We start from the raw sequence: 113,809 nt of genomic DNA, 5'->3' as shown, positions 1-113,809 counted from the left end.
GGATCGCGGCCGCCGCCGCGTCGGCATCCTTGGCGCCGTCGGCCAGCGCCTCGGTCGTGCTGTAGCGCTCGTCGACCTCGAACACCGGCAGGCCGAAGCGGCCATGCAACTGGCGGGCGAAGCGGCGCGCGCGGCGCGTATTGTCGTGCTCGGCGCCGTCGGGGTGGAACGGAACGCCGACCACCAGCGCGGCCGGCTGCCACTCGGCAATCAGCTTGGCGATCGGAGCGAAGCGGGCCTCGCCCTCGGCGGCCACGGTGGTCAGCGCTTGCGCGGCACGGGTGAGCGTGTTGCCCACGGCGACGCCGGTGCGCTTGAGGCCGTAATCGAAAGCTAGGAGGGTCTGCGGCGCAGAGGAAGCCAGGCCAAACGGCTCAGGCATGCCCGGCCTCGGAACTCAGCATGCCGCGGTCGATGCCGAGCAGCGAAAGCGCCTTGTCGTAGCGGCGCTCGGTCGGCGTGTCGAAGATCACCGAGGGCTCGGCGCTGACCGTGATCCAGCCGTTGCGGCCGATCTCGTCTTCGAGCTGGCCGGCGCTCCAGCCGCTGTAGCCGAGCGTGACGAACACGCGCTTGGGGCCGGCGCCATGGGCCATGGCCTCGAGCACGTCCTTGCTGGTCGTCATCTCGAGCGCGCCGCCGGCAATGCGCATCGAGGAGCTGTAGCTGCCGCCACCGGCGGAAGCCTTCTCGCCGTCGGCAGCCTCGCCCTCCACGCGCTCGTGCAGCACGAAGCCGCGCTCGGTTTGCACCGGGCCGCCGATGTAGACCGGCTGCGTGGCCAGGTCGTCGCGCTCGAGGCTGAGGTCGACTTTCTCGAACAGGTTCTTCAGCGTGATGTCGCTGGGCCGGTTGATCACCAGGCCGAGCGCGCCCTTGTCGGTGTGCTCGCACAGGTAGATCACCGCGCCGGCGAAGTTCTCGTCGTCCATGCCAGGCATGGCGATCAGGAACTGGTTGGTCAGGTCGATGGCACCGGCAGCAGGCATGCGCCGATTTTAGGGGCGCGGCACACTCCACGCCATGACCCAGGTTCCCGGGAAGCCACTCGATGCCGCACTCGTGTGGTGCCGCCGCGACCTGCGTGCCCATGACCACGCCGCGCTGTACCACGCGCTCAAGGCGGCACGGCGGGTGTTCGTGGCCTTCGTCTTCGACACCGAGATCCTGGACGCCCTGCTGCAACAGGGACAACGGGCCGACCGCCGCGTCGAGTTCATCCGCGACAGCCTGGTCGACCTCGACCGGCAGTTGCAGGCGCTGGCGCAGCGAGCGAGCACTCCGGGCGCCGGCCTGATCGTCCTTCACGGCCTGGCGCGTGACGAGATCCCACGCCTGGCGCGCGAACTGCACGTGCAGGCGGTCTATGCCAACCGCGACTACGAGCCGGCCGCGGTGGCACGCGATGCCAGGGTGCGCGGTGCGCTGGCCGACGCCGGCATCGGCTTCCACACCAGCAAGGACCAGGTGGTCTTCGAGACCGACGAGTTGCTGACCGCCACCGGTGGCCCCTACGGCGTCTTCACGCCCTACAGGAATGCCTGGCTCAAGAAGCTCGACGGCTTCTTCGTGCAGCCCTACCCGGTGGCGAAGTACGCCGACGCGCTGGCGCCGCTGCCGGCGGCGCTGGTCGCGCCATGGAACGGCGAGCGGGTGCCGACGCTCGCGGCGATCGGCTTCGAAGCCACCAACCTGGCGCAACTGAAGATCCTGCCCGGCACCGCCGGGGCGCGCGAACTGCTGCACGAGTTCGTCGCCGAGCGCATCGACCGCTACGAGGACACGCGCAACTTCCCCGCCGTCAAAGGCCCGAGCTACCTGAGCGCGCACCTGCGCTTCGGCACGCTGTCGATCCGCGAACTGGCCGGCATCGCCTGGGACCGCATGCGCGGCGGCTCGCGCGGCGCCGAGGTCTGGCTCTCCGAGCTGATCTGGCGCGACTTCTACCACCAGGTGCTGCACCACCACCCGCAGGTCGACGGCAAGAGCTTCAGGCCCGAGTACGACCGCATCAAGTGGGAGCACGGCAAGCACGCCGACGAACTCTTTGCCGCCTGGTGCCAGGGCCGCACCGGCTATCCGCTGGTCGACGCCGCGATGCAGCAGATCAACCAGACCGGCTACATGCACAACCGGCTGCGGATGGTGGTCGCGAGCTTCCTCGCCAAGGACCTGGGCCTCGACTGGCGCCGCGGCGAGTCCTACTTCGCGACCCACCTCAACGACTTCGATCTCGCCGCCAACAACGGCGGCTGGCAATGGGCCAGCAGCTCGGGCTGCGACGCGCAACCGTACTTCCGCATCTTCAACCCGGTCAGCCAGAGCCAGAAGTTCGATCCGCAGGGCAAGTTCATCCGGCGTTACCTGCCGCAACTCGCCGGGCTGTCCGACGCCGCGATCCACGCGCCCTGGCAGGCCAGCCCGGTCGAACTGGAGGCGGCCGGACTGGTGCTCGGCCGCGACTACCCCAAGCCGATCGTCGACCACGCGCTGGCGCGCGAGAAGACGCTGGAGCGCTATGCGGTGGTGAAGAGGGCGAGCTGAGTGACAGGCATCGCTCGGCTCAGTCAGCCACCGCCTGCATCTGATGCGTGATGTATGATGCACATTATGAACTGAAGCGGAGAGCCCCATGCGCACGACCCTGGCTATCGACGACGACGTGCTGGCTGCCGCCAAGCACCTGGCCGAACGCGAGTCCAGGACCGTTGGCGAGGTCATCTCCGCACTTGCCCGGCAGGGCCTGCATCGCGGATCGCGCACTGCTCCCGCGGTGCGCAACGGCGTGCCGCTCTTGCCGGCGCGCAAGGCAGCCAAGCCCGTAACGATGGAGATCGTGAACCAGCTGCGCGATGAGTTGCCGTGACGACCTTCCTGCTGGACGTCAACGTCCTCATTGCGCTGGCCGACCCGGCCCATGTGCAGCACGAGCAAGCGCATGAGTGGTTCGCTCGCGTCGGCAAGCGAGCCTTCGCCACTTGCCCGATCACCGAGAACGGCCTGCTGCGCATCGTCGGCCATCCGAAGTACCCCAATGCGCCAGGTTCCCCTGCGGCCGTAGCCTCGTTGCTCGCCGCTCTGCGCGCCCTGCCCGGGCACACGTTCTGGGCCGACAGCATCAGCATCGCCGACGACAAGTGCATCGATGCATCGCGCCTGTCCAGCCATACCCAGGTGACCGACAGCTATCTGCTGGCGCTCGCGCGGGCTCATGGCGGGCGCCTGGCCAGCATGGATCGCAGGTTGGTCGTCGGCGCCGTGGTGGGCGGCGCCGGTGCCTTGGAACTGATCTGAACGACGCTTGTGCGCGAGTCCCGAACCGCGCCCACCTCAGATCGCGATCCGCTCCCTGACACGATCCGCGTGCATGTCCGCCCCATGCCCGCGCTGCACGATCTCGCCGCGTTCCATGATCAGGTAGTGGTCGGCCAGTTCGGCGGCGAAGTCGACGTATTGCTCGACCAGCACGATCGCCATCGTGCGGCGCGCGGCGAGCTTGCGGATCACGCGGCCGATGTCCTTGATGACACTGGGCTGGATGCCCTCGGTCGGCTCGTCGAGCAGCAACAGCTTCGGGTTGGCCGCCAGCGCGCGGGCGATGGCCAGCTGCTGCTGCTGACCACCGGAGAGATCGCCGCCACGGCGGCCGAGCATTTGCTTCAGCACCGGGAACAGCTCGAACAGCTCGGCCGGGATCGGCGTGCCGGCCGGCTGGCTGGCCAGGCCCATGCGCAGGTTCTCTTCGACCGTCAGGCGGCCGAAGATCTCGCGCCCCTGAGGCACGTAGCCCACACCGCGACGCACCCGAACGTAGGGTGGCAGCGCCTCGATCGCGGCACCGTCGAGCGCGATGCTGCCGCCGCGCAACGGCACCAGCCCCATCAGGCATTTCAGCAGCGTGCTCTTGCCGACGCCGTTGCGGCCCAGCACGACCGTGACCTCGCCGACCCGCGCCTCGAAGGCCGGCCCGCGCAGGATGTGCGAGCCACCGTAGTACTGCTGCAGGTCCTTGACGCTCAGCATGGCGCCACCATGAGTGAGTCAGCGTCCAAGATAGACCTCGATCACCTTGTCGTTGGCCTGCACCGTGGCGAGCGAACCCTCGGCCAGCACGCTGCCCTCGTGCAGCACCGTGACCTTCTTGGCCGGGTTGTCGCGCGTCAGCGCGTTGATGAAACTCATGTCGTGCTCGACCACCACCAGCGTGTGCTCGCCTTCCAGCGAGAGAAACAGCTCGGCGGTGCGCTCGGTCTCCTCGTCGGTCATGCCGGCCACCGGCTCGTCGAGCAGCAGCAGCAACGGGTCCTGCATCAGCAGCATGCCGATCTCGAGCCATTGCTTCTGGCCGTGCGAGAGCGCGCCGGCCTGTCGATGCAACTGCTCGCGCAGGTGGATGCGCACCAGCACCGCGTCGATGCGCTCGCGCTGCGCCTCGCTCAGCGCATGGGTCAGCGCGGCGCGCGCGCGGCGGTCGCCGGCCAGCGCGAGCTCGAGGTTCTCGAACACCGTGAGTTGCTCGAAGACGCTGGGCTTCTGGAACTTGCGACCGATGCCGGCGCGCGCCACCGCGTTCTCGCGCAGGCGCAGCAAATCTATCGTCGAGCCGAAGAAGGCGCGGCCGGCGTCGGGCCGGGTCTTGCCGGTGATCACGTCCATCATCGTGGTCTTGCCGGCGCCGTTGGGGCCGATGATGCAGCGCAGCTCGCCGCGCTCGACGGTGAGGCTCAGTGCGTTGAGCGCCTTGAAGCCGTCGAAGCTGACCGTGATGTCGTCCAGGTAGAGGATCGGGCCGTGCGTGGTGTCGACCGTGCCCGGCTCGACCACCCGGCCCCAGGTCGCGGCGCGGCCACCGGCGGCCGAGACCGCCGGCCGCGCCAGCATCCGTTGCCGCGCCAGCGCGCCCTGCGCCATCAGTTCGGGGGTCATGGCTGGCTCGCCTTCTTGCCGCGAACGCGGGCGCGCAGCCGCGTCAGCAGGCCCATCAACCCATCGGGCAGGAACAGCGTGACGGCGATGAACATCCCGCCCAGCACGTAGAGCCAGAACTCGGGAAAGCTCATCGTCAGCCAGCTCTTGGCGCCGTTGACGACGAAGGCACCGAGGATCGGCCCGAGCAGCGTGCCGCGGCCGCCGACCGCGGCCCAGATCGCCATCTCGATCGAGGCCGCCGGCGACATCTCGCCCGGGTTGATGATGCCGACCTGCGGCACGTAGAGCGCGCCGGCCACGCCGCACATCACGGCCGACAGGGTCCAGATCGCGAGCTTGAAGGCGAGCGGGTCGTAGCCGAGGAACATCACGCGGTTCTCGGCATCGCGGATCGCCTGCAGCACGCGGCCGAAACGGCTGGCCACCAGCCAGCGCGCGAGCAGGTAGAAGCCGATCAGCGTGAGACCGGTGATGACGAACAGCACCATCCGCGTCGAGGGCTGCGCGAGCGGGATGCCGAGCAGGCGCTTGAAGTCGGTGAAGCCGTTGTTGCCGCCAAAGCCGGTCTCGTTGCGGAAGAACAGCAGCATCGCGGCGTAGCTCAGCGCCTGCGTGATGATCGAGAAGTAGACGCCCTTGATGCGCGAGCGGAACGCGAACCAGCCGAAGACGAAGGCGATCAGCCCAGGCACGGCGACCACCAGCACCAGCGTCCAGAAGAAGCTGCCGCTCAAAGCCCAGTGCCAGGGCAGTTGCTTCCAGTCGAGGAAGACCATGAAGTCGGGCAGCTCGGCGCCGTAGCTGCCGTCGCGGCCGATCTGGCGCATCAGGTACATGCCCATCGCATAGCCGCCGAGCGCGAAGAACAGGCCGTGGCCGAGCGAGAGGATGCCGGTGTAGCCCCAGATCAGGTCGATCGCCAGCGCGCAGATCGCGTAGCACATGAACTTGGCGATCAGCGAGATGGCGTAGGCGCTGAGGTGGAAGGCGCTGTTCTCTGGCACCACGAGGTTGAGCAGCGGCGCGAGCACGCAGACCGCGATCGTGGCGAGGATCACGCCGGACCAGGCGGAGCGCAGGCCACTACCTCTGGTCGGCAGAGGCGCGGGCGCTGCCGAGGCCTGGGCCATGGCGGCGCTCATTGGGATGCTCCGACTGAGGTGTGGTGACGCAGCGGTGTTGTCCTACTGCGTAAGGCTGCGCCGGGTCCCGGCCCGGCGGCCGGGTAACTTTCTTTGCGGGGCCAAAGAAAGTCACCAAAGAAAGGCCCTGAACACGATCCTGCTCGATCGCTGTGTGGGCCAGTCAAGCAACGCTTTACCGTACCTTCTCTGCCCAGCTCGCGAGAGCAGTCGTTCGCCTGTGAACACGCAGGTGCTCTTGTTCTCGGCACGGCCAGATCGTATTGAGGCCCTTTCTTTGGTTCCTTTCTTTGGGCCAGCAAAGAAAGGGACTCGCCCGCCGGGGCGAACTCCCGGCGCGTCCTCGCAGGGTCAGTCAGCGCAGCGGCCGGCAGGCACTCGCAAGAGAAGACCATCACGCCTCCGCGCTCCTGCCCTTCATCGCAAACAGCCCCTGCGGCCGCTTCTGGATGAACACGACGATGAACAGCAGCACCATGATCTTGGCCAGCACCGCGCCGGCCCAACCCTCGAGCAGCTTGTTGAGCACGCCCAGGCCGAGCGCGGCGTAGACGGTGCCGGCGAGCTGGCCGACGCCGCCAAGCACCACCACGAGGAACGAATCGACGATGTAGCTCTGGCCCAGGTCGGGACCGACGTTGCCGACCTGGCTCAGCGCGCAGCCGGCCAGGCCGGCGATGCCGGCGCCGAGCGAGAAGGCGAGCAGGTCGACGCGCCGGGTGTCGACGCCGGTGCAGGCCGCCATCGCGCGGTTCTGCGTCACGCCGCGCACGAACAGCCCGAGCCGGGTGCGCGCGATCACCAGCGCCACCGCGGCCAGCACCGCGAAGGCGAAGACGACGATCGCGATGCGGTTCCAGGGCAGCACCAGGTTGCCGGTGATCTGCCATCCACCCGAGAGCCAGCCGGGGTTCTCGACCTGCACGTTCTGCGCGCCGAACACGCTGCGCACCGCCTGCATCAGCACCAGGCTGATGCCCCAGGTGGCGAGCAGCGTCTCGAGCGGTCGGCCGTAGAGGTAGCGGATCACGCCGCGCTCGAGCACCGCGCCGACCGCCGCGGCGGCGAGGAAGGCAACCGGAATCGCGACCAGGATGTAGGCGTCGAAGGCGCCCGGCGCATAGGTGCGGAACAGGTTCTGCACCACGTAGGTGGCGTAGGCGCCGATCATCATCAGCTCGCCATGCGCCATGTTGATCACGCCCATCAGGCCGTAGCTGATGGCAAGTCCCAGCGCCGCGAGCAGCAGGATCGAACCCAGGCTGATGCCGCTGAACAGCACGCCGAGCCGCTCGCCCCATGCCAGCCGGCCGCTGATGGCCCGCTCCGACTGCGCCAGCGCCGCGCGCACCGCGGCGTCGGTCTCGCCGCCGGCGGCGGCCGGCTTGAGCCGCTCGAGCAGCAGGCTGCGCGTGACCGGCTGCGAACTCTCGCCGAGCGCGCGCGCGGCTTCCAGACGCTTGGCAACGTCGCCCGAGCTGACCAGCACGCCGGCACGCAGCGCGGCAAGCTCGCCCTTGAGCGTAGGGTCGGTCTCGCTGGCAAGCGCTCGCTCCACCAACGACAGCTTCGATTCGTCGACACCGTCGCGCAGCGCCAGCAGCGCGGCGCGACGCTCGGCGATCTCCGGCGAGCGCAGCTTCAGGGCCGCCAGCGCGAGCTGCAGTTCGCCGCGCATGCGGTTGTTGTTGCTGACATCCTCGACCGTCTCGGGCAGCGTGGCGGCCGCGCCGCTGGCGGCCTCGACCGCGCTGCCGTCGGGCGCCACGATGTAGGCGCGCTTGTCGTCGACCTGCACCGCGCCGTCGAGCAGCGCCTGCACCAGCGCCGGCAGCCGCGCGTCGCCGGCCTCGGCCGCGCGCTGCAGGGCGGCCAGCCGGCTCTCGCTGTCGCCGGCCGAGATCGCATGCGCCTCGTCGGTGGTGAGCGCGCGCGCCGGGGTGGCGACCAGCACCAGCAGCGCGGCGGCCAGCAGCGCCAGCACGCCGATCCACAGGGTGCGACGGGCCGCGCTGCGCGCCGCCAGCCGGTCACGCCGACGCCGCGCGCAGCGCGCCGCGTCGTGCGCGCTGGGGCTGAAGCCCTGCAGGGCCGAGTCCGCCGCGGCGCCGCCGGCCGTCGATCTCACCGCGGCTCGGGGCCGTCAGGCCGCTTGTCGTTGCCGGCGATGAACGGGCTCCAGGGCTGCGCGCGCACCGGGCCCGGAGTCTTCCAGACCACGTTGAACTGGCCGTCGGCCTTGATCTCGCCGATGAACACCGGCTTGTGCAGGTGGTGGTTGGTCTTGTCCATCGTGCTGGTGAAGCCGCCCGGCGCCGGGAAGGTCTGGCCCGACATCGCCGGGATCACCTTGTCGACCTCGACGCTCTTGGCCTTCTCGACCGCCTGCTTCCACATGTGGATGCCGATGTAGGTGGCCTCCATCGGGTCGTTGGTCAGCGGGCGCTCGGCATGGCCCGGGACCTTCTTGGCCTTGGCGTAGGCGCTCCACTTCTTGATGAACTCGGCGTTGGTCGGGTTCTTGATCGACATGAAGTAGTTCCATGCCGCCAGGTGGCCGACCAGCGGCTTGGTGTCGACGCCGCGCAGTTCCTCTTCGCCGACCGAGAAGGCCACCACCGGCACGTCGGTCGCCTTCAGTCCCTGGTTGCCGAGTTCCTTGTAGAACGGCACGTTGGAGTCGCCGTTGATGGTGCTGACCACCGCGGTCTTCTTGCCCTCGGCCGAGAACTTCTTGATCTTGGCGATGATGGTCTGGTAGTCGCTGTGGCCGAAGGGGGTGTACTCCTCCATGATGTCGGCGTCGGCCACACCCTTGCTCTTCAAGAAGGCGCGCAGGATCTTGTTGGTGGTGCGCGGGTAGACGTAGTCGGTGCCGAGCAGCACGAAGCGCTTGGCCGAGCCGCCGTCCTTGCTCATCAGGTACTCGACCGCGGGAATGGCCTGCTGGTTGGGCGCGGCGCCGGTGTAGAACACGTTGCGCTCGAGCTCCTCGCCCTCGTACTGCACCGGGTAGAACAGCAGGCCGTTGAGCTCCTTGACCACCGGCAGCACCGACTTGCGGCTGACCGAGGTCCAGCAACCGAAGATCACCGAGACCTTGTCCTGGCTGATGAGCTGGCGCGCCTTCTCGGCGAACAGCGGCCAGTTCGAGGCTGGGTCGACCACCACCGGCTCGAGCTTCTTGCCGAGCACGCCGCCCTTGGCGTTGATCTCGTCGATCGTCATCAGCACCGTGTGCATCAGCACCGACTCCGAGATCGCCATCGTGCCCGAGAGGCTGTGCAGAACGCCGACCTTGATGGTGTCGGCGGCGTACGCGGGCAGGCTGCTCATCAGGCCGGCCACGGAAAGCGCGGCGACCAGGCCGCGCAGCAGGAATCGTCTTTGCATGTTGAGGTCCTCCTGGTGGCCGCCGCCACGCACAACGCGTGAAGGCCAAGCTCCCGGAGAGGGTGGATCGCAAGCCGCGTGCCATGCGCGGGTGCTGCGATCACCGCACGCGCGCACCAAGCGGTGGCATCGCTCTTGCTCGCTGCCAGCGCAAGGCGCCGATAAGATCGGCCGCCCTCTCCCACACCTTCGTCACTGCCGAGCCATGGACCTGAGCCCGCGCGAGAAAGACAAGCTGCTGATCTTCACCGCCGCGCTGGTGGCCGAGCGGCGCCAGGCGCGCGGCTTGAAGCTCAACTACCCGGAGGCGGTGGCGCTGATCAGCGCCGCCATCATGGAGGGCGCGCGCGATGGCCGCACGGTGGCCGAGTTGATGAGCGCCGGCCAGAAGATCCTGTCGCGCGCCGACGTGATGGACGGCGTGGCCGAGATGATTCCGGACATCCAGGTCGAGGCCACCTTTCCCGATGGCACCAAGTTGGTGACCGTGCACCAACCCATTCAGTGAGGTACCCGCCATGATGAACAAGCTGATCAGCACCGCCCTGCTGTTGCCGGCCCTGGCGCTGGCGCACGAAGGCCACGGCCCCGAGGGCTCGCACTGGCACGCGACCGATGCCTGGGGCTTCGTCGTGCTCGGCGCCCTGCTCGCCGCGGCACTCTGGTTCGGCCGCCGCAAGTAGGGGGCGGCGTGGGCGACGCACGGCCGCTCCGAAGGCGCCCGCTCCCCCCCGGGGGGACGGCCTGCAAGGCCAAGGGGGCGCCATGACCCCCGGCGAACTGCTGGTCGACGACGGCCCCGACCACGTGCTGAATCCCGGCCGCGCCACGATCACGCTGGTCGTCGAGAACAGCGGCGACCGGCCGATCCAGGTCGGCTCGCACTACCACTTTGCCGAGACCAACCCGGCGCTGCGCTTCGACCGCACGGCCGCGCGCGGCATGCGACTCGCCATTGCCTCGGGCACCGCGGTGCGCTTCGAGCCCGGCCAGCAGCGCACCGTGACCCTGGTCGAGCTGGGCGGCCTGCGCGCGGTTTGGGGCTTTCGCGGCACGATCAACGGAGCGCTTTGATGGTCCAGCGCCGCGCCTACGCCGAGATGTTCGGCCCCACCGTCGGTGACCGTGTTCGCCTGGCCGACACCGAGCTGATCGTCGAGGTCGAGGCCGACTACACCTTGCGCGCCGGCGGCTACGGCGAGGAAGTCAAGTTCGGCGGCGGCAAGACGATCCGCGACGGCATGGGCCAATCGCAGGCGGTCAACGGGCCGGGCGCCATGGACGCGATGGACTGCGTGATCACCAACGCGCTGATCATCGATCACTGGGGCATCGTCAAGGCCGACGTGGGCCTGCGGGGCCAGCGCATCGCCGCGATCGGCAAGGCCGGCAACCCCGACGTGCAACCGGGTGTCGACATCGTGATCGGCCCCGGCACCGAGATCATTGCCGGCGAGGGCATGATCCTCACCGCGGGCGGCATCGACAGCCACATCCACTTCATCTGCCCGCAGCAGATCGAGGAGGCGCTGGCCTCGGGCATCACCACCATGCTCGGCGGCGGCACCGGCCCCGCGACCGGCACCTTTGCCACCACCTGCACGCCGGGACCCGAGAACATCGCGCGCATGCTGCAGGCGGCCGACGCCTTCCCGATGAACCTGGGCTTCCTCGGCAAGGGCAACGCGAGCCGGCCCGAGGCGCTGCGCCAGCAGATCGAGGCCGGCGCCATCGGCCTCAAGCTGCACGAGGACTGGGGCACCACGCCGGCGGCGATCGACCAGTGCCTGGCGGTGGCCGAGGAGACCGACACCCAGGTCTCGATCCACAGCGACACGCTCAACGAGAGCGGCTTCGTCGAGGACACGATGGCCGCCACCAAGGGCCGCACGCTGTGCGCCTTTCACACCGAGGGCGCCGGCGGCGGCCACGCGCCCGACATCCTGCGCGTGGTCGGCGAGGCGAACTTCCTGCCTTCGTCGACCAACCCGACGATGCCCTACACCGCCAACACGGTGGACGAGCACCTCGACATGCTGATGGTCTGCCACCACCTCGACGCCGGCATCGCCGAGGACCTGGCGTTTGCCGAGAGCCGCATCCGGCGCGAGACCATCGCCGCCGAGGACATCCTGCACGACCTCGGCGCGATCAGCATGATGAGCAGCGACAGCCAGGCGATGGGCCGGGTCGGCGAGGTGGTCCTGCGCACCTGGCAGACCGCGCACAAGATGAAGGTGCAGCGCGGCGCGCTGGCCGGGGACGGCGATCGCAACGACAACTTCCGCGTCAAGCGCTACATCGCCAAGTACACGATCAACCCGGCCATCGCCAACGGCATCGGCCACGAGGTCGGCAGCATCGAGGTTGGCAAGTGGGCCGACCTGGTGCTGTGGCGGCCGGCCTTCTTCGGCGTCAAGCCGAGCCTGATCCTCAAGGGTGGCTTCATCGCGCATGCGCTGATGGGCGACGCCAACGCCAGCATCCCGACGCCGCAGCCGGTGCATGCACGGCCGATGTTCGGCGCCTTTGGCGGCGCGCTCGCGAAGACCTCGCTGAGCTTCGTCAGCCAGGCCGCGCTGCACAGCGGCGAGGCTGCGCACCACGGGTTGCAGAAGCGGCTGGTCGCGGTCAAGAGTTGTCGCAGCGTGACGAAGACCGACATGGTCCACAACGCCTGGCTGCCGAAGATGGAGATCGACCCCCAGACCTACCAGGTGCGGGCCGACGGGCAACTGCTCACTTGCGAGCCGGCGCTGGTGCTGCCGCTGGCGCAGCGCTACTTCCTGTTCTGAGAGGCAAGGCGCAACGCAGGTGCCGCGCCGCACGCGTCAGGGCGCCAGGTCGAACACCAGGCTGAACATCAACCCGGCGGTCCCGAGGATCGCGACCTGGACCGAGGTGCGCGGCGTGAGCATGTAGCCCACGGTCGGCACGAAGCCGGGCGAGAAGCCGCGCACGTTGAATGGCACCTCGTCCCGGTAGTCGTCGACATAGCCGTAGAGGATGCCGGCGGTCCAGGTCCAGTAGACGCGCTCCCAGCCGAAGGGCTCCAGGTACTTGCGGCCGACGAAGGCATAGACCGTGGGTTGGCCGAAGGAGTTGCTGAAGTAGGCGCCACCCGCCATCCAGCCATCGGCGCGCACGGCGGCAGCGCCGAGCAGGTAGACATTCTGATGGTCGGGGCTGGGCGAGAAGTGCAGCGTGTAGGGGCTGATCTGCAGCATCGTCGCGCTGAGGTCGCGATCGTGTCGACCGTCCCAGCCCTTGAGGAAGTCGGGCTCGGCATGGGCCGGTGCGGCGAGCGCGAGGAGCGCCAGCAGGATGGCCATCAGCCAGCCGACGATGGAGCGCAACAGTCGGTCTTCAGGCATGCTCTTGCGAATGATCGGATCGATTCGTGTTGGAGATCGCTGTTGGCGGCGGATTCTCGCGGCATTCCTCGCGGCGACAACCCTTGTTCTTGTGCTAGACGGCTGCGCCTGGTTCGATGCCAAGCAGCGCAACCTGATCTATCGCCCGAGCCCCGGCACCGTGGCCGACTGGAAGCCGATCACCGCGCAGGACGAGGCCTTCTGGCTCGATCTGCCGCCGTCTGCCGCCGCCGTGCCGGGTACCGAGCCGCAGCGCCTGCGGGGGATCTGGGTGCCGCAGCCCGACCCCGACGCGCCGGCCGTGCTCTACCTGCACGGCACCTTCCGCAACGTGTTCCAGAACCAGCCCAAGATCAAGGCGATCTTTGATGCCGGCTTTTCCGTGCTGGCGATCGACTACCGCGGCTATGGCGACAGCAGCTTCCAGCTGCCTTCGGAGGCCAGCGTGCACGCCGACGCCGAACGGGCCTGGGCAGAGTTCCAGCGCCGCGTGCCCGACCCCGCGCGGCGCGTGATCTACGGCCACTCGATGGGCAGTGGCGCGGCCACCGCGCTGGCCTGGCGCCATCGCGAGGAGGGTGTCAAGCCGCCGCCCTACGGCGCGCTGGTGCTCGAGTCGGCCTTCACCTCGATGCCCGACATCGCGCGCGACCATGGCACCGTGGCCGGCTGGCTGGCGCCGCTGGCCACGCAGCACTTCGAGTCGCTCGAGAAGATCGGCGACATCCGCGCGCCCAAGTGGTTCATCGCCGGCAGCGCCGACGACACCGTGCCGGCGGTGCACAGCCAGCGCCTGTTCGATGCGGCACGCGATCCGCGCGCGCTGGTGCTGATCGACGGCGGCCGCCACAGCCGGCTCGACAAGGACGATCCGCAGCGCTACGCGCAGGCCTGGGCCGAGGTGGCGCGCACGGTCGGCGACAGCGAACGGCGCGCGACAAGGCCGCCCGCGCCGACGATCGAGCAGCGACGTTGAGGCGCTCAGCGACGCGCGCTGTGCTCGCGCAGCCACTGCGCGAAGGCCGGCTCGTCGAGCGAGCCCGCGGCGACGGCGAGCATGGTGAGCGTCGCTTCGGCCTGGCTGGCGACCAGGCGATGGCCGTTGATGGCGAGGAACAGACCGACTGCCAGAAAGGCCACTCGCTTGTTGCCGTCGACGAAGGCGTGATTCTTGGCAAGGCCCACGCCGTAAGCGGCCGCGAGTTCGGCAAGATCCGGGTCTCCGTAGGCCGCCAAGTTCAGCGGTCGCGCCAGCGCCGATTCGAACAGGCCCTCGTCGCGCACGCCGGCAGCACCGCCATGCTCTGCGATGCTCTCGTCGTGCAACAGCTCGAGCGCGCGCCGGTCAATCCAGCGCCAGGCGCCACTCATTTGGCAAGTTGGTGGAAGGTGTCGCGAAACTCGCGCATGAACTCGCGGCCGGCCTTGAGTTGCGCTTCGAGTTCCGGGTCATACGGCGTCAGCATCACGCCGTTGGCCGCATCGGTGACGAACACCGTGTCGCCCTTCTCCAGCTTCAGTCGCGCCAGCACTTCCTTCGGCAGGATCACACCGACCGAGTTGCCGATCTGGGTGAGCTTGAGTGCGGTCATGGAAACTCCTGCAACGTTATAACGTTCGTTATACTAAATCGCATCCGCACTGCCCGCAAGCCGCATCGCCATGATCACCGTCAACAAGCTCATCGCGCAGGGGCGCGGCCTCGCGCCGGTGCTGCTCAAGCGCGCCGCGACCATCGAGCTCGACTGGGACACGCGCCAGAAGAGCCGCTTCGAGGCCACCGATTCGCAAGGCCGCCGGCTCGGCATCTTCCTGCCGCGCGGCAGCGTGGTGCGCGGCGGCGACGTGCTGGTGGCCGAGGACGGCTCGCTGCTGCGCGTGATCGCGGCCCCGCAGAAGGTGCTGGTGGTGCGCGCCTGCGCCGAGCACGGCAGCCCCTTCGACCTGCTGCGCGCGGCCTACCACCTCGGCAACCGCCACGTGGCACTGGAACTGCAGCCCGAGCACCTGAAGCTCGAGCCCGACCATGTGCTGGCCGAGATGCTGCGCGCGATGCACCTGATCGTCGGCGAGGAAGCGAGTGCCTTCGAGCCCGAGGCCGGCGCCTACGCCGAGGGCGGGCATGGGCACGCACATGCAGCCGGGCATGCGCACGAGCACAGCCACGACCACGACGCGCACGCACCCGCGGCTCCTGCCCGCGGCAAGCCGATCGGCGTGGCGGTGAAGCCGGCGGACAAGCCGCATGTGCATGGCCCGGGCTGCAAGCACTAGCCTGCGCGTGCGATGTCGGCGCTGATCCCGCTGCTCTGGCTCGCCTCGCCGGTTCTGCCGGTAGGCGGCTTCAGCTATTCGGAAGGGCTGGAGGCCGCGGTCGAGCATGGCCTCGTCAGCGACGAGTCGCAGGCCCGCGACTGGCTCGTCGACCAGTTGCTGCTCGGCCTGGCCAGCAGCGAGCTGCCGCTGCTGGCGCAGGCCATCGACGCCTGGCGTGCCGAAGATGCGGCCGCGTTGCAGGCGCTCAACCGCTGGTGGCTCGCGACGCGCGAGAGCGCCGAACTGCGCCAGCAGACCGAGCAGATGGGCCGCTCGATGAGCGACTGGCTGCGCCAGCGCGAGACCCCCGCGTCGGCCCTGGCCACGCTGGCGACCCTGCAACCTCCCTGCTGGCCGATCGCCTGGGCGCTGGGTGCCGCATCGAGCCCGGCCACGACGCACGAGGCGCTGCAGGCCTTTGCCTTCGGCTGGGCCGAGAACGCGGTGCAGGCCGCGGTGCGCGCGGTGCCGCTCGGCCAGAGCGCCGGCCAGCGCATCCTGGCGGCACTCGCACAGGAGATCCCGGCCGCGGTCGAGCACGCGCTGGCCTTGCCGGCCACCGAGCGCCAGGCCTTCCTGCCCGGGCTCGCGCTGCTGAGCGCGCGCCATGAGCACCAGTACTCGCGACTGTTCCGCTCCTGAACAAGGCGAACGCAGACAGCGACGTGACAGCCGCGCGTCACACGAGCGCACAACCGAGCAACCTGCCCGCAACGTTCCTCGCCCAGACTGCGGCGCATGGACGAACACGGACTCCCCCACGATCTTCAGACCCTGGCGCGCCAGGCCGAGCGGCGTCGCGCGCTGCGCTGGATGGCCGGGCTCGGCGGACTCGGCGCCGTCGGCGTGCTGCCGCTGCTCGGCTGTGGCGGCGGTGACGACGAGGCCCTCGCGGCCACTTCGTCCAGCAGCAGCGGTAGCGGCTCCTCGTCGTCGGGCAGCAGCTCGGGCAGTTGCGCGCTGATCCCCGAGGAAACCGCCGGCCCCTACCCCGGCGACGGCTCCAACAGCACCAGCGCCGGCGTCGCCAACGCGCTGATGCTCTCGGGCATCGTGCGCAGCGACATCCGCTCGAGCATCGCCGGCACCAGCGGCACCGCGGGCGGCGTGCCGCTGACGCTGAAGCTGCAACTGGTCAACACCGCCGCCGGCTGCGCCTCGCTCGCCGGCTACGCGATCTACCTCTGGCATTGCGACCGCGAGGGCCGCTACTCGATGTACTCGAGCGGCGTCACCGACCAGAACTACCTGCGCGGCCTGCAGGCCACCGACAGCGACGGCATCGCCAGCTTCGGCAGCATCTTCCCCGGCTGCTACGACGGCCGCATGCCGCATGTGCACTTCGAGATCTACCGGAGTATCAACAGCGCCACCAGCTTCTCGAAGCGCCTGCGCACCTCGCAGCTGACCTTTCCGCTGGCGGCCTGCAACGAGGTCTACGCCACCAGCGGCTACGGCACGAGCGTCGCCAACCTGGCCCGCATCAGCTTTGCCAGCGACAACGTGTTCAGCGACGGCACCACGCTGCAGATGAGCAGCGTCAGCGGCAACGTGACCGATGGCTATGTCGCGACACTGATGGTGGGGCTGTCGGCCTGAGAGCAACCATGCCACTGCGCACGGTTGTTGCATCATCCGGCGCATGAGCCCACTGCACCACATCGCCGGACGAACCAAGAAGCTGCCGCCGCTGCGCGTGGGCGTCGGCGGGCCGGTCGGCTCGGGCAAGACGACGCTGGTCGAGATGCTCTGCAAGACCATGCGCGAGCGCTGGGACCTGGTGGTCGTCACCAACGACATCTACACCAAGGAAGACCAGCGCCTGCTCACCGTCTCCGGCGCGCTCGAGGCCGAACGCATCATGGGCGTCGAGACCGGCGGCTGTCCGCACACCGCGATCCGCGAGGACGCCTCGATCAACCTCGAGGCGGTCGATCGCATGCTCGAGAAATTTCCGCAGGCCGACATCGTCTTCATCGAAAGCGGCGGCGACAACCTCGCGGCCACCTTCAGCCCGGAGCTCAGCGACCTGACGATCTACGTGATCGACGTCGCCGCCGGCGAGAAGATCCCGCGCAAGGGCGGGCCCGGCATCACCAAGAGCGACCTGTTCGTCATCAACAAGACCGACCTCGCGCCCTACGTGGGTGCCGACCTGGCGGTGATGGAACTCGATACGCAGCGCATGCGCACCGGCGCCAAGGGCCTCAAGCCCTATGTGATGACCAACCTCAAAACCCGCGCCGGGCTGGCCGAGGTGGTGCGCTTCATCGAGACGAAGGGTCTGCTGGTGGCGGGCTGAGCGCCTCGCTGGCGCAGGCCTTGTCGTCGCCGCAGCCGCTGCAACCACCGCAGGCATCGCCTTCGGCCCGGGCCTTGCGCGGCCGCAGCTTGCGCCACGCGAGCACCGCACAGGCCGCGACGATCGCGTAGGCCACCAGATCGAGCATCAATTCGCTCATCGCTGCCCCCAAGCTTGCGGCTGCGCCGCTGCGCTGCCCCCCAAGGGGGCGGAGCATGGCTTGGGGCGGCCCGGCGCCATGCTCATCCCCACCCCGCCGCGACCGCGAGCCTGTAGGTGACGAAGCTCGCCAGGTAGGCCAGCGCGAACAGGTAGACCGTCATCACCATCACCCAGCGCCAGCCGCCGGTCTCGCGCTTGACGGTGGCCAGCGTCGCCAGGCATTGCGGCGCGAACACGAACCAGGCCAGCAGCGAGAACGCGGTCGCCATGCTCCAGCTCTGCGCAATCAGCGGGGTCAGCGCCTGCGCGGTGTCGTCGCCGGTGGCCGACAGTGCGTAGACGGTGCCGAGCGCGCTGACCGCCACCTCGCGCGCGGCCATGCCCGGCACCAGCGCGATGCTGATCTGCCAGTTGAAGCCGATCGGCTCGAAGATCAGCGCGAGCCAGCGGCCGAGCGTGCCGGCGATGCTGTACTCGATGGCCGGCCCGGTGGCGCCGGCCGGCGGGCCCGGGAACGTCGCCATGAACCACAGCAGCACGGTCAGCGCGAGGATGATGCCGCCGACCCGCTTGATGAAGATCATCGCCCGCTGCCACAGGCCGATCGCGACGTTGCGCAGCGTCGGCCAGTGGTAGTTGGGCAGTTCCATCATCAGCGACCGCACCTGCTGGCCGGCGGCGGTGAAGCGCTTGAGCAGCCAGGCCACCGCCAGCGCGCTGAGGATGCCGGCCGCGTACAGCGCGAACAGCACCAGGCCCTGCAGTTCGAGCCCGCCGGCCACCTCGCGGCGCGGAATGAAGGCGCCGATCAGCAGCGCGTAGACCGGCAGCCGCGCCGAGCAGGTCATCAGCGGCGCGATCATGATCGTCACCAGCCGGTCGCGCGCGTTGGGAATGGTGCGCGCGGCCATGATGCCGGGGATCGCGCAGGCAAAGCTCGACAGCAGCGGAATGAAGCTGCGGCCCGAGAGGCCGACGCCGCCCATCAGCCGGTCGAGCAGGAAGGCCGCGCGCGGCAGGTAGCCCGACTCCTCGAGCACGAGGATGAAGAAGAACAGGATCAGGATCTGCGGCAGGAAGACCAGCACGCCGCCGACGCCGGCGACGATGCCGTCGACCAGCAGGCTCCTCAGCATGCCCTCGGGCAGCAGCGCGCCAATCCACTCGCCGACCGCGGCGGTGGCGGCCTCGATTGCCTGCATCGGCAACTCGGCCCAGGCGAACACGGCCTGGAAGATCAGGAACAGCACCGTCAGCAGCAGCACCGGGCCGAGCACCGGGTGCAGCACCACGCGATCGACGCGCTCGCTCGGCGCGTGCGGCAGCAAGGTATCGATCTGCAGCCGCTGCAGGATCGCGCGCACGGTCTGGTGATCGTGGGCCGGGTCGGCGATGGCTTCGTCGCCGGTGTGCACCGCGGGCGGCCGGTGCCAGACCGCCGGATCGTCGAGCGCCGCGGCCAGCGCGGCGGCCCCCTGCCCGCGCACGGCCACCGTCGGCAACACCGGCACGCCGAGTTCCTGCGCCAGTGCGGCGGCGTCGATGTGCAGGCCGCGCTGCTCGGCGAGGTCGGTCATGTTCAGCGCCACCACCAGCGGCAGGCCGGTGCGCTTGACCGCCAGCACCAGGCGCAGGTTGCGCCGCAGGTTGGTGGCGTCGACCACGCAGACCACCAGGTCGGGCCGCGCCTCGCCATCGGCGCGGCCGGCCAGCACGTCGACCGTGACCTGCTCGTCAATGCTGCGCGGATGCAGGCTGTAGGCGCCCGGCAGGTCGAGCAGGCGCACCCGCTTGCCAGCGGGGGTGACGAACCGGCCTTCCTTGCGTTCGACGGTGACGCCGGCGTAGTTGGCGACCTTCTGCTGGCTGCCGGTGAGGCGGTTGAAGAGCGCGGTCTTGCCGCAGTTCGGGTTGCCGACCAGCGCCACCACCGGCGCACCGGCGGCCGCGTGAAAGCGCAGCGGCGCGACGCTTGCGGTGCTCATGCCCGGACGCTTTCCGCCGGCCCGACTTCGGCTGCGCTCACGTGCACGCACGCCGCCTCGGCGCGGCGCAGCGCAAAGCTCGACAGCCCGACCCGCACCACCAGCGGATCGCCGCCGAAGGCGCCGCGCGCCGTCACCGCGACGTTCTCGCCGGGCAGGAAGCCGATCTCGGCCAGTCGTTCGGCCCAGTCGGGGGCATGCGCGGGTGCGACGACGGCTGCGACCTGGTGCGGCACGTGCAGCGGCACGTCGTCGAGAGTGGATTCAGCCATTCCCCATTCTAGATGAGGATGCGAATCGTTTTTGTTCAGCATCGTGCGCCGGCGCCCCTGGCGCCTCAGTGCTTCCAGCGCGATGCGCCGGGGCCGGCCGCCATGCAGGCCGGCTCGGCGACCTCGCTGGCGATGCGCTGCCAGTGCGCTCGCAACTTGAGCACCGTCATGCCCAGCGCCTGCGAGGTCTGCGGGTGATGCGCCAGCGCCAGCAGGTTGGCCGCCGCCTTGCGCGCCATCATGCAGCGCATCGGCGAGGCCGGCGCGTGCTCGGCCACGCCGGTCATCAGCGCCAGGGTGCCGGCCACCAGGGCCTCGATGCCGACGTCCGCGTTTGCAACGTCAACCGACTCCTCCTCGGCCTCGCAGGGCATCCATCCACGGTACTCATTCATCGCGCACTCCCGGCTCAAAGACCCTCAAGACGGCACACGGCGCGCCCGGCCGGTGGCCGGGCAGTCGCTCAGTAACGGTAGGTCGCGGTCATCGTCACGCTGCGACGCGCACCCCACCAGCAGTCGCCGCGCGCGCCGCAGGAGGCGAGGTAGACCTTGTCGCCCAGGTTGGTGCCGTTGAGCGCCAGCCGCCAGTTCGTGCTGTCCCAGGCCAGCAGCGCGTCGACCAGCGTGTGCGCCGGCACCGTCGGCGTGGTGGCGGCGACGCCATCCTTGTAGGCATCGACCCAGCGCAGGCCCAGGCCGGCCGAGAAGCCCGAGGTCGAGCCGAGCGCGAAGCTGTACTTGGTCCAGAGCGAGGCCTGGTGCCGCGGCAGGCCCTCCAGCGCGACGTCGATGTTGGTGTAGGTGTAGTTGGCGATCAGGTCGAGCACGCTGGCGATCGTCGCCTTGGCGTCGAGTTCGACGCCGGTGGTCTTGGTCTCGCCGGTCTGGTTGGAGCAGTTCGGGTTGAGGTCGTCGGTCACCAGCCGGTTCTTCTCGCGCAGGTCGTAGACGGCGGCACCGAGCGCGACCGGCGCCTCGTCGGGCAGGTACTTCAGGCCGAGTTCCCACTGCTTGCCGCGCTGCGGATCGAAGCGCTCGCCCGCGCAGTTGACGCCGCCGACCGGCGTGAAGGACTCGCTGTAGCTCACGTACGGCGACCAGCCGGCCGCCTGGTAGAGCAGGCCCAGGCGCTTGGTGGTGGCGCTGCTCTTCTCGTCGGGTGTGCCTTCGAGCTTGTTGGTGACCCGGTCGTGGCGCAGCCCGGCCACGCCGATCCAGTTGCTCGCGAAGCGCAACTGGTCCTGCAGGTAGATGCCGGTCTGGTTCAGCGTCGTCTTGGGCATCTGCGCGAGTTCGGGCACCACGTAGCCGCTGTAGACCGGGTCGAAGACGTCGATGTTGGGGACTGTGCCGCCGTAGTACGGCGGGGAGTCGGAGGCACCGCGCGTGTCCTCGGTCGCCCGCGAGACATCCACGCCGAACAGCAGTTGATGCTGGATGCCGCCTGTCTGCAGCCTGGCCTCGACGTTCTGGTCGGCGGAGAGTTGCCTGACCTTGTTGTTCTGGAACCAGCCGAAGCGGCCGAGCACGCGCTGGTTGATCGGGTCGATCACGAACTGGCCCGGGTCGGTGAACGAGTCGCCATAGAAGCTGACGTAGTCGACCTCGTTCTGCGAGTAGCGCAGGTTCTGGCGCACGGTCCACTGCTCGTTGACGCGATGCTCGAACAGCCAGCCGAAGCTGCTGCGCTCGGAGTCGTAGTGGTCGACGCCCGGCTCGCCGATGAAGCGCTCGGTCGGGATGCGGCCGTTGGGGTTGGGCAGAACGGTGCCCGACCACGGGAAGAACTGCGAGGTCGAGCCTCTCTTGTCCTTCTGCCACAGCGCCTGCAGCGTCAGCGAGGTTGCCGCGCTCGGCTGCCAGGTCAGCGAGGGGGCGATCAGCGCGCGGTCGTCCTGCACGTAGTCGACCTGGGTATCGCTCTTGCGGCCGACGCCGACGATGCGATAGAGCCACTGGCCGTCGGCCGTCAGCGCGCCGGTGAAGTCGCCCTGCACCTGGCGCCGGTTGAAGCTGCCGAACTGCAGGCCGATCTCGCCCTGGCTCTCGGCCTGCGGCCGCTTGCTGACCATGTTGATCAGGCCACCGGTGCTGCCCTGGCCGAACAGCATGCCCGAGGGGCCGCGCAGCACCTCGATGCGCTCCAGCGTGTACGGGTCGGTGCGGGTGTTGCTGGTGTAGTAGCCGGAGATGTGCTTCTGCAGCCCGTCGAGGTACTCGCTCGGATCGGTGCCGCGGATCCTGGCCCAGTCGCCGCGCGAGTCCAGGCCGTAGGCGTCGGAGCGCACGCCGGCGGCGTAGTTGAGCGCGTCCTGCAGGCCGGTGGCGCCGGTGTCGGTGATCAGGTCGCGCGTGATGATCGTCACCGCCTGCGGCGTCTCGGACAGCGGCGTGTCGGTCTTGCTGGCGCTGGCGGCACGCTTGGGCGTGTAGCCCTTGACCGGACCGGTCGCGGTCTCGGCGCTGCCGGTCACGACGACCCGCTCCAAGGTGGTGGCGGGCGACACCTCGGGCGTCGTCGGCTCGACCGGCGCGGCGGTCTGCGCATGCAGCAGTGGCGCAGCCGCGCCGCAGGCCAGGCCAAGCAGCAGCACGCGCGCGGCGTGGGCGACCGGATGCCGGGTCGGCCGTGGGGAGTCGATGTGGTTCATGGATGCAGGACGGTTTGGAAGACAGGAACGGGCACCGTCGCCGGCGCCAGGACGGCGCGGCAGCGGCTTGATCAAGCTGTGGTTAGGTTTTCGATCGGCCAGCCTCGACGGGCACAGAGGGCGCCCCTGGGCGGGCGCGGGGTTCTGCGGGGCTGGCGGCCGCGCGGACGCGCGGGTGGCTGGCGGATCAAGCCGACGGCGCGCGCCGTCAGCGGACGTTGTCGGGGAACTTGATGCGGGAGTTCGTCACCGGGCCGGGATCGCGGCCCCGCGCACCGCGTCGCCAGAACACGGCGATCACGACCAGCGGCAACGCGAGCGCGAGCCAGGACAGCATGTTCAGCCAGCCGTCGCCGAGCAGCGCCGCGACCAGGCCGACGGCGGTGATCAGGCCAAGCGCGATCGGCACCGGCCAGACCTTCACGGGAGCGTCCCGCCTCGACTTGGCGCGCCTCATGCCGCGCCCTCCGCGGTGGCGGGCACCAGGCCCGCGCGCTGCTCCAGCGGCACCCGCCGGCGCACCCACCAGAGGTACAGCCCGCTGCCGAGCACGATGATCGTGACGATGTCGAACAGCGCCCACAGCACCTTCAGCGGCATGCCGCCGTAGTCGCCGAAGTGCAGCGGTTGCGAGACCAGCAGCGCCTTCAGGTACCAGGGCAGTTCGCGGCTGTCGGTGACCTTGGCGGTCTGCGCGTCGACCAGCACCGGCTTGAACAGCCGCGCCGTCAGCGGCGAGGTGCCGCGCATGAACACCGAGAAGTGGTGCGCGCTCGAGAAGAAGGTGCCGGGGAAGGCGACGAAGCCGAGCTTCATCTCCGGCTCCAGCGCGTCGGACGCGCTGACCGCCTGCTGGAGCGAACCCAGTTCGGTCGGCGGCGGCTTGCCGGCATAGGGCGCGATCATCTCGCTGACCTCGCTGAACTGCCAGAACTTGAACAGCGGCTCGCCGAGCGTGTTGATGACGCCGGTGAAGCCGACCACGAAGGCCCAGCACAGCGTGACGATGCCGAGCAGGTTGTGCAGGTCGAGCCAGCGCACACGGGTGCTGCGCTCATGCCGCACGGTGCCGAACTCGAGCTTTCGCATGAACGGTTCATAGAGCACGACGCCGGAGACGATCGCGACCACCAGCAGCAGGCCCATGAAGCCCAGGAACAGCGTGCCGGGCAGGCCGGCGAAGAGGTCGACGTGGAGCTTGAACATCCAGTACATGAAGCCCTCGTCGAACTTGGGCTCGGCCAGCACTGCGGCGGTGCGGGAGTCGACCACGACCGTCTTCTGGTTCTTGTCGTCGGTCGGCGAGTCGCCCAGGGTCACGAACAGGATGGCATCGTCGTCGGCATCGGCGACCACGAACTGCGGCAGCTTGGCGGGGTGGCGCTCGCGTGCCGCCTCGAGCACGCGATCGAGGTTGGCGCGCGGCGTGCCGACCGGCATCTCGGGCGCCTCGACCTCGGTGCCGAGCAGGTGCCCGATCTCATGGTGAAAGATCAGCGGCAGGCCGGTCAGGCACAGCAGCAGCATGAAGACGGTGCAGACCAGGCTGCTCCACTTGTGGACCCAGGCCCAGGCAAGGATTTGGCGTGAGGTCATGGTCTTGGTTCTCGGCCACTCGGACAGCAATTCGCCGGCCGCGACGCGAGGCGATGCGGGGCCGGTGCGGATTCAGGGGAGTGGCTGGCTCGAGTCACCGCCTGGGTGGCACGGGCTGGCTGGACCGACGCGTCTGGGCGTCAGCAGTTGGCTGGCATTCTAATGCGATCAATTCTCATTTTCATACACCCGACGCCAGGCCGCCAGCGTCGCCGGACCGAGCACGCCGCGCCAGGGCCGGCCGAGGGCGATGCCACCGGCCGCAGCGCCGTCCTCGCCCAGGTGGTCGATCACCGCGAGCGCACGCTCGTCGAACGGCGCGTCGGCCGCCAGCAGGCTCGGCGTGACGACGCAGGCCAGGCCCGCCGCCAGCGCCGAGGCCAGGCCGGGGCCGGAGTCCTCGAAGGCAATCGCCTCGTTGGCATCGATGCCCAGTCGCGCCAGCACATGGCGATAGATGTCGGGTGCCGGCTTCTTGGCAGCGACGGCGTCGCCGGCGCCGATCACCTCGAACCAGCCGGTCGCCTCTTCACCCAGCGTGTGGCGCAGCAGCGCCTCGACGTTGTCGAACGTGGTGGTGGTGGCGATCGCCAGCCGCAGTCCGGCCGCGCGCGCCTCGCCCAGCAGCCGTTCGACGCCGGGTCGCAACTGCATGCGGCCGGCCGCCACCAGCGCGGCGTAGCGGGCGGTCTTGTCGAAGTGCAGCTCGCGGATGCGCGCCGGCACGTCCCCGGCCTCGGCGCCGACCGGATCGAGCTCGCGCCACCAGGCCAGCATGCGCTCCTTGCCGCCGGTCACCGCCAGCAGGCGGCGGTAGGTCGGCAGGTCCCAGTGCCAGCCCAGCCGGGCGGCGGCGAAGGCCTCGTTGAAGGCAACGCGGTGGCCGTCGAACTCGGTCTCGGCAAGGGTGCCGTCGACGTCGAAGATCAGCGCCTTCAACGCCACGGACCGAACTCAGTAGGTGCTCACCCGCTCGCGCGGCGCGTCGAGCGCGGTCAGCTCGAACAGCGCGCCGAAGCTCTGGATCAGGCGGTCGGGCTGGGCCACCGCGACCGGACGGTCGTGGTTGTAGCCCCAGGACACCGCCCAGATCGGCACGCCGGCGGCGCGCGCGGTGGCGACGTCGATCTCCGAGTCGCCGACCAGCAGCGTGCTCTCGGCGTCGGCGCCGAACAGCCGCATGCAGTGGCGGATGCCGCCCGGATCGGGCTTCTTGGTCGGCAGCGTGTCGCCGCCGATGAGCAGCTCAAAGTAGTCGCGCAAGCCATGGCGCTCGATCACCGTGAAGGCGAAGCGCTCCTCCTTGTTGCTGAGCACGCACAGGCGCTTGCCGTGCTCGCGCAGCGCATCGAGCACCGCCTCGACCTGCGGATAGACGCGGCTGGCGCGCCCGCAATGCGCCATGTAGTGCATGCCGAAGGCCGGCATCAGCGCGTCGGCGGCGCCCGGCTCGCCGGCGTCGCGCACGCCGCGCAGCGCCAGGTGCTGCAGCGCGCGCACCAGCAGCTCGCGGGTGCCGTTGCCGATCCAGCTGCGCACCAGCGCCGGATCGATGGTCGGCAGGCCCTCGGCCGCGAGCAGCGCGTTGAGCGCGTCGGAGATCTCGGGCGCGGTGTCGACCAGCGTGCCGTCGAGGTCGAAGAGGATCAGGCTGGGGTTCATGTCGTTGCCGCTCGCTTCTTGAGGTCCATCAGGCGCAGGATCATCGGCGTGAAGATCAGCTGCATCGCCAGCCCCATCTTGCCCCCGGGCACGACGATGTTGTTGGGCCGGCTCATCCACGCGTTCTGCAGCATCGACAGCAGGTAGGGGAAGTCGATGCCCTTCGGGTTGGCGAAGCGGATCACGACCATGCTCTCGTCGGCGCTCGGGATGTCCTTGGCGATGAACGGATTGCTGGTGTCCACCGTCGGCACGCGCTGGAAGTTGACGTGGGTGCGGCTGAACTGCGGCACGATGATGTTCACGTAGTCGGGCATGCGGCGCAGGATGGTGTTGACCACGGCTTCCTGAGAATAGCCGCGCATGTTCTGGTCGCGATGCAGCTTCTGGATCCATTCGAGGTTGATGATCGGCACCACGCCGACCAGCAGGTCGACGTGGCGCGCGACGTTGGCATCCGGCCCCACGTAGCCGCCATGCAGGCCCTCGTAGAACAGCAGGTCGGTGCCCTGCTCCATCGCTTGCCAGTCGGTGAAGGTGCCGGGCTCGGCGCCATGCTCGGCACCTTCGGCGGCGTCGTGGATGTACTTGCGGACCTGGCCGTTGCCGCTTTCGCCGTAGCCCTGGAAGGTCTGCTCGAGCTCGGGCAGCAGGTTCGAGTCGGGCCCGAAGTGCGAGAGGTTGTGGTTGCCCTCGAGGTCGGCCACGCGCACCCGCTCGCGCATTTCCACCCGGTTGAAGCGATGGAATGAGTCGCCCTCGATGGCTTGGGCCTTGATCCTCTCGCGCCTGAAGATATGGGAAAAGCTCTTCATCACCGTGGTGGTGCCGGCGCCCGAGGAGCCGGTGACCGCGATGACGGGGTGGCGTTGCGACATGGGCTTCCTCCTGGCCTCTGGGCTGTTGTTCTATTTGCCGCTGCCGAGCGCCATCTCGGGCCGGTACAGCGAGCGCTCGTTGAACAGCGGCGAGACGAAGGGTTGGTCGTCGCCGCGGTCGTGCTCGGCGTGGTAGCGCTCGAGCCGCGCGACCTCGTTGCGCGAGCCCAGCATCACCGGCACCCGCTGGTGCAGCGCACCGGGCTCGAGTTCGAGGATGCGGCCGCGCCCGGTCGAGGCATAGCCGCCGGCCTGCTCGATCAGCAGCGCGACCGGATTGGCCTCGTAGAGCAGGCGCAGCCGGCCCGGCTTGCCCGGGTCCTTGGTGTCCTTCGGGTACAGGAAGACGCCGCCGCGCATCAGGATGCGATGCACCTCGGCCACCATCGACGCGATCCAGCGCATGTTGAAGTCGCGCCCGCGCTCGCCGCTGCGGCCGGCCTTGCATTCGCAGACATAGCGCTGCACCGGCGGCTCCCAGAAGCGCTCGTTGCTGGTGTTGATCGCGAACTCGCTGCTGTCCTCGGGGATCGCGAGTTGCGGGTGGGTCAGGATGAAGTTGCCGACCTCGCGATCGAGCGTGAAGCCATGGGTGCCGGCGCCCACCGTCAGCACCAGCATCGTCGCCGGCCCGTAGATCGCGTAGCCGGCCGCGACCTGGCGCGAGCCCGGCTGCAGGAAGTCGGCCTCCGCCGGCGCCGCCTCGGGCTCGTGGCGCAGCACCGAGAAGATGGTGCCGACCGAGACGTTGACGTCGGTGTTGCTGGAGCCGTCGAGCGGGTCGAACACGAGCAGGAACTTGCCGCGCTTGAACTCGGCCGGGATCGCGTACGGAGCCTCCAGTTCCTCCGAGGCCATGCCGGCCACCAGCCCGCCCCATTCACAGCCTTGGATGATCGCGTCGTTGGCCAGCACGTCGAGCTTCTTCTGCGTCTCGCCCTGCACGTTGCGCGCGTCGAGCGCGCCAAGGACGCCGCCGAGCGCGCCCTTGGCCGTCATCGCGGCGATCGCCTTGACCGCGGCGGCGACATCGACCAGCAGCGCGCCGAGATCGGCGCCATCGTCGCGCCCGCGCAGTTGCTCGATCAGGAACTTGGACAGCGTGGTACGGCCAGATTGCATGTTCATGCGCTTCTCCCTCAGCGATCGCTTGGTTCTATGTGGGTCTCGACCACCGGTCGCGGCTCGATCGCGACGCCGCCGCTGAACACGCGCGAGCCCCGCACGTCCTCGGCCGCGATGCGCGTGAGCGCGCGCGCGTCGATGCTGCCGCTGCCGGCCAGCGCCTCGCGGTAGATGCGGCTGGCCTGACGCAGGCGCATGCGGTCGAGCGCGTTGCGGATCGAGCGTGCGTTGGCGAAATGCGGCTGCTGCAGTCGGTGCGCGATGTACTCGCGCATCGCATCGAGCGCCGGCGCATCGAAGTCGTAGTTCATCTGCGCACTCATCGTCTGCGCGATCGCCAGCAACTCGGCCGGCGTGTAGTCCGGAAAGTCGATGTGGTGCGCAATGCGCGAACTCATGCCCGGGTTGGAGCGGAAGAAGGTCTGCATGCGGTCCTTGTAGCCGGCGAGGATGACCACCAAGTCGTCGCGGTGGTTCTCCATCACCTGCAGCAGGATCTCGATCGCCTCCTGGCCGTAGTCGCGCTCGTTCTCGGGCCGGTAGAGGTAGTAGGCCTCGTCGATGAACAGCACGCCGCCCATCGCCTTCTTCAGAACTTCCTTTGTCTTCGGCGCGGTGTGGCCGATGTACTGGCCGACCAGGTCATCGCGCGTGACGCTGACCACATGGCCCTTCCTCACGTAGCCGAGCCGATGCAGGATCTCGGCGATGCGCAGCGCCACCGTGGTCTTGCCGGTGCCGGGGTTGCCGGTGAAGCTCATGTGTAGGCTCGGCGGCGCGGCATCGAGATCGAGCTGCTTGCGCGCCCGCGTGACGGCGAGGAAGGCCGCGATCTCGCGCAGCCGTTGCTTCACAGGTGCCAGGCCGATCAGCTCGGCATCGAGCCGGTCGAGCACCTCGAGCACGCTCGCATCGCGAACGATGGCCTGCAGGTCGATGCTGGTGCCGGCGTCCATGCTGACTACTCGGTGCCGTAGCGTTCACCCTCGGGGCGATCGGTGGCGTAGGACGAGATGCGGTAGTGGACCTGCCGCCCCGGGCCCTCCTCACGCGCGAGGCCGAAGCCCGGCTCGCGTGCCGGCCGGTTGACCAGGTAGCTCATCGTCGGCGACTCGACGCCGCGCGTCGCGTCGAAGGCCGTGACGCGGATGTAGTGGTTGGGAAAGGTCTTCCGGCAGGCGTTGATCTCCATCAGGATGCCGGCCGGATCCCTGAGGTCGAACATCGGGTTGCCGAACATCTCCCAGTAGGTGTTGCGCGGGTGCGGGTCGTCGGTGTACTCGATGCCGATCGACCAACTCCGGCCGAGCGCGTACTCGAGCTGGCGGCCGATCTGTTCGTCCGTCAGGTCGGGCAGGAACGAGAACTGGCCCTGCGTCAGGCGGCGTCCGGTATTGGTCATCATGATGCTGCTCTCCTTCTGGCTGTGGCGCTCAGGCGGACACGGTGGCGGTTGCAACGAAATCGGCTGTGTCGGTCGACTCATAGTTGAACGAGATCTCGCCCCAGGTATCGATCGCCGCCTTCAGCGGGCCGCACCAGCGCGCCGCCTCCTGCAGGATCTGCGGGCCTTCGTTCCAGATGTCGCGGCCCTCGTTGCGGGCCAGCACCATGGCCTCGAGCGCGACGCGGTTGGCCGTGGCGCCGGCCTGGATGCCCTGCGGGTGGCCGATGGTGCCGCCGCCAAACTGCAGCACCACGTCGTCCCCCAGGTAGGTGAGCAGCTGGTGCATCTGGCCGGCGTGGATGCCGCCCGATGCCACCGGCATCACCTTGTTCAGCGAGGCCCAGTCCTGCTCGAAGAACAGGCCATGCTCCAGGCTCACCGGCGTGTGGGTCGACAGCAGCGTGTCGTAGAAGCCCTTGATCATCAGCGGGTCGCCTTCGAGCTTGCCGACCACGGTGCCGGCGTGGATGTGATCGACGCCCGCCATCCGCATCCACTTGCAGATCACGCGGAAGTTCATGCCGTGGTTCTTCTGACGCGAGTAGGTGCTGTTCCCGGCGCGATGCAGGTGCAGGATCATGTCGTTCTTGCGTGCCCACACAGCCATGCTCTGGATCGCGGTGTAGCCGATCACCAGGTCGATCATGATGATCACGCTGCCCAGGCTCTTGGCGAACTCGGCGCGGGCGTACATCTCCTCCATCGTGCCGGCGGTGACGTTGAGGTAATGGCCCTTGATCTCGCCGGTGGCGGCACTCGCCTTGTTGACCGCTTCCATGCAATAGAGAAAGCGGTCGCGCCAGTGCATGAAGGGCTGCGAGTTGATGTTCTCGTCGTCCTTCATGAAATCGAGGCCACCCTTCAAGCCCTCGTAGACCACGCGCCCGTAATTGCGGCCCGACAGGCCGAGCTTGGGCTTGGTGGTCGCGCCTAGCAGCGGGCGCCCGAACTTGTCGAGCCGCTCGCGCTCGACCACCACGCCGGTGGCCGGGCCTTGGAAGGTCTTGAGGTAGGCCACCGGAATCCGCATGTCCTCGAGCCGCAGCGCCTTGACCGCCTTGAAGCCGAACACGTTGCCGATGATCGACGCGGTGAGGTTGGCGATCGAGCCCGGCTCGAACAGGTCGAGGTCGTAGGCGATGTAGGCGAAGTACTGCTGCTCGGTCTTGGTGCCGGGACCGGTGTTGGGCACCGCGTCGACGCGGTAGGCCTTGGCGCGGTAGAGCTCGCAGGCGGTGAGGCGATCGGTCCAGACCACGGTCCAGGTCGCGGTGGAACTCTCGCCGGCCACCGCCGCCGCGCATTCCTCCGAATCCACGCCCTCCTGCGGCGTGATGCGGAACATCGCGATCAGGTCGGTGTCCTTGGGCACGTAGTCGGGCTGCCAGTAGCCCATCTGCTTGTACTTGAGCACGCCGGCCGAGTAGCGCTTCTTGGCGTCGGTGATGATCCCTTCTTCGACCGGCTTGTTCATCGCTCGTCTCCTGTTCGCGGTTGGCTTGTCTCAACGGTAGGAGCGCCGTCGGTTCAGGTAAAGTCAGATGAACTGCGGCTTTGCTTCAGGTTTTCTTAACCGAGGTCCCGATGCGCAACATCACGCTGCGCCAGTTGCGCTGCTTTGCCACCGCCGCGCGGACCGGCAGCTTTGCGCGCACCGCCGAGGAGCTGCATCTGTCTCCACCGGCGGTGTCGATGCAGATCAAGGAGCTCGAGCAGCAGGTCGGACTACCGCTGTTCGACCGCGGCGCGCGCAGCGTCTCGCTCACCGTGACCGGCGAGTACCTGCTGGTGCACGTCAAGAAGGTGCTGGCCACGCTGAAGGACGCCGAGGACACCGTGGCCCGCTTTCGCGGCCTCGATGCCGGGCGCCTCGCGGTCGGCATGGTCTCGACCGCCAAGTACTACCTGCCGCAGCTGCTGGCGCGTTTTCATGCCGAGCACCCGGGCGTGGAGATCAAGCTGCTGGTCGGCAACCGCGAGCAACTCGTGGCGTGGATGCACGACAACGAGTGCGACCTCGCCGTGATGGGCCGCCCGCCGCAGGAACTGGCGACGCGCGCCGAGCCCTTTGCGGCCCATCCGCATGGCGTGGTGGCCGCGCCCGGTCATCCGCTGATGCAGTCGCGCGGCCTGACGCCGCTGGCGCTGGCCAACTACCCCTTCATCGTGCGCGAGCCAGGCTCGGGCACGCGCGCGGCGATGGAACTGTTCTTCGCCGAACAGCGCATCGCGCCGAGCTACGTGATGGAGATGGCGAGCAACGAGACCATCAAGCAGGCGGTCATGGCCGGCATGGGCCTGAGCTTCCTGTCGCTGCACACCGTGGGCCTCGAACTCGCCACCGGCCGGCTGGCGACACCGGCCATCGAGGGCCTGCCGCTGGTGCGCCGCTGGTACGTGGTGCACAAGCTGGCCAAGACGCTGTCACCGATCGCCGAGGCGCTGCGCTACTTCATCCTCGAGCATGGCGAGGCGCACCTGGCGCGCGAGTTCGGGGCGCTGGTCGCGACCGAATCGCCGTCGCGCAAGGCGGGTCGGCCGCGCGTGGACAGCGGGCCGAGCGCCGACGAGCGAACAGCGCCCGAGCGCGCGCGCGCCACTCCGCCTGCCAAAGCAAAAGGGCGCCCCGGCGGGGCGCCCTTGTCGGCCGCGAAGCCGATGAAGACCAAGCCGATCGGCTCAGCGAATCGCCGGTAGCGAGCGCAGCGCCTGCACCGCGCCGGCGCCGATCGAGGCGCCAAAGCGCTTGGCCAGGCGCTCGGCCACGTTCTCGCGCGGGGTGTAGTCGATCACCTCCTCAGCCTTGATCACGTCGCGTGCCACCTGGTCGAGGTTGCCAAGGTGGTCGGCCAAGCCGAGCTTGATGGCCTCTTCGCCGGTCCAGAACAGGCCGGAGAAGGTCTCGGGCGTTTCCTTGAGCCGCGCGCCGCGGCCTTCCTTGACGACACCGATGAACTGGGCATGGATCTGGTCGAGCATCGACTGCGCCAGCGCGCGCTGCTTCTCGGAGACCGGCGAGAAGGCATCGAGCATCGCCTTGTTCTCGCCGGCGGTCAGTAGGCGGCGCTCGACGCCGAACTTCTCCATCGCGCCGGTGAAGCCGAAGCCGTCCATCAGCACGCCGATCGAGCCGACGATCGAGGCCTTGTCGACGAAGATGTCGTCGGCCGCGGCCGCCATGTAGTAGGCGCCGGAGGCACAGACCTCTTCGCAGATCGCGTAGATCTTCTTGTTGTGCTTGGCCTTGAGGCGCCGGATCTCGTCGAAGACCATGCCCGACTGCACCGGGCTGCCGCCGGGCGAGTTGATGCGCAGCACAACGGCTTGGGCGCCGCTGTCCTCGAAGGCGCTCTTGAGCGCGCTGTTGATGTTCTCGGCGCTGGCCTCGGCCTCGACCGCGATCTCGCCGCGCACCTCGACCAGCGCGGTGTGCGGGCCGTTGGGCGCGCTGGCTCGCTTCTGGTTGGCGAACAGCGCGTAGGCGATCACGGCAAACAGCAACAGCCAGGCCAGGCGCACGGCCACGCGCCAGCGGCGGTCGGCCCGGCGATCGGCCAGGTAGGCGCGCGCGAAGTCCTCGACCACGCCCTCGCTGACCGCGGCACCCGTGCGCACCGACGACAGCGCCGCCGTGGCGACGGGGGGTGCCGGGTCCATCACGGGCTCGGGGCGGGAAGGATCGTCGTTGAAGGTACTCATGGTGTCGCGCTCACTGCTCTTTCAACTGTTCAATCAAAGGCTTCGGCCACCGGCCGGACATCAGGGGAAGGATACCAACGGACCACGCCCTGCTCCTCTTGCAGGGACAGCGGCACCAGTCGTCCGCGGCCGCAGGGGCCAGCCACGCAGCGGCCGCTGGCCGGCTCGTAGGTGGCGCCATGCAGCGAACAGACGATGAAGCGGCGCTCGTGGTCGAGAAACTCGCCCGGCTGCCAGTCCATCTCGGCCTGCACGTGGACGCAGCGGTTGAGGTAGGCCACCGGCGCGCCGTCGATGCGCAGCGCAAAGGCGCGCTCGACCTGGCCCTCGACCAGCACGTCGAAGACGAAGGCACGGCCGCGCTCGGCCAGCGCGAGCGAGGGGCAGAGCTCGATGCCGGGCTCGGAGTCGTCGGCGTTCAAGCGTGCGTCCACAGCCAGTCGTGCAGTTCAGCCGTGCTGTGCAGCACCGCCAGCGGCGCATGCGGCTCGAAGGCCTCAGCCTCGTGGGCGCCGAAGCTCACCGCCAGCGAGGCCGCGCCGGCGTTGGCAGCGAGCTGCAGGTCGTGGGTGGTGTCGCCGATCATCAGCGTGCGTTCGGGCTCGGTGCCCAACTCGCGCATCAGCTCGTTGAGCATGCGCGGGTCGGGCTTGCCGGCGGTCTCGTCGGCGGTGCGGGTGGCATCGAAGAAGCGGCCGAGCGGACCGCCCTCGTCGGCGATCGCCAGCGCCGCGTCGAGCCCGCGGCGCGACTTGCCGGTCGCCACCGCCAGCCAGTGGTGGCGCGACCTGAGCGCGTCGAGCATGCGGCGCGTGCCGTCGAACAGCGTCAGCTCGTGTTGGCGCGCGAAGTAGTGATGGCGGTAGCGATCGGCGATCTCGGGCACGCGCGAACGCGGCAGCTCGGGCGCCGCATGGGCCAGCGCCTCCTCGAGGCCGAGGCCGATCACGTAGGAGGCCTCGAGATCGCTCGGCACCCGCACGCCGAGGTCGGCGCAGGCGGCCTGGATGCAGCGCACGATCAGCGCGGTGGAGTCGAACAGCGTGCCGTCCCAGTCGAAGACGATCAGGTCGAAGCGTTGCGGGCGTAGCAGTGAAGTCATGAAACTCTAGTGGGGTTCGCCGAGGCGACTCAGCAGCTTGGCACATTCGGCCGGCAGCGGCGCCTCCAGCACGATGCGCTCGCCGCTGGCCGGGTGATCGAAGGCCAGGCGCCGCGCATGCAGGAACATGCGGTCGAAACGCGCGCCGGCAAGACCCTCGCCGCGCGCGAGCTGCTTGTTGAGGTTGAAGTCGCCGTACTTGTCGTCACCGACGATCGGATGGCCGGCGCTCGCCAGGTGCACGCGGATCTGGTGCGTGCGCCCGGTCTTGATGGTCACGTCGAGCAGGGTGTAGCCCTCGAAGGAGCGCACGATGCGCACCTGCGAGATCGAACGCTTGGCCTCCTCGTGGTCGGCCGCCACCGCGCGCACACGGCGCTCGCCCTCGGCGTTGAGGTACTTGTGCAGCGCCTGGTCGATCAGCTTCAGGCTCGCCGGCCAGCTGCCCGTGACCAGCGCGGCGTAGGTCTTGCCGGTCTCGCGGGAGCGGAACTGCTCCTGCAGCGCGGTCAGCGCGCTGCGCTTCTTGGCGATCAGCAGCAGGCCGGAGGTCTCCTTGTCGAGCCGGTGCACCAGTTCCAGAAACTTTGCGGCCGGCCGCGCCCGGCGCAGCTGCTCGATGACGCCGAAGCTCACCCCGGAGCCGCCATGCACCGCCACGCCGGCCGGCTTGTCGATCGCGATCAGGTGCTCGTCCTCGAGCAGGACCGTGAACTCGCGCGCCGGCACCGCGGCCTGCTTTTGCACGTCGGGCTCGGCCAGGCGCAGCGGCGGCACGCGCACGTCGTCGCCGATCGCCAGCCGGGTGTCGGCCGCCGCGCGTGACTTGTTCACGCGCACCTCGCCGCTGCGGATGATCCGGTAGACCAGGGTCTTCGGCGCGCCCTTGAGAACCTTGACGAGGTAGTTGTCGAGGCGCTGACCCTCGCCGTCCTCGGCCACCCTCAGGTGCCGGACCTCGGCCGCGGCGGCCGGCTTGGGCGGGCTGGCACCGCCTGGCTCGGGTGGCGCGGGCCGACTGCCTTTGGCCGCTATAATGCGTTGCGCCACGAGTGCGTCGTAAGTGATTGATTTTTCAGAGTTTAGCTCTCACTTGCCACGCTGCCGTGGGCCTCGCTGCCTAGTTTGGGCAACGAGATTGAAATGGTGATGCAACGCGCGGTGCGCGTGTCAGGCCCGACTCCCAAGGTGAGCGGCGGACGCGGCGGCTGCGCGGCAGAACCGGCTCCGGACGAACCAAGACACAAGGTTTCCGGTGGCAGCCCGGCCTCTTTGCGCCGACGCTGCTGCCCGCGTGAGATGAGCTCCGCTCAACCCCATCGGCCTTCAGGCCGCCAGCCCTGGCACCCCGCGACACGATCGCGGCGTGGTGCGGAGCCGGCGTGCCCGGGCCTGCGCGGAAGCGAGTCCACCTCACGCACGTGCCAACGCTGCCAGCAAACCTGCCTTAGCGCCGCCTGAGGCGGCGTTGGGGCGCGCGAGCGCAGTCCAGGGCGATTCCTTCCGGTTCTACCCAAGCCTGTTCGTGCATCGACGGCTGCACCCGCCTTCCAGGGCGGGCGCGGCGTGATGGCGCGCGAGCGACGCAACATGTTGTCGCCGCGCGCAAACGAGGAGAGTGAACCGTGAAGCGCATGCTGATCAATGCCACCCAGGCTGAAGAACGCCGGCTGGCCATCGTCGAGGGCCAGAAGCTGCTCGACTTCGAAACCGAGATCGAGGGGCGCGAACAGCGCAAGGGCAACATCTACAAGGCCGTCGTCACCCGCGTCGAGCCTTCGCTGGAAGCCTGCTTCGTCGACTACGGCGAGGACCGCCACGGCTTCCTGCCGTTCAAGGAAATCGCCAAGCAGTACTTCAAGGAGGGCGTCGACGCTCGCAGCGCCAAGATCAACGAGGTCATCAAGGAAGGCCAGGAACTGCTGGTCCAGGTCGAGAAGGAAGAGCGCGGCAACAAGGGCGCTGCGCTGACCACCTTCGTCAGCCTCGCCGGCCGCTATCTGGTGCTGATGCCCAACAACCCGCGCGGCGGCGGCGTCAGCCGTCGCATCGAGGGCGAGGACCGCGAGGAGCTCAAGGAGAACCTCGACCAGCTCGAGTACCCCAAGGGCATGAGCCTGATCGCGCGCACCGCCGGCATCGGCCGCACCGCGCCCGAGCTGCAGTGGGACCTCAACTACATGCTCAAGCTCTGGACCGCCATCGACGGCGCGTCCAAGGCCGGCAAGGGCGCCTTCCTGATCTATCAGGAGTCGTCGCTGGTGATCCGCGCGATCCGCGACTACTTCACCGCCGAGATCGGCGAGATCCTGATCGACACCGACGACCTATACGAGCAGGCCAAGCAGTTCATGAACCACGTGATGCCGGAAACGGCCAATCGCGTGAAGCGCTACCGAGATGACGCGCCGCTGTTCAGCCGCTTCCAGATCGAGCACCAGATCGAGACCGCGTTCTCGCGCACCGTCAACCTGCCCTCGGGCGGCGCGATCGTGATCGACCACACCGAGGCGCTGGTCTCGGTCGACGTCAACTCGGCGCGCAGCACGCGCGGCACCGACATCGAGGAAACCGCGACCCGCACCAACCTGGAAGCCGCGGATGAAATCGCGCGCCAGATGCGGCTGCGCGACCTCGGCGGCCTGATCGTCGTCGACTTTATCGACATGGAGGAGAGCAAGAACCGGCGCGAGGTCGAACAGCGCCTGCGCGACGCGATGCGCTACGACCGCGCCCGCGTGCAGTTCAGCTCGATCTCCAAGTTCGGCCTGCTCGAGATGAGCCGCCAGCGCCTGCGCCCGGCACTCAGCGAAGGCAGCCACATCACCTGCCCGCGCTGCAACGGCACCGGCCACATCCGCGACACCGAATCTTCCGCGCTGCAGATCCTGCGCATCATCCAGGAAGAGTCGATGAAGGAAGGCACCGCCGCCGTGCACGTGCAGGTGCCGGTCGAGGTGACCAGCTTCCTGCTCAACGAGAAGCGCACCGAGATCACCAAGATCGAACTCAAGCAGCGCACCACCGTGCTGCTGGTGCCGAACAAGCACCTCGAGACGCCGAACTACAAGCTCGAGCGCCTGCGCCACGACGACCCGCGCCTGGAGAACCTGCAGGCCAGCTACACGATGATCGAGGAGCCGGACGACGAGGTCGGCATCACGCGTCGCGACAAGCTCGGCAAGGCCAAGCAGGAGCCGGTCATCAAGGGCGTGCTGCCCGACGAGCCGGCCCCCGCAGCGCCGGTGCGCGAAGCAGCACCGGCCGCGCGCGCACAGGCCACGCTGGCCGATGCCGCGCCGCCGATGCCGGTGGCCCGCACCTCGGTCGCCAGGCCGGTGGCCGTGGCGGCTGCCAGCGGCGGCTTCTTCGGCTGGCTCAAGCGCATCTTCGGTGGCGGCGAGGAAGTCGCGGCGCCGGTGACTGCTCCGGCACCGGCGGCGCCCGTGGCGCCGGCTGGCAAGGAAGGCGGCAAGCGCGACGGCGGCCGTGGTGAGCGTGGTGGCCGTGGTGGCGAACGCGGCCGCGGCGGCGAGCGTGGCGGCCGTGGCGAACGCAATGGCGAAGCGCGCGGCGAGCGTGGCGGCGAAGCCCGTGCCGAGCGCGGCGGTGAACGCGCCGAACGTGGCGAGCGCCGCGATGGCCGTCGTGGCGAAGGCCGTGGCGGACGCGGCGACAACCAGCAACAACAAGGCCAGCGCGGTGAAGCACGCGCCGAGGCGCTGCCGCTCGAGGCCGGCGAGGCCCAGGCACCGCAGCAGCGGCCACCGCGTGAACCGCGCGAGCCACGCGAACCGCGTGAAGGTCGGGAGAACCGCGAACCGCGCGAACAGCGCGAGCCGCGTGAGCCGAGGCCGCCGCGTGCCGAGCGTGCGCCGGTCGTGGCGACCGAGGGCGTTGCTGCCAGTGCCGATGCCGATCAGCTCGCGCTGAACGCGGCCGCGGTCGGCGCCGAAGGCCAGCCGGCCGAAGGCACGGAAGCTGGCGAGGGCGGTCGCCGTCGCCGCCGTCGCGGTGGTCGTGGCCGTGGCAGTGAACGTGGTGAAGACACGGGCAGCGCCGACGCGGCATTGGCCGAGTCCGCTGAAACGGACGACGGCGATCGCCTGCCGCGCGCCGCGGTCGGCGTCGCTGCTGCCGCTGCCGGCGTGGCCGCCGTCGCGATGAGCACGGACACCGAGGCCGCAGCACCGGTTGCCGAGCTCGCCGCACCGGTCGCACCCGCCGTGGTCGAGGTCGCCGAAGTCGTGATCGAGCCGGTGGCCGAGACGGCTCCGGCTCCCGCGCCGGCACCGGTGGCAGTCGTTGCTGCCGAGCCGGTACCGGTGGTTGTGGCCGAGGCCGCTGCAGCGGCGCCCGTCGCCGCGCCCTTCGTGCTCGCGACCGAGGCGCTGGGCCGCATCGCCCAGGGCGCCGGCCTCGAGTGGGTCGGTACCGACGCCGTCAAGGCGGCGGCGGTGCAGGCGGCGATCGCCGCCGAGCCGAAGCCGGTGCACGTGCCGCGCGAACCCAAGCCGGCGGTCGCGATCGACGAAGGTCCGCTGGTGCTGGTCGAGACGCGCAAGAACCTGGCGCAGATCAAGCTGCCGTTCGAAGCGCAGTAAGCGCAGAAGCCGCACGCCCTGGCGTGCGGCTCGACCAGCAACAAGGGGCGCCTCCGGCGCCCCTTCTTCATTGTGCAATCCCAAGGCCTCAAGGGCCACGCCTTGCGAGGCCGGCCTCGGCGACTAACATGGATGCGCGGGCGCCGCCAACGAGAACGGCGCCTCGCAGTTGTTGCCTCGTTGCCCTGGAGGATCGCCGATGAACCGCTCGAGCATGCGCACCCTGGTCCGGTGGCTGGCGCCGCTGCTGGCACTTGCGCTGCTAGCCGCTTGCGCGACGCCACCGCCGCCCGGCAGCAACGTCAGCGGCATGGGCGTGGTGCAGGCCATCTCCGAGACCCAGCAGGCCAGCGCCGGCGCCGGCATGGCGGGCGCCATCGGCGGCGCCGTGCTCGGCGGCCTGCTCGGCAGCACCATCGGTGGCGGCACCGGCCAGACCATCGCCACGGCCACCGGCAGCGTGGTCGGTTCGGCGGCCGGCGGCGCGGCCGCCGCCAACGCGGGAACCACCACTGTGTGGAACGTAACGATCCGCTTCGACGACGGCATCGACCGCCTGGTGACGGTGGCGCAGCCGCCCAACGTGCGACCCGGCGACCGGGTCTCGGTCAGCAACGGCGTGATCAGCCCGGCGCGCTGAGGCCGCGGGCGCTAAGGAATCGGTGGCGATGCCGCGCCGCGATCACCTCGGATCCGCCAACTCGCCGCGCAGCATTGACGACAGGCCCTCGAGCATCGTTGCTCGCCTGAACGTCGTGCGCAGCCTGAGTCGTCGCTCGAAGACGGCGTTGGAGAACTTCGACTCGCTCTGCCCGACCCGACACAGCCAGTAGACCTCGCGGCCTTCGGTCGAAAAGCTGTCGACCTCGGTGCGCAGGGCCAGCAGTTCGGCCAACTGCGATGCGTCCAGCGGCGCGTCGAGAAAGGCCACGTTGACCTCCTTCAACGACGGCACCTCGGACGCATGGCCGAGCGCACGCGCGGCGATCGCATCCACCTCGGCCCGAGAGCGCACGAAGGCCTCGGACCTGAAGCCAAGCAGCGGCTCCAGCCCCTGCGTCAGCGCGAGCGCCAGCGCATCGCTCTTGCGTGCGCGCGAGCTGAACACGACGTTGCCGCTGTTGATGTAGGTCCGCGCATCGGCATGGCCGAGGCTGCGGAAATGCTCCGCCAGCGCACTCATCTTCAGGAAGCGGCCGCCGACATTGATGGCGCGCAGGAAGGCGACGTAGGTGGGCATGGGATCTCCGGATGCTCGCGCCGCCCGAGGCGGTCGACCGCCTCTAGGGACGGACTTGTGCCAGTTGCCCGGCCGGCGCGCGCGGCTCGACACTCGCCGCGGGTTCCAGTCTGCCGCAGGCAGCGCCCGTCAGGAGCACACAGCATGGCCAGCCTGGTCGCCTTGTACAAGAAGCCCGCCGACGCCGCGGCCTTCGATGCCTACTACCACTCGACGCACATCCCGCTGGCCAAGACCGTGCCCGGCCTGCGCAGCTACACGATCAGCAAGGGCCCGATCGCCACACCCGCCGGCGAGGCGCCGCTGCACCTGGTGGCGATCCTCGAGTTCGACTCGATGGCCGCGATCCAAGCCGCGTTGACCTCGCCGCAGGGCGCCGCCACCGCGGCCGACCTCGGCAACTTCGCCCAGGCCGGCGTCGACCTGCTGATGTTCGACACCCAGCCGGCCTGACGACGGCGCGCGGGCGGCAGGCAGCGCGCCGCCCGCCTCGCGATTGTCGGCATCACGATAATGCGAGTCGTTTGCATTTAGAATCGCGATAGCCACTGCCTTCGCGCACAAGCCAAACGTCCCCGCCACCCGCCCCGGGTGGCCCGCATCCGGACCGCTTGTGCCGCATCGCTCGCTCCTCTCCTCTGCCACGCCCTGCCCCGCTCGCACCACGCGCGCCCTCGCGCCGTGGTCGCCCGGCCGGTGCGGCGTTGTTTCCGTCGACGGAGGCCGCGCATGAAGCGCCTCTGGTTCTGGCCGGCGCTGGTGGCCGTGGTCACGGCCGCGGGCCTGTTGGCCGGCCTCGTCTCCGATGGCCTCGGCGACCTCATCGCCTGGCTCTGCCTGGCCCTCCCGCTGGCACTGATTGCCTGGCACATCAGTCGCGGGCGGCCATCGACTTCGAACCGATCCTCCATTTCCCTGCAGCGAGAACTCCCATGAGACTCAACCAGCCACTGAAGCTGAGCCTGATCGCCCTCGCGGTGCAACTGAGCCTGGCCGCCGCGCCGGCCGTGGCACAGGTCGCGCCGATCCCCGACGCCACGCCGCGTGCCACCCCCGATGCCCCCACCGCAACGCTCGAGCCGGTGGTGATCGAGGCCAGCGCCGACGCCTCGGCCGCCGGCCTGACCAAGCCCTACGCCGGCGGCCAGGTGGCGCGCGGCGGCCGCGTCGGCCTGCTCGGCAACAAGGACTTCATGGAGACGCCGTTCGCCGGCACCGCCTACACCCAGGGCCTGATCCAGAACCAGCAGGCGCGCGGCGTCGGCGACGTGCTGGTCAACGACCCGGCGGTGCGCAACGCGCGCGGCTTCGGCAACTTCCAGGAGCTCTACGTCATCCGCGGCTTCCCGATCTACTCGGACGACATGAGCTACAACGGTCTCTACGGCCTGTTGCCGCGCCAGTACGTGGCGGCCGAACTGCTCGAGCGGGTCGAGGTGTTCCGCGGCCCGAGCGCCTTCCTCAACGGCGCCGCGCCGGGCGGCAGCGCCCTCGGCGGCTCGATCAACCTGCTGCCCAAGCGCGCACCCAACGCGGCGCTGAACGAGGTCACGCTCGGCATGCAGAGCGGCGGCCAGGGCTACGCCTCGGCCGACCTGGCGCGCCGCTTCGGCGAGGACAAGGCCACCGGCGTGCGCCTCAACCTCGCACGACGCGACGGCGAGACCGCGGTCGAGGGCGAGGAGCAGGAACTCAGCGTGGTCGGCCTCGGCCTCGACTGGCACGGCAGCAGCGTGCGGCTGTCGGCCGACATCGGCTACCAGGACCAGCAGCTCGACGCGCCGCGCCCGAGCGTGACGCCGATCGGCGGCATTCCGCAGGCGCCCGACGCCTCGAACAACTTCGCCCAGCCCTGGACCGAGTCGAACGAACGCCAGACCTTCGGCACGCTGCGCGCCGAGGTCGATCTCGGCGCCAGCAGCGTCGTCTGGGCCGCCGCCGGCGCGCGCCGCGGCGAGGAGCACAACGTGCTGAGCAATCCGGCGGCAATGCCCGACGGCAGCACCAGCGCCTATCGCTTCGACAACGCGCGCGAGGATCGCGTCGTGACCGGCGAACTCGGCATCCGCGGCAAGCTGAACACCGGCCAAGTGCGGCACGACCTGACGGCGGCGCTGTCGAGCTTCAGATTCGAGTCGCGCAACGCCTACGCCTTCTCCAACTTCGCCGGCTTTGCCGGCAGCCTCTACAACCCGGTCGCGGTGCCGGCCCCGCCGGCCGACTTCTTCGTCGGCGGCAATCTCGACGCGCCGCTGGTCACGCAGAAGACCGAGACCTCGAGCCTGGCGCTGGCCGACACGATGAACTTCATCGACGGCCGCCTGCAGCTCACGCTCGGCGCGCGCCGCCAGCGCATCGAGGACCGCAGCTTCGACTACAACAGCGGCGTCGAGAACGCCGGCTACTCGGCCAGCCGCACGACGCCGTCGGTCGCGCTGCTCTACAAGGCCACCTCGGCGCTGTCGGTCTACGGCAACTACATCGAGGGCCTGGTGCGCGGCGACGTGGCGCCGCAGGTCACACCGGGCGGCCTGCCGGTCACCAACGGCGGCCAGGTCTTCGCGCCCTACCAGACCGAGCAGGTCGAGGCCGGCGTCAAGTTCGACTTCGGCAAGCTGGGCGGCCACGCGGCGCTGTTCCAGATCAGCAAGCCGGTCGGCTCGCTCGAGCTCAACCCCGACGGAACGACGGCCAGCTTCGTCGTGGGTGACGACCAGCGCCATCGCGGCCTGGAACTGTCGATGTTCGGCGAGCCGCTGCCCGGCGTGCGCCTGCTCGGCGGCCTGAACCTGATCGACGCCAAGATGACCGACACCGGCAAGCACGCGATCGGCGTGCCCAAGACCCAGCTCAACCTCGGCGGCGAATGGGACCTGCCGGTGCTGCCTGGCCTGGCGCTGAACGCGCGCCTCACCTACAGCTCGAGCCAGTACGCCGACGCCGCCAACACGATGTCGCTGCCCTCGTGGACGCGCTTCGACATCGGCGCCCGCTACGGCTTGAGCATCGGCGAACAGGAGCTGACGCTGCGCGCGCGCATCGACAACCTCTTCGACCGCAACTACTGGGCCTCGGCCGGCGGCTATCCGGGCGCCAACTACCTGGTGCTGGCACAGCCGCGCACGCTGGTGGTGACGGCGTCGATGGACTTCTGAGCATGCGCACCGCGGCCCTGCGCCGCTGGTCCTGGGTCCACACCTGGTCCAGCCTCGTCTGCACGGCATTCATGCTGCTGCTGTGCCTGAGCGGGCTGCCGCTGATCTTCTACGAGGAGATAGCGCACGCCAGCGGCGCCGGCATCGAGACCCCGTCGCTGCCGGCGGCCACGCCGCGTGCCGGCGTCGACGCGGTCGTGCAGGCGGCGCAGGCCCATCACCCGGGCCTGGTGCCGCTGTACCTGTTCGCCGAGCCGGAGACGCCCGAGCAGTGGCTGGTCAAGCTCGACACCCGCGTCGACACCGACGAGCGCCTGGCGCGCTTTGCCGCGGTCGACGCGCGCACGGCGCAGGTGCTCGGCGAGCCGGTGTTCAACGAAGGCTTCATGCACGTGATCTACCGCCTGCACGTGGACCTGTTCGCCGGCCAGGCGGGCAAGCTCTTCCTCGGTGCGATGGGCCTGCTGCTGGTGATCGCGATCGTCTCCGGCGTGGTGCTCTACGCGCCGTTCATGCGCAAGCTCGAGTTCGGCACCGTGCGCCACGACCGCAGCACGCGCGTGCGCTGGCTCGACCTGCACAACCTGCTCGGCATCGTCACGCTCGTGTGGGCACTCGTGGTCGGCAGCACCGGCGTGATCAACACCTGGGCCGAGCTGATCCTCAAGGCCTGGCAGGCCGAGCAGGTGACGGCGCTGCGCACCGGCGGCGGCACCCCGGCCGCGATCGCGCCGCGCGCGCCGGCGTCGGGCGGCGTGGTGCAGAACGCGATGGAGCAGGCACTGGCGGCCGAGCCCGGCATGGTGGTCAGCATGATCGCCTTTCCCGGCACCCTGCTCGCCACGCCCGATCACTTTGCGGTGCTGCTGCGTGGCGACAGCGCGCTGACCGCGCGCCTGACGCAGACCGTGCTGGTCGAGCCGCAAGGCGGCCGCGTCATCGAGGCCGCGCCGCGGCCCTGGTACGCAACCCTGCTGCAACTCTCGCAGCCGCTGCACTTCGGCGACTACGGCGGGCTGCCGATGAAGGTGCTGTGGGCGCTGCTCGACCTGGTCACGATCGGCGTGCTGTGGAGCGGCCTGATGCTGTGGTGGCTGCGCACGCGCGCGGCGCGCGGCGCCCATGCGCAGCGCGCGCTGAGCGGCGCGTAGTTCGCTCAGCGCGGATCGTCGCCGCGCGCGCGTTCGAGCAGCAGGCTGCGGTCGCGCTCGTTCTGGGTCAGGCCGGCGGCACGCTCGAACTCGGCGCGCGCCTGCGCGTGGCGCCCAAGCTTGCCCAGCAGGTCACCGCGAACCGCCGGCAGCCAGGGGTAGTTCCGCAGCGCCGGGTCGGCGCCGAGCGCGTCGACCAGTTCGAGCGCCGCGGCAGGACCGAAGGCCATGCCGACCGCGACCGCGCGGTTGAGCGCAATCACCGGCGACGGCGCCAGCTGCGCCAGCGCGTCGTAGAGCGCGACGATCTGCGCCCAGTCGGTATCGGCAACGCTGCGCGCCCGCGCATGGCAGGCGGCGATCGCGGCCTGCAAGGCGTAGGGGCCGAGCGCGCTCGGTGCGCGCTCCTGCGAACCCTTGCCGGGTGCTTGCTGCCGCGCGCCCGGCATGGCGGCCAACGCCACCGCGCGCGCCAGCGCCGCCAGCCCGCGCTGGATCAGCAGCGCATCCCAGCGCGTGCGATCCTGGTCGGCCAGCAGCACCGGCCGGCCTTGCGCGTCGATGCGGGCATGCAGGCGCGAGGCCTGGATCTCGAGCAGCGCCTGCAGGCCCAGCACCTCGGGGTCCTGCGGCATCAGCCCGGCCAGCGTGCGCGCCAGGCGCAGCGCCTCGTCGCACAGCGCCGGACGCAGCCAGTGCTCGCCGGCGGTGGCGGCGTAGCCCTCGTTGAAGATCAGGTAGATCACCTCGAGCACCGAGCCGAGCCGCGCCAGCCGCTCGTCGCCGCGCGGCACCTCGAACGGCACCTTGGCCGCGCTCAACGTGCGCTTGGCGCGCACGATGCGCTGCGCGATCGTCGGCTCGGGCAGCAGGAAGGCGCGCGCGATCTCCTCGGTGGAGAGGCCACCGAGCAGGCGCAGCGTCAGCGCCGCGCGTGCCTCGGTCGAGAGCAGCGGATGGCAGGCGGTGAAGATCAGGCGCAGCAGGTCGTCGCCGATGTCGTCCTGGCGCGCGGCGTCGAGCGCGTCGCTGAAGTCGGGCACCACATGGGCCTGCTGCGCCTCCAGGTCGAGGCCGAGTTCCTCGTGCTTGCGTGCATGCAGCGCGTGCAGACGCAGGTGGTCGAGCGCGCGGCGCTTGGCGGTGGTCATCAGCCAGGCGCCCGGGTTGTCGGGGATGCCGTCGCGCGGCCAGTGTTCCAGCGCGGCGACCAGCGCGTCCTGCGCCAGTTCCTCGGCCAGGCCGACGTCGCGCACCAGTCGCGCGACGCCGGCGACGATCTTGCCGGCCTCGATGCGCCAGACCGCCTCGATGGCACCGTGGGTCGGCGAGGGCGTGCTGCTCACGCCGGTGGCACACCCAGCATGGCCATCGGTTCCCAGAGGTGGCCGTCGAGGTCCTCGAAGCTGTGGGTGTACATGAAGCCATGGTCCTGCGGCGCGCGTGGCGCGCGGCCACCGGCGGCCACGGCACCCGCGACCAGCGCATCGACCTCGGCCCGGCCGTCGCAACTGAAGCACAGCAGCACCTCGGTGCTCTGGTGCGCGTCGGCCACCGGCTTGTCGGTGAAGGTCTGCAGAAAGGGCACCGGCAGCAGCATCACGTAGATGTTCTCGCCGACGATCATGCAGGCGGCCTGCTCGTTGGTGAACTGTGGATCGAAGCCGAAGCCGAGCGCCTTGAAGAAGGCCATCGAGCGCGCGAGGTCCTTTACGGCCAAGTTGACGTAGATCTGCTTGTGCATGGGGTTTCCTTCGATTGTTCAGCCCTGCCCGGGCAGCATCTCGCGAAAGCGCTCGATCGACTCGCTGGGCGCGAAGTCCTCGAGCTCGAAGAGCTGGCGCAGTTCGATCTCCCCATCCTTGTGCCCGCCGGCCGGGTTGGGAAAGCGGCGCGCCCACTCCATGGCCTCCTCGCGCGAGCGCACCTGGATCAGCGTGTAGCCGGCGATCAATTCCTTGGTCTCGGTGAAGGGTCCGTCGATGAGCTCGCGTCGGCCGCCCGAGTAGTGGATGCGCCAGCCCTTGGCGGTGGGCTGCAGGCCGCTGCCATCGAGCAGCACGCCGGCCTTGGCCAGCTCAGCGTGATAGCTCGCCATCTCGGCGAGCAGCGCCTCTTCGGGCATCACGCCGGCTTCGCTGTCGGCACTGGCCTTGACGATGATCATGAATCGCATGGTGCGTCTCCTTGCTCTACTTGCCTTGATGAGCGCGCGCTAGCTCGGCGATGTCGAGCTTCGTCATCTGCATCATCGCCGCCATCGCGCGCTGCGCGCGCGCAGGCTCGGGGTCGTTCAGCAACTTCGGCAGCACGGTCGGGACGACCTGCCAGGACACGCCGTAGCGATCCTGCAGCCAGCCGCAGCGGTTGGGCACGCCGCCGGCGCAGAGCGCGTCCCAGTAGCGATCGACTTCGCGCTGGCTGTCGCAGTTGACGACGAATGAGATCGCCGGCGAGAACTGGAACATCGGCCCGCCGTTGAGGGCGACGAACTCCTGCCCGTCGAGCACGAAGCGCGCGGTCATCACGCTGCCGGCCGGCGCCGGCGCGCCCTCGCCGTAGCGCAGCACCTCGAGCACGCAGGCGTTGGCGAAGATCGAGACATAGAAGTCCATCGCCTCTTCGGCCTTGCCGTCGAACCAGAGGAAGGGGGTGATCTTCTGCATGCGGGTGCTCCTGGGCCGGGTTGAGCCGGCACGGGCCGGCACATGCACACGACGAACCAGGCCCGCACGGATCGACAATCTGCCCGCGCGCCTCGCGCAAACCCCTAGCTCACTCGTAGCAGGGCCCGACGGCGCGGATCTCGACCGTGCTCCACTGAGCCGCGGGGCATTCGGCGGCGATGGCGACCGCCTCCTCGCGCGTGGCGACATCGAGCAGGAAGAAGCCGCCGACCATCTCCTTGGTCTCGGCGAAGGGGCCGTCGACCAGCGTCGGGCGACCCTCGCGCACCTGCAGCCGGACGCTGTCGTGGGTCGAGGCCAGCGAGTTGCTCGCCAGCAGCACGCCACGCGCCTGCAGCCCGGCACCGAACTGCAGCATCTGCGCGTAGGCGTCGCGCCCGCCTTCCGGGCCGCGCTCGCGGCGCTGGCTGACCGGTTCGATGATCAGGAGCATGTAGGCCATGGCGCGCGATTGTGCTGCAGGCGCCGGGCCCGCGCACGCCGGCGCTTCAGGGTGTCGGCGGCGGGTCCAGGCGCAGCACCAGCACCTCCTCGTCATCGACGATCTCGCCGGTGCAGACGAAGCCCAGCGACTCGTAGAACGGGCGCGGCGACGCAGGCCCGGGCACGCAGGAGGTGGCGAAGGTGGCGAGCCCCGGATGGCGCCGCCGCACGTCGGCGATCACCAGCCGCAGCGCCGCGCGGCCATAACCCTTGCCCTTGTGCTTCGCGTCGATCATGAAGCGCCACAAGGACACCTCGGCCTGCGCCGGCGCGGGCCGCCGCTGGGAGCTGTCCTCGAGCATCACGAAGCCGATCGGCTCCTCGCCGGCATAGATCGCGCGAAACCAGGCCTCGGGATAGAAGTAGGCCTCGGCGATCGAGATCGCGTTGGGCGCCACGTAGCCGGCCGGCTCGGCAACCAGCTTGCAGACGGCACGTACCGTGTCGGCGGTGATTTCGCGCAGGCTGATGTTCATCCGTTCTCCTGACCCGGCTGTCGACCGTCTCGACAAGCTCGGTTGCCCAGACCAGGAACGGATGATCAGCCTATCGAGACGCCACGGCTAGAGCTGGACGCGGAAGCTGACGCTGCCGCTGGCCCCCGGCGCGAGCGCGCCGCCGAGCGTCCAGCGGATCGCGCCGGTGGCGCCTGCCGCCGGCTGCACGCTGGGCGTGCAACTCGTGAGGCTGGCCGGCAGCGGCGCGCCGCAGGCGGCCGAGACGAAGACCGTGAAGGCCGGTGTCGCATCGTTGATCTGGATCGAGGCGATCGCCTCGCTGCCGTTGTTGGCGAAGGCTATCGTGTATTCGATCAACTCGCCCGGCCGCGCGGCGTTGCTGGTCGCCGCGCCGCCGCCGGTGCTGATGTTGCGCACCGACTTGCTCAGCACGAGGCCGGCGCTGCCCGGGTTGCCGACGGTGGTCGTGTCGGTGCGCGACAGGCTCAGCGGCGGGCCGGAGCTCGGCGTGAAGTTCGCGGTCACGGTCGCGATGTGCTGCGCCCCCTGCGGCGCGGTCGCCGGCACCGCGACCTTGACGACGATGCAGACCGGCGTGCCGGCGCTCGCCGCGACCGAGGCGCCCAGCGGCGCGTCGCCCTCGGTGCCGTCGAGCACCGCGTTGCAGTTGAGGTCGCGATAGACCAGCGCCGACCAGCCGGCCAGCGTCGGCGCCGTGCTCTCGGCGACGCCGAACGACAGCGTCCCGCCCTGGGCTGGTGCGAAGCTGTGGCTGTAGAAGACCGTGCTGCCCGCCAGCGCGGTCTGGGCGCCATCGGGCTGGAACAGGTTCTGAATCGCGTCGACGACCAGGGTCGGATCGAAGGCCTGGTTGTTGCCGGCGCTGACGGCCGGCTCGCCGCCGCCCGCCACGCTGGCGGCGTTGGTCACGCTCGGTCGGGCGGTCGCCGCTACGCTGACGTTGATCGTCAGCGGGTTGGCGCTGGCGCCGGCGGCGATCGCGGCGCTGCTGGTGCAAGTCACGACCTGAGCCGCCGCCGAACAGCTCCAGCCGCTGCCGCCCGAGCCCGCGGCGACGAAGGACAGGCCGGTCGGCAGCGTGTCGGTCACGGTGATCGCGCCGCTGCTCGCGGCGGTGCCGAGCTGGTTGTCGACCAGCAGCGTGTAGCTGCCGGTCGTCCCGACGACGAAGCTGCCGCTGTGGCTCTTCGTGAGGCGCAGGTCGGGCGCGACGACCGCGAGCACCGCCGGCGTCGCCGGCGCGCCGGTGGCCGCCTCGTTGGCCGCAACGCCGGTGGTCGTGTTGCTGAAGCTGCCCGGGTTGGCGCTCGTCACCGCGACGCTGATCGTGCAGCTCGCGCCGGCGGCCAGGCCGCCGCCGGCCAGGCTGAGCGCGGTCGAGCCGGCGCCGGCGCCGCTGACCGTGCCGCCGCAGCCGTTGGCCAGGGCCGGCGTTGCCGCGACCTGCAGCCCGCCGGCCGGGAAGGTGTCGGTGAAGGCCAGGCCGCTGAGCGCGATCGGGTTCGGATTGCTGATCACGAGACTCAGCGTCGAACTCGCGCCGACCGCGACCGAGGCCGGCGTGAAGCTCTTGACGATCGTCGCCGCCGTCGTGACGGTCAGCGCCGCGCTGGTCGCGATGGCACTGGCGCCGGCGTTGCTGCTCGTCACGAGGCCGGCCGCAAGACTGTTGGTGTAGACGCCCACCGCCGCGGCCCGCACGTTGACGCTGACCGTGCAACTGCCGCCGGCCGGGATCGTGGCGCCGCTCAGCGCCAGGCTGGCGGCGCCGGCCGCCGCGGTGAACGTGCCGCCGCAGCTGTTGACCACGCCCGGCGTCGCGCTGTTGACGAGGCCGCCCGGGTAGGCGTCGCTGAGGGCCACGCCGCTGATCGCGGTCGAGGGGTTCGGGTTGCTCAGCGTGATGGCGAGCACCGAGTTCGCACCGACGCCGACCCGGGTCGGCGTGAAGCTCTTGGCCGGCACCGGGTTGGCCAGCACGACGACCGCGTCGGTCGCCGTGTTGTTGGTGTCGTTGCTCTCGCCACCACCGGCAACCGTGGCGCTGTTGCTCACGCCCGGTGCCGCGGCGGCGGCGACGCCGACGGTCAGCGTGATCGGGTTGGCGCTCGTCGCGCCGGCCGCGATCGCGCTGCTGCTGGTGCAAGTCACGATCTGGCCACTGGCACCGCAGCTCCAGCCAGTGCCGGTGGCCGAGACATAGCTGAGGCCGGTCGGCAGGGTGTCGGTGACGGTGATCGTGCCGCTGCTGGCGGCGCTGCCGAGCGTGTTGTTGACCCTCAGCGTGAAGACGCCGTTGACGCCGACCGCGAAGTTGCCTGCGTGGCTCTTGGCGAGTTGCAGATCGGGTGCGACCACGGCGGTCAGCGTCGCGCTGGTGGCGGCCGCGTTGGTGCCGCCGTTTGCGGTGTTGAGGCCACCGGCGGCGATGGTGTTGGTGTAGGTGCCGGCGGACGCGGCCGTCACCTGCACCGTGATCTGGCACGAGCCGTTGGCCGGGATCGTGCCGCCGCTCAGCGCCAGGCTGGTGCCACCGGCGGCCGCGGTGACCGTGCCGCCGCAACTGTTGGTGACCGCCGGCGCGGCGGCGTTGCGCACGCCGGTACCGGGCGTGGTCGGGTAGGTGTCGGTGAAGGCGGCGCCGGTGTAGGCGGTGGCGCTGCTGTTGCTCAACGTGATCGTCAGCGTCGACGGGCTGGTCGTGCTGATGATCGCCGGATTGAAGAACTTGGCGATGCCGGGCCGCGGCACCAGCAGCGTCGCCGTGGCCGGCGCGGTGCTCGAACCACGGTTGCTGGTCACGCCGCCGGCGGCGATGGTGTTGACGTAGCTGCCGGCGGTGGCGGCCGTCACCAGCACGGCGACCGTGCACGAGCCGCCGGCCGCGATCGAGCCGCCCACGAGCCGCACGCGGGTCGAGCCCACCTGCAGCGCGCCGGTGCCGTTGTTGCGGTACAGGTTGCCGCCGCAGGTGTTGCTGACGGTCAGCGGGGACGCCAGGGTCATCGCGCCCGGCGAGGTCGGGAAGACGTCATCGAACGCGACACTGCTCAGCGCGCTTGCCGAACTGTTGTTCAGCGTGATCGTCAGCGTCGAGGTGCCGCCGGGTGCGATGCTGGCCGGCGCGAAGCTCTTGACGGCGTCGATCGGCGGATCGACATCGAGCACCGCGGTGTTCGACACCGCGCCGGCGGCGCCGGTCTGCGTCGCCGACACGCCGTTGGCTGTGTTGGCATAGCTGCCGACGATCGCCGACTGGACCCGGACCGAGATCGTGCAGGAGGCATTGGCGCCCAGCGTGCCGCCGCTCAGCGACAGCGTCGCGCTGCCCGAGGTGGCGCCGCTGATCGTGCCGCCGCAGCCGTTGACCAGCGTCGGCGTCGGCGCGACCACCAGGCCGGACGGGAACGGGTCGCTGAAGGCCATGCCGGTGAGCGGCACCGCGGTGCTGTTGGTGATCACCAGGCTCAGCGTCGAGACCTCGCCGGTCGAGACCACCGCCGGCGCGAAGGACTTGGCGATCGACGGCGCGCCGACGCTGGTGGCGACGGTGCTGCTGTCGTTGGCGGCGTTGCTGTCGAAGCTCAGGCTGCGCACGCTGGCGGTGTTGGTCACCTGGTTCGCGGTCGATGCCGAGACCGCCACCGTCAGCACCAGGTTCGCGAGGTTGCTGCCCGCGGCCAGCGAGCTCGCCGCGTTGGTGCACGTGAGCACCTGGCCCGCGGCCGTGCAGGACCAGCCGCTGCCGCTGGCGCTCACGTAGCTCAGGCCGGTCGGCAGCGTGTCGCTGACGGTGAACGGCCCGGTGGCGGGATGCGGCCCGTTGTTGCGCACCGCCAGCGTGTAGCTGGCATTGCTGCCACGCGTGAAGATCAGGCTGCCGGCGGTCTTCGTGATCGCCACGTCGGCAAAGCGCGAGTAGGCACCGAGGTCGCTGAGGTCCTGGCCCGGCGTTCCGATCAGGGTCGAGGCCCCGCTCGACAGGTTGACCCGGTAGAGGCTGTCGCCGCAGGCCACGATCGGGCCGCCACCATCGACGAAGGCCAGGCCCGGGCAGCCATCGGAATTGCCGACGTTGGTAGCCACCGTGCTGGCCGCCAGGCCGCTGACGGCATAGAGCGCGCGCGTGGCGATCACGTAGAGCTGGCCCGAGGGCGAGAACGCGATGTCGCCGCCCAGGCCGTTGCCGATGCCGGAGACGGAGCCGACGAAGTTCGGCACGCCGGTGGTCTTGTCGAAGGTGAAGAGGTTGTTGTTGGCCGGGTCCATCAGCCACAGCACGCCGTTGCTGTCGACCGCGGCGCGGTTGGTGCGAAAGCCGACCCGGCCGGGCAGCAGCGTGTTGGTGCCGCTGGCCGGGTCGAAGTACGCGGCGCGGTAGGGCGCCGCGTCCTCGAGGTAGTAGACGCGGCCGGTCGCGTTGTCGCGGCCGATCGCCGAGGTCGCGAACAACAGGGTGCTGACGCTGGTGATCGCGCCGGTGGCCGGGTTCAGCGTGTAGAGCGCATCGTCGACGCTGGCAAAGATCGAGTTGTCGTCGGTGACCGCGGCGCGAGCCGGGCCGGCCAGCGCCAGCATCGCCAGCGCGAGCAACAGCAGGTGGCGCGCGATGGCACGCACCAGCGCGGCGGCGATCGCGCCGCCTCCAGCGGAGATGCGGTCCCTGAGCCTCATCGCTGCTCCTGCCGGACCGCGGCGCCTGCCTCGGCATTCGCGGCCGCCGAGACGATGAACTCGACGCGCCGATTGCTGGCGAAGGCCGCCTCGTCGTCGCCGTCGACCAGCGGCCTGGCCTTGCCCAGCGCACGCAGCACGAGACGCGACTCGCCGATGCCGGCGCCGATCAGGTAGTCGCGGACCGACTCGGCGCGCGCGCGCGACAGCCGGTCGTTGTACGTGTTGCTGCCGCGCCGGTCGGCATGGCCCTGCAGCTCGACGCGCAGCTCCGGATGCTCGCGCATCACGAAGGCGAGCTGCGCCAGCACCTGCGCCGCCGCGGCATCGAGCTGGGCGCGGTCGAAGGCGAAGTGAACCCGTTGCGCGAGCAGCTCCACCTGCTCGCGCGGACTCGGCTGCTGCACCACCTCGGGCGGCAGCTCGGCCACGCTCTGCACCGGCGGCGGACAGGCCTGCAGCCGCGCGTCGGCGTCCTTCGCCAGCCGCTCGACGACCTGCATGTACGGTCGCGCGTGGCGCCAGCCGAGCAGATCGTGCGCATGGCCGGCCTGGACCAGCTGCACCTCGAACTGGGCGATGCGGGCCGCCGCGCAACGCCGTCCGTCGTGGTGCTTCATGGCCTCGGCGCGCTCCCAGATGTCTTCGCGCAGCCGAGCGGCACCGACGATCAATGGCGTCTCCAGGCTGATGTCCGGCGCGCCGGCCTCGAGCTGCACTGCCAGCGCCCGGGCCTGCGCCAGCGCCGCCTCGACCGCGCCGCCGGCGTCGCGCTGGGCGCGGGCGTCGAAGGCGAAGTCGAGCCAGGCTCGTGCCTTGGCCAGGTGATAGGCATCCCACGGCCGATCCGAGGGTCCGCGCGCGCCTATCGCGTCGAGCCGCGCGTGCAGCGCGTCGAAGTCCGGCTGCAGCGCGACCGCCGGCTCGGCGACCTGCAAGGGCCGCGCGTCGCGCGCCGTCGCGAAGGCCGCCGGCAGCAGCGCGGCCAGCAGGACCAGGAGAAGCGTTGCGCGGCGCATCATGATCCGGTCGGCCGAAGCGAGTTGTTGATGCGGGAATCGCTGCCACCAAGCAGCGTCTCGTCGAACTTGAAGCGCAGCCGCAGGTACGCACCGCGCTCGGTGCGGTCGGCGCCGGCGAGATCGCGGTCGCTGAAGCCGAAGGCGTTGTAGCCGGCCGAGACCCAGAGATTGCTCGCCACCATGTAGCCGGCCTCGACGCCGAGCCCGCGCTGCAGCGCTCCGCCGCCGCGCAGCAGGTTGCCGACCACGCCGGCGTCCCAGCGTTCGCTGAACTCGTAGGTCAGGCGCGCACCGAGCAGTTGCGCGTTGCTGCGGCTGTCGAAGTCGTTGGAGCGATCCTCGACCCACTTGGCCGCGCTGCGGCCGCTCAGCACCAGCGGCTTGATCGGCTGCCAGTTCGCGTGCAAGGACACGATCTCGGTGCGGCGGTCGATGCTCTGCAGCGGCAGCGTGTCGTCGCGGTCGGTGCGGCTCTCGACCATCGCCAGGCCGTTCCAGACGTCGGTGCCGGTGTCGCGGTAGGCCACGCCGAGCTGCAGCCGATGCTGCAGGCGCTCGCCCTCGAGCGCGCCCTTGTTGCGCGTGATCGCCAGCGCGTCGCGGCCGAGCAGGCTCCAGTCGCGATCGAGCTTGACCGCGGCGCCGACGCTGCCGAACAGGCTCTCGCTGCTGGTGGCGTCGCGCAGCTCGAGCCGGGTCGAGCCCTTCCACAGCTTCGAGGCGGTGTACTCGAGGCCGAGCGCGAGCGCCGTCGCCTCGCCGGCGTCGGCACCATCGATCACGTGCACGCGCTCGAAACTGGTCGACAGCCGCAGGCCCGGCGTCACGGTCCACATGTTGCGCAGGCCGAGCGCGGCCTCGGTCTCGGCGCCGCTGAAGGCATCGCGCACGCGGTACTCGCTGAAGACGCGGCCGTCCTTCATGTAGTCGGCCTCGATGCCGAACAGCGTCGCGTTCTGCTTCTGGCTGGTGTTCAGCGCGTAGGGGCCGGAGAGACTGGAGATCAGCTCCTTGCGGAAGTAGACGCGGCCGCGGCCGGCGATCTGGTAGTCACCACCGATCGCGGCGACCTTGCGCTCGCTGTCCTCGATGTCCTGCTCGTACTCGGCGAACAGCCCGGCCTGCGGCAGCGCCGGCAGCTGGCCGCTGAGCTTGACCCGGGCGCTGGTGAATTCGTTCGGCACGGTGCCGACGCTGCTGGGCTGCGCCGGGACGCCCAGCTCGCGGCCGTGGCGCAGGCCGAGCTCGACCCGCAGCAGCTCGTTGATGCTGCGCTCGATGCTGGCGTAGGCACCGTCGCGCACGCCGCCGGTGCTCACGTCCTCGGTGCGCAGCGCCTCGGCGCGCACCAGCGTCGCGCCGTCGACGCGCCAGGCCAGCTTGGCGCCGGACTCGGCGCGGCCGCGATTGAGGTACGAGCCGGGATTGTCGAATCCGGCATCGGTGCGCGCGGTGTAGGCGCTGGCCTGCAGGTCCTTGTCCTCGTGGCGCAGCTCGACGCGAGATGCATCGCCGCTGCCGACCGAGGCCTTCTCGCTGTGCGCGAACTCGCCGACCAGCGTGGTGCGCTCGCCCAGCCGCAGGCTGGCGTTGGCGCCGCGCAGCGAGGCCGGATCGGCCGGGTTGCGGTCCTCGACCGCGATCGCGCCGACCTCCAGGTTGCGGTGCAGCTTGAGCTGGGCATCGACGCCGGCGACCCAGAACTTCTCGCCGCCCTGCTCCACCTCGTAGGTGACGCGGATCGATTGCGGATTGAAGGCCGGGTCCAGGCTCGGGATCGGCGACCTGAAGATCAGCTGGCCGGTGAGCGGCTCGACGTTGTAGTCGACGAAGCGGGTCTGGCGCGTGCTGCGCAGCACGATGCCGGGCTGGTTGCGGTCGCGCACCAGGATCTCGACCGTCTCGCTGTTCTCGAGGGCCCCCGCGGTGCCCAGCCGGTACGGGCCCGAGGTGCCGTTGGCCGGGATCTCGTCGATCACCTGGCGCGTGCTGTCGTAGCTGGCGAAGCTGTTGACCGCGACATGCTCGTTCTCGTAGTGCTGGCGCAGGCCGGTCAGCGAGCGGCTGTAGACCGCCAGCTTGCGGGCGTCGAGCGGGCTCTGCGTCGTGAAGTCGCCATACAGCAGCCAGGAGCGGCCCTGGTCGATGCGCACGTAGAGCTTGGAGGTCGACTGCGCGTCGAAGCCGCGCTCCGAGCTGTCGCCGTAGACAGGGTAGAACTGGTCGGGCTGGATGTCGCGGAACAGGCGCTCGCGGGTGTCCTTGTCCGAGTCGTAGGCCAGCGTCAGCAGGTACTCGCCCTTGACCTTGCCCTTCAGGAACAGCGCGGCCCGCGCAGCCGCGTCGGCCTTGCCGTCGGAAGAGCTGACCGAGAACTGGCGCAGCTCCTGCTCGAAGCCGTCGCGGCCGCGCGCCGGCACGATGCTCTGCGCATCGAGGCGCCTCAGGTTCAGCACACCCTCGACCACGCCGGCGGCAACCATCGGCCGCAGGTCCGGCAGGAAGTCGAGCGTGCCCTGGGCCTCGAGCCCGCTGCCGCTGACGCGCACCCGCGCCTGGCCCGGATCGGCCGGCGACTGCAGCATGAACTCGCCGCGGCCGCCCTCGACGAAGACCTGCACGCCGGGCTCCTTGGGGTCGAGGTCCTCGACCTGCCAGCGGCCGAGGCTGGATTCGAGCGTCAGCGCGCTGCGCGTCGTGACCGGCACGCCCTTTTCGTCGGCCAGGCGCACGATGACGCGCGCCGTATCCTGGCCGCCGGCGATCGCGCCGGCCGGCAGCGCCAGCGTGATCGCGCCGAGCCGGCCCGGTGCGATCACCTCGATCGCAACTTCGCCGCGCGGGTTGCCGAAGCCGTCGAACTGCTGCGCCAGCAGCTGGTTGCGACCGGGCCGCAGCGCCACACCGATGTATTCCCAAGCCTGCACCTGACGCTCGGCCAGCATGCTCTTGCGGCCGACCCGGTTGGCCGGCACCGGCTCGCCGTTGACCAGCAGGCGCAGCTCGCCACCGGCGACGCCACGCAGGCGCACCGCGGTCTGCGCCGTCGGCAGCGTGTCGCCATCCTTCAGGTCGACGAAGCCGAGCGCGGCGGGCAGCTCTGGCAGCAGTTCCTCGAGCGGCCGGCGCTCGACCGCCGCGACGGCCGTCGGCGTCGGCGGCAATTGCAGCGGCGCGGCGGCCGGCTGCGCCAGCGGCGTGAAGCCCGGCGCAACCACCGCGGCGACCTTGCCCGAAGCCGGCTGCGCGCGCACGTCGCCGATCGGACGGACCGTGGTGTCGGCCTCCATGCGCGCGCCGATCACGCGCTCGCCCTCGGCGGTCGGCGCGCTGGCCCGGCGGCGGCGCGCCTGCACCTCCTCGAGCACCTCGGGCTGGCACGAGCCCTCGGCGAAGTTGGCCTTGAACAGCTCGCCGTTCTTCAGGTCGACGAACATGCTGCCGGCATCGCCGGCGTTGCGGTTCGTGAGGTTGATCAGCTCGCTGCCGACCGGCATCGACGCCATGTCGAGCTTGAGCACATGGGTGCGCGGCGAGACGCCGTAGAAGCTGTACTTGCCCTCGCCGTCGGCGATCGCGCTGGTGCCGTCCTCGAGGAAGACGCGGGCGCCCGGGATGCCGAGCTCGCCCTCGTCCTGCACCCGGTTGCGGTTGCAGTCGAGGTAGACCCGGCCGACGATGAAGCCGCGCCGGTCGAACACGCCGCCCTGCACCAGCACTGTCGCGCTGGCCTGGTTGGACTGCAGGCCGCCGGCGCTGGCGCGCACGCGGTTGGTGCCGTCGCCCTCGAGCGCACCGGGGCCGACGCGGACCCGGTAGCGCAGCGTGGCCTCGGTGCCGGCGGCCAGCGTACCGATGTCGAAGACCAGCACCGGGCCGCGGCCGCCACCGGGCTCGGCCAGCGTCCGCGCGTCCAGGCGGGCCGTACCCGGCTCGTAGACGAAGCCGGCCGGCAGCGTGTCCTGCAACTGCACGCCGGTGGCCAGCGCGAGGCTTGCGTTGTTGCGCACCTTGACCGCGTAGTCGAGGAAGTCGCCGATCTCCACGCTGGCGCGGTTGGCGCTCTTCTGCACCGCCAGCACGCCGACCTGCGAGGCATCGAGCGGCACGTCCACCTGCACCGGGCCGGGCTGCGGGCCGTTCGTGAAGGCGCCGCCGTAGGAGCCGCCCGCGGTCGGTCCGCTGGCCACGATCAGGCGCCCGCCCGGGAGTTGCGTCACCGGCACCGCCGAAGGCGCCGCGTAGCCGCTCGGCGGCGTGACGCGCAGGCAGTAGCTGCCCGGCGCGACCACGTCGAACTGGTAGCGGCCATCGGTACCCGTCTGGACCTGGCTCGGCGCCGATTGCAGCGCGCCGCTGGCCGATTGCGCGCGGACCTCGGCGTCGCCGGTGCCGCACTGGCCGAGCGCGTCGGCCCGCACCAGATGCACCAGCGCACCGGCCAACGGCGCATTGCTGCGGCTGTCGAAGACGGTGGCGTAGCCCTGCTGCAGCGCGACCGTGCCGACGATCTCGCGGCCGCAGCCGAGCAGTTCCACGCGCACCGCCTCGCCGTGGGCCGCCTGCAGCGTGCCGTCGTTGACCGCCACCGCGGCACTTTCGGTGCGCAGCGCCGGCAGCGTGAAGACCCCGGTGTTGGGGCCGGTCTCGGTGGCGACCAGGTTCTCGCGGTCGCCGCCCGCGCTGCTGACCACCACCACGCGCGTGTCGATCGTCGCCGCACCGGCGTTGCAGGCCGCGGCATCGGCGCGCAGGAACAGCGTGCCGCCCAGGCGCGCATAGGGCGCCGGCACGCTGAAGTCGGGCCCGGTGTAGTTCAGCAGTTGCGAGGGCTGTGCCGGCAACGCCAGCCGCACCTCGTTGGAGGGCTGCACGATCGGCTGCGGATCGACGCCGATGCGGTACTGCACGAGGCCGGTGTTGGCGAGGCTGCCGCTGCCGGCCTGGGCGGCGTTGGCGTGGATCCGCACCGTGAACGCGAACGCGACGTCGACGCCCGGATCGATGCGGTCGACTGCGAGCGCGACGGCGTCGACCTGGCTCAGGTCGGCCGGTGGCGTGCTGCGCCAGCGCTGGGCGGCCTCGCCGACCAGGTGGTAGAGCGCGGTCCCGGCGGCCGGCGGCTCGATGCTCGCCAGGCTGGTGTTGGGCGGTAGCGCGTCGCGCAGCAGCACCGGCGCGGCCGCGCGGCCGTCGATCTCGATCGCCGGGCCGGCGACCGCCGCGCTCTGGCCGGCGTTGCTTGCGACGAGCCTGAAGCCGAGCAGTTCGCCGGGCTGGGCCACGGCGGCGGTGGCCGACTTGACCAGCCGCAGTTGTGCGCCGCTGGGCACGCTGACGATATCGATCGACGGCGCCACCGGCGGCGTCGCGCCGGCACTGCCGACGGCCGGATCGCGCTGGCTGGTGGCATCGACGCGGATGCTGGCGCTGGCCAGCGGCGCGGCGCCGGCCGGCAGAACCGCCTCGACGACCAGGCCGAAGGCGGCACCGGCGGCCAGGTCGCCGGTGTCGACCAGGGCAGCGTTGCTGTCCGGCCGGCCGTCGCCATCGGCATCGGGCAGCAGGCGCAGCGAGATGAAGCCGAAGCCGCCGGGCAACTCGGCCACCGCCAGCCGGAAGCGGTCGACGCCGTTGCCGGCGTTGCGCACCCGATGCGGCAGGTAGATCGTGCTGCCGGCCGGCGCGCTGCGCGTGCTGCCGGCATCAAGCACCAGGCCCGCGGCCTGGCTGACGCTGAGTGCCACCGCGTTCGAGCGCATCGCGCGCTCGATGCCGTCGCTGCCGACGAAGCGGCCGTCGGCCTGGTTGCTGATCGCGGTGCCGGCCAGCGGGCCGGCCAGCGCCGCAGCCTGCAACAGCACGCCGGCCGCGAGCGTCGCGACGGGTCGCAACCACGCCTGCCACGCGCGGCGGCGCGGCATCGATGGCTCAGGCGTGGTGGGCATGCGATCCATCGATCGGGCCGTCCTCAGGGCGCCGGGTAGCGCCTTGGACCGCTCCGGTCGCACGACGGGCCCCAGAGGGGCCCGCGTGACGGCCGGTCGGCCGTGGATGCCGGATCGCCGGGGCCGGCAGGATTGCGCCCGCCGGCCGCCGGATCGATCACGGATTGATCCGCACGCAGAAGGTGAACTGGAACGACGCGCCCGAGGCCAGGCTTGCCAGGCTCGCGGTCAGCGTGCCGGTCGCACCCTCGGTCAGCGTGCCGCCCAGCGTGGCGCCGCCGGTGGCGGTCGGCGCCGCGCAGCTGGTGGCCGCCAGCGTGGTGTTCGGCGGCACCGTGTCGCTCAGTGCCACCGCGGTGATCGTGCTGGCCGAGGTGTTGGTGGCGCTGATCTGGTAGGCCACGCAGCGGCCCGGCGCGGTGTTCGGGCCGGCCACGATGTCGGCCGTGCTGAACGGACCCGACGCGAGCGCTGCCGCGCAGGTGCCGGCCACCTGGGCCTTGCTGAGCAGCAGGCCGTTGCTCACCGAGGTGCGGTCGGTCACCGACACGCTGCCGAGGGTGTAGGTGGCAGTCAGCGTCGAGATGTTGTCGGCCGTCAGGCTGCCCGGGGCGAACACGCGCACGAAGATCTGGCGCGTCTGGCCGACCGGCAGCGTGTACGTGTAGCTGGTCGTGATCAGCGGGTCGGTGCCGATTTCGAGCACGCCGTTGTTGTTGGCGTCGAAGTAGGCGGTCGAGGTCCAGCCCGAGGCGGTCAGGCTGTCGCTCAGGAAGCCGCTGGCGAAGCTGATGCCCTCGCCGCTGTTGCCGAGGTTGGCCAGGTCGTGGGTGTAGGTCACCGAGCCGCCCAGCGCCGCCTGCTGCGCGCCGTTGGGCGTCAGCGAGATGTTGCGCACGGTGTTGACGATGACCGCATCGACGATGCTGTCGAAAACGCTCGCGCTCAGCGCCGAGGTGGCGCGGAACGTGAGGTTGCTGGTGCCCGGCGCGGCGTTGCCGGTGCTGATCGCCGGCACGGTGACGACCGCGCAGACCAGCTTGTTGGTGCCGCCGGCCAGCGCGCCGGTGTTACTGGTCGCGCTGCCCAGCGTCGAGCAGCTCGCGCCGCCGGCGTTGTAGAAGGCCGCGCTCCAGCCGGTCGGCAGGCCCGTGGCGCTCAGCGTGTACGAGTCCGAGGCAGTGGTCGTGTTGTTGACGACCAGGCTGAAGGTCGTCGTGACGGAGCTGCTCGGGTTCGGCGTGACCGTGTTGGTCGCGATAACGCTCGCGGTGCCGGGGCCGAAGCCGGTGGTCGCCGTGTTGCCCGCGGCGGCGGTGCCGGCCGGCGTGCTGTCGCTGCGCGCGGTGTTCTGCGTCAGGTCCATGGTGGCCGCGACGACCGCCGTCAGCGTGTCGTTGGCGGTGGCGGACTTGGTGCTGTCGGTGCGCGAGGTCGCGGTCTTGGTGACCGTGAACGGACCGCCGGTGGCACCGGCGGGCAGCGTCGCGCGCAGCACCACGGTGTAGCTCGCGCCAGCGGCCAGCGGGCCGGTGTCGGGCGTGCCGTTGCCGTTGGTGTCGAGCAGGGTCGTGACGCCGTCGGCCTGCAGCAGCGCGAAGCTGGTGCCGACCGGGAAGTTGTTGCCCGCCGAGCCAGCAGCCGGGTAGGTGATGTCGAAGCTGTCGCTGGCGTTACCGGTGTTGGTGATCACGTTCGAGAACGTCAACGTCCCACCCTGCGGCGCCGAAGGCACGGCGGCCGGGCCGGTCGCGGTGACCGAGGCGGTCGCCGCCACCACGTAGGTCGCGGGGTTGGTGTTCGCCGACGCCTGCGTCGTGGTGCTGAAGCTCGCGAGGTTCGTCAGCGTGGACGGCGCCAGGCCCGAGGCGATGTTGATGCGGAAGCTCACGGTGCCGGTCGACCCGGCCGGGACGCTGGTGATCACCGCCGCGATCGTGCCGCTCCCCGCCGCGGTGTAGCTGTAGGTGATGCCGGACGGATCGCCGCCGGTCGCGTCGGTCAGCGCGGTGCCGCTGCCGCTCCACAGGCCGCTGCCCGTGACGTAGTTCATGCCCGCGGGCAGCACGTCGGTCAGGGTCAGGTCGGCCGCGGCTGCGGTGCCCGAGTTGGTATAGGTCAGCGTCACGGTGATCGAGGCCGCGGACGGCGACGGGCCGCTGCCCACCGAGAGCGCCTTGGTGACGTTGACTGCCGAGTTGGCGACCGTGGTGGTGTCGGTGTTGGTCGCGGTATTGCTGCCGGTGTCGGCGACGTTGACCGTGACCGTGCCGGTCTGGCCGTTGGAGGCACCGGCCGGAATCACCGCGCCGACGACGAACCTGAATTGCGTGCCGGCGGCCAGCGGGCCGGAGCTCGTGATCGCGGTCAGGTTGTCGGGCACGCCGTCACCGTTGGCGTCCGCGTAATACGCCAGTCCGGTGTGGGTGAAGCCACCCGCCGCGGTCGGCGCGTTCAGCGCGTAGGTGTCGGCGCCGTTGCCGGTGTTGGTGATCGTGTGCGGGTAGTACACGGTCTGGCCCGCGGCGCCGGTGCGGGCGCCGTTGGCGGTGAGCGTGAAGCTCTTGACCTGCGAAACCGTGGTCTGGACCAGGTTCGACAGCGTGTTGCGCGAGGTGCCGCCGGCGTCGACGAAGGTCGCCGTCGCCTGGTTGCCGATCACGGTGCCGGCCGGAGGGGCCGCGAGCGCGTTCGGCATGAGCGCCGCCCACAGGAACAGGGCCGTCAACAGGCCCAGGGCCGCGGTCATCCAGCGCGGGGCGCCGGTGCTGCGGATTGCGGTGGTGCTCATGCTTGTTCTCCGTCCTTCGTACTGAAATCAAAAACTGCGCTGGCCGGTGGCACCGTTCTGTTCAGTGCCATGCCATGTCTGCGTTCTGGGTAGGCGGCTGTGGGCCGCCGGGCGATCACTTCTTCGGTGCCGATGCCGGCGCGCGGTCGTCGACCACGCGCACGCGGGCGACGAACTGCAGCGTCTGGTCGGGCGGCAGGTCGACCGGCGCCCAGCGCAGCGCGCGGTACTCGGCGATCGGCACGAGTTGCTCGACGACACGGCCATCGGCCTGCTTGATCGTTCGCTTCAGCGGCAGCGGCGCGAAGTTCATGCCGTCGGTGCTGGCCGTGGCGGCGACGGGCCGCGTCGAACCAGGCAGGAACTCGGTTCCGGCCGGGATCGGCAGCGTGGCCGTCAGACCGCGCGCGGGCGCCTTGCCCACGTTGTGATAGCTCGAGCGGTACTCGAGCACGTCACCCGGCTTGACGCTGGTGGCCGGACCCAAGGACTCGCGGCCATCGGCCTGAGCAGCCACCCGTTGCACCGACAACCGACTGTCGACTTCGGCGCTCTGCGCCCAGGCCGAAGCCAGACACAAAAGCGCTCCCGTGCCGGCCAAAATGGCCTTCACAAACTTGTTCAAGGCAACCCCAACGACTAATCTGCGGTGCCTGAAAACCGCGTCACCGCGGTCAGGCTGCTCGGCACCTTGCAGAAGAAGATTCAGCCTGATTCGATGTTACATATCGGTTGCAGGCTGAACGTTGTTTCTGGCTGTCGTTGCGCTTGCGTCTGCCTCGAAATCAGGCAGAAGCGACAGTTAGTTCACGCTCACGCCGCGCGAAGGCGGGGCGCGGCCTAGTGGTGAAGTGCCTCTAGGCTCACAAGCAGACTACAGCGAGCCCACCGCCAGCATGGGCTGTTCGAACCAGGCTCGACGTTCCAGAGGCATGTCACCTGCGGCCGGTGCGTCGAACTGCGCCATCGCATCGACCAGCAACGATGTACTTGCCGCGATGCCAGTGACGACGGACATCGGAGCCGCCCCCGCCCCGATGATGGTTCCGTCAGCCAGCTTGATCTCCTCGATCTTGTTGGCCGTGGCGGTGTACCAGTTGAGCACGGTCAACACGTCGGTCGCGCCAGTGATACCGACCTGCAGATTGTTGCCGCTGCGGGTCAGCGTGACCTGTGAGCTGACAGCGCCAGCAGCGATCTCGATCCGGTCGGCGCCGCCGGCATCGCTGATGCTGTCGTTGCCGGCGCCGATGCCCCAGCGGTAGACGTCGGCCGACGTGGTTGAACTGTCGGTCACGGTGTCGTTGCCAGCTGCGCCGATGTACGTGTCGTTGCCTTCGCCGCCGCTGAGCGTATTGGCGACTGAATTCCCAGTTAGCGTGTTGTTCAGCGTGTTGCCGGTTCCATTGACAAAGTTAGACCCGGTCAGCGTGAGATTCTCCAGATTGCTGCCGAGCGAGAGCGTTACTCCCGACATCACCGTGTCGGTGCCTGCGCCCGCGGCTTCAGTAATCACGTCGGTCGAGACGTCGACGTAGAAGGTGTCATTGCCGATCCCGCCGACCATCGTGTCGTTGCCCATCCCCCCATCGATCGTGTCATTGCCATCACCGCCGGTCAGCAAGTTGCTGCCGCTATTGCCGATCAAGACATTCGCCAGGGTGTTACCGGTGCCGTTGAGGGCGCTGGTCCCGGTCAAAGTCAGGTTCTCGACGTTGGCACTCAGGGTCAGCGTAGCGGAGGAGTTGACCGTGTCGATTCCTTCGTTGACCGCTTCCGTGACGACATCGGTCGCGACATTCGCAAAGTAGGTGTCATCACCGGTGCCACCGAGCATGGTGTCGTTGCCGGATCCCCCGTTGATCGTGTCGTTGCCGGCGCCTCCGGTGATCGAGTTGGCCCCGGTGTTGCCGCTCAGCAAGTTGTCGAGCGCATTGCCGGTGCCTTTCAGGGCAGACGACCCGGTCAGGGTCAGATTCTCGACGTCTGCTGCGAGCGTGTAGGTCGCACTGCTGCTGACCGAATCTGTTCCCTCGCCGGCCAGCTCACTGACCAGGTCCGCAGCGTTGTCGACCACGTAGCTGTCGTTTCCGAGACCGCCGTACATGGAGTCCGCACCCGTCCCGCCGCTGAGCGTGTCGTCACCTGCGTGTCCACGCAGCACGTTCGCTGCCGTATTGCCCGTGATCGCGTTGGCGGCCAGGTTGCCCTCTCCCGAGAGCGCGGAACCACCGGTCAATGTGAGGCGTTCGACCTCGTCAGGGAGCACGTAGCTCACACTGGCCTGTACGAGATCATTTCCCTCCAACTCGTACTCGTAGACGGCATCCTGCGCGGAATCGACAACGTACGTGTCGTCGCCCGGCCCGCCTTCCATGTCGTCGGCACCAGTCCCACCATTGAGCGAGTCGGCGCCGCCATCGTAGTCATAAAGCTCGTCGGCACCCGCGCCACCAGTGAGCGTGTTGTTGCCCGCGTTGCCCTCAATCGAGTTGTCGAGGCTGTTACCTGTACCGGAAATGTTGCCAATTCCGGTCAGCTCAAGTCCTTCTACGAAGCTCGGGAGGGTGTACGCGACCGACGCCTCGACCCAGTCGTAGTCACCTCCGCCGCTCACCTCGACGATGAGGTCTGCTGCGTTGTCGACCAAGTAGAAGTCGCTATCACCGCCACCAACCATCCGGTCGATTCCAGGACCTCCATCCAACGTGTCGTAGCCCGTACCGCCGGTGAGTGTGTCGTCACCGACCCCGCCGTCGAGCAAGTCATGACCGTCCCGGCCATCCAGCGTGTCGTTTCCGCCCCTGGCATAGAGGCGGTCCGAGCCGTTCGCGCCCGTAAGCACGTCGGCGGCTTCTGTCCCGTGAACCGTCGTGAGGACCTCCCAGATCTTGTAGGAGGTCCATGTTGTGCCATCGGCAAACCTCAACGAGACTTGGTTCCAGTAGTTGACGAACTGCTCGACTCTGAGCGAGTCGGCGGTTCCTGCAATCGTGATGAGCAGATCAGATCCGGAGTAACTGAGAAGCAGGTCTGTCGGTGCGACGCCTTCATCAAACAGGATCTCGTCGCCGCCTGCGTCGTAGCCGGTAACGCGGTCTGCACCGGACCCTCGGCCTAGACGAATCACGTCGAATCCAGAGCCAGGGTCGATGACGTCGCTGCCGTCGGCTCCGACAAGGGTGTCGAACCCGGCGCCGCCGCGCAGCGTATCGATGCCATCGCCGCCCGTCAGCAGGTCGTCGCCTTCACCACCGTCGAGCAGGTCCAGTCCCGCGTCGCCCTGAAGCGCGTCGCTCCCTGCGTCGCCCGACAAGCTATCGTCTCCGTCCCCACCGAAAAGCAGATCGATCCCGTCGCCTCCGTACAGAGAGTCGTTGCCGAGCGCGCCATCGAGAGAGTCGCTGCCATCTTCTCCCCGGACGTAGTCGTCCCCATCGTTGCCCTGCACAGCGTCAGCCCCGATTCCGCCCAGGATCGTGTCATCGCCGGTACCACCGGCAATGACGTCGTCACCGTCGCGGCCAAGGACCAGGTCCGCGTCTGCCAGAGCGGCGAGCGTGTCGCCCTCCGGGGTACCGATGAGGACATCCCGCTGATCGGTTCCGGGGCTGCCTATCCCATTGACGCAGAGCACTGCCAAGTTGTCGGCACTCAGCACCGTTCCGTCTGCGAAGGTGCATTCGCTGTAACCGCCGGCCTGCAGCGGCGAGGCGACACTCTGGTAGAAGTTTTCAAGGTTCAGGCTGTGGAGCCCTCCGGCAAAGCTCAAGCGCAGAGCTTCGCCTTCGCGCTGCACCTGCAGCGAATCTACGCTCAAAGCCCCGTTGATTCTGACGCTGATGCCGCTCGCGGACTGATAGTGCACGACGTCATGCCCGCTCCCGAACTCGACGGTCGAAGACGTGCTGTTCTTGATCGTGAGCACGTCATTGCCGATGCCACCGTCGAGCACATCAGTCCCAGACGTCGAGAGCAGTGAGTCGTTTCCGTCTCCGCCTTCGAGGCGATCCCAGTCGCCTGGACCATAGCTGAGGGTGCCAGCGGGCCAGACGGCATCTACCAGCGCATCGTCCCCAGCTCCGCCGACGATGATGTTCGAGTACGTGTTGCCGTACAACTGCTCGGCCGCGTCGGTGCCTTGAATATTGGAGTGGTTGACTGCCTGCCCCAGTTGAAGGGCCTCGACGTTGGTGTAGGTGGCAAGCGCGTAGGTCCCCACGGATCCAGCTGCGACGATGACCTTGTCGAATCCACCGTTGATCGCTTCGGTCACGGAATCGGAGGCGTCGATGAGGTAGATGTCATCTCCGGCCAGACCCGTGAGCTGGTTGACCGCCCAGGTCTGCGTCCCGGCAGCATTTGTATATGCCGACCCGTCCAACACGTTGGCGGCGCTCGTGCCGATGCCGCCGGTCGCCACCGTTCCTACGAGCGTCAGATTCTCGATCCCGGCGACCAGCGCCCAGTCAACGGAGCTCTCGATGGTGTCGACGCTGGTGTTCTGAGCAGCCTCGAATACGACGTCGCCTACGCTGTCAACGACGTAGGTGTCGTTGCCCGTTCCGCCGTGCATCGTGTCGTTGCCAGCGCCTCCGTCGATCCGCGTGGTCGAGAGGCGGATGGAAGCGTCAATGGCGTTGTCGCCAACGTTGCCATGAATCAGCGCGGCCAGGGGCTTGCCGCCTAAGTTCCATGAATCCACTGCGGTGGAAACCAGGTGCTCGACGTTGGTCTCCAGCGTGTAGTGATAGGCATCGGACAAGACCGTGTCCGTCCCGCCGCCTCCAAGCTCGACGACGACGTCCGCATTGGTCGTGGGACCGGCTGTCCAGGAGTAGAACTTCTGTAGGTCGTAAACATCGTCGCCATCACCGCCGGCGAGAGTGTCTGTGCCTGAGCCGGCTCCTGAAACCAACGTGTTGTTTCCGGCATTACCCGTCAGCTGATTGGCGAGCTGGTTTCCGACGCCGTGCGTGTTCAGAAGTCCCGTCAACGTCAAGTTCTCAACTTCGTTGGGCAAGGTGAAGTTCACACTGCTCATCACGAAATCGACACCCTGACCGGCAGATTCGACGATCACATCACTCGGATGATCGACGGCGTAGTTGTCGTTATCGGCCGTACCGGTCGTGCTGTTGGCAGTACCGGTCCCGCTTGCCAAAGACAACAGATCTGACTGCAACCAAACCGTCTGATCGGCGAACTCCACTCGCTCGACGCATGAGTTCCAATTGGGGCCAGCCTGTCCCATCAGCCAGAGCTGCGTCGCGCTACCGTTCACGGCCAACACCAGGTCGTCGCCATGACGCACCACACTGACATCGCTCGGCAAGACATCCGCAGCGAGAACGACCCTGTCCGCGCCGGACTGCTCGTAGAGCTTGTCGTCGCCACTGCCCGCGCCAAACAGGAAGGCATCGTCGCCTTCGCCACCGAACAAGACATCCGTGCCTGCTGCACCTTCGAGCGTGTCATGGCCCCCGGTACCGTACAGCGTGTCGTTGCCGTCACCGCCAGCGATCGAATCGTTGCCGTCGCCGGTGTCGGTCCACCAGTACGAGTCACCGTACAACTCGTCGTCACCGCTGTTCCCGGACACCGTGTCGTGGCCCTCACTGCCGTACAGCGTGTCCTGGCCGGCACCCCCAAGCAAGCTGTCGTCGCCGAGCATGCCGCTGATGAGGTCGTTGCCTCCTTTGCCATCAAGCAGGTCGCTCCAGCGGAAACCGAGCACCGCCTGGTCATCGGCGTCGCTGAGCCGGCCGGAGCGCAGGCGTGCCGACAGGTCCCAGCGCGTCCACACCGTGCCGTCGGCGAAACGAACCTCCTCAACCGAGTCGGCCGTCGCGCTTCCGTAGAAGCCCTCGACCTGGATCGCCGGGCACCAAGGCAGCGTGATTGACAGCGCATCGTAGGTTCGGCTCGAGTTGCTGTAGGCGAGGTCGATCTCGACCGTGGTCGGCGTTGCCTCCGCGGGCAGCACCAGCACGTCGAGCGCACCACTCGAATCGTGGACGGTCAGCGCCGCGTTCGGCCAAGCGGTGATGACGTAGGTGTCGTTGCCGGCAGCGCCCGTCATGTACTCGCCGCCGATCAATGTGTCGTTTCCGGAGTCGCCCTGCAGCGTGTCGACGCCGGCACCACCGTCGAGCAGGTCGTCGCCGGCATCGCCGTTGAGGAGATCGGCGCCTGCCCCACCCGAGATCGTGTCGTCCGCCGTTGTGCCCTTAATGGAGTCGGCAGCGGTGGTTCCCTGGAAGGCCCGGCTAAGGATGGCACGTGCGTCCCACACGGTCCCGTCGAGGAAGTGGAACCCTTGTACCGTGCTGGGCGTCGCCCCGGCGTCGGGTCCCTGGAAGAAGCCACCAACCGTGACTTGGTCAGTCGTGCCGGCGATGCGGACGACCAGGTCGCCCGCGAATCCGTACTGGACCAGTGTCAGATCGGCCGGCGTGATCTCGTCCTTGAACTCAAGCGTGTTCATCGCACCGGAAGAGTTGCTCATCCATGTGATCAGGTCCTGCCCATCGCCCCTGCCAAAGCGGTAGACGTTGTCTCCGGTTCCGCCGCTCAAGTTGTCATCGCCGGCGCCTCCATCCAAGACGTCGCTGCCTGCCGCGCCGGCCAGCATGTCGGTGCCCGCGCTGCCGAACAACGTGTCATCGCCATCACCGCCACTGAGGGAGTCGTGGCCATTGCCTCCATCAATGACATCCGAGCCTGCCAACCCGCTGATAGTGTCGTTCCCGTCCAGCCCGGAGATGACGTCTGCGCCGACGGTGCCGGTGAAGACGTCCGGCCCTTCCGACAGATCGTTGCTCAAGTTGGCATCGATATCGACGCGGGTCCACACCAAGCCGCCGCCGAAGCTGATCCCCTCGACACCAGTTCCGGCGTACTGGTCGATCACAGTGATCTGGTCGGTGGTTGTCCGGCTACGAACAATGAGGTCATTGCCACTGCGCTGGAGCACCAGGTCGCTCGGGGCCAAGGCACCGTCGATCTGCAACGTATCGGCCGTCGCGAAGTTCGCATCGGCGTCAGTGACGGTGTCTCGACCGTAGCCGATTCCCCATCGGTAGGTATCTGCGCCAGTCCCGCCATCAAAACTGTCGTCACCGGTCCCACCGTCAAATCGATCGGAGATGCTCGAGCCGAACAGCACGTCGTTGCCGACAGTACCGACAAGATCAAAGCCGCGCGCAAGCAACTGCGCAAGGGTGAGCGACCCGACACCATCGAACGCAAACTCATCGATCGCGAGCTGCGTCAGTGCATCGCTCCGATTGAATCCTTCGATGCTGATTGCGTCAGATGAAGCCGGCTCTGTTTGCAGCACGAGGCGGGTGCCTTGAAAGCTGAGTTGTATATCAGCCGCAGCGATCGTTTCGCCAAAGAAGATGCAGCTCGCACCGTCCAAACCCAGTGAGCCACCAGACATTGCGCCGTCGCTGATCGTGTCGGCGCCATCGCCGCGCGAGAACTTGTAGCTGTTGCCGCCGCCCAAGGCGGTGAGCGTATCGTCACCCCAACCGCCACTCAGAACGGCGCGCCCCCCGCTAACCGAGAGCACGTCGTTGCGGCGACCACCAAGCGCCATGCGCGCACCGTTTGAGAGCGTGGTCTCGATCACGTCTTGCGAGAATCGTCCGACCATTTCGGAGGTACTCAGCCGCTGGCCGTCCCCAAGCTCGTAACTCTCGACCGATCCTGCCGCACCCTGCCTGATGAACACCTGTTCAGCGCTCGTCGACTGAATGATGAGGGCGTCGGCAAACGCGCTGACCGTCGCAATGCCCGACTCAGGGACGCCCTCGAGAACCACTCTGTCGGTCCCGGACGTGTCGTCTATCACCTCTGAATAGCCTTGGCCGCTGATCGGCATCTCGCCCAGGCGCAACACGTAAGTGTCGTTGCCGTCTCCGCCCTTCAAGACATCGGTACCAGCGCCACCATCGATGACATCGTCGCCAACGCCGCCTTCCAGCTGATCGTTCCCGGTGCCGCCCACCACCACGTCGTCGCCGCCGCCGCCGTAGAGCGTGTCGTTTCCGTCCTGGCCGTCGAGGTAGTCGTCGCCATGGCCTGCGAGCGGGACAAAGTCTTCCGACGCGTCGCCAAAGAGGGCGTCATCACCGCTACCGCCCAACAGCAAGTCACTGCCACCGGCGCCAGCAAGCGTGTCGTTGCCCGCATCACCATCCAGCGTGTCGTCGCCGTGTGCAGTGAGCGGCAAGGCCTGTTCGGAATCGTCGCCCCACAAGTTGTCGTTGCCGTTGCCGCCGTCGAGTTCGTCGTCACTGCCACCACCAGCGAGGTAGTCGTTGCCCTCCCCGCCGTCGAGATAGTCCCGCCCATGGAACTGCGCAGGCGCATCGCGCACGTTGCTGGCGTCGCCCCACAGCGAGTCGTTGTCCGCGCCGCCGTACAACAAGTCGTCGCCGCCATCGCCGGTCAGTCGGTCATCACCAGCACCACCGTCAATGATGTCGTTGCCATGCTGCACCCCTGGCGTGGAGGAGATGTAGCCCTGAAGATCGGTGGCATCGCCCTCGATCGAGTCATTGCCGGCCCCACCATCGAGCATGTCGTCGCCGGCCATGCCAGTAATGAGATCGTTGTCGGCGCCACCTTGCACCAAGTCATCGCCGAGACCGGCCACGATCCGGTCATCCCCCGCGCCGCCGTCGATGACATTGCCCGCATCCGAACTCACGCTCGAGGCGCTCGGTCCGGCGGTGATCCAAACCTTGTTGCCATTGGCATCGACACCCGGTTGGTCATACACCACCCAGCCGAAGCCACGCCCTAGCTCAGGTCCATCCGCTACAGGCTGCGTACCCGCGCGTCGTTCTGCGAGCGACACCGCCCCCTCCCCCGATCCAAAGATGAAATCGTTGCCTGCACCGCCTTGCAGGTTGTCCGCCCCCGCGCCTCCGAGCAGCAGGTCCGAGCCATCGCCCCCTTCGAGCAGATCGTCACCCGCCCCGCCCATCAGCGCATCGTTGCCGACATCGGCAATCATCCTGTCCGCCGCCGCCGTGCCGATCAGGCTGTCGGGTTCCGTGGTCAGCACACCGTCGCTGACGTAGTTGCCAAAGGCATCGAGCACGAAGGTTGTGCCATTGGTGTCGAGCTTCTTGATGAAGCTCCCGCTGGCCGTGTTGCTGGTGGCCGGCACCGTGGTCACCGCGTCGAGCGTGATGCCGAACTGCCCATTGACCCAGGAGCGCAGCGTGATGGTGTCGGCCCGACCCTCGAAGCTGATGACCACGTCCCGCCTGCCCGATCCCTGGTCGACGAGCTTGTAAAGCACCAGTTGATCGGCCGAACGGAAGACGTTGTCGACCCACTTCTTTCCCTGCGGCAGGCCGCCAGTAAGGCCCTCGATCTGCAGAGTGCCCGTGCCATCGGCATCGACGATCTCGTCGGCGCCCCAGTTCCCCGTGAAGACATAGGTGTCGGTGCCTCTGCCACCAAGCAGCTTGTCGTTGCCGGTGCCGCCATCGAGCGTGTCGTTGTCGGCATTGCCCTCGAGGTAGTCGTTGCCGCCTTGGCCGTTGAGCACGTCGTTGCCGGCGCCGCCGTAGAGGTGGTCGGCGAGCCCCTCGCCGAGCAAGCTTTCGCTGCCACCGCCGCCGAGCTTGACATACGCGCGCGGCTGGCTGCCGGAGTTCTGCACCGCCAGCGTCGTGCTGGTGGTCGCGTCCGAGTAGATGATCTGATAGGCGCCCTGCGCCTGGCTGCGGACAACGCCGCCACTGGCGTCGGTGGTGTTGTAGCGCATCAGCGCTCCGAGCATCGCGGCGCGATCGGCGATCCACTCGTCGCTGAAGGTGGCCTGCCCCGCCTCTCGCTGACTAGCGCTCAGCCCCTTGTCGGCCAGCCACTGGCCTTGCTGTGTCGACCAGGCCGCAGAGGCCCAGACCGCGTTCAACGCTGCGTCATCGGTGCCGTTGCCGGCAACCCAGACCGGTGACAGGGTGAGGAGTGCTGCCAGTGCCCCAAAGTCTGTGCGTGCCTTGCTGCCCAGCGCAGCGCCGCTGGTCTCGAAGCGCACTTTGCCTTGCAGTGCGGTGACCAGCGCGCTCTTGCCCAGATCACCGAGGTTGGTATGAAAGCTTACGCGCGAGTTCGGGTTGTCACCGGCATCGCCGGCAGGCGTGTTGGCGGACGCTGGCCCGAGCAGCAGCCGGCGCAGGCCATCGAGGACGCCTTCGAGCGATCCCGCCATCTGATTGGAGCCCGCCGCAAACATCGTGCTGGCCCGCTCAATGGTGATGCTCGGATCGAGCTTCTCCATGGCCACCGTCAACGCCAGTGAGTCGGTCAGCTTGTAGATGAAGTGGTTGGGGACGCCGGCGCCACCTTCATTGAAGATCGAGACTCGCTTGCCAACCTGGCTAAACCAGAAGGTATTGGTCGTGACGTTGAGGCCCTTCTCGGCGAAGTAGTTGGTCTGCTCCGAGGCGTTCGGATAGCGCCCCAGGCCATAGCCCGGCCCGATGGCGCTTTGCCACTGGGCGAACACCGCCTCGCTGCCTGGCGCAAAGCCAGCGCTGTTGAAGGTGGAGGTGTGGGTCACATGAGCCTGCGCGCCGAACAGCCGGGTGAAGGCAGATGCGAGGTAGCCCCCTAAGCTGTGGCCGTTGACTTCGATGCCACCCGCAAGATCCGCAGCAGAGACCTTGCCCGCACCAGCGACACCGGGCACTTCCTTGAGCTGCGCTTGCATGATGGGCAAACCAAACGGATCGCGACCGACCTCGACTTGCTCAACGCTGATCTGTCGGGCTGTTTGACCAACCGGCGTGGTGATCTTGAACCACCAGTTCGCCATCGCGGCGATCTGATCACGGCCGTTGCCGGTAATGGCAAGTTGGGCGTCAGTCAGGAAATCTTGAAGACCTGTCGTCCCTTGCATGGAAACGTAGATCTTCCCGTCGGATCGACGCCAGACTGTGGCGTCGAACCCGGAACCGGTGACGTCGTCAGTCTCAATGTGAGTGACGAGCGAGAAGTTGGTGGCAATGTGGTTCGCCAAGGGCTCGGTCATGCGTTCCTTGAGGAGGTCACGCAACGCGTCACCGCTCTTGTTCTCCACGTTGGCTAGCAGGGCGTAAGTCGCATCTGCCAGCAGCGCATTCCAGTAGGCATCTTGAATCGTGGACATGATGTGCCTTCCCTCAGTTGACTACAGTGATGTTGAAGTTCTGCTTGAATCCATCTTGGTCTGGCGGTGCGCACCCTGCGTTGAACAGCAAGGGCGAACCCGTCTCCGAAATGCCGAGCGTGCGGATAAGCCACCCACCTTTTGCCTCTAGGGTGTGGTAGCTCACAAGGATCTGGTCAGTCTCCGCATCGCGATAGACGATCGGATCAATGCGAATGCGGACCAGCGTGCCGTCCGCATAACGATCAACTCCACGGCGCACGTAGCGGACTTTGCGATTCTTGGCATGTGGTTCGTCAATTTCTTGCACTGCGTACTTCTTGCACAGCGCATCGAACTGCCACATGCCGATGATTTCGTCGACCAGTGGTAGCAGCAGCAGTACCGGAAACGCGACGACGCCGACCAGTACCCGCACGCCGGGCGACTTGAACAACTGTGTGGCCCAGCGCGCGAGGAGGAACGCAACAACGGCCCAGCCGATCAACACCACCAGCAAGAACAGTCCGCTCATGACGAGCTCCTCGGAAAGCGGTCCATAGGCTTGGTAGCGTCACGACGTGCGGTGGCGCTTCCCCCGCACTCGGTACTCCCTCGCTCGCCATCAAGCAACACCCACTGAGTTCGCTGATGCTCCCGGTTGCAAGTCCTGATTCGCGGAACTATTGAGTCGTGCATGCAATTCCCTTCGTTCTATCCATTGCGTCGCTGGGCGTGACCGGATAGGTCAGCTCGACATTGAGTAGTTCGTCATACCCCGCGAGTCCGGCCGCGTGGCTGTAGTCCTGCGTGCGGGCTCGAGCCTGCTCTCGCATCGGCGCAAAGGCAGATCGCTGTGCGATGAGCTCGCCCACACCCTTCGCAAGTGCGGCCGCGTCAAAGAAGCCGATCAGCTTGCCGTTGTCACCGTCCTGGATGACCTCGCGCACCGGCGCAGTGTCCGATCCAGCAACGGGTGCGCCACAGGCCATAGCCTCCAGCAGCGACCAGCTCAACACGAAGGGGTAGGAGAGGTAAGCGTGCGCGGCCGAGACCTGAAGCACGCTCACGTACTTGGCATACGGAACCCGCCCCAGGAAGTGGGTGCGTGCTGGATCGAGCCTCACCTCGCGCAGCATCTGCTCACGCCAATTCGGCGCGTCCTTGGGCCGTTTGCCATAGCTCACCCCATCACCACCCACGATGAGTGAGTGGCAGCGCGGGTTCGTTCTCTGGATCTGCTCCAGCGCCCGCATGAAGAGGTGAAAGCCCCGGTACGGCTCCAGGTTTCGGGCGACATAGGTGACAACAGGATCGCCGGCCCTGAGCGTCACGCCGCTCGGTGTTGTGATGGCGGCATTGGGGTTCGGCCCCAGCAGTTGTGTCGCGATCCCCTCGTGCTGCACCGTGATCTTGTGCCGCAGCACCTCGGGGTGCCGGCTGCGCTGCCAGTGCGTGGGTGTCACCGCGGCGTCGCAGTTCGTGAGGTTGAGCGTGTGCAGCGCGTTCCAGGTGCGGATGCGGGCGCGGTCGTCAAAGCTCAGCGGGAACTCTGGATCAAAGCCCAGATCGGCACCGTCGGCGTGGTAGTACCACTCGCAGAAGTGGATCAGCCGCGCATCCGGGTACACGTCCTTGGCATACAAGGTCTCGCCCCAACCCGGATGGGCCAGGATCACGTCCGGTGTGAACCCTTCCTTGCGTAGCTGCAGCATCGCCCTGGCAGTCGCCTGACCATGCAGCGTGGCCGCCTCCATCTGACGCAGATACGGGTGTTGGTCAGGCCGGCCTTTGCGAGCGAGTTGGTAACGCAGCAATCCGCCAAAGCCGGGCAACCCAGGCGCTGCTGTCGTGCCCAAGGCGCGCACGTCCCATCCCGGTCGCTTGGCCCACGCCTGCACCAGGTGCCCGAACTGGCCGGGGAAGTTCTGATGGATGACGAGCACTCTCATCTCATCGCTCTCCCAGACTCTCACTGGCCGTGCGCTGCACGGGGCTGAGCAGGTAGTCGATCACGCGCCGCCTGCCGGTCCTGACCTCGGCAGTGAGGTTCATGCCGGGGCTCAGTGCGATTCGCTTGCCATCGATATCAATACTTCCCTGCCCGAGCGTCAACGCGGCCGGGAAGATCGCGCCGCGCTTTTCGTCGCTCACCGCATCGGCCGTCACGCTCTTCACCGTGGCCGCCACCGTCCCATAGCGTGTGAACGGAAAGGTTTCCAGCTTGATCGTCGCCACCTGTCCGGCGTTGACGAAGCCGATGTCCTTGTTATTGATCACCACCTCGGCCGTCACCTCGGCGTTGCTGGGAACGATCACCATCAGCACCTGCGCCGGCGTGACGACACCGCCTTCGGTATGGATGGCCACCTGCTGCACGGTTCCCGCCACCGGCGCGGTGAGCTGGGTCAGCCGGCTGCGCTGTTCGGTCTTGCTGCGCTCCTGGGTGAACTGCTGGCGCTTCAGCGTGGCCAGCGCCTGTCGCTCGCTCAACGCGCGGGCGGTCTCTGCAAGGTACGAGGCGCGCGCCTGCTCGGTTTCCATCAACGCGGCCCGAGCTTCGACCAGTCGCGCCTTCTGCGTGGCCAGGTCGCGCTCCTGCTCGATGCGCTCGCGCATGCGGTCCTGGCCGGCGTGGCCAGATACGAAGCCCTGCTCTGTCAAGTTCTTGAAGTCCGCTTCGCGTTGCTTGGCGATGGGCAGCGTGGCTTCGTACTTGCCGATCAACTCGCGCACGGTCGCCAGTTCCGCTTCACGCCGGGTGCGCTCTGCACCCAGCTTGGCGAGCCGGGCGGTGAAGTCCTGCCACTCGGCCTGGAGTTGACCGTTGGCACTGACCCGATGACCCTCGCTCCACCCCTCGACAAGGGCCGGCGGCGCGGCTGGCATCTTGCCCAGCTTCAGCGCTCTCAACAGCGCCGTGGCTCGCCATTCTTCCGAGACTGCCGAGGCCAGTTGCTCCTCCACGCTGGCCTTGTCGGCGCTCGCATTGGTGGCATCCAGTTCCACCAGCACCTGACCGGCCTGCACCACGTCGCCGTCCTTGACCAGCACGCGCTTGACCACGCTGGCCTCGAGCGGCTGCAGGGTCTTGGTGCGTTCGCTCACGACGATGCGGCCGGGCGCAACGGCCACGATGTCGATCTGCCCGAAGATGCTCCAGGCAAGAGCGATGACGAACAGCAAGCAGAGCACGATCGCCACCCGGCGCGGCGCCGGATGCGGCGGCGTCTCCTGCAGGCTCAGTGCCGCGGGCAGGAAGGCCGTTTCATCGGCCATGCGCTTGGGGCCGGCAAGCTCCCGGCGCTGCTGCCACGCTGCCTGAAAGATCGCGCGATAGCGCGCCAGCAGCTCAATGACTGGGTGGCGCGGCACCACGGCTTGCTGCCCATTCATGCCGGCGCTCCCGCCTGCAGCGCCCAAAGGTGCGCGTACAGACCCTTGGGCTTGTCGGCCAGGGCCTCGTGCGGCCCGGCCTCGACGATGCGGCCCTTGTCCATCACGATAATGCGATGGGCCTGGCGCACCGAGCTGAGCCGGTGAGCAATGATGATCACCGTGCGGCCCTTGCAGATGGCACCCATGTTGCGCTGCAGGATGGCCTCGCTCTCGTAGTCGAGTGCGCTGGTTGCCTCGTCCAGGATCAGGATGCGCGGGTTGGTGAACAGCGCTCGCGCGATGGCGATGCGCTGGCGCTGGCCGCCCGAGAGTCCGGTGCCCTGTTCGCCGACGATGGTGTCGTAGCCCTCGGGCAGTTCGCTGACGAACTCGTGCGCGCCAGCCAGCTGGGCGGCATGCATCACCTGCTCGATAGGCGCCGCCGGGTCGACGATCGCGATGTTCTCGCGCACGCTGCGGTTGAACAGCAGGTTCTCCTGCAACACCACGCCGATCTGGCGGCGCAACTGGGCGGCATCGATCAGGCTGATGTCAACGCCGTCGACCAGCACCCGCCCTTGCTCGGCGGTGTAGAGGCGCTGGACCAGCTTGGTGAGAGTGCTCTTGCCCGAGCCCGAGCGACCGACGATGCCGATGACCTCGCCCGGGCGCACGTCCAGGCTCAGGCCCTGCAGCACCGGCGGTGCCTCGGGCCGGTACCTGAATGCCACCTGATCGAACTGGATCTGGCCCTTCAATGGCGGCAGTTGGGCCGCGGCCTGCGGTGGCACCTCGGTGCGGGTGTTGAGGATGTCGCCGAGCCGCGCCATCGAGATGCCGGTCTGCTGGAAGTCGGTCCAGATCTGAGCCATGCGCATGATGGGCTGCGCCACGCGCTGCGCGAACATGTTGAAGGCGACGAACTGGCCGACCGTCAGTTCGCCGTGCATCACCAGCCGAGCGCCGTACCAGAGGGTTGCCGCGCCCACCAGCTTGCCAATGAGGTTGATGCCCTCGTGGCCGTAGGTCGCCAGGCTCTGGGTCTTGAAGCTGGCCGAGACATAGGCCGCGAGTTGGGCGTCCCAGCGCTTGGCAATGGCCGGCTCCAGCGCGCTGGCCTTGACGGTCTGGATGCCGGTGATGCTCTCGACCAGCAGCGCCTGGTTCTCGGCGCCGCGCGCGAACTTCTCGTTGAGACGGGCACGCAGCACCGGCATCAGTGCCAGGCTCAGCATCACGTACAGCGGCAGGCTGACCAGCACGATGAGCGTCAGAGGCACGCTGTAGAGAAACATCACCGCGATGAAGAGCACCGAGAACAGCACGTCGAGCACCAGCGTGAGCGCGTTGCCGGTGAGGAAGCTGCGGATGTTCTCGAGCTCGCGCACGCGGGCGACCGAGTCGCCGACCCGGCGGGCCTGGAAGTAGGCCAGCGGCAGGTTGACGAGGTGGCGGAACAGGCGCGCGCCGAGTTCGACGTCGATGCGGCTGGTGGTGTGACTGAAGACGTAGGTGCGCAGCGCGGTCAGCACGCTCTCGAAGACGATGACCACCGTGAGGCCGATGACCAGCACGTCCAGCGTGGTGAGGCCCCGGTGCACCAGAACCTTGTCCATCACCACCTGGAATAACAGCGGGCTGACCAGGGCAAAGAGCTGCAGGAACAGGCTGATCAGCAGCACCTCGCTCAGCAGCTTGCGGTACTTGACGATGCTGGGAATGAACCAGCTGAAGTCGAACTTGGCGAGATCACCGGCGAGGCTGGCGCGGCTGGCAATGAGGATCAGCTCGCCGGTCCACTGCCCTGCAAAGACAGCGAGGGGTTCGATGGTGGGCCGGCTGCCAGCGCCATTGCCATCGGCGGTGGTGTCCTGCAGCAGCACGCGCTGACCGTCGCACTGCGCCAGGACGATGACGCGACCGTCGCGAAGGAGAGCGATGGCGGGCAACGGTGTGAGGGTCAGCCGACCAAGGTCGCTACGCACGAGCTTGGCCTTGAGGCCGAGGTGCTTGGCGGCCAGCAACAGATCCTCGGTCGACCACGCCGCACCGGCGCTCTTGCCGAGTTGGTGCATGACGGCTGCGGGCTCGGCAGCCACATGATGCAACCGCGCCAGCAGACACAATGCGACGAGCCCCGAAGGCGCCGGCGCGGCCCTGTTCGTGGCGACTGCCATATCGCCAGGTAGCGCGGTGCGCACGTCGCGTGATTCAGCCCCCGCCGCAACTGCTGTCATGCCTATTGACATGCCGCTTGCTCCCCGACGGACATCCGTCGTGTTCGGCAAGTTAAGCGACAACATTGCAGGGCCGATGTCCTCCTGAAGGGGGAGGTGAACCTCGTCCGCCGTCGGAAGCCGTGTTGCTACCTACTCGTCATCCGAGCGCCGCCACGAGCGTGTCATCACGGTGACGGTCGGCATGCAAAGCCAAGCGCGCACCACCGCAAGACCCCGTGATCACGGGGACCGAGCGCGCGCAACAGCATGCAGAAGGAACGGGCTCCGCTGCCTTCATGCCGTGACGATCCATCCTTCGATCGGATCGATCGCTTCCGGCAATCCGTAGCCCGCCCGCGTACTCGCCCACGCCGCCTGCACAAGGCACAGCACCGCGTCGAGCCGGTCGCCACTCGCATCGGCCAGCAGCGCGTCGCGCTGCGCATGACTGAGCTTCAGACGCAGTGCCAGCCGCGTGCGGCCCTGCTCCTGCGCCTCGATCAGATCCTTGCGCGCGATGAAGCGCTCCGGTGTCTGCTGCGCTCGGCTGTCGCTCTTGTACGAGCGGCGACCGATCAGCTCGCGCGCGAGCAGGCCCGGGTAGCCCTCGAGCGCCACGCGGCTGCGGTCGCCGTCGTGCAGGCCGGGCAGGTGCACGCCGGCGCTCAGCAGGCGCGGCGCGCCGACCTGCAGCATGAAGGCCACCGGCGGGTTGACCCACTTCATCGACGGGCTCGATCCGGCCGGGCCGTCGCAGGCACGGTGCGCGAACTTGGCGCCGGCCGGGCGCGCGGCGCAGAAGGCGGCAAAGCGTTCGCGGATCTGCTCGCGCGGCAGCGCGGCGTAGTGCCGCATCAGCGCCGGCCAGGTTTGCGGCCAGCCGAGCGCGAGCACCAGTTCGCGCGGCAGGCCGAAGGGCAGGTCGAACACGCCGAGCCAGGGGCCGGGCGCGGCAAGCATCTGCTCGAAGGCGGCGAAGTCGGGCAAGGCCTCGACGTCGTGCAGATGCACGCGGCCGCCAGCGTCGAGCCGGCCACGCGCCACAGTGATCGGCTTGGCGCGGCGCGGTGCGCTGGTGAAGTCGACGCCGAACAGCGCTTGATGGCCGAGCGTCATCGCGGCATGCGCGTTCAGATCGCCAGGGCCGCGACGCCACCGGCAATGCAGGCCGCGCCGGCAATGCGCAGCATCACGTCGCCCTCGCCGAGCAGACGCCCGCCAAGCACGGCGGCAAACAGCATCGAGACCTCGCGCGCCGGCGCCACCAGCGACAGCGGCGCCATGCGCACTGCGTACAGCACCATCACGTAGGCGGCCGGGCTCAGCAGCGCCACCACCAACGCCCAGCGCCATTGGGCGCGCCAGGCGGCCAGCGTGCCGGCGCGGTCGCGCAGCGCGGCCGGCAACGCGAAGGGAATGCGCATCACGTTGCCGAAGTAGTCGACCAGGATCGGCGAGATCAGCAGCAGCTTGACGGCCACGCCATCGATCATCGTGTAGCCCGCGATCAGCACGCCGGTGGCGAAGCCGTAGCCGATGCCGAGCCGCACTCGGCGGTGCGCCAGTGCCTCTTCGGCGCCGAGGCCGCCACCGCGCCGCAACGCACGCAGCATGCGCGGCCCGCCGGCCACGAGGAACACGCCCAGCGTCACGGCGAGCACGCCGGCCACCGCGTGCGCGGCGATCGACTCGCCGAGCAGCAGCACCGCCAGCACCGCCGTCAGTAGCGGCCCGGTGCCGCGCGCCAGCGGGTAGACCACGGTCAGGTCCGAGGCCCGGTAGCCGCGCAGCAGCACGGTGAAGTAGGCCAAGTGCACCAGCCCGCTGGCGAGCACGATGCCCCACTCCTGCCAGCCCCAGAGCGGCACCGCATCCCAGCCCGCCCAAAGGCCGACCGGTGCCCACAGCACGCCGATCATCAGCGCCACCAGCAGCACGAAGCGGTGGTCGCCGCCGGCCCGCTTGGCGGCCAGGTTCCACAGCGCGTGCAGCAGCGCGGCGGCAAGAACGAGGGCCAGGGCGAGAGTGGGCAAGGCGCGAGGCTGTTTGGCGGCACTGCGATTGTGGGGTGTTGCCGGCGGCGGCGCGTGGCAGCAACTGAGATACTCGATCGCATCGCCCACGGATCGCTCGAGGATTGTGCGCATGTCGCTACGCTTCGGCCCCCTTCAAGACCTCAGGTACGGCCTGCGCGTGCTGCAGTCGTTGAGCGGACGCTACGAGCGCGAATGCCCGTTGTGCGGCTATCGAGGCCGCTTCAGCGCCTTTGGCATACCGCCACGGCCGGACGCTCGTTGCCGCGGCTGCGGCAGCATGGAGCGGCACCGCCTGTTCGCGCTTTGGCTGCACGCCAATGAAGGTCTGCTGCGCGGCCGGCGCGTGCTGCACTTCGCGCCCGAGGCCATCCTGCGCAAGCTCATCACGCCGATCAGCGCGAGCTACATCGGTGCCGACCTGAATCCGCAGCCGCCCGACGTGGCGCTCAACCTGGAGCAGATCGAGTTGGCCGATGCTTCGCAGGACGCCATCCTCTGCAACCACGTGCTCGAGCATGTCGATCATCACCGTGCGCTGCGCGAGATGCATCGCGTGCTGGCGCCAGGCGGCGTCGCGTTGCTGACCTTCCCGATCATCGAGGGCTGGGCGCAGACCTACGAGAACCCCGCGGTGACGTCGGCGCACGACCGCCTGCTGCACTTCGGCCAGGAGGACCACATCAAGTTCTTCGGCGCCGACGTGCGCCAGCACATCGTCGATGCCGGCTTCGAGCTCGAGGAGTTCACCGCGGTCGAACCCTTCGTGCATCGCCACGCCCTGCTGCGCGGCGGCAAGCTGTTCATCGGCCGCAAGCCTCAGCGGTGAGTCGGCACTAGAAGCCCAGGCGCCACTTCAGCCCGAGGTAGTAGTTGCGCGGCGCGCCGGGTTCGAAGAAGCGGCTGTTGGCCTCGTTGACGATGACGCTGCCGGCGTAGACGCGGTCGAACAGGTTGTCGATGCGCGCCAGCGCCTCGATGCGACCGCCGGCGCCGAGGTCGAAGCCCTGGCTCGCGCGCAGCGCCACGGTAGCAAAGCCGTGCGCGAAGTCGCGATTGAGATCGTTGACCGGCGTCGCGCCCTGCCCGCGCCACTCGGCGGCCAGTTCGGTATCGGCCAGCGGCCGCCAGGCGACTTCGGCGTAGCCCACCCGCGGCGTGGTGCCGGCGATGCGGTTGCCGGCCGCGACCGGCACGTTCGGCACCAGGCAGGGCGCGGCGAGGCAGGTCATGAAACCGTCGTCGTAGCGCGCCTCGAGCCAGGTCAGCGCGATGGCGGTGCGCCACTCGCGGGTGATGGCCCAGGCGCCGCCGATCTCGACGCCGCGCCGCGTGGTGCGGCCGACGTTGCGAAAGCTGCTGCGTCCGCCGGCATTGGTGGCCACGCCGATCTCGTCGTCGGTGCGCGCCTCGAACAGCGCCGCGTCCAGGCTCAGGCCGAGCGACTCGTTGCGCCACTTGGCGCCGAGCTCAAGCTGGCGGCTGGTCTGGGCCTGCAGGTCGGCGTTGAAGCCGGCCTGGCCGTCGGGGCGATAGGCCAGCTCGTTGAAGGTCGGCGACTCGAAGCCGCGACCGGCGCTGAGGTAGAGATTGAGTCCGGGCGCGGCGCGCCATTGCAGCGCGGCGACCGGGTTGGTGTAGCTGAACTCGCGCTCGCCCGAGTCGTCGCCGTTGGTGCCGACGATGTAGCGGTCCTCGGCCTTGAAGCGGATCGTGCCGCTGCGCACGCCCAGGGTCGCGACCCAGTTGCGCACGAACTCGATCTCGCCCTGCGCGTAGCCGTCGATGCTGCGGGTGCTGTTGGTCTCGTCGCGCCGCAACCGGCCGGTGACGCCGATCGCGCTCGGCGCGAGCGGGTCGCCGATGAAGTTCTCGTAACCACGCCGGTCCTCGCTGCTACGCTCGGCGGTGGCGCCGATCACCAGCTTCGCGCTGCGCTCGTCCTCCAGCGCCCAGCGCAGCACGAGCCGGCCGTCGACGCCCGCGTAGCTGCGGTCGAAGTCGATCACGCCACCAGGGTGGCGCGTGGTGAACGGAGGTGGATTCGGGTTGTTCTGGGTCAGCACCGGAATCGCCTGCCACTGCGTCACCGAGCGGCGACCGCCGTAGGCGGTGAGCGCGCTCTCGGCGAGCGGGCCGAGATTGTCGAAGCGGTGCCGCCATTGCGCGCCGAGCTGCTCCTGCTGCGCCTGCTTGCGGGTGTCGAAGGTGAAGGCCTGCGAGGTGGTCTGGTAGGGGTCGGCGTCGAACTGCTCGCGGCTCAGGCCGAGCGGATCGTCGGCCGGCTGGTCGAGGTAGTTCAGGCTCACGACGACCGTGTCGGCGTCGCCGGTCCAGCCGGCGCGCAGGTTGGCCAGCGTGCGCTCGGCGCTGCTGTGGGGCCGGAAGCCGTCGATCTCGAAGTAGCTGGCACCGAGGCGCAGGTCGAGGCCGCGGCCGGGCGTGTCGCCGAACGGTGCCTGTGCCGTCAGCCGTGCCTGGCGCAGCCCGAAGCTGCCGCCGTCGAGCGCGACCTCGCCGTAGCGGCTGTCGACCGGCGCGCTGACCAGCGCGATCACGCCGCCCGAGCTGTTGCCGTAGAGCGCGCTGAAGGGGCCGCGCAGCACTTCCACGCGCTGCGCGCCAGCGAGGTCGAAGTGCGAGACCTGACCCTGGCCATCGGGCATCGTGGCCGGGATGCCGTCGGTGTAGAGCCGCAGGCCGCGCACGCCGAAGGTGGCACGGGCACCGAAGCCGCGCGAATTGATCTGCAGGTCCTGTGCGTAGTTGCTGCGGTTGGCGACGATCAGGCCCGGCACCCGCGCCATCGACTCCGAGAGGTTGACCATCGGCCCGCCGGCGCGGATCGCCTCGCGCTCGACCGCCGACACCGAGTACGGCGTCTCGAAGGCACGCTGCTCGAAGCCGCTGCCGACGACGATCACCGGTTCGAGCGTCGCGGCGGCTGTCTGCGCGTGCGCGCCGCCACCCACCCCGACCAGCAGTGAAACGGCACAGCGCAAGGGCCCCGTGAATCTTGCTGGTAATCGGCTCGGGTGCATGAGCTTGTCTCCTCGTTCTTGTCGCGGGAGCGGATCGAGCCGCCCCAGCCGTGCATTGTGAGCACCCGACACGGCATCTCGTCGGCGACGAACTCAATGGACGCCATAGTTGCGCCCCACCGCCTGCGATGCAAGCGTGAAGCGCCCCGAGGCTAGCGCGGCGGCTGCACCTCGATCTTCAGTGAGGCGTACCAGGCTGCCAGCGCGGCGATGTCCTCGTCGCTGAGCGCCTTGGCCATCACGTTCATCTGTTCGTGACGGCGGACTCCGCTGCGAAAGGCCTTGAGCTGGGCGGCGAGGTAGATCTCCGGCTGGCCCGCCAGGTGCGGCGCATCGGGTGCGCTGCCCAGGCCGAGCGGGCCATGGCAGGCGGCACACATCTGCGCCTTCTGGCGGCCAGCCTCGACCGCCGGCGACTGCGCGCCGGCGGCACCAGCTGCCAACAGTGCCAGTGCCGCCGTCGTTGTCGCCAGTGCGCCGCGCGCCATCAGTTGGCCGCCTTGGCCTCGCTGTAGGTGATGCGATAGATCGCGCCGGCGTAGTCGTCGGAGACCAGCAGCGAGCCGTCCTTCATCACCGCCACGTCGACCGGCCGGCCACGGAAGGTGCCGGTGCTGTCGTCGAGCCAGCCACTGGCGAAGGACTCGGTCTTGTCGGCCGTGCCGTCGGGCTTGAGCGAGGTGAACAGCACCTGCGCGCCGTTGGGCTTGGTGCGGTTCCACGAGCCATGCTGGGCCGAGAAGAAGCCGCCCTGGTACTTGGCCGGAAACTGCTTGGCGTTGTAGAAGCTCATGCCGAGATCGGCCGCGTGGGCCTCGGTCAGCACCTGCGCGGCAACGATGTTGGGCGGCAGCGCGTCCTTGTCGTAGCCGAACTCGGTGATGCGGGTCTTGCCCTGGATCCACGGGTAGCCGAAGAACTGGCCGGCCTTGGTGGCGCGGTTGATCTCGCCCATCGGGATGTCGTCGCCCATGCCGTCGGTCTGGTTGTCGGTGAACCAGAGCGTGCCGTCCTTGGGGTTGAAGTCCTGGCCCACCGAGTTGCGCACGCCGCGCGCGAAGACCTCGCGCTTGCTGCCGTCGAAGGGGTTCAGGCGCACGATGCCGCCGATGCCGACCTCGTCGTAGAGCTTGAGCTTGTCGCGCGGCTGCACGTTGAAGGGCTGGCCCAGCGTCACGTAGAGCATGCCGTCGGCGCCGACGCGGCAGGTGCGGGCGCCGTGGTTGTAGCTCTCCTCCTCGACCGGGATCAGCTTGCCCTGCGGCACCACCTCGATGACCGCGACGTCGGGGCCCTCGTAGAAGAACTCGGCGGCCGGGAAGTTGAGGATGCGGTTGTGCTCGGCGACGATCAGGAAGCCGTCCTTGGTCCAGCAGACGCCGTTGGGCACCTTGAAGTTCAGGCTCGGCGCGAAGGCCTTGACCTCGTCGGCGACGCCGTCGGAGTTGCGATCCGTCACCGCCCAGACACTGGTCTTGCGGGTGCCGACGAACAGCATGTTGGTGCTCGGCGCGACCGCCATGTGGCGCGCGTCGGGCACGATCGCGAACAACTCGATCCTGAAGCCGGGCGGCAGCTTCACGCGCTTGAGGTTCTCGCGGATCGCGTCGGCGTTCTTGCCCGTCTGCGGCACCGGCGGGATGTTGAGGTCGGTGCCCGAGACCTTCATCTGCTTGAGCTTGTCGATGTTCTGCTGGGCCAGGGCCGGGCCAGTGAGCGCGGCGGCCACGGCCAGGCAGCCGAGCACGGGACGTACGGTGGCGTGGATGCGCATGCGGGTCTCCTCGATCGTTGTTCGCGCCGACGACCGGATGCCGGCGACATCGGCATCTTGTCGATGCCCGCAGGTTTGCGCCATGGCCCGCCCGGCATTTCCGGGCTCGGCTCATGGTGGGACTTTTACGGTGGGGCTAACCCCAGCGCGACACAGCGCACGGCGGCGCGCTAGCCGGCGCGGCCGATGATCGACGCGGTGGCGATCAGTTCCTCGAGCAGCGCCATCGAGGCGCAGCCCGAGACGGCATGCGGATCGAGCGTCGGTCGCTCGCTGTACTTGAGCACGATCGACGGGTTGATCTTGGCCAGGTTGACCTGGCCCATGGTCCAGCCGGCAAAGCGGCGCTCGGCCGCCTCCTCGTAGTGCAGCAGCACCAGGTCGCGATGACGGGCGTCGCCGGCGATGCGGTTGTAGAGCTGGTTGACCTCGGTGCGGCCACCCTCGAGCACCTGCATGAACATCTCGCCGCCCCAGCACAGGATGCCGGTGATGCCGAGTTCGGGGTTGTGGGCGCGCGACTGGGCCAGGATCGAGTCGATCACGACGTGCGTCACCGGTTCGGCGGCACGGCTGGCATAGAGCAGGCGGACGAGCATGGTCAGCTCTTCTTGTTGTTGATCAGGGCCAGAAATTCGCGACGCAGGTTCGGGTCCTTCAGGAAGCTGCCACGCATCACGCTGTTGATCATCTTGGAGTCCATGTCCTTGACGCCGCGCCACTGCATGCAGAAGTGGTCGGCCTCCATCACCAGCGCCAGGCCGTCGGGGCTCATCTTGTCCTGCAGCAGGTCGGCGACCTGGGTCACGGCCTCCTCCTGGATCTGCGGCCGGCTCATCATCCACTCGGTCAGCCGCGCGTACTTGGACAGGCCGATCAGGTTGGAATGCTCGTTGGGCATGACGCCGATCCAGACCCGGCCGATGATCGGGCACAGGTGATGCGAGCAGGCGCTGCGCACCGTGATCGGGCCGACGATCATCAGCTCGTTGAGCCGCTCGACGTTGGGAAACTCGGTGGTCGACGGCGCCTTGACGTAGCGGCCCTTGAACACCTCGTTGACGTACATCCTGGCCACCCGGCGCGCGGTGTCGCGCGTGTTGTGGTCGTTCTCGGTGTCGATCACCAGCGAGTCGAGCACGCCCTTGAGCTTGGCCTGCACCTCGTCGAGCAGCGCCGCGAGCTCGCCCGGCTCGATGAAGTCGGCAATGTTGTCGTTGGCGTGAAAGCGCTCGTTGGCGGCCTTGATGCGCTCGCGGATCTTCACCGACACGGGCGTGCCGGCCTCGTCGTCGGCGGGTCCGTTCGAAGTGAGCAGCGCAGCGGTGCTCGGCAGGGGTGCGTTCATCGGGTGAGATCCGAGGCAGTGCGTCTCATGTGCAGTTGTAGCAGGTTAGTCGATCCCGACACCGCAGGCCGGGCAACAGGAACGGCCGACGCTACGCCGTTCTCAGGCGAGATTCTCGACGCTCAGGATCTCGACGCGCGGGTTGCTCACCGCGAGCGCTCCTCGCACTCCATCGCACAGCGCGCGCAGCACGCGCGCCGCGGTGGTCACGGCGTAGTGGACATCCTGCTGCAGCACGAAGCTCAGTGCCCCCGAGACCAGCATCGCCCGGTGCACGTCCAGCAGGTCGTGGGCAACCATCGGCGGCAGGCCGCCGGCCTGCTGCTCGGCCAACTGGCACAGCGCGCGATGAACGCCGTGACTACCCGGTCCGACGTTGTATACCGCGGCAACGGGCGCGTCGACGCCGTTTGGCGCCAGCGCCTCGAGCGTGCGCCGACAGACCTCTTCGTCCGATTCCGGCATGTCGTCGACGCGCAGCAGACTACAGCGCGGGAAGCGCTCCTGCAGCACCTGGGCGAAGCCGATGCCGCGATCGATCTCGGCCGCGTAGCGCGTCGCCGGCGCCAGCAGCGCGCAACGGCCCTCGCCCGCGGGGCCGAGGCTGCGACCGAGCAGGAGGCCAGCCGTGCGACCGGCCGCGCGGTTGTCGGCACCGACGAAGGTCTCGCGCATCGACCCGGCGACGTCCGAGAACAGCGTCACCACGTGCACGCCACTGCGCACCAGTTCGTTGATCGCGAGCTTGACCATCGGCATGTCCGGCGCCAGCAGCGCGACGCCGTCGAGATCGCCAAGCCGCGCGAGTTCCTCGGCAAAGGCGGCGCCATCGTGGGCCGGCAGCCGCCGCGTCGTCTCGGTGATGTGCTGGTGGCGAAAGTCCCCAGCCGCTTGCGCGATGACGCGATCCACCTGGTCGAAGAAGCCGCGCCGCGCCGCCGGGAGCACGAATGCGAAGCGGTAGCCGGCAACCGAGCGCGGGCGCCCGCGCACCGGCGTGCCGGCGCCAAGCTGGCGCATCGCATCGCGCACGCGCTCGGTCGTCGCCGGGTTCACACCGGGGCGGTTGTTGAGCACGCGGTCGACCGTCGCGCTGCTGACACCGGCGGCTTCGGCGATCTGGGTGATGGTGACGGACGCAGCCACGGCAAGTCTCAGAGTCAAGGCCTCAGAAAACACATCATTGCGGCCCCGGCAGACTGCCTGTCAGCCTGCCAAGCCCGACGTCGACGCTTGACGGTGCGAGCTTGCCCCAGGTTGACGGGGGCCGCCTCAGGGTTTGCCGTAATTGATGTATTTATTGATGGGTTTAATTTTGATGGCAGACCGGTGCCGATTCCCGCGGCGCCGGTGGCCGGCATCGTGCCGGGGCTTGGCGGGCATCCCTCGCAGGCGGCAAGCGCCGTCTGTCATCACAGGAGACACAGGATGAAGTGCTGGAACAAGCGACTGACCCTGGGCGCAGGGTTGCTGGCGGCGACGGGCCTCTTCTCGGCGGCCGCGCAGGCCCAGCAGAAGCAGCTCACCCTTTGCTGGGCGGCCTGGGACCCGGCCAATGCCCTGGTCGAGCTGAGCAAGGACTTCACTGCCAAGACCGGGGTCCAGATGAAGTACGAGTTCGTGCCCTGGCCCAACTTCGCGCAGCGCATGCTCAACGAGCTCAACTCCAAGGGCAAGCTGTGCGACCTGTTGATCGGCGACAGCCAGTGGATCGGCTCGGCAGCGACCGAGGGCCACTACATCAAGCTCAACGAGTTCTTCGACAAGAACGACATCAAGATGAGCGACTTCATGCCGGCCACCGTCGAGGGCTACTCGACCTGGCCCAAGGGCACGAAGAACTACTGGGCGCTGCCGGCGATGGGCGACGCGGTCGCGTTCACCTACCGCAAGGACTGGTTCGCCCGCCCCGAGTTGCAAAAGGAGTTCAAGGCCAAGTACGGCCGCGACCTCGCGCCGCCCGCCACCTGGGACGAGTTCAAGCAGATCGGCCAGTTCTTCCAGGGCCGCGTGATCGACGGCAAGAAGGTCTACGGCGCCGCGCTCTATACCGAGCGCGGCTCCGAAGGCATCACGATGGGCGTGACCAACACCATGTACGCCTATGGCATGCGCTACGACAACCCGGCCAAGCCCTACGACATGAAGGGCTACATCAACAGTCCGGAGGCGGTGGCCGGACTCAAGTTCTACAAGGAGCTCTACGACTGCTGCACGCCGCCCGGCCATGCGAACGCCTACATGACGGAGGACCTCGACTCCTACAAGTCGGGCCAGGTCGCGATGCAGATGAACTTCATCGCGTTCTTCCCGGGCATCGCCAAGGACCCGAATGTCGGCGGCGAGAAGACCGGCTTCTTCGTCATGCCCAAGGCCAAGATCGCCGCGGCCCAGCTTGGCGGCCAGGGCATCTCGGTAGTGAAGTACTCGGACAAGAAGGACCTGGCGCTCGACTACATCAAGTGGTTCGCGCAGCCGGCGGTGCAGCAGAAGTGGTGGGACTCGGGCGGCTTCTCCTGCCACAACGCGGTGCTCGGCAAGGCGGGCTTCGCAACGAGCACCTCCTACGCGCCGGTCTTCCTCGACTCGATGAAGATCGTCAAGGACTTCTGGCAGGAGCCCAGCTACGCCCAGCTCTTGCTGGCAATGCAAAAGCGAACCCACGACTACGTCGTCGCCGGCAAGGGCACACCGCAGGAAGCGCTCGACGGGCTGCTGAAGGACTGGACCGAAGTCTTCACGGAAGACGGCAAGATCAAGTGATCGCCCCATGCACCGGGCCCTGCAAGACGACGCCGGCGCAGCGCTCGCCGTGCTCCGGCCCGGTGCCCCGACACCGGGCGCCGGGGCGGCGCGGGCCGGCGCGGGACCGATGAAGCTCGGCAGCAGGCCATACCGCGGCCTGTCGGACCGCGCGCTGAGCTGGCTGTTCGTCGGCCCGACCATCGCGCTGCTGCTGGCCTTCAACATCTTTCCGCTGCTGTGGACGATCTGGCTCTCGTTCACGAACTTCCGCGCCAACCGTCCGAACGCCGACGTGCTGTGGGTCGGCATCGACAACTACCGGCGCGTGCTCAATGACGAGGCGGTGTGGGAGAACATGCGCGCGACCGCGCATTTCCTCACCTGGTCGATCACGCTGCAGTTGCTGCTTGGCTTCGCCCTTGCGCTGCTGCTGAACCGGCGCTTTCGCAGTCACAGCTTCTGGAGCACGGCGATCCTGCTGCCGATGATGCTGGCGCCGGCCGTGGTCGGCACCTTCTGGAAATACTTCTTCGAGCCGCAGTACGGCATCTTCAACTACATCGTCGGCTTCTTCGGGACCCCCTTCGGCAGGACCGGCAGCTTCACGATGCTCGGCGACACGACGCTTTCACCCTGGGCGATCGTGCTGGTCGACACCTGGATGTGGACGCCCTACGTGATGTTGCTGCTGCTGGCCGGGCTGCGCTCGATCCCGTCCTACCTCTACGAAGCAGCCGAGATCGACCGCGCCAGCGCATGGACCACGTTCTGGCGCATCACGCTGCCGATGGTGCTGCCGTTCATCATCCTCGCGCTGCTGTTCCGCCTGATCGAGAACTTCAAGATGTTCGACCTGGTCGACCAACTCACCAACGGCGGCCCCGGATCGGTGACCGAGTTGGCGTCGATCAAGCTCAAGCGCGAGGCCTTCGAGAAATGGCGCACCGGCTACAGCTCGGCGCTCGCGATCATCATGTTCGTCGCGATCTACGGACTGTCACTGGTGACCGTGCGCTTCCTCGAGCGGGTGAAGCAGAGATGAGCCACCGCCGCGCCCCGGGGGCCACTTGAGAAACGCCGTCCACAGCCCGCTGGAGCCGACGCGGCGCGCGCGCACCTTCGCCGCAACGGTCGTGATCGGCTACGCGCTCGTCTCGCTGATCCCGCTGCTCTGGATCTTCATGACCAGCCTGCGCACGCCGCAGGACGCGATCGCCTACCCACCCAAGGTGCTTGCCGCGCCCTCGCTGGTCGGTTACGTCAACCTGTTCACGACCCGCTCGCGTGTGGCGCCGGCGGAACTGGCGGCGTTGCCACCAGCCACCAGCTGGTACGAAGAGCTCGTGCGCGAGCAGCAGATGATCCTCGCCGGCCCCTCGCGCTTCTCGGACCGCTATCTCAACTCGGTCGTCATCGGCTTCGGCTCGACCTTGCTGGCGGTAAGCCTCGGCACGCTGGCCGCCTACGCGTTCTCGCGCTTTCGCGTGCCGGGCAAGGACGACTGGCTGTTCTTCATCCTGTCGACGCGGATGATGCCGCCGATCGCGGTCGCCATTCCGGTCTTCCTGATGTATCGCGCGCTCGGGCTCTCCGACACCCGGCTCGGGCTGATCCTGCTCTACACGGTGGTGAACCTGTCGCTGGCCGTCTGGCTGCTCAAGGGCTTCATGGACGAGATCCCGCGCGAGTACGAGGAGGCCGCGATGGTCGACGGCTACACCCGCTGGCAGGCCTTCGTGAAGGTCGTGCTGCCGCAGGCCACGACCGGCATCGCGACGACCGCGATCTTCTGCCTGATCTTCGCGTGGAACGAGTACGCCTTCGCCCTGCTGCTGACCAGCGGCGCCGCGCAGACCTCGCCGCCCTTCATCCCGACCATCATCGGCGAGGGTGGGCTCGACTGGCCTGCGATGGCCGCCGGCACCACGCTGTTCGTACTGCCGGTGCTCGTGTTCACCGTGCTGCTGCGCAAGCACCTGCTGCGCGGCATCACCTTCGGAGCGCTGCGCAAATGAAGGCCGCGACACCGGGCACGCGTCGCTGGCTCGTCCGCGAGCGCTGGGAGCCGGTCGCCATCGTGCTGATCGGCGCCGGGCTCGTGATGCTGATGCAGCCCTGGTCGATCGACCTGTACCGCTACTCCTTTGCCGTGCTGCTGGTCGGGGTGGCGGGCTACACGGTGGCGGGCAAGCTGCCGCCGCGGGAATAGGCCATGGCCGAGATCCTGATCGAGCGGTTGCACAAGCGCTTCGGCGACTTCGTCGCCGTGCACGATTCGTCGCTGCGGCTCGAGGATGGCAAGTTCGTCGTGTTGCTCGGCCCCTCGGGCTGCGGCAAGACCACCACCTTGCGCATGCTGGCCGGCCTCGAGTACCCGAGTTCCGGATCGATCACGCTCGACGGCCAGGACGTCACCTACCTGCGTCCACGCGAGCGAGACATCGCGATGGTGTTCCAGCTTTTCGCGCTGTACCCGCACCTGGGCGTGCGCGGAAACCTCGAGTTCCCGCTGCGCAACGAGGGCCTGCCGCGCGCCGAGATCGACTCGCGCGTGCGCGACGTCGGGGCAATTCTTCGCATCGAGCATCTGCTCGCCTCACGCATCGGTTCGCTCTCGGGCGGCGACCGCCAGCGTGTGGCGCTTGGCCGCGCGATCGTGCGCCAGCCCAAGGCCTTCCTGATGGACGAGCCGCTCGGCACGCTCGACGCCGAGTTCCGCGAACTGATGTGCGTCGAGCTGCGCAAGCTGCACGACCGCTTGCGCACGACCACGGTCTTCGTCACGCACGACCAGAACGAGGCGATGGCGCTGGCCGACCAGATCGTCGTGATGCACGAGGGCTGCATCCTGCAGTGCGACGACCCGGCCGGCATCTACCACTTCCCGAACTGCCTGTTCGTGGCCGGCTTCATCGGGCGCCCGCCGATGAATACCTTGCGCGTCGAGGGCGCGGTGCAGCCCGGGGCCGAGAGCGTGCTGCTCGCCGGCAGCGCCGTGCCCGTGCCGCGTGTCGAGGCGACGGCCGCAACCGCCTTGCTCGGCGTGCGGCCCGAGCATGTGCGCCTTGCCAACCCAAGCGGCACCACGCTCGCCGGCGAGGTGGTGCAGGTCGAGTACTTCGGATCGCACTGGATCGCCGAACTGAGCACCGCGGCTGGGTCGCTCAAGGCGATGGTCGACAAGGCACTGCGGCCGCGGCCGGGAGAGCGCGTCGGCATCGAGTTCGAGCGCGCGCGCGTGCTGCTGTTCGACGCCAGTTCCGGGCAGCGCCTGGCCAGCGCGACGACCCGCGCCCACGACGAGGGTCGCCGCCATGGCCAGCGTTGAACTCGAAGGCATCGGCCGCTCCTTCGGCGCCGTGCGAGCAGTCGACGGGCTCGACCTGCGCATCGACGACGGCGAGTTCTTCGTGCTGCTGGGCCCGAGCGGCGCCGGCAAGACCACCACGCTGCGGCTCGTTGCCGGCCTCGAGCGACCCGACCGCGGCCGCGTGCGCATGGACGGCGAGGATGTCACCGCGCTGCTGCCGGCCGCGCGCGATTGCGCCTTCGTGTTCCAGCAGTACTCGCTCTACCCGCACCTCAGCGTGTTCGACAACCTGGCGTTCCCGCTGCGCGCGCCGCTGCGCCGCATCGATCCGCAGCAGGTCCGCCGCCGCGTGCAGGAGGTCGCCGAGATGCTGCACATCGAGAGCAAGCTGGAGCGCCGCCCGACCGAGCTCTCCGGTGGCGAGATGCAGCGCGTCGCGATCGGCCGCGCGCTGGTGCGCCGCCCGCGGGTGTTCCTGATGGACGAGCCGCTGTCCTCGCTCGATGCGAAGCTGCGCGAGGAAATGCGCGTCGAGTTGCGCCGGCTGCAGCACGACACCGGCGCGACGGTGATCTACGTGACGCACGACCACGTGGAGGCCACGACCCTGGCCGACCGCATCGGCATCCTCGAGGCCGGCCGCCTGCAGCAGGTCGGCAGCCCGCTCGAGGTCTACACCAACCCGGCCACGCTGGCGGTCGCGCAGCGGCTCGGCTCGCCGTCGATCAACGTGCTGCCGCGCGCCTGGTTCAACGGCCAGGTACCGGCCGCCGCGACGAGCGTCGCGATCCGCCCCGAGGACGTGGCGATCGGTGGCGACGGCGCCGAGTTCCGCATCGTCGAGTGCTCGCTCGTGAAGCACGAGGTCGTCGCCGAACGTGACGGCGTGCAAGTGCATGCGCGAACGCTGCTCGAGCGTCCGCTGCAACCCGGCTCGAGCGCGCGCTTTGCGTTCCCGGCGGCGAGTTGCCTGTACTTCGATACGGCAGGACGACGCCTGCCCGACACGATCGGCCGTGCCCCGGGAGAGACACCATGAAGACGCAAGACATCGTCGACGCGTTGTTCGCGGTGCAAGCGGCGATCCTCGCCAACGAGAGCCAGATCGAATCACTCGACCGCGCGATCGGAGATGGTGATCACTTCATCAACATCCGTCGCGGCCTCGAGGTGCTGGCGGCGATGCGCGACGAGTTGGAGCCCTTGCCGCCGGCGGCGGCGTTCAACCGCATCGGCACGAAGCTGCTGTCGACCATCGGCGGCGCCTCGGGACCGCTGATCTCGAGCCTGTTCCTAGCGATGGGCAAGTCGCTCGCCGCGCAAGACACGCCCGATCGGCGCCAGTTCGCCGCTGCGTTCATGGCCGGCGTCGAGGCCATCAAGGTGCGCGGCAAGGCCGATCTCGGCGAGAAGACCATGCTCGACGTGCTGATTCCTGCGGCCCGGCAGCTGGTGCAGTTTGCCGAGCAGGAGTTGCCGCTCGCCGAGGCCTGCGCCCTGCTCAGCGCCGAGGCCGAACACAATATGCTCGCAACGCGCGACATGATCGCGAGCAAGGGTCGCGCCTCGTTTCTCGGCGAGCGGGCGCTCGGCCACGTGGATCCCGGGTCCAAGACCTGCGAGGTCGCGATCACCGCCGTCTGCCAATCGTTGCTCAGGAGCCCGTCATGAAGAAATTCGTCAACGACGTCGACGCGATGCTGCGCGAATCGCTGACCGGCCTGGTCGAGGCGCATCCGGAGCTGTTGCGGGTCGAGTTCGAACCGACCTTCGTCGCGCGCAGGCAGGTCCGAGCCGGCAAGGTGGCACTGATCTCCGGTGGCGGCTCGGGACACGAACCGCTGCATGCCGGCTTCGTCGGCCGCGGCATGCTCGATGCAGCGTGCCCGGGCCAGGTGTTCACCTCGCCGACGCCCGACCAGATGCTGGCCGCGGCCGAGGCGGTCGAGTCCGGCGCCGGGGTGCTCTTCATCGTCAAGAACTACGCCGGCGACACGATGAACTTCCAGATGGCCAGCGAGATGCTGCCGGGTGACAACGCCACCGTGCTTGTGAATGACGACGTTGCGGTCGAGAACTCGACCCACACCACAGGCCGGCGCGGCGTTGCCGGCACCCTGATGGTCGAGAAGATGGTCGGCGCCGCCGCCGAGGCCGGCGCCACGCTGGCCGAATGCAAGGCGCTCGGCGACCGGGTCAATGCCGCGACTGCCTCGATGGGCGTCGCCTTCACCAGCTGCACGGTGCCGGCCGCCGGCCGCCCGACCTTCGATATCGGGCCCGACGAGATCGAGGTCGGCGTCGGCATCCACGGCGAACCGGGGCGCCGGCGCGCCGCCCACATGCCGGCCGATGCGATCGTCGCGACCCTGCTCGAAGCCATCCTCGGCGATCTGCGGCCCGAGCGCGGCCGCCGCCTGCTGCTGCACGTCAACGGCTTCGGCGGCACGCCACTCATGGAGCTCTACCTGCTGCATCACGTCGCGTCGCGGCAGTTGCGGCAGCACGGGCTGGAGCCGGTGCGCTCGCTGGTCGGCAACTACACGACCTCGCTCGAGATGGCCGGCGCTTCGCTCACCGTGACCCTGCTCGACGACGAGTTCGCGTCGCTGTGGGACGCGCCCGTGCAGACGGCGGCGCTGCGCTGGTGACCAGCTAGCTAGAGCCCAGCAAGGCCTCGAGGATCTGCAGCGTGTCGGCCTCGTGCAGAGGCTTGTCGTTGCGGATGCGCAGCATGCGCGGGAAGCGAACCGCGATGCCGCTCTTGTGGCGCGCGCTGCGGTTGATGCCCTCGAACCCGAGCTCGAACACGAGGCTCGGCCGCAGGCTGCGCACCGGGCCGAACTTCTCGATCGTGCTGGCGCGGATGATCTTGTCGACCGCCTTGAACTCCTCGTCCGAGAGGCCCGAGTAGGCCTTGGCGAAGTTGACCAGTTGCAGCGGCTGCGGCTCGGCGGTACTTGGCTCGGGCGGCGGCCGGCGCATGGCGATCGCCTCGACCGCGGCCTGCGCCTCTGCGGCGTCGCGCGGCGCCCGGTTCCAGACCGCGAAGCTGTAGTCGGTGTAGACGCTGGCGCGGCGGCCATGGCCGGCCTGGGCGTAGACCAGCACCGCGTCGACGCTCATCGGCTCGATCTTCCACTTCCACCAGGTGCCGTCGGCCTTGGTGCGGCCACTGCCGTAGGCCGACGCCAGGTGCTTGAGCATCAGGCCCTCGACGCCGCGGGCGCGGCTTTGCTCGCGCTGGGCCGCCAGTTCGGCCCAACCGTCGCCCTCGACCCGCGGCGAGAGGCCGAAGCCGGTGCCGGCCAGCGCCTGCTCGAGCAGCGCGCGGCGCTCGCGTTGCGCGCGGGTGCGCAGGTCCTCGCCGCCCCACTCGAGCAGGTCGTAGGCGACGCAATGCACCGGCGCGTCGGCCAGCAACTTCTTCGACAAGGTCTTGCGGTTGAGTCGCTGCTGCAGCAACGCAAACGCTGCCGGCGCACCATCGCGCCAGGCCAGCAACTCGCCGTCTAGCACCGTGCCCTCGGGCAGTGCCTGCGCCAGCGCGCTCACCTCCGGGAAGCGCTCGGTCACGAGCTCTTCGCCGCGCGACCAGATCCACACCTGGCCGACGCGTCTGACGATCTGGGCCCGGATGCCGTCGTACTTCCACTCCGCGAGCCAGTCGGTTGGCGGGCCGAGCCGTGACTCGAATTCATCGAGCGGCAACTGCAGCGCGTGCGCGAGGAAGAAGGGATAGGGCTGCCCGGCGTCGGCCGGCGCCTCGTCGCCTGCAGCGATCAGCGCCCCAAAGCGCGCTGCCGTTGGCGTCGCCTTGGCATCGGTGTAGCCCATCATGCGTTGCGCCACGCGCTTGGCGTCGAGCCCCGCATGCTCGGCCAGCGCGCGCTGCACGAGCAGCTTGCTGACGCCGACCCGAAAGCCGCCGCCGATCAGCTTGACGAGCAGGAAGCGGCCGGCGGTGTCGAGCTCGTCGAAGGCCTCGTTCAGCGCCGCGGCCTGCGCCGCCGGATCGAGCCCGCGCCAGGTCAACAGCCGCTGTTCGACCCACTGCGCCAGACCGGCATCGCCGAGGCGCGTCGGCGGCGGCAACACCAGCGCGATGGTCTCGGCCAGGTCACCGACCGCCTGGTAGCTCTCCTCGAACAGCCAGTCGTCGATGCCGGCACGCGCCAGCGCAATCTGGCGCAGCAGCGCGGTCGGCAGCACCTGGCGCGGCTTGCCGCCGGCGAGGAAGTACACCGCCCAGGCGGCGTCTTCGGGCGGCGCCTCGGCGAAGTAGCGCACCAGCGCGTCGACCTTGGCGGTGGTCGAGGTCTGTGCGTCGAGTTCGGCGTAGAGAAGGGCGAAGCGCCGCATGGGAGCGCTCAGTCGTGGGACGCTACGGCCGCGGTCGCGTCAGCCGCCACATCGAGCGCCTCGTCCCCGTACTCGGTGCTGAACGCCCCCGCCTCCAAGCCTTGCTCCTGCAGCCACCTCACCATCACCGCCTCGTAGCCATGCGTCACGATCACGCGGCTGGCGCCGGTGGCCTTGATGGCGTTCTGCAGCCCCGGCCAGTCGGCGTGATCGCTGAGCACGAAGCCGCGGTCGACACCCTGGCGGCGGCGTGCGCCGCGCAGTTGCATCCAGCCGCTGGCGAAGGCGTCGCTGGCGTCGGCAAAGCGTCTGGTCCAGGCGCTGCCCAGCACGCTCGGCGGTGCGATGACGAGCGCGTTACGGAGCTCGGCCTTGTCGCTCGTCTCGCTGACCAGCCGTGTCGCTGGTAGCGCGACGCCGGCCTCGCGGTAGGCGCGATTGAGCGGCTCGACCGCGCCGTGCACGAAGATCGGTCCGATCGAGGCGTCGACGCCGGCCAGGATGCGCTGCGCCTTGCCGAAGCTGTAGCCGAGCAAGAGGCTGGGCCGGCCGGCGGCGGCGTTGGCGCGCCACCAAGCGTCGATCTCGGCATAGACCTCGCGCTGCGGGCGCCAGCGGTAGATCGGCAGGCCGAAGGTCGACTCGGTGATGAAGCAGTCGCAGCGCACCGGCTCGAAGGGCGCGCAGCTGAGGTTGTCGTCGCCGGCGCCACTGACGAAATAGTCGCCCGAGGCGACCCAGACTTCCCCGCGATATTCGATGCGCACCTGCGCCGAGCCGAGCACATGGCCGGCAGGATGCAGGCTGAGCCTGGCGCCGCCGTGATCGATGCCTTCGCCGTAGGCCAGCGCCTGCAGGCTGATGTCGCCCAGCCGTGCGCGCAGCACGCCGGCCCCCGGCGCCGCGGCCAGGTAGTGCGCGTGCCCGGCGCGCGCGTGGTCGGCGTGGGCGTGAGTGATGACGGCGCGTGCTACCGGGCGCCAGGGGTCGATGTAGAAGTCGCCGGGCGGGCAGTACAGACCCTCCGGTCGCTCGACGATCAACTCGCCCATGCGCGGTCAGGACGGCGCCGGGCCGCCCCAAGCCGGACTGCGCCCCCTCGGGGGGCAGCGTAGCGGCATCGCCGCAAGCGTGGGGGCACCATGTCAGACGGTGCGGATGTCGGCCACCACCTCGGCGCCGAAGGTCGCGCTCTCCATCCACTCGACGATGCGGGCCGCGGTGTCGGCCGGCGTACTGAGCTGGCCGCCGCGGTGCATCTGCACGAACATGTCGTGCTCCGGAAAGCCCTCGGCGCCGGCACCGCGCAGCTGGACCTGCATGTCGGTGTCGATCACGCCGGGCGCGAGCGAGACGATGCGCGCGCCGTTGGGCTGCAGCGCCTCGTCGAGCGCCTGCGCGCGGCTCAGGTGGTCGAGCCCGGCCTTGACGGCGCAGTAGGAGGCGCTGCCCGCCATCGCGCGCCGGCCGAGGCCGGAGGAGATGTTGAGCACCCGCTTGCTCGCGGGCCAGTCACGCGTGGCGCGCAGGAAGGCCGCGCTCAGCAGCGCCGGCGCTTCCAGTCCGACCCGCAGCGCGGCCGAGAGCTGCAGCGCCTCGCTGCGGTCGAGCGGCCCCGGCGCCAGCAGCAGCGCGGCATTGTTGACGAGCGTGGCGCTGGCAAAGCGTTGCGGATCGATCGCCCGCAACCAGGCTTCGAGCCGTGCCGCGACCGGCACCGGGTCGGCCAGGTCGGCCGGCCATTGCTCGCAGACCACGCCGGCGGCACGTGCCGCCTCGGCCAGCGTCGGGTCGGTGCCGCGCGACAGGCACAGCAGTTCGTGCCCGGGCCGCAGCAGTCGTTGCGCGAGCGCGCGTCCGAGGCCGCGCGAGGCGCCGGTGAGCAGGTAGAGGTGTTGGTTCATGGCATCGGGAAGGGTGGTAGCGGACAGCATACTAAGCAGGCCCGCGTTCGCCGCCGCCGTTGGTGGTGATGCCCGATGAACCACCGGAGCCCGCCCGCATGAGCACCGAGACCAACCGCTTCGCCGCCCCGCTGACGCCGGGCCAGATCCTGTTCAGCTTCCAGGGCCGCATACCGCGCAAGACCTACTGGATCTGGGGCGTGGGGGCACTGCTGCTGGTCGCGATCTTCTTCTTCATCCTGCTCGGCATCCTCGGCGTCAAGGACCAGACCACGACCTACCTGGTCAACGCGCTGCTGCTGTGGCCGTCGCTGGCGATCACCGTCAAGCGCTGGCACGACCGCGACAAGTCGGCGTGGTGGCTGCTGATCGTGCTGGTGCCGATCATCGGCGCACTGTGGGCGTTCATCGAGTGCGGCTTCCTGCGCGGCACGACCGGGCCGAACCGTTTCGGCGAGGACCTGACCGGCAAGGTCTGAGGACGGGGTCTCATGCCCGTCGCAGAGCTCCGGTCCTGCGGGCCGTCCAGGCCCGCGCAGGCGGGCCTGGAGCCGCGGCCCTCAGTACTTGCCCGTGAAACCCGCCAACCGCAGGTAGGCCCGCGCGATCCACGCCACGCAGACCCGGCGCGCGCGGCCCAGCAGCGTGGGCTCGCGGCGCGTGACGGGGCAGACCTCGACCGAATCGGCAAAGTCGCGCTCGAGCGCGGCCGCCAGCGTGGCAGCGAAGCCGTGGTCGCTGACGACGATGTTCGCCTCGAGGTTGAGCAGCATCGACAGCGGATCGATGTTGGAGCTGCCGATCGTGGCCCAGTCGCGATCGACCAGCGCGACCTTGGCATGCAGGAAGGCCGGCTGGTACTCGAAGATGCGCACGCCGCGCGCCAGCAAGCCCTCGTAGAGCGCGCGCGCGGCCATCGCGGCGATGCGGTAGTCGGCGTTGCCCTGCAGCAGCAGCCGCACGTCGACGCCACGGCGGGCGGCCTGGCCCAGCGCCTGGCGAAAGCGCCGGCCCGGATAGAAGTACGGGCTGACGATGACGGCGCGCTCGCGCGCCCGCTGCAGCGCCTCGATGTAGGCGCGTTCGATGGTGCGCCGCTGGCGCAGGTTGTCGCGCACGACGAAGGCCGCGCGCACCGCCGGCAGCGCCTCGAGCGCCTCCTTCGGCACCTGCCCCGGCGCGACCACCCGCAGGGTGCGCAGCAGGCGGCGCGCCGCCATCATCGGCCGCGGGTCGCGCGCGATGTCGCGCACCTCGTCGCGCCAGTCGCTGCCGAAGCGGGCCCGCGTCCACATCGCGCGCACCGTCTGCTCGATCGGCCCGACGACGGCGCCGCGCAGGCGCACGGCGTAGTCGAGCCGCGGCACTTCGGCCCAGCCGTGGTGAAGATCGAAGCGGTCGTCGATCAGGTTGATGCCGCCGACGAAGGCGACCCTGGCGTCGACCACGCACAGCTTCTGGTGCAGGCGCCGCAGCTGGTTGGGCTGCAGCCAGCTGCGCCAGCTGGTCAGCGGCCGGAACACGGCAAAGCCGGCGCCGGCCTCGCCGAGCAGGCGCTGCAGCGCCGCCTGCGAGTGCTCGGAGCCGAAGCCGTCGACCACGACCCGCACGCTGACGCCGCGCTGCGCGGCCGCCGCCAGCGCCTGCGCCAGCGCCGACGCGGCCGGATCCTCGCTGAAGATGTAGGTTGCGACCCAGACCTCGGTCCTGGCCGCGGCGATCGCCTCGTGCATCGATGCGAAGAGCGCGTCGCCGCCACGCAGCAGCACGACCTCGTTGCCGCCGCTGTAGACCGGGCGCGAACTCAGGTACCAGTCGGCGCGCTCCTCGGCCGGCGGCCGCTCGTCGATCGTGGCCGTGCGCGGGCGCGAGGCGGCGCCGCCCTGGTGGTTCGGGCTCACAGCGGCTCGAACTCGACGACCAGCGGCAGGTGGTCGGACATGCGCGCCCACATGCTGCCGCGCGGCACCGCGGTCGAGACGCAGGCCAGGCCGCGCGTGTAGACGCGGTCGAGCGCGAACACCGGCGCCAGCGAGGGAAAGGTGCGCGCCGGCACGGCCCCGGGCGCCACCGCGCGCTCGAGGCCGATCTCGCGCATCAGCGGATCGAGCTTCTCGCCCCAGTCGTTGAAGTCGCCGGCCACCATCAGCGGCGTGCCGGCCGGCACATGGCGGTGGATGAAGGCTGCAAGCCGCTCGACCTGGCGCACGCGGCTGGCGTGGACCAGGCCGAAGTGCGCCACCACCGCATGCACCACGCCCCAGGCGTAGTGCACTGGCACGTGGAGCAGGCCGCGCTGCTCGAAGGGATGGTCCGAGACATCGGCATGACCGACGTCGCCGATCGGCCAGCGCGTGAGCAGCGCGTTGCCATGCTCGCCGCCGCGCGTGATGGCGTTTGTGCGGTAGGCCGCGACATAGCCCTCGGGCGCGAGGAAATCGGCCTGCGGCGAGTCGGGCCAGCCCTGGTGCGTACGCTGGAAGCGCCGCGCCTCGCCGCGATGGAAGCGGCGCACCTCCTGCAGGCAGACGACGTCGGCATCGAGTGCCTCGATGCCAAGGCCGAGGTTGTGGATCTCGAGCCGCTTGCCCGGACCCATGCCGCGCACGCCCTTGTGGATGTTGTAGGTCGCCACCCGCAGCCGCTCGTCGTTGCGCGGCGTCGGCGGCAGCAGCGTGGAGTGCAGCGGGTTCATGCCGTGTCCGCGGCAAAGCGCGGCAACTGCAGCACCGCCTCGGCGTTGCTCGGCGAGAAGCAGCGGTCGGCCGCCTCGCGCCACGGCAGCCAGGCGAAGGCCGTGTGCTCGCGCGGCGCCAGCCGCACCGCGATGCCGGCCGGCACTTGCAAGCCGAACACATGCTCGGTGTTGTGCGTCACGCCCTCGGCGTAGCGGTGGCGCCAGCGCGGGTAGATCTCGTAGACGTTGGCCAGGCCCCAGTCGCTCAGGTTCGCGAGTGGCACCGCGGCCGAGCCGATCTCGATGCCGGTTTCCTCGGCCACCTCGCGGATGCAGGTCAGATGCAGCGGCTCGTCGACCGCATCCTTGGAGCCGGTGACGCTCTGCCAGTAGCCGGGCGCATCGGCGCGCTCGATCAGCAGCACCTCGAGCGACGGGGTGTGGATCACCACCAGCACCGACTCCGGGATCTTGGGCGAACGTGGGGCGTTCATCGCCTCACAGCCCGCTGATGACCGCGTCGAGCGCGTCGAGCAGCGACGGCGCCTGGTCGCGCAGCGAGCGCAGCGGCTCCGTCAACAGCCGAGCCGGCAACGGCGCGCACAGGTGCGAGGCCAGATGCAACGTCTCGCCATCGACGCTGACCGTCAGCGCGAGACGGCGCGGCAGCGTGTCGGGAACGCGCTTCAGTCGCGACAGCGGCATCACCAGTCGTGTCGAGTAGTGATCCAGGTGGTCGCTCTGCAGCACGACCACGTAGGGAAAGGCCTGCCGCTGCGCGGCCGACGGATTGGCGTACAGGTCGAACTGCGCCATCCCGCCTCACCAGGGGCGAAACTCTTCGCCGAACACGCCGACCTCGGCAACGAGGCGGTTCTGCTCGTCGACCCAGTCCTTGTAGCGCTCGTAGAAGCGGCGGCCCGGGTCGCCGCCCTGGGGCGCGGCCTCGGCCGCCATCAGCTTCTGGTAGCGCTCGTACGAGATGACCACACTGTGCTTGCGGCCGGCCTTCTCGATGAAGACCGGCTCGCGCTGGGCATGTTCGAGCACCTGTCCCAGTCGGTTCTTGGCCTCGGTGGCACTGACTTCCATGGCGAGCTCCGGCTGTCGATTAGCCATTCTAGCCAACGCAACCTCGGCGATTCCCCAAAGCGAACGGGGCGCCCGCAGGCGCCCCGTCGTACCGGCCGGCGAGAAGCCGCCTCAGCCCTGCGCCGCCACCGCGTTGCGCAGGCGGATGTGCAACTCGCGCAGTTGCTTCTCGTCGACCGCGCTCGGCGCGCCGGTCAGCAGGCATTGCGCGCGCTGGGTCTTGGGGAAGGCAATCACGTCGCGGATGCTCTCGGCCTTGGCCATCATCGTGACGATGCGGTCGAGGCCGAAGGCCAGGCCACCGTGCGGCGGCGCGCCGTACTGCAGCGCGTCGAGCAGGAAGCCGAACTTCTGGCGCGCCTCCTCGGGCCCGATCTTGAGCGCCGAGAACACCTTGCTCTGCACCTCGGCGCGATGGATCCGCACCGAGCCGCCGCCGAGTTCCCAGCCGTTGAGCACCATGTCGTAGGCCTTGGCGACGCAGGCACCGGGGTCGGTGTCCATCAGGTCCTCGTGGCCGTCCTTGGGCGCGGTGAAGGGATGATGCACCGCGACCCAGCGATCGCCCTCCTCGTCGTGCTCGAACATCGGGAAGTCGACCACCCACAGCGGCGCCCAGCGGTCCTCGAAGAGCCCGGCCTTCTTGCCGAACTCGCTGTGGCCGATCTTCACGCGCAACGCGCCGATGCCGTCGTTGACGACCTTGGCCTTGTCGGCACCGAAGAACAGCAGGTCGCCGTTCTTCGCGCCGGTGCGCTCGAGGATCTTCGCGATCGCGGCGTCGTGAAGGTTCTTGACGATCGGGCTCTGCAGCCCCTCGCGGCCCTTGGCCACGTCATTCACCTTGATCCAGGCCAGGCCCTTGGCGCCGTAGATCTTGACGAACTCGGTGTAGCCGTCGATCTCGCCGCGGCTCATCTCGGCGCCGCCCGGCACGCGCAGCGCGACCACGCGACCGCCCTTAGTCGTGGCGGGCGTGCTGAAGACCTTGAAGTCGACGTCGGCCATCACGTCGGTCAGCTCGGTGAATTCGAGGCTGACGCGCAGGTCCGGCTTGTCGGAGCCGAAGCGGTGCATCGCATCCGCGTAGCTCATCACCGGGTAGTCGCCGAGCTCGACGTCGAGCGCCTTCCTGAAGACGTGGCGGATCATGCCCTCGAACATCGAGCGGATCTCCTCTTCGCCGAGGAAGCTGGTCTCGATGTCGATCTGGGTGAACTCGGGCTGGCGGTCGGCGCGCAGGTCCTCGTCGCGGAAGCACTTGGTGATCTGGTAGTAGCGGTCGAAGCCGGCCACCATCAGCAACTGCTTGAACAGCTGCGGGCTCTGCGGCAGCGCGAAGAACATGCCGTCGTTGACGCGGCTCGGCACCAGGTAGTCGCGCGCGCCCTCGGGCGTGCTCTTGGTGAGCATCGGCGTCTCGATGTCGATGAAGCCGCGCTCGTCGAGGTACTTGCGCGCCTCCATCGCGACGCGGTAGCGCAGCATCAGGTTCTTCTGCATCTGCGGCCGGCGCAGGTCGAGCACGCGGTGCGTGAGGCGCGTCGTCTCCGAGAGGTTCTCGTCGTCGAGCGGGAACGGCGGCGTGACGCTGGCGTTGAGCACCTCGAGTTCGTGGCACAGCACCTCGACCTTGCCGCTGACCAGGTTGGCGTTCTCGGTGCCGGCCGGGCGCGCACGCACCTTGCCGACCACCTTGAGGCAGAACTCGTTGCGCACGCCCTCGGCCGTGGCGAACATCGCCGCACGGTCGGGGTCGCAGACGATCTGGACCAGGCCCTCGCGGTCGCGCAGGTCGATGAAGATCACGCCGCCGTGGTCGCGGCGACGGTGGGCCCAGCCCATGAGGGTGACGGTCTGGTCCATCAGCGCTTCGCTGACGAGACCGGCATAGCTGCTACGCATTTCTTGACTCCGGAATCTTCTGGCTTCGGTGGCCGCCGGCATCGAGCCTGGCGGCCTGGGATCGATCAGGCTTTGTGCGGGCTGTCTCGCAAGCCCTCAGGGCCGAACGCACGCCATGCGTTCAGCCCCGGTGATTTCGCCCCTCGTCGGCGGCGGCAGCCACCGCGAGTGCCGGCTGCCCCGGCGAGGCGCCGTTGCCCGGCGCCACCACGCCCATCGAGATGATGTACTTGAGTGCCTCGTCGACGCTCATCGCCAGCGGCCGCACGTCGGCGCGCGGCAGCATCAGGAAGAAGCCCGAGGTCGGGTTCGGCGTGGTCGGCACGTAGACGCTGATGTGGGTCTGCGGGTCCAGGTGCCGGGCCACCTCGCCGCCCGGGCGGCCGGTGACGAAGGCAATGGTCCAGGCGCCCTCGCGCGGGTACTGCACCAGCACCGCCTCGCGAAAAGCCTGGCCGCTGCTCGAGAACAGCGTGTCCGAGACCTGCTTGACCGAGCTGTAGATCGACTTGACGATCGGGATCTGGGCCAGCAGCTTGTCCCACTGGCGCAGCCACCAGGCACCGATGAAGTTGGTGACGAACATGCCGGTCAGCAGCAGCAGCAGCGCCACGACCAGCACGCCGAATCCCGGCACTCGCATCAGCGCGGCAATGACCGCCACCGCGGCGTCGGGCAGCATGGCTTGCGCCACGCCGGCCAGCGCGCGGAAGACGCCGTCGAGCAGTCCCACCACCCACAGCAGCACCCAGATGGTGATCGCCAGTGGCAGCCAGACCAGCAGACCGGCGATGAGGTATTTTTTCAAGCGGGGCTTTCTTGTTGGACGCCGTGAACGGCGCTATCAGGCGGAATCGGTGCCGGTCGACCCCGATGCAGTGGCTGCCGGGGTCGGTTCGGCTTTGGCCGGCGCCGCCGCAGGCGCCGCATCGGTGCCGGCGCCCTCGGCGGCCGGCTTGGCTGGCGTGCTGCTGCCGTTGCCGTTGCGGAAATCGGTGACGTACCAGCCCGAGCCCTTGAGCTGGAAGCCGGCAGCCGTGACCTGCTTGCGGAACGTGGCCGCACCACAGGCCGGGCAGTCGCTGAGGACAGGATCGGAGAGGCGCTGCAGCACGTCCCGCGCATGACCGCAGGAGTCGCAGCGGTAGGCGTAGATCGGCATGAAGGCCCCGCTGGAAAACCCGTGATTATAGAAAGCACGCCGGCGCAGGCCGGGGTCGCCCTGGCGCGCGGCCGGCGCCGGGCCTGTCCGACCCGCGCGAATCAGGCGCCGCCGCTGCCCTGCACGCCGAGCAGCCGGTGGTGGCTGCCATGCTTGTTCTTCAGCGCCTGCGGCCCGAGCGAGCCGATCACCATGCCGATGGCCGCCATCAGGAAGCCGGCCAGTTGGGCCGGGAAGGCCTCGCCCGCCGGGGTGAGCTGGAACAGGATCCAGCTGACGATGCCGAGCACGATCGAGAAGATCGCGCCCTGGGTGGTCGCCCGCGGCCAGAACAGCCCGGCCACCAGCGGCACGAAGGCGCCGACCAGCGTGACCTGGTAGGCGCCGGAGACCATGTCGTAGATCGGCGTGCCCTGCAGCGCAATGGCGTAGGCCAGCACGCAGAGCGAGAAGATCAGCACCGCGATGCGCATGGTCTTGAGCTCGCGGCGGTCGCCGGAGGCGCCGGCTAGGCGCGGCACGAACTGGCGCCAGATGTTCTCGACGAAGGTCACCGAGGGCGCCAGCAACGTGGCCGAGGCCGTGCTCTTGAGCGCCGACAGCAGCGCCCCGAAGAACATCACCTGCAGCCAGAACGGCATCTGCGTCATCACCAGCGTCGGCAGCACCTTCTGCGGATCTTCCTTGACCAGTTGCGAGGCCTGCTCGGGGATGATGATCAGCGCGCTGACGACCAGGAACATCGGCACGAAGGCGAACAGGATGTAGGCGATGCCGCCGATCACCGGACCCTTGGTCGCGGCGCCGACGTTGTTGGCCGACATGACGCGCTGGAACACGTCCTGCTGCGGGATCGAGCCGAACATCATCGTGATCGCGGCGGCGATGAAGAACAGGATCTGCTGGAACGTCGGCTCGGGCCAGAAGCGGAAGAGGTCCTGGCTGACGGCCAGGCCGACCACCTTGTCGGCACCGCCGGCCATGCCGGCGGCAAAGACCGCACAGGCCGACAGGCCGAGCACCAGGATGATCATCTGCACGAAATCGGTGACCGCCACCGACCACATGCCGCCGAACAGCGTGTAGGCCAGGATCGAGACGGTGCCGATCACCATACCGAGCGGGATGCTGATCGCGCCGTCGGAGAGCAGGTTGAACACCAGGCCGAGCGCCGTGACCTGGGCCGAGACCCAGCCCAGGTAGCTCAGGATGATGATCAGCGAGCAGATCACCTCGACCGCGCGGCCGTAGCGCTCGCGGTAGAAGTCGCTGATCGTCAGCAATGTCATCTTGTAGAGCTTGGCGGCGAAGAACAGGCCGACCAGGATCAGGCACATGCCGGCGCCGAAGGGGTCCTCGACCACTGCGTTGAGGCCGCCCTCGACGAACTTGGCCGGGATGCCGAGCACGACCTCGGAGCCGAACCAGGTCGCGAAGGTCGTCGTGACGATCATGAACAGCGGCAGGTTGCGGCCGGCGATCGCGAAGTCGGCCGAGGTCTTGACGCGCTTGGCGGCCCACAGGCCGATGGCGATGGTGCCGAGCAGATAGAGGATGACCAGGGTCAGCAGCATGGGACGGGCTCCGGCAAGGCGAGCGCTCGAGGATTCGGAATCCGGGCCCGGCCGGTGTTGACGAGACGGCCGCGCCCGGAGGCTTTTGTTGGGCCCGAATTATCAGGGGATCGGTTCGGCGCGAGCGTGATGCATTGCCCGCCGCGGGCCAGCTCTAGTGCATTGGCCAGCGCAGCCAGAACTGGGCCGCGACCGCGCCCAGGATGAAGCCGAGCGCACCATGGAACAGCGCGCGCAGCAGCCGGTTGCTGCGCCCCTGCTCGGCCAGCAGGGCCTCGAGCACCTGCGTCGCGTTGCGGCTGGCCGGGTCGGCGCCGCCGGCGGTGCGCTCTAGGGCGTCGTGGATCAGGCGCGGCAGTTCGGGCAGCAGCTTGGCGTAGCGCGGCGCCTCGTCGCGCAACCGCTCGGCCAGCGCGCGCCAGCCGATCTGCTCGCTCATCCAGCGCTCGAGGAAGGGCTTGGCGGTGCTCCAGAGGTCGAGCTCGGGGTCGAGCTGGCGCCCGAGCCCCTCGACGTTGAGCAGCGTCTTCTGCAGCAGCACCAGCTGCGGCTGGATCTCGACGTTGAAGCGGCGCGAGGTCTGGAACAGGCGCAGCAGCACCTGGCCGAGCGAGATCTCCTTGAGCGGGCGGTCGAAGAAGGGCTCGCAGACCGCGCGGATCGCACCCTCGAGCGCGTCGACCCGGGTGCCGGCCGGCACCCAGCCCGACTCGACGTGCAACTCGGCCACGCGCTTGTAGTCGCGGCGGAAGAAGGCGATGAAGTTCTGCGCCAGGTAGTCCTTGTCGGTCTGGCTCAGGGTGCCGACGATGCCGAAGTCGAGCGCGATGTAGCGGCCGAAGGTCGCGGGATCGAGGCTGATCTGGATGTTGCCGGGGTGCATGTCGGCGTGAAAGAAGCCGTCGCGGAACACCTGCGTGAAGAAGATCGTCACGCCGTCGCGGGCCAGCTTCGGGATGTCGACCCCGGCCTCGCGCAGGCGCTCGATCTGGCTGATCGGCACGCCCGTCATGCGCTCCATCACGATCACGCCGGGGGTGCAGTAGTCCCACACCATCTCCGGAATCATCACCAGCTGCAGTCCGGCCATGTTGCGCCGCAGCTGCGTGGCGTTGGCGGCCTCGCGCACCAGGTCGAGCTCGTCGTGCAGGTAGTTGTCGAACTCGGCCACCACCTCGCGCGGCTTGAGGCGCCGGCCGTCGGCGCTGAGTCGCTCGACCCAGACCGCGGCCTTGCGCAACAGCGCCAGGTCGTCGTCGATCACGCGCAGCATGCCCGGCCGCAGCACCTTGACTGCGACCTCGCGACCATCGAGCAACTGCGCGAAGTGCACCTGCGCGATCGAGGCACTGGCCACCGGCTCGCGCTCGAAGTGCGCGAACACCGCGTCGAGCGGCTTGCCGAAGGCGCGCTCGATGAACTCGATCGCCTGCTCGGCCGGGAACGGCGGCACGTCGTCCTGCAGCCGCGCCAGTTCGTCGGCGATGTCGGTCGGCAGCAGGTCGCGCCGGGTCGACAGCACCTGGCCGAACTTGACGAAGATCGGCCCGAGTTTCTCGAGCGCTTCGCGCAGCCGTTGTCCGCGAGGCGCATCGAGATTGCGACCAAATGAAACAATTCGCCTGAGCGCCTGCAGCCAGCGATGCTCGAAACTGGAGAGCAGAAGCTCATCCAGCCCGAAGCGCAGGAACGTGAAAGCGATGAAGAACAGCCGCGCCAGGTTCCTCATCGGGGCGCCGCTCCGGCCGCAGCGCCCGCTGCGGGCGCGGTGCCCGAGCCATGCGGAGCCGGGCGCGCCAGCATGGAGCGCAGGGCGCGCGCGATGCCGCGACCGACGCTGCCGATCTGGTGCGCAGCGGCCGGACCGAGCACGCGCTCGAGGTCGGCTTCGGCGTCCCAACGCAGGTTCTCGACCAGCCAGGCTGCGTCGGTGGCCAACGCCGCATCGCCCTCGATCGCCACCTCTGGCGTGCGCCCCGCAAGCATGCGCTGCACCAGGTCCAGCGGCGAGGCCAGCGACACGCGCAGTACCAGCGCCGGCTCGCCCGCCTCGTGCGGCTGGATGGCCTCGAGCCAGCCGACAGGGGTGATGCGCCAGCGCGCCGGCGGCAATGGCGGCAGCGGCGCCGGCGCACCCTGAGGACAGACCTCGACCACCTTGCCGGCATGCGCCGCGAGACGCCGCCCCGCTGCCGGCTCGGAGGCCAGCACATGGTTCAGGGCCAGCGTGACGCGCTCATGCAGCGCAGGCAGCAGGGCTGCAGTCCACTCTTGAAACATGTTGCAGATTGTAGGAGTCCTCGACGCACACCCTCCCATGTTGGGGGCCGGTCCAGGCACGTGCTTTGCGACAATGAAGTCGTCGAGGGGAGCGTCACGCAGACCAGCCCGGTCGCACGACGCACAGAGCCACAAATCGCGGCGGGGCCCGCTCGGGTCCGGCGCCGACCGCAATGTTCGAACACCGGGAATACAAGCGGACGTTCTACAGCGCACCCCAGTCGGTGCGCTCACTGGTGGCCGCCTTCATCGAGCCGGGGATCATCGCGGCGACGCTGCTGCTCGTGACGCAGGCGCTCGATCCGCCGGTTGGCAGGACCGAACTGGTGCTGTGCCTGCTGGCCTTCGCGCTCACCTTCCCCGGCCGCAATCGCTTCTCGGACGCTCCGCTGGCGGCCGGTGTCGACATCCTGCTGTCGTGGATCTCGCTGCTGGCGATCCTGGTGCTGTGTGGCTACGCCACGCGCAGCCTGCACCTGTTCGACACCGAGGTGATCCTGCAGTGGGCGCTGCTCACGCCGCTGCTGTTGTGGCTGGCCGTGATGCTGGGCCGCACGATCATCCGGGCCCAGGCGCGCAGCCCCTACCGCCGGCGCACGGCGGTGGTGGTCGGCGGCGGGTCGCTCGGCGTGAAGGTCGCACGCGCGCTGGAGGCGCAGCGCGACGAAGGCATCGACTTCATCGGCTACTTCGACGACCGCACCGATGACCGGCTCGACGAGGCCGCGCATCCGCACCGACTGGGCGGCCTCGGCGACGTCGGTGCCTACGTCGGCTCGCACTCGGTGCGCGAGGTCTATGTCACCTTGCCGCTAGGCTCGCAGCCGCGTATCCAGGCGCTGCTGCAATCACTGCAGGACACCACCGCCTCGCTGTTTTTCGTGCCCGACGTGTTCGGCATCAGCATCATCCAGGGCCGGCTGCAGGACATGGCCGGGGTGCCGGTGGTCGGCATCTGCGAGACGCCGTTCACGGGCACCAACGAGCTGGTGAAGCGGATGTCGGACTTCGTGCTGTCATGCTTGATCCTCGTGCTCATCACGCCGGTGCTGATCGCGGTGGCGATCGGCGTCAAGCTCAGCTCGCCGGGGCCGGTGATCTTCAAGCAGCGCCGCTACGGCCTCGATGGCGAAGAGATCATCGTCTACAAGTTCCGCTCGATGACGGTGACCGAGGACGGCGCCACCCAGTACACCCAGGTCACCAAGCAGGATGCGCGGGTCACGCCCTTCGGCGCGTTCATCCGCCGCACCTCGCTCGACGAGTTGCCGCAGTTCATCAACGTGCTGCAGGGGCGGATGAGCATCGTCGGCCCGCGCCCGCACGCGATTGCAGTCAACGAGCACTACCGCCAGATCATCAGCGCGTACATGGTGCGCCACAAGGTCAAGCCGGGCATCACCGGCTGGGCCCAGATCAACGGTTTCCGCGGCGGCGACGACCTCGACCACATGAAGGGCCGCATCGAGTACGACCTGGAGTACCTGCGAAACTGGTCACTGGGGCTGGATCTGCAGATCATTGCCCGGACTGCCTGGCTGGTGCTCTTCGATCGCCACGCGTTCTGAGGGCCCCACGCCTGCCGCGAGACCCGCAAAGAGAGCACAGTAGGGATCGGGGCGACCGACCGGATACGGTACTCGCCCGAGACCACAACACACGCCAAGGAGAGAGCCCATGCGAACCCCCTCTTGCGGCCAGCACCCGCACCGGCAAGAACGTTACTTGCTCGCGTCGGTCGGCCTGCTGTTGGTTTGCGCCCGCGTGGGTGCTCAGGAATCGGCCGGCGAGCCGGCAGCCGCCGGCGCCAACGATCCGCTGCCCTACTTCCTTCGGGTCTCGCAGGGCTTCGCGCACGACGACAACCTTTTCCGCGTGCCGGACGAGTTCGTCAAGACCAGCGACTGGGTCTCGTCGACGGCCCTGATCGGCGGCTTCGACCAACCCTTCGGCCGCCAGCGCGGCTACGGCAACGTCACGCTGCGTGGCAATGCCTACAAGGATCAGAGCCAGCTCAACAACTTCAGCTACGACCTCCGCACCGGACTCGACTGGTCGACGGTGGAGCGCCTCAGCGGCAACGTCGACCTCAAGCTCGCCCAGAGCTTGGCGCGCTTCAGCGACTATGGTTCGACGGCACGCGAGCGCAGCGGCAAGAACCAGGAACTGTCGCAGTACATCGGCACCCGGGTGCAGTACGGCATCACGGCGGCCATTGCGCTGGAGGCCTTGGTCAACTACCAGAACATCGACTACACGGCCGAGGCCTTCGACGACCGTGCACGCCGCGCCCTGACCTACGGCGGCGGCGTCAAGTTCGCGCCGCGCGGTGTCTGGACGCTCGGCCTCGGCGCCCGTCATACCGACGGCACCTATCCGCGGTCAGTAGTCGTGAACGGCCAGTTCGCGCCCGACGACTACACGCGCGACAGCATCGACCTCACTGCGCGTCTCAATGCGACCGGACTGTCGACCTTTTCGGGGCGCCTGAGCTACACCCGCGAGGAGCACGAACTCGACACCACGCGCGACTTCAAGGGCTGGACCGGCCAGATCGGGTGGAACTACCAGGCGACCGGCAAGCTGAACTTCGGGCTGAGCTACTTGCGCGATACCGGCACCAACACCAGCACTACCGGCGCCTCCGGCGTCGAGACCTTCCTCACCGACGCACGATTGACCGACCGCTTCGGCATCGATGGCACCTGGGATGCAACCGGCAAGATCCAGGTCAAGGCCGGCGTCGAGTACTGGCGCAACACCTTTGACGACCAGTTCACGCAGATCGACATCGGCGGCCAGGTCATCAGTGCGTCTGGCCAGACCGCCGACAACTACCTCTACACCCTGTTGGCTCGCTACCAGGCGACGCGCAGCTTCGGTCTCGAGTGCGGTGCGCGCTACGAGGATCGCGACACCAGCATCACCACGGCGCGAACGATCGTCGGCTTCAAGGCGACGATGGCCTACTGCAACGCCACGCTCAGCCTCCGAGGCTGAGGCGAAGCTTCATCTTTTCAGAACAGATGCCTCTTGTCCTCCTGACAGGCGCGACCGGCTACATCGGCTCGCACACCTGGGTCGCGCTCTGCGCTGCCGGCTTCGACGTGCTCGGCGTCGACAACTTCGCCAACAGCTCACCCGCCGTGCTGCCGCGCATCGCGCACCTGATCGGACGCACGCCGCGCTTCGAGCACATCGACGTCAACGACAGCGGCGCGCTCGCTGCGACCGTGGCGCGTCACGGTGTCGATGCCGCGGTGCACTTCGCGGCGCACAAGGCGGTCGGCGAGTCGATGCAGAAGCCTCTGGCCTACTTCCGCAACAACCTCGGCGGCCTGGTATCGCTGGCCGAAGCACTCCAGGCCAACGGCAGCCGCAGGCTGGTGTTCAGTTCCTCGGCCACCGTCTATGGCAGCCCGAAGTCGCTGCCGATCCGCGAGGACGCCGAACTCTCGGCGACCAACCCCTACGGCCTGTCCAAGCTGCATGGCGAGCAATTGCTGCGCGAACTCGAGCGCTGCGACCCGGCCTGGCAGGTCGCCTGCCTGCGCTACTTCAACCCGGTCGGCGCGCACG

The 113,809-nt window shown here is 68.9% G+C and carries 99 protein-coding genes (2 of these 99 cut by a window edge); 32 read left to right on the top strand and 67 right to left on the bottom strand.

Annotated features, from left to right (window positions below):
* Both ruvX and EV670_RS01985 read right to left on the bottom strand, forming a co-directional pair.
* On the bottom strand, positions 1-382 hold the 5' portion of the coding sequence (gene ruvX, locus EV670_RS01990) for a Holliday junction resolvase RuvX (protein WP_130430138.1). Its footprint begins 32 nt before the window's first position; 382 of the gene's 414 nt are visible here — the first part of the coding sequence; its start codon is at positions 380-382; its stop codon lies off the left edge, out of view.
* The gene (locus EV670_RS01985; protein ID WP_130430137.1) at positions 375-989 is read right to left on the bottom strand and encodes a YqgE/AlgH family protein; all 615 of its coding nucleotides are present in this window, start codon (positions 987-989) and stop codon (positions 375-377) included. Before EV670_RS01985 ends, ruvX begins: the two co-directional genes overlap by 8 nt.
* A 34-nt stretch (positions 990-1,023) precedes the next feature.
* On the opposite strand from EV670_RS01985, the gene EV670_RS01980 reads away from it, so the two are divergent.
* The 3 genes from EV670_RS01980 (at position 1,024) to EV670_RS01970 (ending at position 3,294) form a co-directional block, all read left to right on the top strand.
* Positions 1,024-2,544 carry a cryptochrome/photolyase family protein gene (locus EV670_RS01980; protein WP_130430136.1) on the top strand — a complete coding sequence of 507 codons (1,521 nt, stop codon included), beginning with the start codon at positions 1,024-1,026 and terminating at the stop codon, positions 2,542-2,544.
* A gap of 88 nt (positions 2,545-2,632) precedes the next feature.
* Entirely contained in the window at positions 2,633-2,866 is a 234-nt protein-coding gene (locus tag EV670_RS01975; RefSeq protein WP_130430135.1) for a CopG family transcriptional regulator, read from the top strand.
* Positions 2,863-3,294 carry a TA system VapC family ribonuclease toxin gene (locus tag EV670_RS01970; RefSeq protein ID WP_130430134.1) on the top strand — a complete coding sequence of 144 codons (432 nt, stop codon included), beginning with the start codon at positions 2,863-2,865 and terminating at the stop codon, positions 3,292-3,294. Before EV670_RS01975 ends, EV670_RS01970 begins: the two co-directional genes overlap by 4 nt.
* Positions 3,295-3,330: 36 nt before the next feature.
* Here EV670_RS01970 and urtE read toward each other — a convergent pair whose 3' ends face one another.
* From urtE to urtA, 5 genes are all read right to left on the bottom strand, one after another.
* Positions 3,331-4,023, bottom strand: coding sequence for an urea ABC transporter ATP-binding subunit UrtE (gene urtE / locus EV670_RS01965; protein WP_130430133.1), 693 nt, complete (start codon positions 4,021-4,023; stop codon positions 3,331-3,333).
* Between the two features lie 18 nt (positions 4,024-4,041).
* Entirely contained in the window at positions 4,042-4,926 is an 885-nt protein-coding gene (urtD, locus tag EV670_RS01960) for an urea ABC transporter ATP-binding protein UrtD (protein WP_130430132.1), read from the bottom strand.
* Complete coding sequence (gene urtC, locus EV670_RS01955; RefSeq protein ID WP_130430131.1) at positions 4,923-6,071, bottom strand: urea ABC transporter permease subunit UrtC; 1,149 nt, start codon at positions 6,069-6,071, stop codon at positions 4,923-4,925. Before urtC ends, urtD begins: the two co-directional genes overlap by 4 nt.
* 394 nt (positions 6,072-6,465) lie before the next feature.
* Positions 6,466-8,067: an urea ABC transporter permease subunit UrtB gene (urtB, locus tag EV670_RS01950; protein ID WP_130430887.1), complete on the bottom strand. Its 1,602-nt coding sequence runs from the start codon at positions 8,065-8,067 to the stop codon at positions 6,466-6,468.
* A 128-nt stretch (positions 8,068-8,195) separates the two neighbouring features.
* On the bottom strand, positions 8,196-9,464 hold the full coding sequence (gene urtA, locus EV670_RS01945) for an urea ABC transporter substrate-binding protein (RefSeq protein WP_130430130.1): 1,269 nt from the start codon (positions 9,462-9,464) through the stop codon (positions 8,196-8,198).
* A 205-nt stretch (positions 9,465-9,669) separates the two neighbouring features.
* Here urtA and EV670_RS01940 point away from each other — a divergent pair, with 205 nt between their 5' ends.
* The 4 genes from EV670_RS01940 (at position 9,670) to ureC (ending at position 12,259) form a co-directional block, all read left to right on the top strand.
* Positions 9,670-9,972: an urease subunit gamma gene (locus EV670_RS01940; protein WP_130430129.1), complete on the top strand. Its 303-nt coding sequence runs from the start codon at positions 9,670-9,672 to the stop codon at positions 9,970-9,972.
* Positions 9,973-9,982: 10 nt separating this feature from the next.
* Positions 9,983-10,147: a hypothetical protein gene (locus tag EV670_RS18635; RefSeq protein ID WP_165393209.1), complete on the top strand. Its 165-nt coding sequence runs from the start codon at positions 9,983-9,985 to the stop codon at positions 10,145-10,147.
* An 82-nt stretch (positions 10,148-10,229) separates the two neighbouring features.
* Positions 10,230-10,538, top strand: coding sequence for an urease subunit beta (locus EV670_RS01935; protein ID WP_130430128.1), 309 nt, complete (start codon positions 10,230-10,232; stop codon positions 10,536-10,538).
* Positions 10,538-12,259 (top strand): urease subunit alpha, encoded by a 1,722-nt coding sequence (gene ureC / locus EV670_RS01930; protein WP_130430127.1) that lies wholly within the window; start codon positions 10,538-10,540, stop codon positions 12,257-12,259. Before EV670_RS01935 ends, ureC begins: the two co-directional genes overlap by 1 nt.
* A gap of 36 nt (positions 12,260-12,295) precedes the next feature.
* Here the strand turns inward: ureC and EV670_RS01925 are convergent, their stop codons facing one another.
* A complete protein-coding gene (locus EV670_RS01925) occupies positions 12,296-12,838 on the bottom strand; it encodes a hypothetical protein (RefSeq protein ID WP_165393208.1) in 543 nt (180 codons plus the stop codon).
* Between the two features lie 91 nt (positions 12,839-12,929).
* Here EV670_RS01925 and EV670_RS01920 point away from each other — a divergent pair, with 91 nt between their 5' ends.
* Entirely contained in the window at positions 12,930-13,814 is an 885-nt protein-coding gene (locus EV670_RS01920; protein WP_165393207.1) for an alpha/beta hydrolase, read from the top strand.
* A gap of 5 nt (positions 13,815-13,819) precedes the next feature.
* On the opposite strand, the gene EV670_RS01915 is transcribed toward EV670_RS01920, so the two are convergent.
* Positions 13,820-14,209: a type II toxin-antitoxin system death-on-curing family toxin gene (locus tag EV670_RS01915; RefSeq protein ID WP_130430124.1), complete on the bottom strand. Its 390-nt coding sequence runs from the start codon at positions 14,207-14,209 to the stop codon at positions 13,820-13,822.
* A complete protein-coding gene (locus tag EV670_RS01910) occupies positions 14,206-14,430 on the bottom strand; it encodes an AbrB/MazE/SpoVT family DNA-binding domain-containing protein (RefSeq protein WP_130430123.1) in 225 nt (74 codons plus the stop codon). Before EV670_RS01910 ends, EV670_RS01915 begins: the two co-directional genes overlap by 4 nt.
* Positions 14,431-14,500: 70 nt before the next feature.
* On the opposite strand from EV670_RS01910, the gene ureE reads away from it, so the two are divergent.
* The 4 genes from ureE to ureG all read left to right on the top strand — a co-directional run bounded on the left by ureE (position 14,501) and on the right by ureG (position 17,456).
* Positions 14,501-15,112, top strand: coding sequence for an urease accessory protein UreE (gene ureE, locus EV670_RS01905; RefSeq protein ID WP_130430122.1), 612 nt, complete (start codon positions 14,501-14,503; stop codon positions 15,110-15,112).
* Positions 15,113-15,124: 12 nt separating this feature from the next.
* Positions 15,125-15,796, top strand: a complete 672-nt coding sequence (locus EV670_RS01900) for an urease accessory protein UreF (protein WP_130430121.1) — start codon at positions 15,125-15,127, stop codon at positions 15,794-15,796.
* A 96-nt stretch (positions 15,797-15,892) separates the two neighbouring features.
* Entirely contained in the window at positions 15,893-16,753 is an 861-nt protein-coding gene (locus EV670_RS01895) for a dioxygenase family protein (protein WP_130430120.1), read from the top strand.
* Positions 16,754-16,796: 43 nt separating this feature from the next.
* Positions 16,797-17,456 (top strand): urease accessory protein UreG, encoded by a 660-nt coding sequence (ureG, locus tag EV670_RS01890; protein WP_130430119.1) that lies wholly within the window; start codon positions 16,797-16,799, stop codon positions 17,454-17,456.
* Here ureG and EV670_RS01885 read toward each other — a convergent pair.
* The 14 genes from EV670_RS01885 to EV670_RS01820 all read right to left on the bottom strand — a co-directional run bounded on the left by EV670_RS01885 (position 17,422) and on the right by EV670_RS01820 (position 30,710).
* Positions 17,422-17,616, bottom strand: a complete 195-nt coding sequence (locus EV670_RS01885) for a FeoB-associated Cys-rich membrane protein (RefSeq protein WP_207224981.1) — start codon at positions 17,614-17,616, stop codon at positions 17,422-17,424. The genes ureG and EV670_RS01885 overlap by 35 nt on opposite strands.
* Before the next feature lie 82 nt (positions 17,617-17,698).
* On the bottom strand, positions 17,699-19,603 hold the full coding sequence (feoB, locus tag EV670_RS01880; RefSeq protein ID WP_130430118.1) for a ferrous iron transporter B: 1,905 nt from the start codon (positions 19,601-19,603) through the stop codon (positions 17,699-17,701).
* Entirely contained in the window at positions 19,600-19,875 is a 276-nt protein-coding gene (locus tag EV670_RS01875; RefSeq protein WP_207224980.1) for a FeoA family protein, read from the bottom strand. Before EV670_RS01875 ends, feoB begins: the two co-directional genes overlap by 4 nt.
* A gap of 65 nt (positions 19,876-19,940) precedes the next feature.
* Positions 19,941-20,270: a hypothetical protein gene (locus EV670_RS01870; protein WP_130430116.1), complete on the bottom strand. Its 330-nt coding sequence runs from the start codon at positions 20,268-20,270 to the stop codon at positions 19,941-19,943.
* Between the two features lie 68 nt (positions 20,271-20,338).
* Entirely contained in the window at positions 20,339-22,528 is a 2,190-nt protein-coding gene (locus tag EV670_RS01865) for a TonB-dependent siderophore receptor (RefSeq protein ID WP_130430115.1), read from the bottom strand.
* A gap of 208 nt (positions 22,529-22,736) precedes the next feature.
* The gene (locus tag EV670_RS01860) at positions 22,737-22,985 is read right to left on the bottom strand and encodes a hypothetical protein (protein WP_130430114.1); all 249 of its coding nucleotides are present in this window, start codon (positions 22,983-22,985) and stop codon (positions 22,737-22,739) included.
* Positions 22,982-24,124 carry a PepSY-associated TM helix domain-containing protein gene (locus EV670_RS01855; RefSeq protein ID WP_130430113.1) on the bottom strand — a complete coding sequence of 381 codons (1,143 nt, stop codon included), beginning with the start codon at positions 24,122-24,124 and terminating at the stop codon, positions 22,982-22,984. Before EV670_RS01855 ends, EV670_RS01860 begins: the two co-directional genes overlap by 4 nt.
* 168 nt (positions 24,125-24,292) lie before the next feature.
* On the bottom strand, positions 24,293-25,069 hold the full coding sequence (locus EV670_RS01850; RefSeq protein WP_130430112.1) for an HAD-IA family hydrolase: 777 nt from the start codon (positions 25,067-25,069) through the stop codon (positions 24,293-24,295).
* Between the two features lie 9 nt (positions 25,070-25,078).
* Complete coding sequence (gph, locus tag EV670_RS01845) at positions 25,079-25,786, bottom strand: phosphoglycolate phosphatase (protein ID WP_130430111.1); 708 nt, start codon at positions 25,784-25,786, stop codon at positions 25,079-25,081.
* Complete coding sequence (locus tag EV670_RS01840) at positions 25,783-26,664, bottom strand: phosphoribulokinase (RefSeq protein WP_130430110.1); 882 nt, start codon at positions 26,662-26,664, stop codon at positions 25,783-25,785. Before EV670_RS01840 ends, gph begins: the two co-directional genes overlap by 4 nt.
* A 30-nt stretch (positions 26,665-26,694) precedes the next feature.
* Complete coding sequence (locus EV670_RS01835) at positions 26,695-27,786, bottom strand: class 1 fructose-bisphosphatase (protein ID WP_130430885.1); 1,092 nt, start codon at positions 27,784-27,786, stop codon at positions 26,695-26,697.
* A 17-nt stretch (positions 27,787-27,803) separates the two neighbouring features.
* Entirely contained in the window at positions 27,804-28,745 is a 942-nt protein-coding gene (gene cbbX / locus EV670_RS01830) for a CbbX protein (RefSeq protein ID WP_130430109.1), read from the bottom strand.
* A gap of 5 nt (positions 28,746-28,750) precedes the next feature.
* Entirely contained in the window at positions 28,751-29,194 is a 444-nt protein-coding gene (locus tag EV670_RS01825; RefSeq protein WP_130430108.1) for a ribulose bisphosphate carboxylase small subunit, read from the bottom strand.
* Between the two features lie 28 nt (positions 29,195-29,222).
* Positions 29,223-30,710 (bottom strand): ribulose-bisphosphate carboxylase large subunit, encoded by a 1,488-nt coding sequence (locus EV670_RS01820; RefSeq protein ID WP_130430107.1) that lies wholly within the window; start codon positions 30,708-30,710, stop codon positions 29,223-29,225.
* Between the two features lie 110 nt (positions 30,711-30,820).
* Between EV670_RS01820 and EV670_RS01815 the strand changes: the two genes are divergently transcribed.
* Positions 30,821-31,933: a LysR family transcriptional regulator gene (locus EV670_RS01815; RefSeq protein ID WP_130430106.1), complete on the top strand. Its 1,113-nt coding sequence runs from the start codon at positions 30,821-30,823 to the stop codon at positions 31,931-31,933.
* Here the strand turns inward: EV670_RS01815 and EV670_RS01810 are convergent.
* From EV670_RS01810 to EV670_RS01795, 4 genes are read right to left on the bottom strand one after another with little or no spacing between them, the layout of a single operon-like run.
* Positions 31,916-32,935 (bottom strand): S49 family peptidase, encoded by a 1,020-nt coding sequence (locus EV670_RS01810; RefSeq protein WP_130430105.1) that lies wholly within the window; start codon positions 32,933-32,935, stop codon positions 31,916-31,918. The genes EV670_RS01815 and EV670_RS01810 overlap by 18 nt on opposite strands.
* Before the next feature lie 29 nt (positions 32,936-32,964).
* Positions 32,965-33,357, bottom strand: a complete 393-nt coding sequence (locus tag EV670_RS01805) for a Rieske (2Fe-2S) protein (RefSeq protein WP_130430104.1) — start codon at positions 33,355-33,357, stop codon at positions 32,965-32,967.
* On the bottom strand, positions 33,354-34,037 hold the full coding sequence (locus EV670_RS01800; protein WP_130430103.1) for an HAD-IA family hydrolase: 684 nt from the start codon (positions 34,035-34,037) through the stop codon (positions 33,354-33,356). Before EV670_RS01800 ends, EV670_RS01805 begins: the two co-directional genes overlap by 4 nt.
* 6 nt (positions 34,038-34,043) lie before the next feature.
* A complete protein-coding gene (locus EV670_RS01795; protein ID WP_423213556.1) occupies positions 34,044-35,087 on the bottom strand; it encodes an RluA family pseudouridine synthase in 1,044 nt (347 codons plus the stop codon).
* Positions 35,088-35,662: 575 nt separating this feature from the next.
* Between EV670_RS01795 and EV670_RS01790 the strand changes: the two genes are divergently transcribed.
* Both EV670_RS01790 and EV670_RS01785 read left to right on the top strand, forming a co-directional pair.
* Positions 35,663-38,641: an Rne/Rng family ribonuclease gene (locus EV670_RS01790; RefSeq protein ID WP_130430102.1), complete on the top strand. Its 2,979-nt coding sequence runs from the start codon at positions 35,663-35,665 to the stop codon at positions 38,639-38,641.
* Between the two features lie 199 nt (positions 38,642-38,840).
* A complete protein-coding gene (locus EV670_RS01785) occupies positions 38,841-39,281 on the top strand; it encodes a hypothetical protein (protein ID WP_130430101.1) in 441 nt (146 codons plus the stop codon).
* A gap of 42 nt (positions 39,282-39,323) precedes the next feature.
* On the opposite strand, the gene EV670_RS01780 is transcribed toward EV670_RS01785, so the two are convergent.
* Positions 39,324-39,881 carry a DUF1697 domain-containing protein gene (locus tag EV670_RS01780; RefSeq protein WP_130430100.1) on the bottom strand — a complete coding sequence of 186 codons (558 nt, stop codon included), beginning with the start codon at positions 39,879-39,881 and terminating at the stop codon, positions 39,324-39,326.
* 144 nt (positions 39,882-40,025) lie between these two features.
* Between EV670_RS01780 and EV670_RS01775 the strand changes: the two genes are divergently transcribed.
* The 4 genes from EV670_RS01775 to EV670_RS01760 all read left to right on the top strand — a co-directional run bounded on the left by EV670_RS01775 (position 40,026) and on the right by EV670_RS01760 (position 44,187).
* A complete protein-coding gene (locus tag EV670_RS01775; protein WP_130430099.1) occupies positions 40,026-40,334 on the top strand; it encodes an EthD family reductase in 309 nt (102 codons plus the stop codon).
* Between the two features lie 276 nt (positions 40,335-40,610).
* The gene (locus EV670_RS01770) at positions 40,611-40,817 is read left to right on the top strand and encodes a hypothetical protein (protein ID WP_130430098.1); all 207 of its coding nucleotides are present in this window, start codon (positions 40,611-40,613) and stop codon (positions 40,815-40,817) included.
* On the top strand, positions 40,814-43,036 hold the full coding sequence (locus EV670_RS01765; RefSeq protein WP_130430097.1) for a TonB-dependent receptor: 2,223 nt from the start codon (positions 40,814-40,816) through the stop codon (positions 43,034-43,036). Before EV670_RS01770 ends, EV670_RS01765 begins: the two co-directional genes overlap by 4 nt.
* A gap of 2 nt (positions 43,037-43,038) precedes the next feature.
* Positions 43,039-44,187: a PepSY-associated TM helix domain-containing protein gene (locus EV670_RS01760; protein ID WP_130430096.1), complete on the top strand. Its 1,149-nt coding sequence runs from the start codon at positions 43,039-43,041 to the stop codon at positions 44,185-44,187.
* 5 nt (positions 44,188-44,192) lie between these two features.
* On the opposite strand, the gene EV670_RS01755 is transcribed toward EV670_RS01760, so the two are convergent.
* The 18 genes from EV670_RS01755 to EV670_RS01675 form a co-directional block, all read right to left on the bottom strand.
* Positions 44,193-45,533 (bottom strand): RNA polymerase sigma factor, encoded by a 1,341-nt coding sequence (locus tag EV670_RS01755; protein WP_242616801.1) that lies wholly within the window; start codon positions 45,531-45,533, stop codon positions 44,193-44,195.
* A complete protein-coding gene (locus EV670_RS18795; RefSeq protein ID WP_242616800.1) occupies positions 45,530-45,931 on the bottom strand; it encodes a VOC family protein in 402 nt (133 codons plus the stop codon). Before EV670_RS18795 ends, EV670_RS01755 begins: the two co-directional genes overlap by 4 nt.
* Positions 45,932-45,949: 18 nt before the next feature.
* Complete coding sequence (locus EV670_RS01750) at positions 45,950-46,363, bottom strand: YciI family protein (protein ID WP_130430094.1); 414 nt, start codon at positions 46,361-46,363, stop codon at positions 45,950-45,952.
* Between the two features lie 16 nt (positions 46,364-46,379).
* Positions 46,380-46,853, bottom strand: coding sequence for a VOC family protein (locus EV670_RS01745; RefSeq protein WP_130430093.1), 474 nt, complete (start codon positions 46,851-46,853; stop codon positions 46,380-46,382).
* 109 nt (positions 46,854-46,962) lie between these two features.
* Complete coding sequence (locus tag EV670_RS01740; protein WP_130430092.1) at positions 46,963-47,316, bottom strand: YciI family protein; 354 nt, start codon at positions 47,314-47,316, stop codon at positions 46,963-46,965.
* Positions 47,317-47,362: 46 nt separating this feature from the next.
* The gene (locus EV670_RS01735) at positions 47,363-47,833 is read right to left on the bottom strand and encodes a GNAT family N-acetyltransferase (RefSeq protein WP_130430091.1); all 471 of its coding nucleotides are present in this window, start codon (positions 47,831-47,833) and stop codon (positions 47,363-47,365) included.
* An 87-nt stretch (positions 47,834-47,920) separates the two neighbouring features.
* Positions 47,921-52,510 carry a beta strand repeat-containing protein gene (locus EV670_RS01730; RefSeq protein ID WP_130430090.1) on the bottom strand — a complete coding sequence of 1,530 codons (4,590 nt, stop codon included), beginning with the start codon at positions 52,508-52,510 and terminating at the stop codon, positions 47,921-47,923.
* Positions 52,507-53,532, bottom strand: coding sequence for an OmpA family protein (locus EV670_RS01725; protein ID WP_130430089.1), 1,026 nt, complete (start codon positions 53,530-53,532; stop codon positions 52,507-52,509). The genes EV670_RS01730 and EV670_RS01725 overlap by 4 nt, the downstream gene beginning before the upstream one ends.
* A complete protein-coding gene (locus EV670_RS01720) occupies positions 53,529-59,480 on the bottom strand; it encodes a DUF11 domain-containing protein (RefSeq protein WP_207224979.1) in 5,952 nt (1,983 codons plus the stop codon). The genes EV670_RS01725 and EV670_RS01720 overlap by 4 nt, the downstream gene beginning before the upstream one ends.
* Before the next feature lie 157 nt (positions 59,481-59,637).
* Complete coding sequence (locus tag EV670_RS01715; protein WP_130430087.1) at positions 59,638-62,271, bottom strand: beta strand repeat-containing protein; 2,634 nt, start codon at positions 62,269-62,271, stop codon at positions 59,638-59,640.
* Positions 62,272-62,386: 115 nt separating this feature from the next.
* Positions 62,387-62,851 carry a hypothetical protein gene (locus EV670_RS01710; protein ID WP_165393205.1) on the bottom strand — a complete coding sequence of 155 codons (465 nt, stop codon included), beginning with the start codon at positions 62,849-62,851 and terminating at the stop codon, positions 62,387-62,389.
* A 294-nt stretch (positions 62,852-63,145) separates the two neighbouring features.
* On the bottom strand, positions 63,146-73,447 hold the full coding sequence (locus tag EV670_RS01705; protein ID WP_130430085.1) for a calcium-binding protein: 10,302 nt from the start codon (positions 73,445-73,447) through the stop codon (positions 63,146-63,148).
* Between the two features lie 13 nt (positions 73,448-73,460).
* Positions 73,461-73,961, bottom strand: a complete 501-nt coding sequence (locus EV670_RS01700) for a hypothetical protein (RefSeq protein ID WP_130430084.1) — start codon at positions 73,959-73,961, stop codon at positions 73,461-73,463.
* A 148-nt stretch (positions 73,962-74,109) separates the two neighbouring features.
* Positions 74,110-75,378 carry a glycosyltransferase family 4 protein gene (locus tag EV670_RS01695; RefSeq protein ID WP_130430083.1) on the bottom strand — a complete coding sequence of 423 codons (1,269 nt, stop codon included), beginning with the start codon at positions 75,376-75,378 and terminating at the stop codon, positions 74,110-74,112.
* 1 nt (position 75,379) lies between these two features.
* Positions 75,380-76,822: an HlyD family type I secretion periplasmic adaptor subunit gene (locus tag EV670_RS01690; protein ID WP_130430082.1), complete on the bottom strand. Its 1,443-nt coding sequence runs from the start codon at positions 76,820-76,822 to the stop codon at positions 75,380-75,382.
* Positions 76,819-78,981: a type I secretion system permease/ATPase gene (locus tag EV670_RS01685; RefSeq protein ID WP_130430081.1), complete on the bottom strand. Its 2,163-nt coding sequence runs from the start codon at positions 78,979-78,981 to the stop codon at positions 76,819-76,821. Before EV670_RS01685 ends, EV670_RS01690 begins: the two co-directional genes overlap by 4 nt.
* Before the next feature lie 336 nt (positions 78,982-79,317).
* Complete coding sequence (locus tag EV670_RS01680; RefSeq protein WP_130430080.1) at positions 79,318-80,139, bottom strand: DUF429 domain-containing protein; 822 nt, start codon at positions 80,137-80,139, stop codon at positions 79,318-79,320.
* A gap of 14 nt (positions 80,140-80,153) precedes the next feature.
* Positions 80,154-81,056: an EamA family transporter gene (locus tag EV670_RS01675; protein WP_130430079.1), complete on the bottom strand. Its 903-nt coding sequence runs from the start codon at positions 81,054-81,056 to the stop codon at positions 80,154-80,156.
* A 112-nt stretch (positions 81,057-81,168) separates the two neighbouring features.
* Between EV670_RS01675 and EV670_RS01670 the strand changes: the two genes are divergently transcribed.
* Positions 81,169-81,885, top strand: coding sequence for a class I SAM-dependent methyltransferase (locus EV670_RS01670; protein WP_130430078.1), 717 nt, complete (start codon positions 81,169-81,171; stop codon positions 81,883-81,885).
* Positions 81,886-81,892: 7 nt separating this feature from the next.
* Here the strand turns inward: EV670_RS01670 and EV670_RS01665 are convergent, their stop codons facing one another.
* The 6 genes from EV670_RS01665 to EV670_RS01640 form a co-directional block, all read right to left on the bottom strand.
* The gene (locus EV670_RS01665) at positions 81,893-84,097 is read right to left on the bottom strand and encodes a TonB-dependent receptor family protein (RefSeq protein ID WP_130430077.1); all 2,205 of its coding nucleotides are present in this window, start codon (positions 84,095-84,097) and stop codon (positions 81,893-81,895) included.
* A gap of 152 nt (positions 84,098-84,249) precedes the next feature.
* Positions 84,250-84,585 carry a c-type cytochrome gene (locus tag EV670_RS01660; RefSeq protein WP_130430076.1) on the bottom strand — a complete coding sequence of 112 codons (336 nt, stop codon included), beginning with the start codon at positions 84,583-84,585 and terminating at the stop codon, positions 84,250-84,252.
* On the bottom strand, positions 84,585-85,871 hold the full coding sequence (locus tag EV670_RS01655) for a PQQ-dependent sugar dehydrogenase (RefSeq protein WP_130430075.1): 1,287 nt from the start codon (positions 85,869-85,871) through the stop codon (positions 84,585-84,587). Before EV670_RS01655 ends, EV670_RS01660 begins: the two co-directional genes overlap by 1 nt.
* A 170-nt stretch (positions 85,872-86,041) precedes the next feature.
* On the bottom strand, positions 86,042-86,470 hold the full coding sequence (locus EV670_RS01650) for a BLUF domain-containing protein (RefSeq protein WP_130430074.1): 429 nt from the start codon (positions 86,468-86,470) through the stop codon (positions 86,042-86,044).
* Positions 86,471-86,472: 2 nt separating this feature from the next.
* Complete coding sequence (gene folE, locus EV670_RS01645; RefSeq protein ID WP_130430073.1) at positions 86,473-87,219, bottom strand: GTP cyclohydrolase I; 747 nt, start codon at positions 87,217-87,219, stop codon at positions 86,473-86,475.
* Positions 87,220-87,321: 102 nt separating this feature from the next.
* Positions 87,322-88,365, bottom strand: coding sequence for a LacI family DNA-binding transcriptional regulator (locus tag EV670_RS01640; protein ID WP_165393204.1), 1,044 nt, complete (start codon positions 88,363-88,365; stop codon positions 87,322-87,324).
* Positions 88,366-88,647: 282 nt separating this feature from the next.
* Here EV670_RS01640 and EV670_RS01635 point away from each other — a divergent pair, with 282 nt between their 5' ends.
* The 8 genes from EV670_RS01635 to dhaK are packed head-to-tail and all read left to right on the top strand — an operon-like array spanning position 88,648 to position 95,925.
* On the top strand, positions 88,648-89,982 hold the full coding sequence (locus tag EV670_RS01635; protein ID WP_130430071.1) for an ABC transporter substrate-binding protein: 1,335 nt from the start codon (positions 88,648-88,650) through the stop codon (positions 89,980-89,982).
* 7 nt (positions 89,983-89,989) lie between these two features.
* A complete protein-coding gene (locus tag EV670_RS01630) occupies positions 89,990-91,006 on the top strand; it encodes a carbohydrate ABC transporter permease (RefSeq protein WP_165393203.1) in 1,017 nt (338 codons plus the stop codon).
* A gap of 25 nt (positions 91,007-91,031) precedes the next feature.
* Positions 91,032-91,979, top strand: coding sequence for a carbohydrate ABC transporter permease (locus tag EV670_RS01625; protein ID WP_130430069.1), 948 nt, complete (start codon positions 91,032-91,034; stop codon positions 91,977-91,979).
* Positions 91,976-92,173: a hypothetical protein gene (locus EV670_RS01620; protein WP_130430068.1), complete on the top strand. Its 198-nt coding sequence runs from the start codon at positions 91,976-91,978 to the stop codon at positions 92,171-92,173. Before EV670_RS01625 ends, EV670_RS01620 begins: the two co-directional genes overlap by 4 nt.
* A 3-nt stretch (positions 92,174-92,176) precedes the next feature.
* Positions 92,177-93,292 (top strand): ABC transporter ATP-binding protein, encoded by a 1,116-nt coding sequence (locus EV670_RS01615; RefSeq protein ID WP_130430067.1) that lies wholly within the window; start codon positions 92,177-92,179, stop codon positions 93,290-93,292.
* Entirely contained in the window at positions 93,279-94,313 is a 1,035-nt protein-coding gene (locus EV670_RS01610; protein ID WP_130430066.1) for an ABC transporter ATP-binding protein, read from the top strand. Before EV670_RS01615 ends, EV670_RS01610 begins: the two co-directional genes overlap by 14 nt.
* A complete protein-coding gene (dhaL, locus tag EV670_RS01605) occupies positions 94,310-94,945 on the top strand; it encodes a dihydroxyacetone kinase subunit DhaL (protein WP_130430065.1) in 636 nt (211 codons plus the stop codon). The genes EV670_RS01610 and dhaL overlap by 4 nt, the downstream gene beginning before the upstream one ends.
* On the top strand, positions 94,942-95,925 hold the full coding sequence (gene dhaK, locus EV670_RS01600; RefSeq protein ID WP_130430064.1) for a dihydroxyacetone kinase subunit DhaK: 984 nt from the start codon (positions 94,942-94,944) through the stop codon (positions 95,923-95,925). Before dhaL ends, dhaK begins: the two co-directional genes overlap by 4 nt.
* A gap of 4 nt (positions 95,926-95,929) precedes the next feature.
* Here dhaK and EV670_RS01595 read toward each other — a convergent pair whose 3' ends face one another.
* The 3 genes from EV670_RS01595 to EV670_RS01585 form a co-directional block, all read right to left on the bottom strand.
* Positions 95,930-97,636 (bottom strand): ATP-dependent DNA ligase, encoded by a 1,707-nt coding sequence (locus tag EV670_RS01595; RefSeq protein ID WP_130430063.1) that lies wholly within the window; start codon positions 97,634-97,636, stop codon positions 95,930-95,932.
* An 8-nt stretch (positions 97,637-97,644) separates the two neighbouring features.
* Positions 97,645-98,688: a ligase-associated DNA damage response exonuclease gene (locus EV670_RS01590; RefSeq protein ID WP_130430062.1), complete on the bottom strand. Its 1,044-nt coding sequence runs from the start codon at positions 98,686-98,688 to the stop codon at positions 97,645-97,647.
* Positions 98,689-98,781: 93 nt separating this feature from the next.
* On the bottom strand, positions 98,782-99,540 hold the full coding sequence (locus tag EV670_RS01585) for an SDR family NAD(P)-dependent oxidoreductase (RefSeq protein WP_130430061.1): 759 nt from the start codon (positions 99,538-99,540) through the stop codon (positions 98,782-98,784).
* A gap of 98 nt (positions 99,541-99,638) precedes the next feature.
* Between EV670_RS01585 and EV670_RS01580 the strand changes: the two genes are divergently transcribed.
* Positions 99,639-100,019 carry a DUF805 domain-containing protein gene (locus tag EV670_RS01580; RefSeq protein ID WP_207224978.1) on the top strand — a complete coding sequence of 127 codons (381 nt, stop codon included), beginning with the start codon at positions 99,639-99,641 and terminating at the stop codon, positions 100,017-100,019.
* 81 nt (positions 100,020-100,100) lie between these two features.
* Here EV670_RS01580 and clsB read toward each other — a convergent pair whose 3' ends face one another.
* The 11 genes from clsB to EV670_RS01525 all read right to left on the bottom strand — a co-directional run bounded on the left by clsB (position 100,101) and on the right by EV670_RS01525 (position 110,230).
* Entirely contained in the window at positions 100,101-101,441 is a 1,341-nt protein-coding gene (gene clsB / locus EV670_RS01575) for a cardiolipin synthase ClsB (protein WP_341274599.1), read from the bottom strand.
* Positions 101,438-102,235, bottom strand: coding sequence for an endonuclease/exonuclease/phosphatase family protein (locus EV670_RS01570; RefSeq protein WP_130430059.1), 798 nt, complete (start codon positions 102,233-102,235; stop codon positions 101,438-101,440). The genes clsB and EV670_RS01570 overlap by 4 nt, the downstream gene beginning before the upstream one ends.
* Positions 102,232-102,711: a dihydroneopterin triphosphate diphosphatase gene (nudB, locus tag EV670_RS01565; RefSeq protein WP_130430058.1), complete on the bottom strand. Its 480-nt coding sequence runs from the start codon at positions 102,709-102,711 to the stop codon at positions 102,232-102,234. Before nudB ends, EV670_RS01570 begins: the two co-directional genes overlap by 4 nt.
* Positions 102,712-102,715: 4 nt before the next feature.
* Positions 102,716-103,033, bottom strand: coding sequence for a CcdB family protein (locus EV670_RS01560; RefSeq protein WP_130430057.1), 318 nt, complete (start codon positions 103,031-103,033; stop codon positions 102,716-102,718).
* Between the two features lie 6 nt (positions 103,034-103,039).
* Complete coding sequence (locus tag EV670_RS01555; protein ID WP_130430056.1) at positions 103,040-103,309, bottom strand: type II toxin-antitoxin system Phd/YefM family antitoxin; 270 nt, start codon at positions 103,307-103,309, stop codon at positions 103,040-103,042.
* A gap of 111 nt (positions 103,310-103,420) precedes the next feature.
* Positions 103,421-105,214 carry an aspartate--tRNA ligase gene (aspS, locus tag EV670_RS01550; RefSeq protein ID WP_130430055.1) on the bottom strand — a complete coding sequence of 598 codons (1,794 nt, stop codon included), beginning with the start codon at positions 105,212-105,214 and terminating at the stop codon, positions 103,421-103,423.
* A gap of 121 nt (positions 105,215-105,335) precedes the next feature.
* Positions 105,336-106,022 carry a DUF502 domain-containing protein gene (locus tag EV670_RS01545; protein WP_130430054.1) on the bottom strand — a complete coding sequence of 229 codons (687 nt, stop codon included), beginning with the start codon at positions 106,020-106,022 and terminating at the stop codon, positions 105,336-105,338.
* A 36-nt stretch (positions 106,023-106,058) separates the two neighbouring features.
* Entirely contained in the window at positions 106,059-106,376 is a 318-nt protein-coding gene (locus EV670_RS01540) for an FmdB family zinc ribbon protein (protein WP_130430053.1), read from the bottom strand.
* Between the two features lie 101 nt (positions 106,377-106,477).
* Entirely contained in the window at positions 106,478-107,950 is a 1,473-nt protein-coding gene (locus tag EV670_RS01535; protein WP_130430052.1) for a high affinity choline transporter 1, read from the bottom strand.
* Positions 107,951-108,104: 154 nt separating this feature from the next.
* Positions 108,105-109,679 carry a ubiquinone biosynthesis regulatory protein kinase UbiB gene (gene ubiB, locus EV670_RS01530; protein WP_130430051.1) on the bottom strand — a complete coding sequence of 525 codons (1,575 nt, stop codon included), beginning with the start codon at positions 109,677-109,679 and terminating at the stop codon, positions 108,105-108,107.
* Complete coding sequence (locus EV670_RS01525) at positions 109,676-110,230, bottom strand: hypothetical protein (protein WP_130430050.1); 555 nt, start codon at positions 110,228-110,230, stop codon at positions 109,676-109,678. The genes ubiB and EV670_RS01525 overlap by 4 nt, the downstream gene beginning before the upstream one ends.
* 173 nt (positions 110,231-110,403) lie before the next feature.
* Here EV670_RS01525 and EV670_RS01520 point away from each other — a divergent pair, with 173 nt between their 5' ends.
* From EV670_RS01520 to galE, 3 genes are all read left to right on the top strand, one after another.
* On the top strand, positions 110,404-111,798 hold the full coding sequence (locus tag EV670_RS01520) for an undecaprenyl-phosphate glucose phosphotransferase (protein ID WP_130430049.1): 1,395 nt from the start codon (positions 110,404-110,406) through the stop codon (positions 111,796-111,798).
* A gap of 196 nt (positions 111,799-111,994) precedes the next feature.
* Complete coding sequence (locus tag EV670_RS01515; RefSeq protein WP_130430048.1) at positions 111,995-113,230, top strand: porin family protein; 1,236 nt, start codon at positions 111,995-111,997, stop codon at positions 113,228-113,230.
* Positions 113,231-113,256: 26 nt separating this feature from the next.
* A protein-coding gene (gene galE / locus EV670_RS01510) for a UDP-glucose 4-epimerase GalE (protein WP_130430047.1) crosses the window boundary here: on the top strand, positions 113,257-113,809 show its 5' portion. 488 nt of this gene lie beyond the right edge of the window; only the first 553 of its 1,041 coding nucleotides appear in the window; the start codon lies at positions 113,257-113,259; the stop codon falls past the right edge of the window.

It is taken from the genome of Rivibacter subsaxonicus (genome assembly GCF_004217215.1).
Taxonomy (GTDB): domain Bacteria; phylum Pseudomonadota; class Gammaproteobacteria; order Burkholderiales; family Burkholderiaceae_C; genus Rivibacter; species Rivibacter subsaxonicus.
The sequence above is the reverse complement of the archived record's forward strand: the minus strand, read 5'-3'. Positions and strand labels throughout refer to the sequence as shown.

Excerpts from the sequence above, each read along its gene's own strand:
- EV670_RS01655 (WP_130430075.1), bottom strand. The coding sequence starts at position 85,871 with ATGCGCATCCACGCCACCGTACGTCCCGTGCTCGGCTGCCTGGCCGTG.
- EV670_RS01750 (WP_130430094.1), bottom strand. The coding sequence starts at position 46,363 with ATGCGATTCATGATCATCGTCAAGGCCAGTGCCGACAGCGAAGCCGGC.
- EV670_RS01840 (WP_130430110.1), bottom strand. The coding sequence starts at position 26,664 with ATGTCGCAACGCCACCCCGTCATCGCGGTCACCGGCTCCTCGGGCGCC.
- EV670_RS01785 (WP_130430101.1), top strand. The coding sequence starts at position 38,841 with ATGAACCGCTCGAGCATGCGCACCCTGGTCCGGTGGCTGGCGCCGCTG.
- EV670_RS01855 (WP_130430113.1), bottom strand. The coding sequence starts at position 24,124 with ATGACCTCACGCCAAATCCTTGCCTGGGCCTGGGTCCACAAGTGGAGC.
- EV670_RS01520 (WP_130430049.1), top strand. The coding sequence starts at position 110,404 with ATGTTCGAACACCGGGAATACAAGCGGACGTTCTACAGCGCACCCCAG.
- EV670_RS18635 (WP_165393209.1), top strand. The coding sequence starts at position 9,983 with ATGATGAACAAGCTGATCAGCACCGCCCTGCTGTTGCCGGCCCTGGCG.
- EV670_RS01670 (WP_130430078.1), top strand. The coding sequence starts at position 81,169 with ATGTCGCTACGCTTCGGCCCCCTTCAAGACCTCAGGTACGGCCTGCGC.
- EV670_RS01825 (WP_130430108.1), bottom strand. The coding sequence starts at position 29,194 with ATGATGACCAATACCGGACGCCGCCTGACGCAGGGCCAGTTCTCGTTC.
- EV670_RS01940 (WP_130430129.1), top strand. The coding sequence starts at position 9,670 with ATGGACCTGAGCCCGCGCGAGAAAGACAAGCTGCTGATCTTCACCGCC.
- dhaK (WP_130430064.1), top strand. The coding sequence starts at position 94,942 with ATGAAGAAATTCGTCAACGACGTCGACGCGATGCTGCGCGAATCGCTG.
- EV670_RS01800 (WP_130430103.1), bottom strand. The coding sequence starts at position 34,037 with ATGACTTCACTGCTACGCCCGCAACGCTTCGACCTGATCGTCTTCGAC.
- EV670_RS01725 (WP_130430089.1), bottom strand. The coding sequence starts at position 53,532 with ATGATGCGCCGCGCAACGCTTCTCCTGGTCCTGCTGGCCGCGCTGCTG.
- EV670_RS01610 (WP_130430066.1), top strand. The coding sequence starts at position 93,279 with ATGGCCAGCGTTGAACTCGAAGGCATCGGCCGCTCCTTCGGCGCCGTG.
- EV670_RS01865 (WP_130430115.1), bottom strand. The coding sequence starts at position 22,528 with ATGAACCACATCGACTCCCCACGGCCGACCCGGCATCCGGTCGCCCAC.
- aspS (WP_130430055.1), bottom strand. The coding sequence starts at position 105,214 with ATGCGTAGCAGCTATGCCGGTCTCGTCAGCGAAGCGCTGATGGACCAG.
- ureE (WP_130430122.1), top strand. The coding sequence starts at position 14,501 with ATGATCACCGTCAACAAGCTCATCGCGCAGGGGCGCGGCCTCGCGCCG.
- EV670_RS01810 (WP_130430105.1), bottom strand. The coding sequence starts at position 32,935 with ATGAGTACCTTCAACGACGATCCTTCCCGCCCCGAGCCCGTGATGGAC.
- EV670_RS01680 (WP_130430080.1), bottom strand. The coding sequence starts at position 80,139 with ATGACGCTCGGCCATCAAGCGCTGTTCGGCGTCGACTTCACCAGCGCA.
- urtA (WP_130430130.1), bottom strand. The coding sequence starts at position 9,464 with ATGCAAAGACGATTCCTGCTGCGCGGCCTGGTCGCCGCGCTTTCCGTG.
- EV670_RS01815 (WP_130430106.1), top strand. The coding sequence starts at position 30,821 with ATGCGCAACATCACGCTGCGCCAGTTGCGCTGCTTTGCCACCGCCGCG.
- dhaL (WP_130430065.1), top strand. The coding sequence starts at position 94,310 with ATGAAGACGCAAGACATCGTCGACGCGTTGTTCGCGGTGCAAGCGGCG.
- EV670_RS01860 (WP_130430114.1), bottom strand. The coding sequence starts at position 22,985 with ATGAGGCGCGCCAAGTCGAGGCGGGACGCTCCCGTGAAGGTCTGGCCG.
- EV670_RS01590 (WP_130430062.1), bottom strand. The coding sequence starts at position 98,688 with ATGGGCGAGTTGATCGTCGAGCGACCGGAGGGTCTGTACTGCCCGCCC.
- urtE (WP_130430133.1), bottom strand. The coding sequence starts at position 4,023 with ATGCTGAGCGTCAAGGACCTGCAGCAGTACTACGGTGGCTCGCACATC.
- EV670_RS01595 (WP_130430063.1), bottom strand. The coding sequence starts at position 97,636 with ATGCGGCGCTTCGCCCTTCTCTACGCCGAACTCGACGCACAGACCTCG.
- gph (WP_130430111.1), bottom strand. The coding sequence starts at position 25,786 with ATGAACCCCAGCCTGATCCTCTTCGACCTCGACGGCACGCTGGTCGAC.
- EV670_RS01525 (WP_130430050.1), bottom strand. The coding sequence starts at position 110,230 with ATGTTTCAAGAGTGGACTGCAGCCCTGCTGCCTGCGCTGCATGAGCGC.
- EV670_RS01730 (WP_130430090.1), bottom strand. The coding sequence starts at position 52,510 with ATGAGGCTCAGGGACCGCATCTCCGCTGGAGGCGGCGCGATCGCCGCC.
- EV670_RS01975 (WP_130430135.1), top strand. The coding sequence starts at position 2,633 with ATGCGCACGACCCTGGCTATCGACGACGACGTGCTGGCTGCCGCCAAG.
- EV670_RS01700 (WP_130430084.1), bottom strand. The coding sequence starts at position 73,961 with ATGAGCGGACTGTTCTTGCTGGTGGTGTTGATCGGCTGGGCCGTTGTT.
- EV670_RS01775 (WP_130430099.1), top strand. The coding sequence starts at position 40,026 with ATGGCCAGCCTGGTCGCCTTGTACAAGAAGCCCGCCGACGCCGCGGCC.
- EV670_RS01870 (WP_130430116.1), bottom strand. The coding sequence starts at position 20,270 with ATGAATGAGTACCGTGGATGGATGCCCTGCGAGGCCGAGGAGGAGTCG.
- urtC (WP_130430131.1), bottom strand. The coding sequence starts at position 6,071 with ATGAGCGCCGCCATGGCCCAGGCCTCGGCAGCGCCCGCGCCTCTGCCG.
- feoB (WP_130430118.1), bottom strand. The coding sequence starts at position 19,603 with ATGAGCACCGCAAGCGTCGCGCCGCTGCGCTTTCACGCGGCCGCCGGT.
- EV670_RS01720 (WP_207224979.1), bottom strand. The coding sequence starts at position 59,480 with ATGCCCACCACGCCTGAGCCATCGATGCCGCGCCGCCGCGCGTGGCAG.
- EV670_RS01760 (WP_130430096.1), top strand. The coding sequence starts at position 43,039 with ATGCGCACCGCGGCCCTGCGCCGCTGGTCCTGGGTCCACACCTGGTCC.
- urtD (WP_130430132.1), bottom strand. The coding sequence starts at position 4,926 with ATGACCCCCGAACTGATGGCGCAGGGCGCGCTGGCGCGGCAACGGATG.
- EV670_RS01820 (WP_130430107.1), bottom strand. The coding sequence starts at position 30,710 with ATGAACAAGCCGGTCGAAGAAGGGATCATCACCGACGCCAAGAAGCGC.
- ureG (WP_130430119.1), top strand. The coding sequence starts at position 16,797 with ATGAGCCCACTGCACCACATCGCCGGACGAACCAAGAAGCTGCCGCCG.
- EV670_RS01770 (WP_130430098.1), top strand. The coding sequence starts at position 40,611 with ATGAAGCGCCTCTGGTTCTGGCCGGCGCTGGTGGCCGTGGTCACGGCC.
- EV670_RS01630 (WP_165393203.1), top strand. The coding sequence starts at position 89,990 with ATGCACCGGGCCCTGCAAGACGACGCCGGCGCAGCGCTCGCCGTGCTC.
- EV670_RS01620 (WP_130430068.1), top strand. The coding sequence starts at position 91,976 with ATGAAGGCCGCGACACCGGGCACGCGTCGCTGGCTCGTCCGCGAGCGC.
- EV670_RS01560 (WP_130430057.1), bottom strand. The coding sequence starts at position 103,033 with ATGGCGCAGTTCGACCTGTACGCCAATCCGTCGGCCGCGCAGCGGCAG.
- EV670_RS01705 (WP_130430085.1), bottom strand. The coding sequence starts at position 73,447 with ATGTCCACGATTCAAGATGCCTACTGGAATGCGCTGCTGGCAGATGCG.
- EV670_RS01895 (WP_130430120.1), top strand. The coding sequence starts at position 15,893 with ATGGACGAACACGGACTCCCCCACGATCTTCAGACCCTGGCGCGCCAG.
- EV670_RS01650 (WP_130430074.1), bottom strand. The coding sequence starts at position 86,470 with ATGCTCGTCCGCCTGCTCTATGCCAGCCGTGCCGCCGAACCGGTGACG.
- cbbX (WP_130430109.1), bottom strand. The coding sequence starts at position 28,745 with ATGGACGCCGGCACCAGCATCGACCTGCAGGCCATCGTTCGCGATGCG.
- EV670_RS01585 (WP_130430061.1), bottom strand. The coding sequence starts at position 99,540 with ATGAACCAACACCTCTACCTGCTCACCGGCGCCTCGCGCGGCCTCGGA.
- EV670_RS01555 (WP_130430056.1), bottom strand. The coding sequence starts at position 103,309 with ATGGAAGTCAGTGCCACCGAGGCCAAGAACCGACTGGGACAGGTGCTC.
- EV670_RS01665 (WP_130430077.1), bottom strand. The coding sequence starts at position 84,097 with ATGCACCCGAGCCGATTACCAGCAAGATTCACGGGGCCCTTGCGCTGT.
- EV670_RS01910 (WP_130430123.1), bottom strand. The coding sequence starts at position 14,430 with ATGACCGCACTCAAGCTCACCCAGATCGGCAACTCGGTCGGTGTGATC.
- nudB (WP_130430058.1), bottom strand. The coding sequence starts at position 102,711 with ATGAACGCCCCACGTTCGCCCAAGATCCCGGAGTCGGTGCTGGTGGTG.
- EV670_RS01915 (WP_130430124.1), bottom strand. The coding sequence starts at position 14,209 with ATGAGTGGCGCCTGGCGCTGGATTGACCGGCGCGCGCTCGAGCTGTTG.
- EV670_RS01835 (WP_130430885.1), bottom strand. The coding sequence starts at position 27,786 with ATGCAATCTGGCCGTACCACGCTGTCCAAGTTCCTGATCGAGCAACTG.
- EV670_RS01935 (WP_130430128.1), top strand. The coding sequence starts at position 10,230 with ATGACCCCCGGCGAACTGCTGGTCGACGACGGCCCCGACCACGTGCTG.
- EV670_RS01875 (WP_207224980.1), bottom strand. The coding sequence starts at position 19,875 with ATGGCTGAATCCACTCTCGACGACGTGCCGCTGCACGTGCCGCACCAG.
- EV670_RS01635 (WP_130430071.1), top strand. The coding sequence starts at position 88,648 with ATGAAGTGCTGGAACAAGCGACTGACCCTGGGCGCAGGGTTGCTGGCG.
- EV670_RS01740 (WP_130430092.1), bottom strand. The coding sequence starts at position 47,316 with ATGGCCTACATGCTCCTGATCATCGAACCGGTCAGCCAGCGCCGCGAG.
- EV670_RS01900 (WP_130430121.1), top strand. The coding sequence starts at position 15,125 with ATGTCGGCGCTGATCCCGCTGCTCTGGCTCGCCTCGCCGGTTCTGCCG.
- EV670_RS01885 (WP_207224981.1), bottom strand. The coding sequence starts at position 17,616 with ATGAGCGAATTGATGCTCGATCTGGTGGCCTACGCGATCGTCGCGGCC.
- folE (WP_130430073.1), bottom strand. The coding sequence starts at position 87,219 with ATGAACGCACCCCTGCCGAGCACCGCTGCGCTGCTCACTTCGAACGGA.
- EV670_RS01765 (WP_130430097.1), top strand. The coding sequence starts at position 40,814 with ATGAGACTCAACCAGCCACTGAAGCTGAGCCTGATCGCCCTCGCGGTG.
- EV670_RS01695 (WP_130430083.1), bottom strand. The coding sequence starts at position 75,378 with ATGAGAGTGCTCGTCATCCATCAGAACTTCCCCGGCCAGTTCGGGCAC.
- EV670_RS18795 (WP_242616800.1), bottom strand. The coding sequence starts at position 45,931 with ATGCACAAGCAGATCTACGTCAACTTGGCCGTAAAGGACCTCGCGCGC.
- EV670_RS01980 (WP_130430136.1), top strand. The coding sequence starts at position 1,024 with ATGACCCAGGTTCCCGGGAAGCCACTCGATGCCGCACTCGTGTGGTGC.
- ureC (WP_130430127.1), top strand. The coding sequence starts at position 10,538 with ATGGTCCAGCGCCGCGCCTACGCCGAGATGTTCGGCCCCACCGTCGGT.
- EV670_RS01715 (WP_130430087.1), bottom strand. The coding sequence starts at position 62,271 with ATGAGCACCACCGCAATCCGCAGCACCGGCGCCCCGCGCTGGATGACC.
- EV670_RS01535 (WP_130430052.1), bottom strand. The coding sequence starts at position 107,950 with ATGCTGCTGACCCTGGTCATCCTCTATCTGCTCGGCACCATCGCCATC.
- EV670_RS01735 (WP_130430091.1), bottom strand. The coding sequence starts at position 47,833 with ATGAACATCAGCCTGCGCGAAATCACCGCCGACACGGTACGTGCCGTC.
- EV670_RS01745 (WP_130430093.1), bottom strand. The coding sequence starts at position 46,853 with ATGCAGAAGATCACCCCCTTCCTCTGGTTCGACGGCAAGGCCGAAGAG.
- EV670_RS01660 (WP_130430076.1), bottom strand. The coding sequence starts at position 84,585 with ATGGCGCGCGGCGCACTGGCGACAACGACGGCGGCACTGGCACTGTTG.
- EV670_RS01685 (WP_130430081.1), bottom strand. The coding sequence starts at position 78,981 with ATGGCAGTCGCCACGAACAGGGCCGCGCCGGCGCCTTCGGGGCTCGTC.
- EV670_RS01985 (WP_130430137.1), bottom strand. The coding sequence starts at position 989 with ATGCCTGCTGCCGGTGCCATCGACCTGACCAACCAGTTCCTGATCGCC.
- EV670_RS01615 (WP_130430067.1), top strand. The coding sequence starts at position 92,177 with ATGGCCGAGATCCTGATCGAGCGGTTGCACAAGCGCTTCGGCGACTTC.
- ubiB (WP_130430051.1), bottom strand. The coding sequence starts at position 109,679 with ATGAGGAACCTGGCGCGGCTGTTCTTCATCGCTTTCACGTTCCTGCGC.
- EV670_RS01690 (WP_130430082.1), bottom strand. The coding sequence starts at position 76,822 with ATGAATGGGCAGCAAGCCGTGGTGCCGCGCCACCCAGTCATTGAGCTG.
- EV670_RS01580 (WP_207224978.1), top strand. The coding sequence starts at position 99,639 with ATGAGCACCGAGACCAACCGCTTCGCCGCCCCGCTGACGCCGGGCCAG.
- EV670_RS01925 (WP_165393208.1), bottom strand. The coding sequence starts at position 12,838 with ATGCCTGAAGACCGACTGTTGCGCTCCATCGTCGGCTGGCTGATGGCC.
- EV670_RS01570 (WP_130430059.1), bottom strand. The coding sequence starts at position 102,235 with ATGAACCCGCTGCACTCCACGCTGCTGCCGCCGACGCCGCGCAACGAC.
- EV670_RS01540 (WP_130430053.1), bottom strand. The coding sequence starts at position 106,376 with ATGCCGATCTACGCCTACCGCTGCGACTCCTGCGGTCATGCGCGGGAC.
- EV670_RS01780 (WP_130430100.1), bottom strand. The coding sequence starts at position 39,881 with ATGCCCACCTACGTCGCCTTCCTGCGCGCCATCAATGTCGGCGGCCGC.